Source organism: Nisaea nitritireducens (genome assembly GCF_014904795.1).
Classification (GTDB): Bacteria; Pseudomonadota; Alphaproteobacteria; order Thalassobaculales; family Thalassobaculaceae; genus Nisaea; species Nisaea nitritireducens.
Genome location: NZ_JACZFS010000027.1, coordinates 1 through 94,187 on the forward strand (window position 1 = coordinate 1; position 94,187 = coordinate 94,187).

92 protein-coding genes are annotated in these 94,187 nt (G+C 61.2%); 27 read left to right on the forward strand and 65 right to left on the reverse strand.

What is annotated here, in order from left to right:
* The 5 genes from IG629_RS09675 to IG629_RS09695 all read right to left on the reverse strand — a co-directional run.
* Nucleotides 1-928 (reverse strand): TRAP transporter substrate-binding protein (locus tag IG629_RS09675; protein WP_193171755.1); only part of this gene is annotated, 928 nt, incomplete at its 3' end.
* Between the two features lie 240 nt (nucleotides 929-1,168).
* Nucleotides 1,169-2,104: a polysaccharide deacetylase family protein gene (locus tag IG629_RS09680; RefSeq protein WP_319025056.1), complete on the reverse strand. Its 936-nt coding sequence runs from the start codon at nucleotides 2,102-2,104 to the stop codon at nucleotides 1,169-1,171.
* Nucleotide 2,105: 1 nt separating this feature from the next.
* Nucleotides 2,106-2,774: an aspartate/glutamate racemase family protein gene (locus tag IG629_RS09685; protein WP_193171757.1), complete on the reverse strand. Its 669-nt coding sequence runs from the start codon at nucleotides 2,772-2,774 to the stop codon at nucleotides 2,106-2,108.
* 3 nt (nucleotides 2,775-2,777) lie between these two features.
* The gene (gene hydA / locus IG629_RS09690) at nucleotides 2,778-4,190 is read right to left on the reverse strand and encodes a dihydropyrimidinase (RefSeq protein ID WP_193171758.1); all 1,413 of its coding nucleotides are present in this window, start codon (nucleotides 4,188-4,190) and stop codon (nucleotides 2,778-2,780) included.
* Nucleotides 4,191-4,222: 32 nt separating this feature from the next.
* Nucleotides 4,223-5,185: an N-carbamoyl-D-amino-acid hydrolase gene (locus tag IG629_RS09695; RefSeq protein ID WP_193171759.1), complete on the reverse strand. Its 963-nt coding sequence runs from the start codon at nucleotides 5,183-5,185 to the stop codon at nucleotides 4,223-4,225.
* Nucleotides 5,186-5,781: 596 nt separating this feature from the next.
* Between IG629_RS09695 and IG629_RS09700 the strand changes: the two genes are divergently transcribed.
* Genes IG629_RS09700 through IG629_RS09715 form a run of 4 tightly spaced genes read left to right on the forward strand, consistent with a single transcriptional unit; the run spans nucleotide 5,782 to nucleotide 10,211 of the window.
* Nucleotides 5,782-6,852 carry an ABC transporter substrate-binding protein gene (locus tag IG629_RS09700; protein ID WP_193171760.1) on the forward strand — a complete coding sequence of 357 codons (1,071 nt, stop codon included), beginning with the start codon at nucleotides 5,782-5,784 and terminating at the stop codon, nucleotides 6,850-6,852.
* Nucleotides 6,853-6,854: 2 nt separating this feature from the next.
* Nucleotides 6,855-7,802 carry an ABC transporter permease gene (locus IG629_RS09705; protein ID WP_193171761.1) on the forward strand — a complete coding sequence of 316 codons (948 nt, stop codon included), beginning with the start codon at nucleotides 6,855-6,857 and terminating at the stop codon, nucleotides 7,800-7,802.
* A complete protein-coding gene (locus IG629_RS09710) occupies nucleotides 7,792-8,616 on the forward strand; it encodes an ABC transporter ATP-binding protein (protein WP_319025057.1) in 825 nt (274 codons plus the stop codon). The genes IG629_RS09705 and IG629_RS09710 overlap by 11 nt, the downstream gene beginning before the upstream one ends.
* Before the next feature lie 56 nt (nucleotides 8,617-8,672).
* Nucleotides 8,673-10,211 (forward strand): amidohydrolase family protein, encoded by a 1,539-nt coding sequence (locus IG629_RS09715; protein WP_193171763.1) that lies wholly within the window; start codon nucleotides 8,673-8,675, stop codon nucleotides 10,209-10,211.
* 51 nt (nucleotides 10,212-10,262) lie between these two features.
* On the opposite strand, the gene IG629_RS09720 is transcribed toward IG629_RS09715, so the two are convergent.
* From IG629_RS09720 to IG629_RS09750, 7 genes are all read right to left on the reverse strand, one after another.
* Complete coding sequence (locus IG629_RS09720; protein ID WP_193171764.1) at nucleotides 10,263-11,108, reverse strand: GNAT family N-acetyltransferase; 846 nt, start codon at nucleotides 11,106-11,108, stop codon at nucleotides 10,263-10,265.
* Between the two features lie 17 nt (nucleotides 11,109-11,125).
* A complete protein-coding gene (locus IG629_RS09725; RefSeq protein ID WP_193171765.1) occupies nucleotides 11,126-11,863 on the reverse strand; it encodes an aspartate/glutamate racemase family protein in 738 nt (245 codons plus the stop codon).
* An 8-nt stretch (nucleotides 11,864-11,871) separates the two neighbouring features.
* Nucleotides 11,872-12,717 carry an ABC transporter permease gene (locus tag IG629_RS09730; protein ID WP_193171766.1) on the reverse strand — a complete coding sequence of 282 codons (846 nt, stop codon included), beginning with the start codon at nucleotides 12,715-12,717 and terminating at the stop codon, nucleotides 11,872-11,874.
* 1 nt (nucleotide 12,718) lies between these two features.
* Nucleotides 12,719-13,576, reverse strand: coding sequence for an ABC transporter permease (locus IG629_RS09735; protein ID WP_193171767.1), 858 nt, complete (start codon nucleotides 13,574-13,576; stop codon nucleotides 12,719-12,721).
* 68 nt (nucleotides 13,577-13,644) lie between these two features.
* Complete coding sequence (locus tag IG629_RS09740) at nucleotides 13,645-14,940, reverse strand: ABC transporter substrate-binding protein (RefSeq protein WP_193171768.1); 1,296 nt, start codon at nucleotides 14,938-14,940, stop codon at nucleotides 13,645-13,647.
* A 23-nt stretch (nucleotides 14,941-14,963) separates the two neighbouring features.
* A complete protein-coding gene (locus tag IG629_RS09745) occupies nucleotides 14,964-15,998 on the reverse strand; it encodes an ABC transporter ATP-binding protein (protein WP_404923694.1) in 1,035 nt (344 codons plus the stop codon).
* A 256-nt stretch (nucleotides 15,999-16,254) separates the two neighbouring features.
* Nucleotides 16,255-16,968: a GntR family transcriptional regulator gene (locus tag IG629_RS09750; protein WP_193171770.1), complete on the reverse strand. Its 714-nt coding sequence runs from the start codon at nucleotides 16,966-16,968 to the stop codon at nucleotides 16,255-16,257.
* Between the two features lie 275 nt (nucleotides 16,969-17,243).
* On the opposite strand from IG629_RS09750, the gene IG629_RS09755 reads away from it, so the two are divergent.
* From IG629_RS09755 to IG629_RS09765, 3 genes are all read left to right on the forward strand, one after another.
* Nucleotides 17,244-18,236 carry a DMT family transporter gene (locus IG629_RS09755; protein WP_319025058.1) on the forward strand — a complete coding sequence of 331 codons (993 nt, stop codon included), beginning with the start codon at nucleotides 17,244-17,246 and terminating at the stop codon, nucleotides 18,234-18,236.
* Between the two features lie 135 nt (nucleotides 18,237-18,371).
* Complete coding sequence (locus IG629_RS09760; RefSeq protein WP_193171771.1) at nucleotides 18,372-18,602, forward strand: hypothetical protein; 231 nt, start codon at nucleotides 18,372-18,374, stop codon at nucleotides 18,600-18,602.
* Complete coding sequence (locus tag IG629_RS09765) at nucleotides 18,595-20,016, forward strand: amidase (protein ID WP_193171772.1); 1,422 nt, start codon at nucleotides 18,595-18,597, stop codon at nucleotides 20,014-20,016. The genes IG629_RS09760 and IG629_RS09765 overlap by 8 nt, the downstream gene beginning before the upstream one ends.
* A gap of 16 nt (nucleotides 20,017-20,032) precedes the next feature.
* On the opposite strand, the gene IG629_RS09770 is transcribed toward IG629_RS09765, so the two are convergent.
* The 8 genes from IG629_RS09770 to IG629_RS09805 form a co-directional block, all read right to left on the reverse strand.
* Nucleotides 20,033-20,944, reverse strand: coding sequence for a DMT family transporter (locus tag IG629_RS09770; protein ID WP_193171773.1), 912 nt, complete (start codon nucleotides 20,942-20,944; stop codon nucleotides 20,033-20,035).
* Between the two features lie 15 nt (nucleotides 20,945-20,959).
* Nucleotides 20,960-21,955 (reverse strand): asparaginase, encoded by a 996-nt coding sequence (locus tag IG629_RS09775; RefSeq protein ID WP_193171774.1) that lies wholly within the window; start codon nucleotides 21,953-21,955, stop codon nucleotides 20,960-20,962.
* Nucleotides 21,956-21,988: 33 nt separating this feature from the next.
* On the reverse strand, nucleotides 21,989-22,699 hold the full coding sequence (locus IG629_RS09780; RefSeq protein ID WP_193171775.1) for an isochorismatase family protein: 711 nt from the start codon (nucleotides 22,697-22,699) through the stop codon (nucleotides 21,989-21,991).
* A 29-nt stretch (nucleotides 22,700-22,728) separates the two neighbouring features.
* Nucleotides 22,729-23,745 (reverse strand): ABC transporter ATP-binding protein, encoded by a 1,017-nt coding sequence (locus tag IG629_RS09785; RefSeq protein WP_193171776.1) that lies wholly within the window; start codon nucleotides 23,743-23,745, stop codon nucleotides 22,729-22,731.
* The gene (locus IG629_RS09790) at nucleotides 23,742-24,857 is read right to left on the reverse strand and encodes an ABC transporter ATP-binding protein (protein WP_226886586.1); all 1,116 of its coding nucleotides are present in this window, start codon (nucleotides 24,855-24,857) and stop codon (nucleotides 23,742-23,744) included. The genes IG629_RS09785 and IG629_RS09790 overlap by 4 nt, the downstream gene beginning before the upstream one ends.
* Before the next feature lie 10 nt (nucleotides 24,858-24,867).
* Nucleotides 24,868-25,773, reverse strand: a complete 906-nt coding sequence (locus IG629_RS09795) for an ABC transporter permease (RefSeq protein WP_193171777.1) — start codon at nucleotides 25,771-25,773, stop codon at nucleotides 24,868-24,870.
* Nucleotides 25,774-25,792: 19 nt separating this feature from the next.
* Nucleotides 25,793-26,749 carry an ABC transporter permease gene (locus IG629_RS09800; protein WP_193171778.1) on the reverse strand — a complete coding sequence of 319 codons (957 nt, stop codon included), beginning with the start codon at nucleotides 26,747-26,749 and terminating at the stop codon, nucleotides 25,793-25,795.
* A 106-nt stretch (nucleotides 26,750-26,855) separates the two neighbouring features.
* On the reverse strand, nucleotides 26,856-28,442 hold the full coding sequence (locus tag IG629_RS09805) for an ABC transporter substrate-binding protein (protein WP_193171779.1): 1,587 nt from the start codon (nucleotides 28,440-28,442) through the stop codon (nucleotides 26,856-26,858).
* A gap of 580 nt (nucleotides 28,443-29,022) precedes the next feature.
* On the opposite strand from IG629_RS09805, the gene IG629_RS09810 reads away from it, so the two are divergent.
* Together IG629_RS09810 and IG629_RS09815 are read left to right on the forward strand one after the other, a co-directional pair.
* Nucleotides 29,023-29,241, forward strand: coding sequence for a hypothetical protein (locus tag IG629_RS09810; protein WP_193171780.1), 219 nt, complete (start codon nucleotides 29,023-29,025; stop codon nucleotides 29,239-29,241).
* Complete coding sequence (locus IG629_RS09815) at nucleotides 29,238-30,665, forward strand: amidase (RefSeq protein ID WP_193171781.1); 1,428 nt, start codon at nucleotides 29,238-29,240, stop codon at nucleotides 30,663-30,665. Before IG629_RS09810 ends, IG629_RS09815 begins: the two co-directional genes overlap by 4 nt.
* A gap of 172 nt (nucleotides 30,666-30,837) precedes the next feature.
* Here IG629_RS09815 and IG629_RS09820 read toward each other — a convergent pair whose 3' ends face one another.
* The 4 genes from IG629_RS09820 to eutB form a co-directional block, all read right to left on the reverse strand.
* Nucleotides 30,838-32,217: an aspartate aminotransferase family protein gene (locus IG629_RS09820; RefSeq protein ID WP_226886587.1), complete on the reverse strand. Its 1,380-nt coding sequence runs from the start codon at nucleotides 32,215-32,217 to the stop codon at nucleotides 30,838-30,840.
* Nucleotides 32,218-32,369: 152 nt separating this feature from the next.
* A complete protein-coding gene (locus IG629_RS09825; RefSeq protein ID WP_193171782.1) occupies nucleotides 32,370-32,852 on the reverse strand; it encodes an Lrp/AsnC family transcriptional regulator in 483 nt (160 codons plus the stop codon).
* A 1-nt stretch (nucleotide 32,853) separates the two neighbouring features.
* A complete protein-coding gene (locus IG629_RS09830) occupies nucleotides 32,854-33,843 on the reverse strand; it encodes a cyclodeaminase (protein ID WP_193171783.1) in 990 nt (329 codons plus the stop codon).
* The gene (gene eutB, locus IG629_RS09835; RefSeq protein ID WP_319025059.1) at nucleotides 33,836-34,858 is read right to left on the reverse strand and encodes a hydroxyectoine utilization dehydratase EutB; all 1,023 of its coding nucleotides are present in this window, start codon (nucleotides 34,856-34,858) and stop codon (nucleotides 33,836-33,838) included. Before eutB ends, IG629_RS09830 begins: the two co-directional genes overlap by 8 nt.
* Before the next feature lie 148 nt (nucleotides 34,859-35,006).
* Between eutB and IG629_RS09840 the strand changes: the two genes are divergently transcribed.
* Nucleotides 35,007-36,200: a M24 family metallopeptidase gene (locus tag IG629_RS09840; protein ID WP_193171785.1), complete on the forward strand. Its 1,194-nt coding sequence runs from the start codon at nucleotides 35,007-35,009 to the stop codon at nucleotides 36,198-36,200.
* Nucleotides 36,201-36,209: 9 nt separating this feature from the next.
* Nucleotides 36,210-37,373, forward strand: a complete 1,164-nt coding sequence (gene argE / locus IG629_RS09845) for an acetylornithine deacetylase (protein ID WP_193171786.1) — start codon at nucleotides 36,210-36,212, stop codon at nucleotides 37,371-37,373.
* 34 nt (nucleotides 37,374-37,407) lie between these two features.
* Here argE and IG629_RS09850 read toward each other — a convergent pair whose 3' ends face one another.
* From IG629_RS09850 to badH, 4 genes are all read right to left on the reverse strand, one after another.
* Entirely contained in the window at nucleotides 37,408-37,902 is a 495-nt protein-coding gene (locus IG629_RS09850; protein ID WP_193171787.1) for an NAD(P)H-dependent oxidoreductase subunit E, read from the reverse strand.
* Between the two features lie 193 nt (nucleotides 37,903-38,095).
* A complete protein-coding gene (locus IG629_RS09855) occupies nucleotides 38,096-39,238 on the reverse strand; it encodes an acyl-CoA dehydrogenase family protein (protein WP_193171788.1) in 1,143 nt (380 codons plus the stop codon).
* Nucleotides 39,239-39,283: 45 nt separating this feature from the next.
* Nucleotides 39,284-40,066: a 2-ketocyclohexanecarboxyl-CoA hydrolase gene (gene badI, locus IG629_RS09860; protein ID WP_193171789.1), complete on the reverse strand. Its 783-nt coding sequence runs from the start codon at nucleotides 40,064-40,066 to the stop codon at nucleotides 39,284-39,286.
* Between the two features lie 31 nt (nucleotides 40,067-40,097).
* Nucleotides 40,098-40,865, reverse strand: coding sequence for a 2-hydroxycyclohexanecarboxyl-CoA dehydrogenase (gene badH / locus IG629_RS09865; protein WP_193171790.1), 768 nt, complete (start codon nucleotides 40,863-40,865; stop codon nucleotides 40,098-40,100).
* A gap of 122 nt (nucleotides 40,866-40,987) precedes the next feature.
* Between badH and IG629_RS09870 the strand changes: the two genes are divergently transcribed.
* Nucleotides 40,988-41,467, forward strand: a complete 480-nt coding sequence (locus tag IG629_RS09870) for a MarR family winged helix-turn-helix transcriptional regulator (protein WP_193171791.1) — start codon at nucleotides 40,988-40,990, stop codon at nucleotides 41,465-41,467.
* Between the two features lie 13 nt (nucleotides 41,468-41,480).
* Here IG629_RS09870 and IG629_RS09875 read toward each other — a convergent pair whose 3' ends face one another.
* From IG629_RS09875 to IG629_RS09920, 10 genes are all read right to left on the reverse strand, one after another.
* Nucleotides 41,481-41,942: a DUF3237 domain-containing protein gene (locus IG629_RS09875; protein WP_193171792.1), complete on the reverse strand. Its 462-nt coding sequence runs from the start codon at nucleotides 41,940-41,942 to the stop codon at nucleotides 41,481-41,483.
* 1 nt (nucleotide 41,943) lies between these two features.
* On the reverse strand, nucleotides 41,944-42,816 hold the full coding sequence (locus IG629_RS09880; protein ID WP_193171793.1) for an amidohydrolase family protein: 873 nt from the start codon (nucleotides 42,814-42,816) through the stop codon (nucleotides 41,944-41,946).
* A gap of 12 nt (nucleotides 42,817-42,828) precedes the next feature.
* Nucleotides 42,829-44,646, reverse strand: coding sequence for a feruloyl-CoA synthase (locus tag IG629_RS09885; protein ID WP_193171794.1), 1,818 nt, complete (start codon nucleotides 44,644-44,646; stop codon nucleotides 42,829-42,831).
* Nucleotides 44,643-45,131, reverse strand: coding sequence for a MarR family winged helix-turn-helix transcriptional regulator (locus tag IG629_RS09890; protein WP_193171795.1), 489 nt, complete (start codon nucleotides 45,129-45,131; stop codon nucleotides 44,643-44,645). Before IG629_RS09890 ends, IG629_RS09885 begins: the two co-directional genes overlap by 4 nt.
* Nucleotides 45,128-45,904: a crotonase/enoyl-CoA hydratase family protein gene (locus IG629_RS09895; protein WP_193171796.1), complete on the reverse strand. Its 777-nt coding sequence runs from the start codon at nucleotides 45,902-45,904 to the stop codon at nucleotides 45,128-45,130. Before IG629_RS09895 ends, IG629_RS09890 begins: the two co-directional genes overlap by 4 nt.
* Nucleotides 45,905-45,913: 9 nt before the next feature.
* Nucleotides 45,914-46,678, reverse strand: coding sequence for an SDR family NAD(P)-dependent oxidoreductase (locus IG629_RS09900; RefSeq protein ID WP_193171797.1), 765 nt, complete (start codon nucleotides 46,676-46,678; stop codon nucleotides 45,914-45,916).
* A 46-nt stretch (nucleotides 46,679-46,724) separates the two neighbouring features.
* Nucleotides 46,725-48,038, reverse strand: a complete 1,314-nt coding sequence (locus tag IG629_RS09905) for a TRAP transporter large permease (protein ID WP_193171798.1) — start codon at nucleotides 48,036-48,038, stop codon at nucleotides 46,725-46,727.
* Nucleotides 48,035-48,619, reverse strand: a complete 585-nt coding sequence (locus IG629_RS09910) for a TRAP transporter small permease (protein WP_028466923.1) — start codon at nucleotides 48,617-48,619, stop codon at nucleotides 48,035-48,037. The genes IG629_RS09905 and IG629_RS09910 overlap by 4 nt, the downstream gene beginning before the upstream one ends.
* 71 nt (nucleotides 48,620-48,690) lie before the next feature.
* Nucleotides 48,691-49,731 (reverse strand): TRAP transporter substrate-binding protein, encoded by a 1,041-nt coding sequence (locus IG629_RS09915; protein WP_193171799.1) that lies wholly within the window; start codon nucleotides 49,729-49,731, stop codon nucleotides 48,691-48,693.
* A gap of 157 nt (nucleotides 49,732-49,888) precedes the next feature.
* A complete protein-coding gene (locus tag IG629_RS09920) occupies nucleotides 49,889-51,628 on the reverse strand; it encodes an FAD-dependent oxidoreductase (protein WP_193171800.1) in 1,740 nt (579 codons plus the stop codon).
* 185 nt (nucleotides 51,629-51,813) lie between these two features.
* Here IG629_RS09920 and IG629_RS09925 point away from each other — a divergent pair, with 185 nt between their 5' ends.
* Genes IG629_RS09925 through IG629_RS09945 form a run of 5 tightly spaced genes read left to right on the forward strand, consistent with a single transcriptional unit; the run spans nucleotide 51,814 to nucleotide 55,517 of the window.
* Nucleotides 51,814-52,674 (forward strand): IclR family transcriptional regulator, encoded by an 861-nt coding sequence (locus tag IG629_RS09925; RefSeq protein ID WP_193171801.1) that lies wholly within the window; start codon nucleotides 51,814-51,816, stop codon nucleotides 52,672-52,674.
* Complete coding sequence (locus IG629_RS09930) at nucleotides 52,671-53,477, forward strand: sugar phosphate isomerase/epimerase family protein (RefSeq protein WP_193171802.1); 807 nt, start codon at nucleotides 52,671-52,673, stop codon at nucleotides 53,475-53,477. Before IG629_RS09925 ends, IG629_RS09930 begins: the two co-directional genes overlap by 4 nt.
* Nucleotides 53,478-53,518: 41 nt before the next feature.
* Nucleotides 53,519-54,229 (forward strand): hypothetical protein, encoded by a 711-nt coding sequence (locus IG629_RS09935; RefSeq protein WP_193171803.1) that lies wholly within the window; start codon nucleotides 53,519-53,521, stop codon nucleotides 54,227-54,229.
* A complete protein-coding gene (locus tag IG629_RS09940) occupies nucleotides 54,226-55,125 on the forward strand; it encodes an NAD-dependent epimerase/dehydratase family protein (protein ID WP_193171804.1) in 900 nt (299 codons plus the stop codon). Before IG629_RS09935 ends, IG629_RS09940 begins: the two co-directional genes overlap by 4 nt.
* A 5-nt stretch (nucleotides 55,126-55,130) precedes the next feature.
* Nucleotides 55,131-55,517: a nuclear transport factor 2 family protein gene (locus IG629_RS09945; RefSeq protein ID WP_028466927.1), complete on the forward strand. Its 387-nt coding sequence runs from the start codon at nucleotides 55,131-55,133 to the stop codon at nucleotides 55,515-55,517.
* On the opposite strand, the gene IG629_RS09950 is transcribed toward IG629_RS09945, so the two are convergent.
* From IG629_RS09950 to IG629_RS09990, 9 genes are all read right to left on the reverse strand, one after another.
* On the reverse strand, nucleotides 55,514-56,128 hold the full coding sequence (locus tag IG629_RS09950) for a flavin reductase family protein (RefSeq protein ID WP_193171805.1): 615 nt from the start codon (nucleotides 56,126-56,128) through the stop codon (nucleotides 55,514-55,516). The genes IG629_RS09945 and IG629_RS09950 overlap by 4 nt on opposite strands.
* The gene (gene puuE / locus IG629_RS09955; RefSeq protein WP_193171806.1) at nucleotides 56,129-57,055 is read right to left on the reverse strand and encodes an allantoinase PuuE; all 927 of its coding nucleotides are present in this window, start codon (nucleotides 57,053-57,055) and stop codon (nucleotides 56,129-56,131) included. It lies immediately after the preceding gene.
* 221 nt (nucleotides 57,056-57,276) lie between these two features.
* On the reverse strand, nucleotides 57,277-58,824 hold the full coding sequence (locus IG629_RS09960) for an alanine/glycine:cation symporter family protein (RefSeq protein ID WP_226886588.1): 1,548 nt from the start codon (nucleotides 58,822-58,824) through the stop codon (nucleotides 57,277-57,279).
* Between the two features lie 12 nt (nucleotides 58,825-58,836).
* Entirely contained in the window at nucleotides 58,837-59,268 is a 432-nt protein-coding gene (locus IG629_RS09965; protein ID WP_028466929.1) for a universal stress protein, read from the reverse strand.
* A gap of 234 nt (nucleotides 59,269-59,502) precedes the next feature.
* Nucleotides 59,503-60,906 carry a class II fumarate hydratase gene (fumC, locus tag IG629_RS09970; RefSeq protein ID WP_193171807.1) on the reverse strand — a complete coding sequence of 468 codons (1,404 nt, stop codon included), beginning with the start codon at nucleotides 60,904-60,906 and terminating at the stop codon, nucleotides 59,503-59,505.
* 226 nt (nucleotides 60,907-61,132) lie between these two features.
* Complete coding sequence (locus IG629_RS09975) at nucleotides 61,133-61,843, reverse strand: SDR family NAD(P)-dependent oxidoreductase (protein WP_193171808.1); 711 nt, start codon at nucleotides 61,841-61,843, stop codon at nucleotides 61,133-61,135.
* A gap of 7 nt (nucleotides 61,844-61,850) precedes the next feature.
* A complete protein-coding gene (locus IG629_RS09980) occupies nucleotides 61,851-62,243 on the reverse strand; it encodes a thiol-disulfide oxidoreductase DCC family protein (protein ID WP_193171809.1) in 393 nt (130 codons plus the stop codon).
* A gap of 152 nt (nucleotides 62,244-62,395) precedes the next feature.
* Nucleotides 62,396-63,664 carry an MFS transporter gene (locus IG629_RS09985; RefSeq protein WP_193171810.1) on the reverse strand — a complete coding sequence of 423 codons (1,269 nt, stop codon included), beginning with the start codon at nucleotides 63,662-63,664 and terminating at the stop codon, nucleotides 62,396-62,398.
* A 184-nt stretch (nucleotides 63,665-63,848) separates the two neighbouring features.
* Nucleotides 63,849-64,538 (reverse strand): hypothetical protein, encoded by a 690-nt coding sequence (locus tag IG629_RS09990; RefSeq protein WP_193171811.1) that lies wholly within the window; start codon nucleotides 64,536-64,538, stop codon nucleotides 63,849-63,851.
* 406 nt (nucleotides 64,539-64,944) lie between these two features.
* Between IG629_RS09990 and IG629_RS09995 the strand changes: the two genes are divergently transcribed.
* Entirely contained in the window at nucleotides 64,945-66,144 is a 1,200-nt protein-coding gene (locus IG629_RS09995) for a CaiB/BaiF CoA transferase family protein (RefSeq protein ID WP_193171812.1), read from the forward strand.
* Nucleotides 66,145-66,277: 133 nt separating this feature from the next.
* Complete coding sequence (locus IG629_RS10000) at nucleotides 66,278-68,569, forward strand: arginine/lysine/ornithine decarboxylase (RefSeq protein WP_193171813.1); 2,292 nt, start codon at nucleotides 66,278-66,280, stop codon at nucleotides 68,567-68,569.
* 65 nt (nucleotides 68,570-68,634) lie between these two features.
* On the opposite strand, the gene IG629_RS10005 is transcribed toward IG629_RS10000, so the two are convergent.
* The 5 genes from IG629_RS10005 to IG629_RS10025 all read right to left on the reverse strand — a co-directional run bounded on the left by IG629_RS10005 (nucleotide 68,635) and on the right by IG629_RS10025 (nucleotide 74,370).
* Nucleotides 68,635-69,945: an NAD(P)/FAD-dependent oxidoreductase gene (locus IG629_RS10005; protein ID WP_193171814.1), complete on the reverse strand. Its 1,311-nt coding sequence runs from the start codon at nucleotides 69,943-69,945 to the stop codon at nucleotides 68,635-68,637.
* Nucleotides 69,945-71,294 (reverse strand): glutamine synthetase family protein, encoded by a 1,350-nt coding sequence (locus IG629_RS10010; RefSeq protein WP_319025060.1) that lies wholly within the window; start codon nucleotides 71,292-71,294, stop codon nucleotides 69,945-69,947. The genes IG629_RS10005 and IG629_RS10010 overlap by 1 nt, the downstream gene beginning before the upstream one ends.
* A 200-nt stretch (nucleotides 71,295-71,494) precedes the next feature.
* A complete protein-coding gene (locus tag IG629_RS10015; protein ID WP_193171815.1) occupies nucleotides 71,495-72,094 on the reverse strand; it encodes a ferric reductase-like transmembrane domain-containing protein in 600 nt (199 codons plus the stop codon).
* Nucleotides 72,095-72,113: 19 nt separating this feature from the next.
* Nucleotides 72,114-72,602, reverse strand: coding sequence for a peptidase associated/transthyretin-like domain-containing protein (locus IG629_RS10020; RefSeq protein ID WP_193171816.1), 489 nt, complete (start codon nucleotides 72,600-72,602; stop codon nucleotides 72,114-72,116).
* Nucleotides 72,603-72,771: 169 nt separating this feature from the next.
* Nucleotides 72,772-74,370 (reverse strand): MBL fold metallo-hydrolase RNA specificity domain-containing protein, encoded by a 1,599-nt coding sequence (locus tag IG629_RS10025; RefSeq protein ID WP_193171817.1) that lies wholly within the window; start codon nucleotides 74,368-74,370, stop codon nucleotides 72,772-72,774.
* 502 nt (nucleotides 74,371-74,872) lie between these two features.
* Between IG629_RS10025 and IG629_RS10030 the strand changes: the two genes are divergently transcribed.
* Nucleotides 74,873-75,841, forward strand: a complete 969-nt coding sequence (locus tag IG629_RS10030) for a sulfurtransferase (RefSeq protein WP_193171818.1) — start codon at nucleotides 74,873-74,875, stop codon at nucleotides 75,839-75,841.
* Here the strand turns inward: IG629_RS10030 and IG629_RS10035 are convergent.
* The 13 genes from IG629_RS10035 to IG629_RS10095 form a co-directional block, all read right to left on the reverse strand.
* Nucleotides 75,831-77,429, reverse strand: coding sequence for a fused MFS/spermidine synthase (locus IG629_RS10035; protein ID WP_193171819.1), 1,599 nt, complete (start codon nucleotides 77,427-77,429; stop codon nucleotides 75,831-75,833). The genes IG629_RS10030 and IG629_RS10035 overlap by 11 nt on opposite strands.
* On the reverse strand, nucleotides 77,426-78,505 hold the full coding sequence (locus tag IG629_RS10040; protein WP_193171820.1) for a YeeE/YedE family protein: 1,080 nt from the start codon (nucleotides 78,503-78,505) through the stop codon (nucleotides 77,426-77,428). Before IG629_RS10040 ends, IG629_RS10035 begins: the two co-directional genes overlap by 4 nt.
* A gap of 77 nt (nucleotides 78,506-78,582) precedes the next feature.
* A complete protein-coding gene (locus IG629_RS10045; protein ID WP_193171821.1) occupies nucleotides 78,583-79,854 on the reverse strand; it encodes an NAD(P)/FAD-dependent oxidoreductase in 1,272 nt (423 codons plus the stop codon).
* Between the two features lie 26 nt (nucleotides 79,855-79,880).
* The gene (locus tag IG629_RS10050) at nucleotides 79,881-80,606 is read right to left on the reverse strand and encodes a c-type cytochrome (protein WP_226886589.1); all 726 of its coding nucleotides are present in this window, start codon (nucleotides 80,604-80,606) and stop codon (nucleotides 79,881-79,883) included.
* 14 nt (nucleotides 80,607-80,620) lie between these two features.
* Nucleotides 80,621-81,664: a c-type cytochrome gene (locus IG629_RS10055; RefSeq protein WP_193171822.1), complete on the reverse strand. Its 1,044-nt coding sequence runs from the start codon at nucleotides 81,662-81,664 to the stop codon at nucleotides 80,621-80,623.
* Nucleotides 81,648-82,904 carry a sulfite dehydrogenase gene (soxC, locus tag IG629_RS10060; RefSeq protein ID WP_193171823.1) on the reverse strand — a complete coding sequence of 419 codons (1,257 nt, stop codon included), beginning with the start codon at nucleotides 82,902-82,904 and terminating at the stop codon, nucleotides 81,648-81,650. The genes IG629_RS10055 and soxC overlap by 17 nt, the downstream gene beginning before the upstream one ends.
* Nucleotides 82,905-82,924: 20 nt before the next feature.
* Nucleotides 82,925-84,616, reverse strand: a complete 1,692-nt coding sequence (gene soxB / locus IG629_RS10065) for a thiosulfohydrolase SoxB (protein WP_193171824.1) — start codon at nucleotides 84,614-84,616, stop codon at nucleotides 82,925-82,927.
* A gap of 143 nt (nucleotides 84,617-84,759) precedes the next feature.
* Nucleotides 84,760-85,602 (reverse strand): sulfur oxidation c-type cytochrome SoxA, encoded by an 843-nt coding sequence (gene soxA / locus IG629_RS10070; protein WP_193171825.1) that lies wholly within the window; start codon nucleotides 85,600-85,602, stop codon nucleotides 84,760-84,762.
* Between the two features lie 25 nt (nucleotides 85,603-85,627).
* Nucleotides 85,628-85,957, reverse strand: coding sequence for a thiosulfate oxidation carrier complex protein SoxZ (soxZ, locus tag IG629_RS10075; RefSeq protein ID WP_193171826.1), 330 nt, complete (start codon nucleotides 85,955-85,957; stop codon nucleotides 85,628-85,630).
* A 19-nt stretch (nucleotides 85,958-85,976) separates the two neighbouring features.
* On the reverse strand, nucleotides 85,977-86,399 hold the full coding sequence (gene soxY / locus IG629_RS10080) for a thiosulfate oxidation carrier protein SoxY (protein ID WP_193171827.1): 423 nt from the start codon (nucleotides 86,397-86,399) through the stop codon (nucleotides 85,977-85,979).
* Nucleotides 86,400-86,456: 57 nt separating this feature from the next.
* On the reverse strand, nucleotides 86,457-86,915 hold the full coding sequence (soxX, locus tag IG629_RS10085; protein WP_193171828.1) for a sulfur oxidation c-type cytochrome SoxX: 459 nt from the start codon (nucleotides 86,913-86,915) through the stop codon (nucleotides 86,457-86,459).
* Nucleotides 86,916-87,073: 158 nt separating this feature from the next.
* A complete protein-coding gene (locus IG629_RS10090) occupies nucleotides 87,074-87,640 on the reverse strand; it encodes a thioredoxin family protein (RefSeq protein ID WP_193171829.1) in 567 nt (188 codons plus the stop codon).
* Between the two features lie 11 nt (nucleotides 87,641-87,651).
* Nucleotides 87,652-88,386 carry a cytochrome c biogenesis CcdA family protein gene (locus tag IG629_RS10095; protein WP_193171830.1) on the reverse strand — a complete coding sequence of 245 codons (735 nt, stop codon included), beginning with the start codon at nucleotides 88,384-88,386 and terminating at the stop codon, nucleotides 87,652-87,654.
* Nucleotides 88,387-88,520: 134 nt separating this feature from the next.
* Here IG629_RS10095 and IG629_RS10100 point away from each other — a divergent pair, with 134 nt between their 5' ends.
* The 7 genes from IG629_RS10100 to IG629_RS10130 form a co-directional block, all read left to right on the forward strand.
* Entirely contained in the window at nucleotides 88,521-88,904 is a 384-nt protein-coding gene (locus IG629_RS10100; RefSeq protein WP_193171831.1) for a thioredoxin domain-containing protein, read from the forward strand.
* Entirely contained in the window at nucleotides 88,904-89,419 is a 516-nt protein-coding gene (locus IG629_RS10105) for a GlcG/HbpS family heme-binding protein (RefSeq protein ID WP_193171832.1), read from the forward strand. The genes IG629_RS10100 and IG629_RS10105 overlap by 1 nt, the downstream gene beginning before the upstream one ends.
* Before the next feature lie 24 nt (nucleotides 89,420-89,443).
* Nucleotides 89,444-89,794 (forward strand): ArsR/SmtB family transcription factor, encoded by a 351-nt coding sequence (locus IG629_RS10110; protein ID WP_193171833.1) that lies wholly within the window; start codon nucleotides 89,444-89,446, stop codon nucleotides 89,792-89,794.
* 70 nt (nucleotides 89,795-89,864) lie between these two features.
* The gene (locus IG629_RS10115; RefSeq protein WP_193171834.1) at nucleotides 89,865-90,983 is read left to right on the forward strand and encodes a YeeE/YedE family protein; all 1,119 of its coding nucleotides are present in this window, start codon (nucleotides 89,865-89,867) and stop codon (nucleotides 90,981-90,983) included.
* A 214-nt stretch (nucleotides 90,984-91,197) separates the two neighbouring features.
* Nucleotides 91,198-93,012 carry a DEAD/DEAH box helicase gene (locus tag IG629_RS10120; protein ID WP_193171835.1) on the forward strand — a complete coding sequence of 605 codons (1,815 nt, stop codon included), beginning with the start codon at nucleotides 91,198-91,200 and terminating at the stop codon, nucleotides 93,010-93,012.
* 336 nt (nucleotides 93,013-93,348) lie between these two features.
* Nucleotides 93,349-93,606: a copper-containing nitrite reductase gene (locus IG629_RS10125; RefSeq protein ID WP_226886590.1), complete on the forward strand. Its 258-nt coding sequence runs from the start codon at nucleotides 93,349-93,351 to the stop codon at nucleotides 93,604-93,606.
* A 179-nt stretch (nucleotides 93,607-93,785) separates the two neighbouring features.
* Nucleotides 93,786-94,187: TetR/AcrR family transcriptional regulator (locus IG629_RS10130; protein ID WP_193171843.1), on the forward strand; the 402-nt coding region annotated here is incomplete at its 3' end.

Consider the following 94,187-nt stretch of genomic DNA (forward strand, 5'->3'; position numbering starts at 1 on the left):
CTTCACGCCAGCCTTTCATCATTTCGAGACCGATGGTCTTCATCTTGGCGGTAACCTCTTCAGGCGCGGTGGCGGCGGACATGCCGTTATCCGTCAGCACCTTGATCTGGGCGGCGGTGGTTTCCGCGCTCATTTCCCAGGCCCGCAGCTCGGCTTTCTCGGCCGCAGCGAGCATGCCCGCCTGATCTTCCGGCGACAGGGCAGCGAAATATTTCTCGCTCACGATGACGGCGTTCTTGGAGAAGATCGCACCGGCATAGGTGAAGTTGGAGGTATTGTCCCATGCCTGGATGTCGATACCGGTCTGCGGCGAGGTGAACAGCGCCTCGATCAGGCCGGTGGAGAAGGCCTGCGGGATTTCCGCGAACGGCAGGATGGTGGCGTCGAAGCCGAGCATTTCACCCATCTTCTGGGTCGCCGTGGAATAGATCCGGAGCTTCTTGCCCTTGAAGTCGTCGACCTTGGTCACCGGGAATTTGGTGTAGAAGCCCTGGCCCGGCCACGGCTGGTAGAACAGCACCCGCAGGCCGGCCTTCTTGAAGATCGCATCGAAGTACCCCTTCTGCAGGTCCTTCAGCAGCCACGCGGAAGCATAGTCCGGAGCGATGAACGGCAGACCGGCGAGGATGTACATCGGATCTTCATTGCCGTAGACGCCGAGGCGAATTTCGCCGATCGGAATCTGGCCGCGCTGCACTGAGGTCTTGATCGCGTCGAGCTTGATCAGGCTGTCATTGGAGTTGAGCTGGATATCGACCGAGGTGCCGGCTTTCACATCCTCGACGAACAATTTCAGGTTCTTGGTCAGGAAGTTGCTGTCCGGATAGCCGGACGCCATGATCCATTCCACCGCCTGCGCATTGCCGGCGGTCGCCAGCATTCCGGCGCCGATCGCGGCGGAAGCCAAGAGAGTCTTGAATTTACCCATTTGCCACTCCTGTTCTTTGTTTAGAGCGGCAGAACACCGCCCTGGAAGGAAGAGAACGCCAAGGAAACCAGGCCCTGTAGAAAGGGACGTCCAGTTCAGCGCCTGCCAGAAGATTGCAAGAAGAGGACCAGAACCGGTTCAGATTTTATTCTTTAAAATCATTAACTTCTGCATCTTACGCTCCTGTCTCCGCAACGTATTATGCTCAGATTCTAAGCATCCCGCATAAATTTGTGACCGCTAACCGGGCAGCAAGCCAGATTTACCGGAGCGGTCCTGCCATTCCGGCAAGCCCGTACGCGCCCGCCAATGCTTCGCGATCTCGTCGCGGCGGGCAATCCAGACGCCATCCAGCCCGCTCAAATGCTTCAGCACCTTGTCCAGCCCGCCAATCCGGCCCGGGCGGCCGATGATCCTGAGGTGGAGTCCGATGGTCATCATTTTCGGCGCCGATGCGCCCTCCGCCCAGAGCCAGTCGATGGCATCGATGCAGTATTTCGCGAAATCGTCGCCATAGGTGAAACCGCCGCCGCGCTGGAAGCGCATATCGTTGGTATCGAAGGCATAAGGCAGCACCACGTGGGAATGCCCGTCGACCTCCTGCACGAAAGGCAGATCGTCGTTATAGGCATCGCTGTCATAGAGAAAGCCGCCCTCCTCGACCAGCAGGCGCCTTGTGTTCTGACTGGGGGCGGAACGGGTGTGCCAGCCGACCGGGCGGACACCGGCGGCAGCCTCGATCTCGGTCACGCAGCGGGCAATGATCTCCCGTTCCTGCTGCTCGCTCATCCCTGCATGCCGCTCCCACAGATAGGAATGACAGCCGATCTCGTGACCACGCTCCGCCATGTCCCGCGCCATCCAGGGCGACAGGGTCAGGGCCCGGGCGCAGCAATTCATGTAGGCCTTCATGCCATAGCGGTCGAGCAGGTCCATGATGCGCCAGTAGCCGGCGCGCGTACCGTAATCGAAATGCGTGTCCTTGCAGGGATCGGGCGCGCCCTCGACTTCCTCGACGATCTCGTAGACCGACTCGTTCCGCTCGTCGCCAAGGCTGACGGAGTATTCCGCGCCTTCCTCGACATTCACGACCAGCGAGACGGCAAGCCGCGCCCCACCCGGCCATTCCGGGTTCGGCGGGGTGTTGCCGTAGCCGAGAAAGTCGCGCCCGCTCACCTCACGCATCCTCGCCAAGAATGAGTTTGCGGATACGCCGGGCAGCGGCGGGAACCGGGCCGACAATCGGACAGGGCGGATTGCTGGCAGCCAGCGCCTTCGCCGCATCGGCCAGCGGACCACCACCGATCACCACCGCGTCCACATCGCCGCGCGCGACCGCCTCGTCGATCATCCCGCGCAGGGTTTCAACCAGCGCGTCGGGCTGGCTCATAAGCACATAAGCGTCTGTCTTGGTGGTCAGCAGGGCAGAGAGCTTGTCCCCGACACCATAGCTGCTGGCGAGACCGGTAATCGCGTCGAAGAGGTTCGGCGTCGGCGCGACGATAGCGAAATTGCCATGCTCCGCCGCTTCCAGCATGCCGCACTCGGCGATACCGACGACCGGCACCGGCAGATTGGCGCGCAACTCCTGCAGTGCAGGATCGCCAAAAGCCGCCACGATCACGCCATCGAGCGGATCGCGCCCGTTCTCGAAAGCCTGAACCATCAGGTCCGTCGCCAGCTTCAGCCCCGCATCGTCGGTGATGATGTCGGGCGCTCCCTCGTTCGTCATCTCCTCCACGTACCAGTCCGCGCCCAGCTCCTCGCGGACAGCGACGGCCATCCGCTCGGTCACGTATTTGGTGGCGTTCGGATTGATCAGAAGAATCTTGTGCTTGTGGGTCATGCTTTATCTCGGGGCAGCAAGGGGAGAACGGTCACGGGAGAGGTGCTTGCCATAGCCTTTCCCGCCGACCAGCGTTTCTTCGTCGATCACGACCGCGCCGCGCAGGATCGTGGTGACCGGCCAGCCGGTCACCTCCATCCCCTCATACGGCGTGTAATCGGCACCGTCGCGGGTCATGGCCTCGGTGATGGTGACTTTGCGCTCCGGGTCCCAGATTGCGATATCGGCATCGGCACCGACCGCGATGCTGCCCTTGCGCGGATAAAGGCCGTAGGTCTTTGCGTGATTGGTCGCGCTCAGGGCGACAAACTCGTTCAGCGTGATCCTGCCTTTCGACACTCCTTCGGAAAACAGGATCGGCAACCGGGTCTGCACTCCCGGTATGCCGTTCGGCACCCAGCGGAAACTGGTGCGCCCCTTCGGGATCAGCTTGCCTTCCGGATCGTCATACCGGAACGGGCAATGGTCGGAGGAGAAAACGGAGAAGACGCCGGTCTGGATACCTTCCCAGCAGGCCACCTGGCTTTCCTTGTCCCGTGGCGGCGGCGAGCAGACATATTTCGCGCCTTCCATGTTGAGGCCGTCCATGTCCTGCTCGGTCAGGACCAGATATTGCGGGCAGGTCTCGCCATAGACCTTGAGTCCGCGCGATTGCGCCCGGCGGATCTCTTCCATTGCCTCGCGGTTAGAGACATGCACGATCATCACCGGGACATCGACCAGCTCGGCCAGGCTGATCGCCCGGTGCGTCGCTTCCCGCTCAACCACGATGGGACGGGATTTACCGTGATAGAGCGGCGCCGTCTTGCCGGCCCGCTCCAGCCGCTCGGTCATGAAACGTATGGCGTCGTAATTCTCCGCATGCACCATGACCAGAGCGCCTGTTTCCCGGGCCGTCGCCATGACATCGAGGATTTCCTTGTCGTCCAGCTTCAGCCCCTCGTAGGTCATGAAGACCTTGAAGCTGGTATAGCCGTCCTCAACCAGGGCCGGGAGTTCCTGGCCCAGAACCTGCTCGGTCGGATCGCTCAGGATCAGGTGAAAGCTGACATCGGTGTAGCAGTTGCCATCGGCCAGGCCGTGATAGGCGGTCACCGCTTCACGCAGGCCCTTGCCGTTCTCCTGCAGGCAGAAAGGCATGATCGTGGTGTTGCCGCCGAAAGCCGCCGAGCGGGTGGCGCTCTCGAAATCGTCGGCCATGACAATGCCCTCGCCGCTTGGCTGGGCGATATGCACGTGGCTGTCGATGCCGCCCGGCATGATCAGCTTGCCGGTGGCGTCGATCACACGGTCCGCCTCGCCGAGGTCAATTCCGAGTGTGGCGATGACCCCGTCACGAATGCCGACATCGCATTGCGTCGTATCGGATGCGGTAACCACAGTCCCGCCCTTGATGATCAGATCGTAGTGAGGCATCCGTGCCATCCCCTGCCTGTCGTTTTTGGGCGCTAGTCTTTCCGCGCCAGTGCTGGGTCGATGCGCTTCGCCTCTTCCGGCGTCACACAGCCCTTGGTTCCTGTAATCAGCTTGTAGCTGTCCGGCTCCCGGTGCCGTTCAAAGGCGAAAACGCTTTCCCGGTAGGACCGGCAGAGATCGAGATCGCAATCGGCCGTGATCACCTCGTCGCCCTCGCCCGTTACAACGGCGATGGTCTCACCGGTCGGCGCGATGATCTGGGTGCCGCCCATATGATGCACGCCTTCTTCCATACCGGCCTTGGAGACACCGATCACGAAACAGGCGTTCTGATAGGCGCCGGACTGCATCACCAAAGTGTTGTGATGCCAGGAGAGCCGGTCATGCTCCGGCGCCGGCGGGTTGTGGATCGGCGTGTTGAAGCCGAGCAAAACCATCTCGACGCCCTGCAATCCCATGACCCGATAGGTCTCCGGCCAGCGCCGGTCGTTGCAGATGCACATGCCGATCCGGCCGGCGAAACCATCGAACACCCGGAAGCCGAGATTTCCCGGCTGGAAATAGCGTTTCTCCAAATGCTGGAAGGCCCGCCAGGGCTCATGCTCGGGATGCCCCGGCAGATGAATCTTCCGGTATTTGCCAAACAGCGTGCCGTCCGGGCCGACCAGTATGGAGGCATTGAAGCGCTCCCCCTTCGGGGTCAGTTCCGCATAGCCGATGCTGAAACCGATGCCGAGCGCCTTCGCCTTCTCGAACAGGGGCGCGGTATCCGGCCCGGGCATTTCACGCTCGTAGAAGCTGTCCAGCTCCGCATCGTCCTCGATATACCAGCGCGGAAAGAAGGTGGTCAGGGCCAGCTCCGGATAAACCACCAGATCGGCGCCACGCCTTGAGGCGGTTTCCATCATCGCGATCAGCCGGTCCATCACGGCGGAGCGGCTGTCCGATCGGTTCACCGGCCCCATCTGGGCGGCGGCAACGGTTACATTTCGCATGGTCACGCTCCGGACTGGTACGCGTGGGAGGAGTTCGCAACCGACCTGCAAGATACAGACCGTACCCGGCGGCCAGAAGGAAACAAGCCGAAACAACCAGCAAGACCAAGCATCACAGCTCGAAGAACCCGCCCCACATTTCACAATAAAATAAGAAAACCATGACCGACGGATGAGAAGTGCACATAAAAACGGCACCAACTCGGTTGCATTGCACAAAATTTAGCAGGAAATTCGAATATTAATTGACGACAAAAACATCAACACACTGAACTATAGGATTCATTTCCTTTGGTACGGGAATTGCGATGCTTGCTGTAGCGCAGCATCGCTCCGGCGATAGCTTATTGGTTGGCGTGCCACCCACTGTTGCGGCGATGCAATTGCATTCCTCGATAGTGCCGGTAGGCGCTACTTGATGTCTCTTCAAGGCACCTGAGGATCATCATCCTCCTTCTGTGCCTTACCTTGAATGCAAACCGCTCCCGCAACATCGCCCCGTATCACGGGGCGCGAGGGGGCTTATGCGCCCTCTCTGCAGCGTTGGACCGAACCGAAAAATCGGCGGCCAGCGTCTAGCCACAGGGAGTGCTAAAATGTGTGAACGTCACGGACACCTCGATCTGCCTGATTTCGAGGCCATCAGAATGGATCGGCGTAAATTCCTGAAATCGACGGCGGCCGGCCCCGCCGGGGTTATTACCATGGCGGCCGGCCCCGGTATGTTCGGGTCGGCGGCAATAGCTGCCGAAAGCTCGATCAAGTCGACGCACGGTTCAGGTTTCTGCAATCTCAACATGTTCCTGTCTCACGCCGTACAGACGGCAAAGGAAGACGGCCTGACTCTCGATTTCGTCAACACACCGACTTTTGCCGAACAGGTCACGTTCCTCGGCATCGGTCAGGTCGATGTCGGCCTTATGCCCTATACCAGCTTCATGGCGCTCTACGATGCGGGTGCACCGGTGAAGGTCGTCGCAGGCGGCGGCATCGAAGGTTGCGTCATCGTCGCCCGTCCGGGCCTCGACAGTGCGGAAAAGCTGAAAGGCAAAACGCTTGCGACCTTCCAGCTCGATACTCTTGAAGTCATGCCCTACGACTGGCTGAAAAAGCATGGCGTCGACTTCAAGGACGTCAATGTCCGTTACATGGGCTCCACCCCGGAAGCTGTCGAAGCCTTCAAGGCCGGTGCGGTGGACTGGATCTGCACGATCGAGCCTTACGGCACGGCGCTTGTGAACGATGTGCCGGGAGCGGTCATGCTTTCCGACGGCACGGACATCTACGGCAAAGGCTACACGGACTGCGTGCTGGCAGCCAGGTCTCCGCTGATCGAGGAAAACCGGGAAGGTCTGAAGGCGCTCATCAAAGGCATGATGAAGGCCCAGCTCATGGCGGAAAGCGATCCGGCGGGTACGCTCGAGAAACTGGTCGGCACCTACTACAAAACCTCGATGGAGAACGCGAAGATCGCCATGGCCAAGCAGCCGGCCGTGGTCGATGCCCGGTCCCAGACCGACTTCATCCTCGACCGGACCGACAGTCTGGTGGAGATGGGCTACATCAAGAACAAGCCCGACCGCGCCGCAATCGACTGGACCCCGCTTGAAGAAGTCATTGCGGAGAATCCCGAGCTTTACGGCAAGCTCAAGCTGAAGGCGGCCTGATCATGGCCTCGGTCTCAACTGACCGAACTCCGGTCGGCGGGACCGGCACGGTTGCCGGCGGACAAGACAGTCCGCCGGCGCTGGCCGGCTACACGCTGCCGGAACCGCTTCGGGAGTTTCTGCCGAAAGTTGGCTGGACTCTCGTCTCCGTCGGCACATTCGCAGCGCTCTGGGAATTTCTCTGGTTCATCGGCTGGGCCGACCCCAAACTGTTGCCGCCGCCACATGTTTTCCTTGGCGCTTTCGCGGACCAGGCCAAGTTTTTCAACACCGCGCAACGCTGGGCGATCGGAGTTTCCCCGGATGCAGGACCAACGCCCTGGCAAGCGGTGCTGATCACCGTCGTCTCCTCGGCCATGCGGGTATTCATAGGCATCACACTCGCCGCAATCCTTGCTCTTTCGCTTGGTGTCGCCATTCGCTACTGGATCGTGGTCGAGCGCCTCACACTGCCGACAGTCACTCTGCTGTCCCCGGTCTCCCCTATTGCGTGGCTACCGGTTGCGATTTTTCTGTTCGGCATCGGCAATGCGCCGGCCATCTTCATGGTCGTGATCGCGCTCTTCTTCCATATGACGATCGCAACTATTAACCATATCGACGGCGTGAACCGGAACCTGATCAACGTCGCCCGCACCATGGGCGCGACAAAGGCGCAGATCTATCGCCGCGTGATCATCCCGGCCATCCTTCCTGGCGTGTTCGTCATCCTGCGGCTCAATTTGTTTGGCGCATGGATGGTGGTGCTGATCGCCGAATCCACCGGAGTCGGCTACGGCCTCGGCCAAGTCATCATGCTGGCCCGCAACACATTCAACCCGTCGCTCGTTTTCTTCTGCATCGCGCTTATCGGCTTTCTTGGCTTTGCCACCGACTGGGCGATGCGGATGACACAGAAGCGGGTGCTTTACTGGGTCAATGATCCATCGGGGGTGCTTCGTGGTCTCTGACAACAACACTCAAACCGCCGGACCTGCCGTGTCTTGCCGCGATGTCGGCAAGATTTGGGCGGCAGGAACGTCACGCGCACACGAGGCGCTGGCCAATATCGACCTCGATATAGAGCCCGGTGAATTCGTCGTTCTGCTCGGCCCCTCGGGCTGCGGCAAGAGCACGCTGCTCTACCTCATCGCCGGACTGGAACAGCAGACCGGCGGCTCGCTGACCTATTTCGGCGAGCAGGTGAAAGCGCCGTCACCGGACCGCAGCCTGATCTTTCAGGAAACCTCGCTCTTCCCGTGGCTCAGTGTCTGGGAAAATGTCAGCTTCGGACTTCAGATCCGGGGCGAAAGCGAGCCGGATCGGCGGGCCGCGGCAAAGGATGTGCTGAAGCGTGTCGGCCTGACGGAGGCCGGATCGAAACGCCCGGACGAACTCTCAGGCGGCATGCGGCAACGCGTGGCTGTTGCCCGCGCGCTGGCAATGCGGCCCAGGGTTTTGCTGATGGATGAGCCCTTCGCGGCCCTGGATGTCCAGACACGGCAGAAGATGCAGGATTTCCTGATCGATGTCTGGCGGGATAGCGGTGCATCAGTCGTCTTCGTCACCCACCATATCGACGAGGCGGTTGCGCTCGCGGACCGGGTCTGTGTCTTCACCTCCCGCCCGGGACGGATCAAGGAAACCGTGAAGGTAGACCTGCCGCGCCCGAGAGATCCGTTCTCCCCGGAATGCGAGGCGTTGCGAAAACGTCTGACGCAACTCCTCAAGGATGAAGTGGACCGCGCCTTCGCGGAACAGGAAGGCATGGCCGAAGCCGTCTGACCGGCGGCGTCTCACGCCTCATCCGACATCCCAGTTTTTAGTAATGGAGCGACTCCATGACCAGTTGCCTGATCAGAAGCCGCGCGATGATCGCGCGCACCATCGACCGCGAAACCGTCGAAATCGTCGACGATGGCGCCGTTCTCCAGGAAGACGGCATCATCACCCAGATCGGCACCTATGCCGACCTGTTAGCCAAGAACCCGGACGTGCCGGTCGTCGGCACCGGGCAGGAAATCATGATGCCCGGCTTCGTCAACGGCCATCACCATGTCGGCCTGACGCCGGTCCAGCTCGGCTCGCCCGACATGCCGCTGGAGCTCTGGTTTATCACCCGGATGATCTGCCGCAATGTGAACGTCTATCTCGACACGCTTTATTCAGCCTTCGAGATGATCGCCTCCGGTATCACCACAGTGCAGCATATCCACGGCTGGATGCCCGGAAAGATCAATCAGGTCGAGGGCTATTCCGAACAAGTGCTGAAAGCCTATGACGATATCGGCATGCGGGCGTCCTACTGCTTCGCCCTGCGCGACCAGAACCGTCTGGTCTATCAGGCAGACGAGGAATTCGTCGCATCCCTGCCGAAAGAGCTGCAAGACCCCATGAAACGCTGGTTCGAGCGCTTCGAGATGGGCCTCGATGAATCGATGGCGATGTTCGAGAGCCTGCACGGCAAGCACCAGAGCAAGTCGCGCACAAAGATCCAGCTGGCCCCGGCCAACCTGCACTGGTGTTCGGACAAGGCCCTGACAGCACTCTCCGATGCCTCGAAGAAGTACGACGCGCCGATGCACATGCATCTGGTCGAGACCGCCTACCAGAAGGAATATGCGCGACGGCGGGGCGACTGCACCGCGCTCGAATACCTCGACCGGTTCGACATGCTGAGCCCGCGCCTGACGCTGGGACACGGCGTCTGGCTGAACGAGAGCGATATCGACCGGATCGCCGAGACAGGCGTCTGCGTGTGTCACAACTGCTCGTCTAACTTCCGCCTGCGGTCGGGACTGGCAGCACTGAACGTGTTCGAGATCAAAGGGGTTAACACCGCCATCGGCCTTGACGAGGCGGGCATCAACGATGACCGGGACATGCTGCAGGAAATGCGGATGGTTTTGCGGGCACACAGGGTCCCCGGCATGGACGACGTGGTCCCGACGTCCCCTCAGGTACTGCGCATGGCGACATCAGGGGGAGCCAAAACAACACCTTTCGGAGACAGCATCGGAACCCTCGAAGTCGGCAAGAAAGCCGATCTGTCGCTGATCGACTGGAAGCAGGTTTCCTACCCCTATCTCGACGAGGAAATGCCCCTGCTCGACGCCGTGATGCAACGCGCCAAAACCGAAGGCGTCCGCATGGTGATGTGCGACGGCGAGATCATCTATCGCGACGGCGTATTCACCAAGGTGGACAAGCAAGGCGCCTTGAAAGCGCTGCATGACGATCTGCAATCCGCGCTCTCCAATGACGAGGTGGAGCGCCGGCAGCTCTCCAAGGCGCTGCTGCCGCATGTGAAGAAATTCTACGAGAACTACTTTGACCCGGCCCAGCACGAGCCTTTCTATAAGCCAAGCTCACGCATCTGATGGTCAATGAGAGCCGGGGAGAGAGGCAAAGCCTCGCTTCCCGGTCTTGTCCTAACCAAGCTCGAAGGTGGTGACGCCGAAGACACGGCCGAGATCAATATCGGGCGCCGTCCCGCGATACATCCGGGCGGTCTCGAATACCGGCTCAAGCCCAAGCTCGCGAGCGAGTGCGACGGCCTGTTCAATTGGCTCCGGCGCATCAAGGAAAATCTCGCCGCCCCCGGCGGCATCGACAGCCGCTTTCGCAAGCTGGCGCGCAACAGCCGCATCATCGGCGAAGAGCGGGCCGATCTTGCTGCCGGCCCGGCAGGGCCTCACCACCGCATAACCGACAAGTGCTCCGTCCCGCATCGCGGCGAAACCGGTATGGTCCGAAGTGGCGAGCCAGGCATCGAGAAAGCGATCGCGCGGCGCCGGGAACAGTTTCCTGTCATAGGCTACCAGCTCATCGGAAAGCGCGGTGAGCGGCTTCAGGAAGGCCGCATCCTCAACGGTCAGCGCTTTCGGCACACCGCCGAACCGGATGTTCCGGTAGGCGAAATCGAAACCGGAGCGCTTGTAGTTTTCCTGCTCCGCCACAACCCCGTCGAGCCCGATCGTGCGCGATCCCGCATGAGCCATTCCGGCCTTCCAGAGTGTGAAGCCGTAGCCCTTGCCGCGAAAATCCGGATGCACGATGTAGAAGCCGAGAAAAGCAAAGGACGGGTCGTAATTCACCACCGAGATCGAGGCGATCATACGGTCGCCCAGGAAGCCACCGATGAAGCCTTCCGGATCGACCGAGGTGAAACAGGATGCGTCCTGGCCGCCCGGGTTCCAACCCTCGGCAGCGGCCCAACCGACCGCCTCCCCGGCTTCGGCTCCGGTCATGGCGCGTATTGTGTACTCTTGCTCCATTATTCAGAGCTCCCTCTTCAGGGCTTGGGTGCAGCATCGGCGAAGGCACCGCCATAGGATTTCGGCCTTGGGCTTTCGTAAGCCAGACGTTTGCAGGTTTTCAGGCCGAGTCCGACGAGCGCTTCGGAGAATTTTACGGCCGCCGCCACACCGTCAATCACCGGCACGCCGGTTTCTTTCGTCAGCGCATCGGCGAGATCGGTCATGCCGGCACAGCCAAGCAGGACAGCTTCGGCATGGTCCCGCTCGATGGCGGCGATAACTTCCTCGCGCACCTTCGCGGCAGCGCCGCCGCCCTCTTCTTCCAGTGCCAGCACCGGAATCTCGGCGGAACGGACCCGGCGGCACTGCCGCTCAAAGCCGTATTTGAAAGCCAGAGCCTCGATAATCGGCACCGCGCGCGGCAATGTCGTGACAACGGAGAAACCGTGCCCGACCATGGAGGCCGCCGCCATCGCCGCCTCGCAGATGCCGATCACCGGAATGTCGAGCAGCTCACGGCAAGCTTCCAGGCCCGGATCGTCGAAACAGGCGATGACCAGGGCATCGGCTCCGTCCGCCGCGCCCTTGCGGGCCTCGTCGAGCAGGCCGGGCAGGCAATATGCCTCGTCGTAATGGCCTTCGATGCTGACCGGCCCGTCCAGCGGATTGACGGCAACAATCTCCGTGCCCGGCGCAGCGACGGCACACGCGGTTTCACGGATCTTGTCCGTCATGGAAGCGGTTGTATTCGGATTTATGACGAGGATTTTCATGGCACTGATTAAACCATACCCTTGTCGGCATCGGAGCCGAATCTTTTCTGCCGCCAGCGGAAAGCCAGCACCAGCACGAGGCTTACCCCGATCACCACCAGCGACAGCGCGGTCGTGTAGGCGCCAAGCGCATAGATCACCGGTGTCGTCACGTTGGTCTGCATAGCCTGCAATTCCATCGGCAGCGTGTTCAGCGCGCCGACCGACTGGGAGGTCCGGGCGATCTCGTCATAGGACAGGGTGAAACCGAACAGGGCGACGCCGATCAAGCTGGGGGCGACGATGGGCAGCACGACATGACGAATGGTCTGCCAGCCACTCGCGCCGAGATCCCGCGCCGCTTCCTCATAGGCCGGATCGAACCGGTTGAAGACCGCAAACATGATCAGAAGGCCAAAGGGCAGTGTCCAGGTAAGATGCGCGCCGAAGGCCGAACTCCACCAGGACCGCTCGATACCCAGCAGCTCGAACATGGAGCCAATGCCGAGGCTGACCACGATGGACGGCATGATCAGGCTGGCAATGACCACATAGAACAGCACGGAACTGCCGCGAAATTTCTTCCTGTAGGCAAGCCCGGTCAGGAACGAGACCACAACGGTCGCCAGCATCACCATCATGCCGAGCTTGATGGAGCGGTCGAACGAGCCCCAGATATCGCCGATGGATTGCGGCTGAAAGATATCCGCAAACCAGTGCAGAGAGGCGCCGTTCATCGGGAAGGTCAGCCCGCCGTCCGGGCCCTGGAAAGCCAGCAGGATGACGGTGACCATCGGGCCGTAGAGGAACAGCACGAAGGCGCCGAACAGGATCGACAGTGCGTAAAAACTGCGGGAGCGACGGCCATGCACCATGTCAGAGCTCCTTCCGGATATCGGCGAAGCGCATCAGCAGCATGATCAGCAGGATCACCACACCAAGCAGCACCATGGAATTCGCAGCCGCCGGCGGAAACTGCAGATAGGACAGCTCCGCCGCGATGGCCTTGCCGACAGAAGCGACCTGACCGCCACCAAGCACGTTCACGGTGACGAAGTCCCCCATCACCATGGCGACCACGAAGATCGAACCGATGGCGATGCCCGGCTTGCAGAGCGGTACGATGACGTTCCACGTAGTCTGCCAGCCGCTCGCCCCGGCATCGGTCGCCGCCTCAAGCAGGCTGCGGTCGATGCGCATCATGGAATTGAAGATCGGGACGATCATAAACAGCGTGTAGAGATGGACATAGCCAATCACCACGGCGAACTCGCTGTAGAGCAGCCACTCCACCGGCGCGTCGGTAAAACCCGACGCAACCAGCGCATTGTTCACCAACCCGTTCCGGCCAAGCAGCGGAATCCAGGCGATCATCCGGATCACAATCGAGGTCCAGAACGGGATCGTGCAAAGCAGGAACAGCACGATCTGCATGGTGATCGTGCGGATATGGAAGGCGAGGAAATAGGCGATGGCAAAGCCGAGGACGAGCGTGATGGCCCAGACCATCAGGCAGAACCGGAAAGTGATGAAGTAGGTCCGGTAGGTGACCTCGGACGAGAACACGTCCTGATAATTGAACAGCACGAAATCCGGGATCAGGATCTGGTAGGCCTGATAATCGAAGAAACTGACCACAACCACCATGGCGATGGGCAGCACGAAGAAGAGCAGGAAGATCAGGCTGAGCGGCGCAGCCTGAAGGTAAGCGCTCCTGGATCTCAACCACTCCATGTCAGACGTCCCGGTCCCGGTTAAAGATATCCGGGGGCCGGTCGACCGGCCCCCGGATGGTCAATGCCTCAAGCGGCGATGAACTCATTCCACTTGCGGACCATGTAGCGGTCCTCGTCCATCACCGTGTTCCAGACGGTCACATTGCCCATGCGGTCCCAGAAAGAGCCGCCATCGCGTACGGATCCGGCGCTTTCGATCTTCTGGCCGGTCGGGCTCATAATGTCGGTCGCAGCCTTCTTGCCTTCCATCCAGAAGCCCCACTCATCCTCGGACATGAACGGCTTCGCTGTTTCCAGCACGGCGGTGTAGTAGCCCTGACGGTTCAGGAACGCGCCGGCCCAGCCGGACATGTACCAGTTGATGAACTCGTAGGCGGCATCCAGCTGCCTGCCTTCGAGATGGGACGGCAAGCCGAGGCCGCCGGCCCAGGCGCGGTAGCCTTCCTTCAGCGGCTGGTACACGCAGGGAACACCCATGGAGCGCACCTTGGTGACGGCAGGCGACCACATGGACTGGATCACCACCTCGCCGGACGCCATCAGGTTGACGCTCTCATTGAACTCTTTCCAGAAGGCGCGGAACTGGCCGTCCTTCTTGGCCTCCGTCAGCACCTTCATGGTGGTGTCGATCTCGGCCTTGGTCATGTTGCCCTTGTCGCCATAGGTGGCGAGCCCGGACGCTTCGCAGACCATGGCTGCGTCCATGATACCGATGGACGGGATGTTCAGGATCGAGGCCTTGCCCTTGAACTCGGAATTCAGCAGCTCGGCCCAGCTGTTGATCGGCCGGTTGATGAGATCAGGACGGATACCGAGCGTATCGGCATTATAAACCGTCGGGATCAGCGTCATGTAGCCGCTCGGGTCGGTCGCGAACTCGCTGGACTCTTCGCCTGCGAGATAGCTCACCTTGATCGGCGCGATGCCCTGACGGGACATTTTGGTGCCATCCGGCAGCTCGCCCTTGGTGAAGATCGGCACGATCTTGTCGTAATTCTTGATCTTGCTGACATCCATGCCCTTCATCTTGCCGCTGGGCACGATCTTCTTCAGCATCCAGTATTCGGCATCGAGCATGTCGAAGGACGAGGACTGGGTCACCGCCCGCTTCACCACGTCATCCGAGGTAAGCGAGGTGTACTGGATGGTGAAGCCGAGATCTTCCTTGGCCTTGTCAGCCAATTCCTTGAACTGGTTCACACCGGTTCCTGCGATCCGCAGCGTGATCGGCTCGGATGCATGAACGAAAGGCGCGCCCTTGATCATCGCTCCACCGGCGACCGCCCCCGCGGCCATGCCCTTCAATACCCCGCGGCGCGACACCGCTCCTTTTGGCGTAGTCTGGTTTTTGTTGTTCGACATCTGAAGCCTCCTCTTTCGATGTTCTACCGATCCGCCCCAAGCCGGTGCAGATCGGAAGAACGCCAAGACGCAGTCACGCTTTCGCCCACCGTGAAGCCCTGATCGAAGAACTGGGAATCCGGTAGGGCGACAGTAAAATCTTCCAGTTCCGGGGCATCGAGACGCAGCTTCGCCCACAAGCCGAGATACTCGACCGCTGCAATTCTCGCGGTAATGTCATGGGTTTCGCCGGACTCGTCGCCTGCAGCCCGCCCGGCACGGGCCAGCCGGACCCGGTCGGCCCGGATGGCCACGGCACTTGCCGGATCTTCCCCGACCACCGCACCGCTCATCACGTTATGGCCGCCGATGAAACGGGCGACGAACACGCTGGCTGGACGCTCGAAAACATCGCGCGGCGCTGCGGCCTGCTCGATCCGGCCATCATTCATCACCACCACCAGATCGGCCAGCGCCATCGCCTCTTCCTGGCTATGGGTGACATGAATGAAGCTGATCCCGAGCTCCGACTGCAGCCGCTTTAGCTCCTCGCGCATCCTGATGCGCAGGAACGGATCGAGCGCAGAGAGCGGCTCATCCAGCAACAACACATCCGGTTTCGTCACCAGTGCGCGGGCCAGCGCAACCCGTTGCTGCTGGCCACCGGAAAGCTGTGACGGGAGCCGTTGGGCATGTTGCTCCATCTCGACAAGAGCAAGATATTCAAGCGCGGATGCCCGCCGCTCGCTCTTCGAGACACCACGCATCTTCAAGCTGAAGGCGACATTGTCGAGGCAGTTCAAATGGGGAAACAGCGCATAGCTCTGGAACATCATCGCCGTCCCGCGCCGGGCCGGCTCAAGCTCGGATACGTTCTCGCCGCCGATAATGATGTCCCCGTCGGAGACGCCCTCATGTCCGGCAATCATCCGCAGCGTCGTGGTCTTGCCGCAGCCGGACGGACCGAGCAGGCAACAATAAGTACCTGCGGGTATTTTGACGTCGATTTCCTTCACGGCTTCGACGGCACCATATCTTTTCGTCAGGCCGACAAGTTCGATCCCAGCACCCGAGCCCACGATATCTTCCCCCATGAAGCAAATGTTTGCCGCGAACATATTTGCTGCAACGCAACATTTTCACAAGAGAACAGCAATATATATGCCACGGGACGCCGCCGCACTGGGTCACGGTATTTACGGGCACACGACCTTACCGTGCCTATAAAATTCGCAGAAACCCGACAGCTTTTGACTAAAAACTGAACAAGAAAAAACGGCCCGCCATGATTCTGCGGGCCGCTTACGATGAATGGAAATTGCATGGAAAGCCGGCTCAGGCGGCGCGCGACACCCTGCGCCCCGGCCGGCGCGCGGACACTGTGTCCGCCCCGGCCCGGCGCCAACCGGCAATCAGCCGCCTGCTTGCCTGATAGACATGCTCCCGCGCAAGGTACTCTGCCCGCGAGCCTTGCCCGTGCACGATTGCATCGAACAGCTCTTCATGGTCGCTGAAGGAGACCGCCAGTGTATCCAGGTCGTGCCAGCGAAACTTGACGGCCTTCAGGAGAGGAATCGACCGGGATTTCTCAATGAGCTCGCTCAGGTGCCGGTTACCCGCAGCCTCGAAGATCGCTTCATGAAATTCCTCGTTCAGGCGCCCCCAGCTATCCCGAACCTCGTCCGTCCAGTCGCCGTAATCCAGCAGCGCCTCGGTCTCCGAGAGGTTCTTGTGCAGCATTCCCCGCGCAATGTCGCTGAGGCCCTTCTCCGCCACGGTCCGTGCAGCAAGTCCTTCGAGAACAGCACGCGCGGCGTAGACGCCTTCAATGTCCTGCGCCGAATAACTACGCACCACGTACCCGCTGTTCGGCACATATTCGAGCAATCCCTCGGCTGCGAGGATCGCAAGCGCCGCCCGAACCGGGGTCCGGGATACATTCAGCGTGTTTGAGATATCGATTTCGTTCAGGCGCCCGCCCGGTGCGTATTCACCATCCAGGATCTTTTCCCGGAGAGCGCGCACTACAGATTGTCCGCGTGTCGACATATGACTTCACCCTAATCGTATTCGGCAGGACCGTTCGGCTCTCTCACCGTTGCCTGCTGCATTTCCTGAGAGGCCGTAACCGGCTCTTTCCAGCATTTCCCCCGTGCGCCGATATCTCGGTTCGCACCGCGAGCTTAACACAAACGGTGCGCCGGAGGTAGACAGCCCAAGGGTCTTTCTGCGAAGATTGAATCCAATTCAGACAGCAATAATCAAAAAGCGATCCGCTTCGCGCGCCTCGCCATTCGCAGCGCAGCCTTCGAAGGACCCACAAAGTGGTCACCGACCCCGACCGGAATACCCCACAAGAACCGCAGCCCCTACAGCCTACACCGTCCTTTTTCAACAGAATTTCTTCATCTGTCGCCATCCTGGGACAGCCGGTCACGGTTCCGTTCAGGGCCTTGCCGGGAAACGCGCGGGGCGCCATATGGGTCGCCATCGCCGCCCTCTTCTTCACCGTGATGGTCGCCCTGATCAAATCGATCGGTGATACAATCCCGGTTGTGCAGATCCTGCTGTTCCGGCAGATCGTGATGACCTGCACGGTGATGCCGGTCCTGATCTCCGGCTTTCCCGACATTCTGAAAACCCGCCATCTGGGGCTACATCTCACGCGCGTCGTTCTGGCCCTGATCGCCATGACCTGCGGCTTTACCGCCGTAGTCCACTTGCCACTGGCGGAAGCCACCGCGCTCGGCTTCGCCAAGAGCCTGTTCGTGACGATTTTCGCCATGGTGGTTCTGTCGGAAATCGCCGGACCCCGGCGCTGGTTCGCAGTGCTGATCGGCTTTGCCGGCGTGCTGGTAATGGTGCAACCCGGACCGGACGGACTGAACATCTATTCCCTCATGGCCGTCATCGCGGCCGCCTGCGCCGCCGCCGTTATGGTGATTATCCGCAAGGTTTCCCAGTTCGACCGCCCGGTGACCATTCTCAGTTATCAGGCCATCCTGGTCGGCTTCCTGATGGCGCCACCCGCGATTTACTTCTGGGTCACGCCCAGTCTGGAGGAATGGCTCGTCATGGGTGCTATCGGCCTGTTCTCCGTCTGCGGCCAACTGTCAAACATCCAGGGCTTCAAGGAAGGCGAAGCCTCAGCCGTGGCCCCGATGGACTATATCCGGCTGGTCTTCGCGACGCTTATCGGCTTCCTGGTTTTCGCGGAAATTCCCGATCTCGAAACCACGATCGGCGCCATCATCATCATCGCCACATCCCTCTATACGGTCCGGGCGGAGAAACGCGCCGCAACCGCCAAGAAATAGCGGCACTCCGCAGGTAAAGCGGATGCCTCTCATTCATTTTTGGATGCACATTTATGACATCTCGCAAATTGTATCCAATTTAGCGCTTTGATAGCCTGACCCGACAAAATCAAGTCGGATGGGGGCCTTCAAACAATGGATGACGCGGCATTGAAGCGGCAATACGACGCCGTGGTTGAACGGGCAGGTCTGCAGATCCCGAAAGACCGGGAAGAGACCATGTTCAACACTTACAAGAACGTGGTGAGTTGGGCCGATATCGTCCGGAACCGCCCACGCCCGGCGACACTTGAGCCGTCCAACGGCTATTTCCTCGAAACCGTGACACGCGCGATCGCCGCCTCCGGGGAGAAATCCGATGTCTGACATCAAGGCTCTCTCCATCGCTGAACTCGGCAAGGCCTATCGCGACCGCTCGCTTTCGCCCGTGGAAGCGACCAAGGACGCGCTGGCAACCATATCCGCTCACAATGAAAGCCTGTGCGCCTTCAATACAGTCGTCCCGGAAATTGCCCTGGAGCGCGCCGCCAAGGCTGAACAGGAGTTGATGTCCGGGGTGGATCTCGGCCCGATGCACGGCATCCCGTTTGGCGCCAAGGACATTTACGACACGGCCGGGATCCTGACCTCCTGTCAGTCGAAACTGCGTCCGGACGTCATTCCGGACAGCAATGCCCATTCGGTGCAGAAAATCCTGGATGGCGGCGCTGTGCTGCTTGGTAAGTGCGCGACCATCGAATTCGCCACCGGCGGACCAAGCCCGGAAACCCTGTTCCCGCCGGCCCGCAATCCCTGGAACACCGACCATGTGCCAGGCGGCTCCTCCTCCGGCTCCGGCGCGGCCGTCGCTTCCGGCATGACCCGGATGGCGCTCGGCTCCGATACCGGCGGCTCGATCCGCGGACCGGCAGCCTATTGCGGTACCGTCGGCATCAAGCCGACCTATGGCCGGGTCAGCCGGCGCGGCGTCTTTCCGCTGTCTTTCACCATGGATCATTGCGGCCCGCTGAGCTGGAGCGTCGAGGATGCCGCTATCTCGCTGAATGGGATGGCCGGTTTCGACCCGCTCGACCCCGCTTCGGCGGACGTGCCAACTCCCGATTTCACCGCCAATCTCAGCACCGGCGTCAAAGGCATGAAGATCGGTTATGTCGCCAACTGGCTGGACGAGGACGAGAATACCAACCCGGAGATCCGGGCAGCGATCACCGAAGCGAAGAACGCGCTGAGGGCCGAAGGCGCCATTGTCGAACCGGTCACTCTGCCCGCACATGACGTCTATCACGCCTGCGGCCGGATGATCATCCTGGCGGAATGCTATGCCATCCACGAAAAGGACCTGATGGAGCGCCCGGAACTCTATGGCCGCCCAACGCGGGAACGGCTGATGGCCGGCGCCTTTGTCCGTGGGTCGGATTATGTCGAGGCGCTGCGCATGCGGCGGGAGATGACCCATTGGTTCAACGCGGAGGTCCTCGGCCAGTACGACATGGTGATCGCCCCCGCCACATCCCTTCCGGCAGGTCGGTTCGATGCCCAGCCGAACGATCCACTGGCCCTGTCCGGATACCTGACCGTGCCTTTCAATGTGACCGGCAGCCCGGCCATGTCGGTCTGTTGCGGTTACACAAGCGAGGGGCTACCGATTTCCATGCAGATCGTCGGCAAACCGTTCGACGAGTCCGGGGTGTTTCAGGTCGGCGCGGCATATGAACGAGCAACGGACTGGCGCAGCCAGCGACCGCGCCTGGCCGATGGCGACGCTCTGGCAGCGGAATAAAGGAACAGGAAACGCCCTACCCTGCCGCACCCCGTGCTGCCGCGCTTTCCTTGCGGTAGACCACCCAGGTGCTGAGCAGAACCAGGCCGGCGCCGGCAAGCACCACCGGCGCCGGCCAATCCCCGAAAGCGAAATACCCGATCAGCAACGCCCAGATCATCTTGGTGTAGCCCATCGTAGCAACCGTGGAGACGGAGGCATGGAACAGCGCCCGCGTTGTCATGTATTGCGCCACGCCGGACGCGCCCCCCATCGAGACGAGCCCCACCAGCTGCAGCGGCGTCGGCGTGACCCAGACGGCAGGCAGTAACGGCAGCATGACGATGCTGGATATCGCCATGAACAGGAATACGATGGTCGTGGTCGGATCGTGCTTGCTCAAATGCCGGGCCAACAAGAGACCGCAGGCGCTCAACACCGTCCCGGCAAAACTGTAGATCGCGCCTTCCCGGATGACGTCCCCGCCTGGCCGCACCATGATCAGCACACCGACGAAGCCGACGAGCACAGCGCCCCATTTCAATGCGCCGACGGGTTCCCGCAGGATCGGCACCGACAAAGCGCAGACCACCAGCGGCGCGGCGAAATTGATCGCCGTCGCATCCGCCAGCGGCAGGGCACGATAGCCCATGAAGATCAGCCCGATCGCCCCCGACACCAGAACGGCATGCAGCAGATGCCAGAGCGGCCGCCGGGTTATCAGCGACGGCCAGCCGACCGTATGGCCTATCAGAAAAGCCAGCGGCAGCAGTGCGAACGCATTCCGGAACACCATGATCTGCAGGATCGGGAACAGCTCGGTCTGCGCCTTCACCACCCCATTCAGGACAGAGAACAGCATCAGCCCAAAAAGCATGAGGAAAACGCCTTTCCTGCCGTCAGGAGCAACGTCCGCTCCGGCGCTGAAAGACCCTTTCCTCGGTGCCATGGCGCGACTTTCCGGTCAGTAGGTCCGGAAGATCCGCTCGATCTCCGCCGGGTCCTTGGTGACGCTGAGCGCCAGGGACAGCAGGATGCGCGCTTTCTGCGGGTTGAGGTTATCGGCGACCAGGAAGCCGTTTTCCGCAAGCTTCGTGCTCTTGAAGGTGCGCCCGCTTCCGGCCCGCGTGGATTGCACCACGGTGACGCCCTTCTTCACAGCCTCGCAAAGCACCGCTTCGTCGCCTGGGCCGCAGAAGCCCGGTGCGAAACCGGCCGAAACGATACCTTCGGCTCCGGCTTCAAGGAACGCCCGCGCCGCTGTGCCGTCAGAGCCGGCATAGGCATAGACGATATCGACACGCGGCATGCCGTCGATGGTGCGGATATCGAACTCCGTATCCGGCGCATGTTTACGCAGCGGCTTGCGGTAGAAGGCGACCGCATCCCCGTCCGCATGGCCAAGGCAGCCGAAATCGGGACTGCGGAAGGTCTGCATCCGGTAGGTGGAGGTCTTCGTCACCTCCCGGGCACACTGGATCTCGTCATTCAGCAGGGTCATCACGCCCATGCCCTTGGCATCCGGGGAGCCAGCGGTACGAATACCGTTCAGCAGGTTAAAGCCGGCATCGGTAGAGAGCGCGCTGGACGGCCGCTGGGAGCCGACGACGACAACCGGGATGTCTGCCTTCACCGTCAGATGCAGCGCATAGGCGGTTTCTTCCAGGGAGGCAGTGCCATGGGTGACGACAATGCCGTCCAGATCCGGATCCTGCGCCAACTCGTCGATCTTCAGCACCAGATCGCGCCATTCGGCAAAGCCGACGGAAGGGCTCGGGATCGCCCGGTACGGCACTGGCACCACTTCGGCAACCTCATGCACGATCGGGAACATGGCAATGATCTCGTCAACCGGGATCATGGTTTTGTTAGCGCCATAATCGAGAATATCGAGAGGGGTTTTGCCGATAGAGGCGATGGTGCCGCCGGTTCCGATGACCGCGACCTTGGGCTTATTCATGATGGTCCCATCCGGAGTTGGAGAAGGAAGAAATTATTCCGCGGCGGACCTGGCTCCACCGGCGTTCTTGTGTAGGCAATCGATCAGCTCGTCGGTGCTCATGATGTCACCGAAGGTGAGGTAGAAATTCACGAGAGAGCTGTTGTGCTCCTCGTCAGTATTCGCGGCGTTGCCGTCTGTGACCATGATGGTCTTGAAGTTCATCATCATGGCGTCGCGCGCCGAGGATTCACAGCACACATTCGTCACGGTACCCGTGATCAAAACAGTATCGTAGCCACGTGCTTTCAGAATATCCGGCAGATCCGAATAGCCCGGCAGAAAAGCTGAATAGCGGTACTTGAGAACCTTGCTGTCTTCCGCCCTGACATCCAGATCGGCCCAGAGCTGATGCCCCAGCGTTCCCTCGCTCATCGACTCTATGCGCTTGGCGGTCTTTTCCGGCGGCGTCATGGCGTGCAGATTGGACCAGCTTTCAAGGCAGGCATCGTCATGGGTGTTCTGGATCCAGAACACATGCCCGCCCGTCTCCCGGACCGTCTCGGCCAGCCGGTTCACATTCGGCACAATCTCCCGCGCCATGGTGCAGAGCGCATGCGCCACATCGTCCATCATGAAACCGTTCTGCAGATCGACGACAATCAGCGCCGTCCTGGCCGGATCGAGATCGGCGAAAGGGTGCGCCGTGCCCCGGCGCTGGACGACGGACTGGGTAACACGCTCTGGTATGGCGATTTTATGCATCTCGTTTCTCCCTTTTCCGTATTCCCTGCTCAAGCCGGCATAGGCTCCCTGATCTTCGGTGCCGCCGTTTCGTCCAGCTTGAAGCAACGGGCAATACGGCCGGGGCCAAGCGTCACTTCGGCCGGAACCTCCGCACGGCAGCCATCGTCGGCTATCCGGCAACGCGGTGCGAAACTGCATCCGGTCGGCAGCGACCGAAGATCCGGCGGACTGCCGGGAATGGCCTCGATATCCTTGCCGCGCATGTTGCCGTGCACAGTCGAGGACAGCATGCCCTGGGTATAGGGATGACGCGGGCTGTTCAGGACTTCCTGCACGGTCCCTGTCTCGACAATACGCCCGGCATACATCACCGCCACCCGGTCGGCGATTTCGGCGGCAACGCCAAGATCGTGGGTGACGAAGATCATGCCCATGCCCATCTCTTCCTGCAGTTTGCGCAGCAGGATCAGGACCTGGATCTGCACCGTCGCATCGAGCGCGGTGGTCGGCTCGTCCGCCAGCAGCAGTTTCGGCCGGCAGGAAAGTGCCAGCGCGATCATTGCCCGCTGGCGCAGACCACCGGAAAGTTCATGCGGAAAGGCTTTCAGACGGCGCTCGGCCGAAGGAACCTTCACCAGCTCAAGCAGCTCAAGCGCCCGCTCGAGCCCCTTCTCCATGCTGCAGCCTTCATGCCGGCGCACGGTCTCCGCAATCTGATGACCGATGGAATAGACCGGGTCGAGCGCGGTCATCGGCTCCTGAAAGATCATGGAAACAAGGCCGCCGCGGAAATCCGACAGCTCCTTGCCCTTCAACGCGAGGACATCCTTGCCATCGACCTCCAGAGCACCGGTGATTTTGGTTCGCCGCTCCGGCAGCAGGCGCAAGAGCGCCCGCATGCTGACACTCTTGCCGGAGCCGGACTCACCGATAATGCAGAGCACTTCTCCTGGATCGAGCGTCAGGTTGACGTCATTGACGGCATTCACCGTCGACTCGCGGCTGACGAACTTGACGTTGAGGTCCTCAACAGAAACAAGGGGCGCGGATGATCCATTGCTCATGATGCGCTCCTGACTGCTGCTTGCGGTTTTTTGCCCGCGAGACTTGCCGCTTTCGAATGCCCGGATTGCGGGACATGCATATGGCAAGCGGTGACATGCTCCGTTGCCGAGGCATGGCCGGGCAGCACCGGAGTCTCGACTTCGCAGATCTTCTCCGCGAACTGGCACCGGGTGCGGAACCGGCAGCCCGAGGGTGGGTTGATCGGGTTCGGCGGATCGCCGACCAGAGGCGGCTCCTCCACCCGGTCGTCCGGGTCCATCGAGAGCCGAGACGCCAGCAGGGCCGTCGTGTAGGGATGCTTCGGGTTATCGTAGATCTCGTCGACCGGGCCGATCTCCACGACCTCGCCGAGATACATCACCAGCACCCGGTCGCTGACATACTGAACAACGTTCAGGTCGTGGGAGATGAAGACGTAGGTCAGGTTGAAATGGTCCTTCAGGTAGCGCAGCAGGTTCAGGACCTGCGCTTCGACCGACTTGTCGAGCGCCGAGACCGCCTCGTCGAGAATGACCACGCGCGGCTCCAGAACCAGAGCACGGGCGATGTTGACGCGCTGCTTCTGTCCACCGGAAAGCTCGTGCGGATAGCGCGGGCCGAAAAGGTTCGGATCAAGCCCGACCTTCTTCATCAACTCGCGCGCCGCGTCCTTGGCATCCTCCGAGGAGGCGCCATGAACCATCTTTCCATAGGCGATCGAATCCTCGACCGGCATGCGCGGGTTCAGCGACGAGTAGGAATCCTGAAACACCATCTGCATCAGGCGCCGCATGTCCCGCACAAGCAGACCATCCTTCTGCCCCACGCCGTCGCCATCGAAGATCAGCTCGCCGGAATCCGGCACGATCAGATGCATCAGCAAGCGGGCCAGCGTGGACTTCCCGCAACCGGATTCGCCAACGACGCCGAGCGTCTCCCCCTTCATGACGGAGAAGCTGACACCGTCGACGGCCCGTACATGCCCGATAGCCCGGTTCAGGACCCCTCCGGTGATCGGGAAATGTTTCTGCAGGTTGCGGGCGATCAACATCGGCTGCGCCTCGCCCCCACGATCTCTCGCATCATTCATATCGACCTCGCTGAGGACGGAAGTTTTTTCGGCAATGCTCATGCTTCGGCCCTCACATTCTGACGTCCATGGCCGAGCGCAATCCGTCGCTGACCAGATTGAAACAGACCGAGGTGATCAGGATCGCAACGCCCGGAATGGCGCAGACCATCGGGTTGATGTAGATCGCGCCGCGCAGGGTGTTCAGCATCAACCCCCAGTCCGGCTCCGGCGGCGTAACGCCCAGGCCGAGGAAGGAAAGACCCGAGGCCAGCAGGATCGAAACACTCACCAGACTGGAGGAATAGATCAGGATCGGCCCCAGCACATTGCCCAGGATATGCACCCGGATAATGCTGAGGGTTCCGGCACCGGTCGCCCGCGCCGCCTCGACGAAATCCAGATTCCGGACCTGGGAGGTTGCCGTCTCCGCCACCCGGCAGAGCGGCGGAATGAAAACAAGCGTCAGGGACGCCATGCCGTTGAAGATGCCGCCACCAAGTGCGCCGGAAATGGCGACCGCCAGCAGGATCGACGGGAAGGCGTAGAACACGTCCACCGTCCGCATGATCGCCATGTTGGTCTTGCCGCCGAGAAATCCGGCGAGGACACCGAGGCTGCCTCCGACGATGGTCGCGATCAGGACCGGCATGATCCCCATGGCGAGCGAGATTCGGCCGCCATAAAGCAGGCGCGACAGGATATCCCGCCCGAGCTTGTCAGTACCGAAGAGGAAATCCTTGTAGCCCATCGGCTTCAGCCGGTTGATCAGGCTGCTCTCGTACGGGTCCATCGGCGCCAGCAATGGCGCGAAGATGGCGGAGAGAATGATCAGGATCACGACGCTTCCGAAGAACAGCGTCATGTAATCGTAGCGCAGCCGGTAGCCGACCGTCTGCCAGTAGCTTCGAACCCTGACCACCGGCGCCGCCTGGTCGACGGCGTGGGCCTGAGCGGGTGTCGCGGTGATATCGGTCATTTCAACATCCCTTTTCCGCTCAACTGCGCTTCAGACGCGGGTCGACCGCAGTCTGCAGCAAGTCGATCACAAGATTCGTGGCGACGAAGATGATGGCGAGCACGAGGATCGTGCCCTGCAACACCGGAAGATCACGGGTCAGGATCGCCTTGTTTAGCAGGAAGCCGGAGCCCGGCCAGGTGAAGATGGTCTCCACCAGGATCGAGCCGCCCATCAGATAGCCGAACTGAAGACCCATGACGGCCAGCACCTGTGGCAGGGCATTCTTGATGACATGGATCAGGATTTCCGTTTCCAGCAATCCCTTTGCCCGCAGCGTCTCGACAAAATCCTGATTGAGCACTTCGGCGACGGCTGACCGGGTGGTCCGGGTGATGATGCCGATCGGTATCAGCGAGAGGGTGATGATCGGCATGATCACGTGCCGGAAATCATTCCATACGAGGATGTCGAATGAATCGGACCCTCGAGGCCCCATGCCGGTAGCCGGCAATACATTGAGTTCAACAGCGAAGATGATGACCAGGACGATGCCGAGCCAGTAGTTCGGCACACTGACGCCGATCACCGCGATGCCCGTAACGGCACGGTCCAGCGCCGATCCGATGCGATACCCGGCAACTGTTCCGAGCGTAAAAGCGAGCGTGAAGGCAACAAGCACCGCACCCGCAGCGAGCAGGATGGTGTTCCCGAGCGCCTTGAAAATCTCGTCCGTCACCGGTCGGCCCGTGGCAATGGAAAGACCGAAATCGCCGGTCAGGACCTTGCCGAGCCAGATGAAGTACTGAACAGGGATCGGCTTGTCGAAACCGTAGGCCTTCTTGACCATCAGGATGGTCTCTTCGCTGGCATCCTCTGGAAGGATGGTCTGCAGCGGATCGCCGGGGGCGATATAGACCAGCGCGAAGCAGACGATGCTGACGCCGAAGGCAATGGGAATAGCATAGAAGAGACGCCGGATTATGTAGGCGGTCACGGAACTTGCCCTCCTGTCGAGCCCGATGACGGGCGACGGAAAAATACAGGGTTCCCCGGGCCCGCCGCCTTCGGAAAGGACAGCGGGCCCGGGGTGGTGGGTTCTGTTATTCGACGACGATCGGCGTCAGGTCCTGGAACCAGCTCTGCGCCTGCACAAAGCCCTTGAGATTCGGGGCCAGGGCACGCGGGTTGACGTCATGCGCCACCCACAGCAACGTCGCTTCCTCGACCATCAGCTCGTGCAGCGTGGTCAGCTTTTCCATCCGGACTTTCGGGTCGAAGGCGAGATAGACCTCGTCGATCAGGGCATCGACCTTGGGGTTCGAATAGTGCCCCCAGTTCGAGCCTTTCGGAGCGTGCTGCTTGGTGTAGACGTGCCGGATCAGGGCGCTGAACGGATCCTGCAGGGCACGGCTGATGTTGATGCCGTCGATATCCGGGTTCTTTTCCCGGCCTGGACGGCCGACATCCAGCAACGCGTTCCAGTCCATCACCTTCAACTCAATGTCGAAGCCGACCGCGTCGAGCTGGGACTTGAGCAACTCGTTCATCGGCAGCGGCTGCATCTGACCGGAGCCGGAGGTCGAGATCGCCAGCTTGATCTTGCAGGGATAGCAACCTGCTTCCTTGAGCAAGGCGGTGGCTTTTTCCGGGTTGTACTCGTACTTCACCGACGGGGTGCCGTGATATGGCGTGGAAGGCGGCACATTGGTGTAGCCTTCTTCCATGTAGCCATTCAGCAGCGCCTTCATCTCCGGACGGTTCAGACCGTAGTTCGCCGCCTGACGCACTGCCTTGTGCTTGAAGTTTCCGTCGACGAAGTTCAGCTGGTACGACCAGTTATGCGGATAGGACGCCGTGACGATCTCCATGCCCGAGGATTCGAGACGCGGGATGGTATCGGGGGACGGCGCTTCGATGAAATCCACCTGTCCGGAAAGCAGGGCCGCCGCGCGGGTGGTTGCTTCCGGCATCGGGATCAGAACCAGCCGGTCATGCTTCGGGATCCGGTCCTTGTCCCAGTATTCCTCGTTCTTCACCAGCTCCAGGCGTTCCTGCGGAACGATGCTGTCGAACTTGTAGGGACCGGTGCCGGACGGCGCATTGGCATAGGCTTCGTAATCGTTCTTCAGCTCGGTCAGACGGCATTTGCTGATCATGAACCAGTAGCTGAGCTGATACGGGAACAGCGCGTCCGGATCCTTGGTGACGATGGCGATCTCGTTCTTGCCGAGGACCTCGACCTTTTCGATGCTGCCGGTACGGTTCCGGATCATGCCGAACTGTTTGACGTTGAACTGCGGCGCGTCCTCTTTGGAGATACGCTCGAAGTTCCAGACCACGTCCTCCGGGGTGAAATCGCATCCGTCATGCCATTTCACGCCTTCGCGCAGGGTGATCAGCCAGCGCTTGTTGTCATTCGGGTCGATCTTCCAGGATGTCGCCAGACCCGGCTTGATATCTGCAGCGGTCTCTCCCTGGGACAGGTCCCACAGCACGAGCGTGTCGTAGAGATTGTAGCCGACGAAGCGATAACCTTCGAAACCCTGGTCGGGCTGGCCGATCACGATTGGAATGTCGCCGGCAGTCATTGCAACGCGCAGAACCGACTCTGCGGACGCCGCATGTCCCGATACCGCCAAACCGGCGGTGACCGAGACGGCCGCGGCGAGCCTTTTGAACAATTTCATTGAGAAGCCTCCTTGTTTTTGAACAAAACAGCCCGCCTCAGTGATGTCCGCGCCACACTCTCCAGAACGGAGACCGCGCATGGTCGGCACGACGAGCATGCTCTGCACCCCGCTACCGCAGAGCAAATGCCATGCCACGTGCATATAATTGTATCCAATTTATAGATTAAGCCGCTCAACACGACCAAAGGGCGACAAAGCATCTCATTGAATCAACGGCGATATCACTGATTCAAACTTAATTTTCTCAATCAACAAAAGGATTTGATTCAGTTTTAGCGCCAACCTCGGCGCCAGGATACCGCACACCACAAAACCCGAGAATGTGCACAATCCTTGACCAGATTCGCCACCAAATTACAGGACCATTTCAGTCACTCATTTTCCTGAAAAACCACAAGATACTGATTTTCAATAAAATTTCTTCATATACCAACTAGAACATCAGGTCATTTTTTGTGCATCGCACAATTTTATTGCATGACCACCACCATTTTTGGATACAATTTGAAACGCAATTCAAAACGCCGCGCATAACCGTCGCACAGATCGGCGTATCGCGGCCCGTCAGGAGCCTCTCATGACCATGACCCAGGATGAAAAAGCAGACCGGCTAATGTTCCAGAAACTGACACAAACTTTGGGACTGACACTGCCGGCGGATCGCGAACAGGCTATTTTCGAAGGCTATGCCGGATTACGCGCCATGGCCGACGGCTTGCGCCGCCCACGGACGGCCGCCTCGGAGCCGGCTGGCATGTTCGATCCGACAACGATTGGCCGGGGAGTGGGTCAATGACCGGCGTCGCGGACGGCAAATCCATCGCCGAGCTTGGCGCCGCGCTGCGGGGAGGCTCCCTGACCTCGGTTGCCTTGACCGAAGAGACTCTGGATCGGATCGACCGGCAAGACGGGCAGATCGACAGTTTCATCGTCGTGACCAAGGAGCGGGCACTTGCTGACGCGGCCAAGGCGGACAAGGAACGCGCCGACGGCATGGACAAGGGGCCGATGCACGGCATCCCCTACGGCCTGAAAGACATCTATGACACGGCGGGCATCACCACCACCTGCCATTCCAAGCTCCGGCTGGAAAACGTTCCGGAGGAGGACAGCGTCTGCGCGGTAAAACTGCGCGAGGCGGGCGGCGTGCTGATCGGCAAAATGGCGACCCACGAATTCGCGTTCGGCGGCCCATCTTTCGATCTGCCTTTTCCGCCAGCACGCAATCCCTGGAACCGTAATCACGGCCCCGGCGGCTCCTCCAGCGGCTCCGGCGCGGCAGTCGCAGCGGGATTCCTGCGCATGGCCATGGGCTCGGATACCGGCGGCTCGATCCGCGGACCGGCGGCGTATTGCGGCATCGTCGGTATGAAGCCGACATATGGCCGGGTCAGCAGGCGCGGCGTCTTTCCGCTGTCCTATACGATGGATCACTGCGGCCCGCTCTCCAAGAATGTGGAAGATGCGGCAATTACCCTGCAATGCATCGCCGGTTACGATCCGCTGGACCCGGCCTCGGCGAACCAGCCGGTGCCCGATTATCAGGCAGATCTCGGCAAAGGCGTCGCCGGACTTAAAGTCGGCATTCTCAGCTCTTTCTATAAGGGCGCCGAAGGCCTGTCGGACGAGACCGTTGCCGCTATCGACAATGCCGCCGCGACATTCCGCAATCTCGGGGCCGAGGTCGAGGAAGTTGCCGCCGTCTCGCCTTACGCGGATTACAACAATTGCGGCCGCGTCATCCTGCTTGCCGAAGCCTATGCGATCCATGAGCAGGACCTGCAGACCCGGCCGCTGGATTACGGCCGCCTGACCATGGAACGGATCGTTCTCGGCGGCTACCTGACGGCTGCCGACCTGATGCAGGCCCAGCGCCAGCGGCGGGAGCTCTGCGAGGAAATCAATACCGGCTTGTTCTCGCGCTACGATATCCTGCTGGCGCCAAGCTCGCTCTCCCCAGCGCCCCTGATCGACGCACCGCAGCAGAGCTTCCCCGTTTCCTGGCCGATGCAGACCCTGCCGTTCAACGTGACCGGCAACCCGGCCATGTCGATCCCGGTCGGTTTCAGCCAGTCGGGCCTGCCGCTATCGATGCAGATCGTCGGAAAGTATTTCGACGAGGCAACCGTGTTCCGCGCCGGGCAGGCCTATGAGCAGGCAACGGATTGGCACGAGCAGTGGCCGGCGATGGATGCCATGGCCGATGCAAGCGCTGCGTAGGTGAGATGACTGTGGGAGGCGTCTTCTTGCACCGGCTCATGACGCTATTGAAAGCGTGCAGGCCACTGCCCGGTATCGCTCTCGTCGCCAGATCCGGCTTCGAGGCTACCGGTTTCGGCGCGGGTACAATGAATACGGTGCGGCCGCCGGAACGGCCGCACCTGAAATGTGACTAGGCAGCGCCGAACACTTTCTCCACCGCCTTGACCGTGGCGCCGACGATGATGTCAGCCTCTTCCCGTGTCAGGCAGAGCGGCGGCGCGAAGCCGAGGATATCGCCCTGCGGCATGGCCCGGGCGATCACACCCTGCTCCAGCAGTGCCGCCGCCATGGCCGGGCCGATCTTGCGAGACGGGTCGAAGAAGGTCCGCTTTTCCTTGTCCTCGACGAACTCGACGGCGGCCAGCAGCCCCTCGCCCCGAACATCGCCGACATGGGCGTGGGAGCCGAGGGCATCGGCTAGGGCCTTGTTGAAATAGGCACCCATCTCCTTCGCATTGCCGACCAGGCCGAGCCTGTCGATCAGATCCAGGTTTGCAACACCCGCGGCGGCCCCGATCGGGTGCGCCGAATAGGTCCAGCCATGGCCGATCGGGCCAAGCTCGTCCGTGCCCTGCTCCAGAACCTTCCAGACCTTGTCCGAAATGATCGAGCCGGACAGCGGCGCATAGGCCGAGGTCAGCCCCTTGGCGATGGTGATGATATCCGCCTCGATGCCGTAATGGTCGGAGCCCATCATCGAGCCGAGCCGGCCGAAGCCGGTCACCACCTCGTCAGCGATCAGCAGGATGTCGTGCTTCTTCAGGACGGCCTGGATGGCGGCCCAATAACCGGCCGGCGGCGGAACGATGCCGCCGGTGCCGAGCACAGGCTCGCCGATGAAGGCGGCGATGGTGTCAGCGCCTTCACGCTCGATCAGCGCTTCCAGCTCGGAAGCGCACTGGGCGGTGAAGTCCGCTTCGCTCTGGGCAAGGTCCGGACGGCGGAAATAATACGGGGCATCGGTGTGGATGACCTGCGACAGCGGCAGATCGAACTTCTTGTGGAACAGCTCAAGCCCGGTCAGCGAGCCGGTAACCAGCCCGGAGCCGTGATAGCCGCGCCAGCGCGAGATGATCTTCTTCTTTTCCGGCCGGCCGAGCACATTGTTGTAGTACCAGACCAGCTTCACGTTGGTTTCGTTCGCGTCCGAGCCGCCAAGACCGAAATAGACCTTCGACATGTTCGACGGCGCCCGGTCGAGCACCATCTTGGACAGCGTGATCGAGGCCTCGGTGCCATGCCCGACATAGGAATGATAATAAGCCAGCTCTTTCGCCTGCGCCGCGATGGCTTCCGAGATCTCCGGACGGCCATAGCCGACGTTGACGCAATAGAGACCGGCGAACCCGTCCAGCATCTTCTTGCCGTCCCGGTCCTCGATATAGACGCCGGAGCCGCCGGTGATCACCCGCGTCGGGGTTTCCCCGCGCGCATGCTGGGCAAGATGGGTCGAGGGATGGAAGAAATTCTCCCGATCCCACTGAGCGAGCTGATCGTTGGTAAGCATCATGATTCCTTATCGCTGCGGCGCGGGCCTGACGGCCCAAGGCTGTTCACCGGAGAGCCTAGTGCCGGAAACGGCGAAGATCTGACTGAACTCCCCTCGCATGACAGAGAGTTTTTCGGCTGAGACACATTGAGCCGGGTGATTTTTCTGCCGGATCAGGTACCGGCGAACAGCTCCACCGGGATCGCGCCGCCCGCCTTAACTTCCTTGGTGACGATGTAGCTGTAATAGCGCTTCAGTCCCGCCTCGCTTTCCAGCATCCGGTCTATCAGGCTCTGGTAGCTGGTGACGTTTCGGGTCACGACCTGGAAGAGATAATCGAGCCCGCCGCCAAGCGCCCAGCAACCGATGATCTCCGGCTCGCGCCCGACCGCATCCTCGAACCGGACGAAATCCTCGTTCCGGTGGTTTTCAAGCTCTGCCGTCACGAAGACCGTGACATGTTCCGCGAACAATTCCAGAGCGATCCGCGCCCCATAACCACGCACAATGCCCGCCGCTTCCAGGCGCTGCAGCCGCTCCCAGCATGGCGTGTTGGACAGGTTCACCCGCCGCGCCAGATCGGATTTCGAAATCCGTCCTTCCTGCTGCAGAATGGCGAGGATCTTCACATCCCGGGCGTCGAGCTTCAGGGCCATGTCAGGAAGCAATCCGGGTGCCGGCCCCGGCCATGACGGCCAACGCAACCGCGCGGGTGGCGATCGCCGTGTCCTGCGCGCCGGTGCCCGTCAGATCCGCGAAGGTGATATCCGATGCCGATTTCCGGCCCGGCGCGTGGCCCGCGACCACCTCCCCCAGCTCCGGAAAGATCTTGTCCGCATTGGCGGCTCCGGCCTCGATGGCGGCTCGCAGCTCACCCTGGATACGGCATTGGCTCAGCCGGTCCGGCACATAGGCATCCACCCTGCGGAATACCGCCGGATCCACTTCCACCTTGCCTGGCTGATCCGAGCCCATGGCGGTGATATGCAATCCCGGATGCAGCCAGTCCGCGCGCAATACCGGCTCACGCGACGGCGTTGTGGTGACGACGAGCTGGCTTTCGGCAACCAGCCGGGCCGGGTCAGTCTCGACGCGGACTTCAATGCTGAGCTTTTCCGCCAGATCGGCGGCGCATTTCTTTGCATTTGCCGCGTCCCGGCCCCACACCAGTACCCGCTCGAACGGGCGCACCAGACGTGCGGCCTCGATCTGCAACCGGGCCTGTACGCCCGTGCCGATCACCCCGGCGGTGTGCACTTTGGGAGCCAGATGCCGGGCCGCGACAGCGCCGGCGGCTGCGGTGCGTATGTCTGTCAAATAACCGTTATCCAGCAACAGCGCCTCAACCAGCCCGGTCTTCGCCGAGAACAGAATCATCAGCCCGTTCAGGCTCGGCAGACCCAGTTTCGGATTGTCGAAGAAACCGGGACTGACCTTGATCGCAAAACCGTCGAAGCCCGGAATGTAGGCTGTCTTTACATCGACCTCGCCATTCACCGCCGGGATATCCATGGAGAGGATCGGCGGCATGATGACCTCACCCGAGGCCAGCGCCCGGAACGCGCTTTCAACCACGTCGATTGTTTCCAGATCGAGCGTCACCAGGGCACGCAGATCCGCTTCGGTCAGAACATTGGTATCAGGCATGATAGGGCTGTCCTTCAAGAGTGAGATCGCCGAGGCGGACGGCGCGTCCCGCCATGATGTCCGCGTGCATCTTCATGTCGAGATTGCGTCCGGAGAGGATGGTCGCCGCCGGACCTTTCATAGAGGGCAGCTTGCCTGCCAGCATCGCTGCCGCACCAACGGCCGACCCGCCTTCGCAGACGATCCGGTCTTCGTAATAGTGGCACTGCATGGCACGGTATATCTCTTCTTCCGTGACCAGAACGGTCTCATCGACCAGATCCCGGCAGAGCGGCAGGGTCAGCCGGTTGTCGGCGCCGAGACCGCCGCCGAGGGAGTCGGCCAGGCTCGGCACCTCTTCCACCGCCACGTTCCGGCCTGCCTGCATCGCCTCATACATTGCCGCGCCCCGATCCATGGAAATGCCGATCACCCGGATGCCTGGCTTGCGCGCTTTCGCCGCCAGCGCGATCCCGGCGGCCAGTCCGCCGCCGGAAAGCGGGATAAGCAGTGTTTCGAGGTCCGGACGGCTGTCCAGCAACTCAAGGCCGATGGTGCCTTGCCCGGCAATCACCAGCGGATCGTCGAAGGGCGGGATTTCCGCCAATCCTTCTTCCTCCACAAGACGCCGGCTTTCCTTTCCAGCCTCGTCCTGTGACCGGCCGATGATCCGGACTTCCGCGCCAAGCGCGCGAATGCCTTCAACCTTGGCTTCGGGGACCAGTTCGGACATGCAAATAACCGCGCGCAGGCCCCGCGCCCGCGCCGCATAAGCGACCCCGCGCCCGTGATTGCCCGTAGAGCAACAAGTCACGCCAGGACAGTCGCCCGGCAGGACAGAGATGGCGTTCGCTGCGCCCCGGATCTTGAAGGCACCAATCGGCTGCGCGATCTCCAGCTTGAGCAGCACTTCCATGCCAGCCATCGAGGAAAGAAAGGGCGACGGCACCAACGGCGTCTCCACCGCTATCCCCGCAATGGCCGCCCGGGCCGCCGTCACGTTCTCCAGCGATAATTCCCGGCGCCAATCGCTCACAGACAAATTTCCTTCGAAAGAGGACAAGTAATTGATCTTTTTTCTTTTCAGCATCGGCCACATGTCACGGCGATTGTCAAACAGCGGATGTTGATGCTCAATCGCCGGACCTGCCGAATTCTTCAACCCGCTCAGTGGACTTCGCCTCATGCCCGACGTCAAACTCCCGTTTTCCCGCGAAGAATACATCGAGCGGCTGGTCAAGGTCCGGACGGCGATGGAGAAAGCCGGGATTGAGGTGCTGTTCATTTCCGATCCGTCCAACATGGCCTGGCTGACCGGCTATGACGGCTGGTCCTTCTATGTCCATCAGGGCGTGATCGTCGGTCCCGAGGGCGAGCCGGTCTTCTGGGGCCGGGGAATGGACGCCAAGGGCGCCATGCGGACCTGCTACATGGATGTGGCCAATATCCGCGGTTATTCGGACGATTACGTCATGGCCGCCGATTGCCACGCGATGGAAGACCTCGGCACCGCGATTGCCGAGAGAGGCTGGAACAACCTGACCCTCGGCGTAGAGATGGAGAATTATTACTACTCCGCCCGCGCCCATAGCGTGCTCACGAAAAACCATGAAGGCGTCATTGAAGATGCCACAGGCCTGGTGAACTGGCAGCGCGGGGTGAAATCCGCGACGGAGCTGAAATACATGCGCCGGGCGGCCCACATCGTCGAGAAGATGCATGCCGCCATTTACGAGCTGATGCGCCCGGGCTTGCGCAAGAACGAACTGGTGGCGGAGATTTACCGCACCGGTCTGATGGGCGGAGAGGATGACGAAGGCAGCTTCGGCGGCGACTACCCGGCCATCGTGCCGCTGCTGCCGACCGGCAAGGATGCCAGCGCGGCGCACCTGACCTGGGACGACACCGAGCTGGAGCCGGAACAGGCCACCTTCTTCGAGATCGCCGGCTGCTACCGGCACTATCACGCCCCGCTCTGCCGGACGATCCATCTCGGCACCCCGCCGATCGACATGCTCCGGGCCGAGGAAGTCGTGCTTGAGGGCATTACGGACGGTATCGAGGCGGCTCGGGCAGGCAATACGGCAGGCGACATTGCCCGCGCCTTCTATGCCGTACTGGAGAAGCACGGGGTCAAGCGCGAGGGCCGCTGCGGCTATCCGATCGGGCTCAGCTACCCGCCTGACTGGGGCGAGCGCACCATGTCCATCCGGCCGAGCGACAATACCGTGCTGCAGCCGAACATGACGTTCCACTTCATGCCGGCGCTCTGGATGGATGACTGGGGGCTGGAGATCACCGAGACCCTGCGCATCACCGATGATGGCCCGGCGGAATGCCTGGCCAATGTCGAACGCAAGCTGTTCGTGAAGGAATAAGGGCCGATCATGCACCCGACCCGCTCCGCCACGCTCGAGATCCTGTCCAACCTGATCGGCTTCCCGACCGTTTCCGCTGACAGCAATCTGGCGCTGATCGACTATGCGGCGGAGTATCTCGGGAAGCTCGGCGCCAACGTGCACACCTTCCGGGCCCCGGACGGAACAAAAGCCAACCTCTTCGCCACCATCGGGCCGGAGGTGGATGGCGGTATCGTGCTTTCCGGCCACAGCGATGTGGTTCCTGTGACGGATCAGGCCTGGTCCAGCGATCCGTTCGGAATGCATGTCGCCGAAGGCAAGGCCTACGGACGCGGCACCTGCGACATGAAAGGCTTCATCGCGGCGGCACTGGCGATGGCACCGCACTATGCGAAAAATGACCTGAGGCGGCCGGTGCATTTCGCCTTTACCTATGATGAGGAGGTCGGCTGCCTCGGTGCCCAGGCGCTGATGCACGAACTCGCCCTGCTGCCATTCAAACCGGCGGTCTGCATCATCGGCGAGCCAACGGAAATGCGGATCATCGAGGGGCACAAGGGCTGCTGCGAATATACCGTGACCTTCAGCGGTCTTGAGGGTCATGGCTCGCAACCGGATCATGGCGTCAACGCCGTTGAATACGCGGTGCGCTACGTCACAAGGCTGATGGAGTTGCGCGAGACCCTCAAGGGCCGGGCGCCCGAAGGCTCCCGCTTCGATCCGCCCTGGACGACGGTCCAGGTCGGGCGCCTTTCCGGCGGCGTCGCCCATAACGTCATTCCCGGTCTCGCCCATCTCGATTGGGAAATGCGTCCTGTCCAGAATGGGGACGCTGATTTCGTGAAGCGGGAAATCGCCGCCTATGTAAATGACAACTTGCTGCCGGCCATGCGCGCGGTCTCAAAGGATGCGGATATCAGCACTGAGATCATTGGCGAGGTTGACGGGCTGGAGCCGGTTCCGGAAAGCGAGGCCCTGAAAATCGTCGCTGAGCTGACCGGCGCAAACGGCGCGGATCTGGTGGCTTTCGGCACCGAAGCCGGCCTATTCCAGAAACTCGGCATCTCCACCGTGGTCTGCGGCCCCGGCTCCATCGAGCAAGCCCACAAGCCGGACGAATACATAGCCATCGACCAGATCGACCAGTGCCTCGTCATGCTGGAGAAACTGACAGCGAAGTTGACCGGTTGACCCCCGCTGGCTGGCAAATACGGTACATCAATTCTCAAAACCCGCCGCGATCGATGCCAGAGACGAAACCAGGATCGTTAAAGGATCGCGATCCTGCACGGCAAGGCCAACTGTGTATTCTACCACCGGGTCGACCAGCTGGACGGCATGCAGCCGTCCCTCGCCCTCGGCGGTACGCGGCACAATTTCCAAGGCAATAAACCGGCTCGAATACCACGCCTGTGCCGGTTTTCTCGGACAGGGACACGCCATAGCGGGACAGGATCGGTTCGATCACGGCAACCGCGCCCATCGACCGGCGGTCTTTCGCCTGACAGATCTTGACGACCACTCGGCCGCCCGGTTCGGATTTAAAATCGTGATAAAAACTGACGACGCCATGAACTTCCACCTTGGATAGGTTCAGACTGTCGGCAATGACGGGAAGACAATCCGGCGCGATATGGCCGATTTTGTCCTGCAGGTCGTGCAGGATCTCGAGAAGCATCGAAGCGACATTGCCGTATTCAGCGCAAAACGGCGCGCGCATCCCGGATGGAGGGCGTTTCCTCTGTCACTGACATGACATATCTCACGGTTGTTTCTATCTCGCGTCCACTTGAGGCGGAATCATCCGCGAAGGCTACGGAACAATCTAATCGTTAGTGTCGATGACCCTATCGGGGGCGTCTATGAGGCGGGTGGCGGGTGACGCCGCGGGGCAGAAATCTCGCCCCTGCAGACTAAGCGTGGCGCAATTTTTCTCGGGCGACGATGGTCTTCATGATCTGAGCCGTTCCGTCGCCGATTTCCAGCCCCATCACATCGCGCAGGCGCTGTTGGTGCGGCAGATCCAGAGACCAGCCATAATGACCATGAGTCAGCAGGCACTGGTGGATCACCTCCACGGCGCTCTTCGGCGCCAGCCACTTGCACATCGCCGCCTCGGAGGTATGCGGCCTTCCCGCATCCTTCAGGCGCAGCGTGTGGTAGCAGAGTTGTCGGGCAGCCGCGATCGCCGCCTCGTTTTCCGCGAGCGGAAAGGTTATGCCCTGGTTCGCCGCCAGCGGCGCTCCGAATGCCTGACGCTGCTGGATGTAGCGCCAGCTCTCGTCGAGGGAGGCCTGTGCGGCGCCGAGAACCTGGAGCCCGATCAGCGCCCGGCTGAAATCGAACCCCTGCATCACCTGGACGAATCCCCCGCCTTCTTCCGAAAGCCGCCAATCTGCCGGTATCTCAACATCGTCGAAGAAGATCGAACAGCGGCCGATGGCATGACTGCCAAGGTCCCTGTAGCGCTGGGTCGAGATACCGGGCGTGTCCATCGGGATCAGGAAAGCACTGATGCCGCGGGCACGATCCTCGGCGGCGCCAGTCCGCGCGAACAGCACGATGGCATCGGCCTGGTCGGCCATGCTGATCGACGATTTCTCGCCCTTCAGGATATATCGGTTTCCGGAGCGCCGCGCCGTGAGCCCGAGGTTGGCGGCGTCCGATCCGCCACGCGGCTCCGTCAACCCGATGCAGACGACGGACTCGCCGGAAACGATCCGGCCGATCCACTCGGCAGCGAGGTCCGGCGCGGCGTGCTCCGAGATGATCTTGCCGTTCAACGAGCCGAGTATCTGCAGGTAGGCGACATTGAGGTCGGCATAGCCGATCGCCTCGGCGATCAGTCCGCTCGTGACGCTGTCGAGACCGAGACCGCCGAATTGCTCCGGCAGTTCCGGCGCGATCAGGCCAAGACCTCCAAGCTCCCGGACCAGCGCCCTATCGATCCGGGCCTCGGCCTCGCGCGCCTGATAGCCCGGCGCGACACGTTCGGCCGCAAAGCGCCGGGCGGTTTCGAAAATACTCTGCTGGTCGTCGCTGAAGGCCGGATCCATGGCGCTTGCCTCTTTCAAGAAGTGATCGGGCGGCTCTAGGCGCCATTACTTGGCGTGTTTACGGAAATCCGGCTTTCGCTTTTCCAGGAAGGCATTCACGCCCTCGCGGGATTCATCGGTTTCGTAATAGAGCTTCAGGGCATACATCCCCATGCCCGCGATACCTGCCTGGTGGGCTGTGTCCATGTTGAAGGAACGCTTCGCAATGGCGATCGCCGTCGGGCTCCGCTCGCAGATTTCCTCGCCCCATTTCTGCACTTCCGCGTCCAGTTCGTCCTGCGGCACACAGATATTGGCCAGTCCCATCTCGACGGCTTCAGCACCGGAATAGCGTCGGCAGAGATACCAGATCTCGCGCGCCTTCTTCTCTCCGACCACGCGGGCGAGATAGGCCGTGCCGTAGCCGGGGTCGACCGACCCCATCTTCGGCCCGACCTGACCGAAGACGGCCTTGTCCGAGCATATTGTCAGATCACAGATCGTCGCCAGCACGTTACCGCCGCCGATGGCGTAGCCCTGCACCCGCGCGATCACCGGCTTCGGCACGTCCCGGATCGCGGCATGCAACTCCTCCATCGGCAAGCCGATGGTCCCCCGTCCGTCATATTGCCCGTCATGTTCCGACTGGTCGCCCCCGGTACAGAAGGCCCGCTCACCGGCCCCAGCCAAAACAATGGCGCCGATCTCCCGGTCATAGCCGGCCTTGTAGAGCGCCTTGATCAGCTCATCGCAGGTCCGGCCGCGGAATGCGTTCATCTTTTCCGGCCGGTTGATCATGATCCAGGCAACGCCGTTGCGAACCTCGTAGAGCAAGTCCTCGAAATCCATTTTATGTCCTCCAGAGTTTTCGTTGACCGTCTCAGCCAGCCATCGTCAGGCCGCCGGAGACACTGAGCACCTGACCGGTCACATAAGCCGCGTCGTCACTGGCGAAGAAAAGGATCGCACCCGGAAGATCCTGCGGCTGTGCGATGCGTCCCAAAGGGATGGCCCGCTCGAAAGCCTTCAGCAATTTGTCCGGGTCGCCCGCACCTTCCTTGAAGTCCGCGAACAGCGCCGTGTCAGTCGGACCGGGACAGACCACATTGACGGTGATCCCGTGCCGGGCGTGTTCACGGGCGATCGTCTTGGAAAAAGCGACGAGCCCCCCCTTGCAGGCGGCATAAACAGCTTCTCCTGAAGACCCGGCGCGCGCGGCATCGGAGGAAATATTGACGATGCGCCCGTGCCGTCGCTCGACCATGCCGGGAAGGACGGCGTGATGCATGTGAAGGGCACCCGTCAGATTGATCGCGATCAGCCGCTCCCATTCCTCTGGCACCGTCTGCGTGAATGGCTTGAAGATGTCCCATCCCGCATTGTTGACAAGGATATCGACGGGCCCGAGTTCCTCCTCCGTCTTTGCAACGGCGCCATCAACCGCCTTCCGGTCGGTTATGTCGCACTCAAGCGCAATGGCTTGCCCGCCCGCATCCCTGATCCGGCCTACAGACACCTCCGCGGTCGCGAGATCCCGGTCGAGCACCGCCACAGCGGCACCTTCAGACGCAAGGCGCGCACAGGTCTCACCGCCGATGCCGCCACCACCACCGGTCACGATTGCCGTGTTGCCGTCGAAACGTTCCATGAATTTCCTCCCTCAGACCCGATCCAACGATCTTCATGCCGCCGCTTTTACTGGTCATAATATATATCAATGCTATGATGTATATTATGGTGCGTCAATTAGTTGATGGAATGCGCGTTCGCATGGCAGACCCGGACATAGTCCTGCAGGATGATCACTCGGTCGACGAAGTCGCAAACCGGCTTTTTTTCCGCCTTTATCAATCATCCAATCTGATGCACAAGGCGGGAACCAACGCTGTTGAAGCCTTTGGCATCACCACCCAGCAATGGGCCGTGCTTGGAGCTCTGGCGCGAGAGCAGGTCCAGAAAGACGGAATGTCCGTCAAGTTATTGATGGAATATTTGATGGTCAGTCGACAGAGCCTGACCGCCGTTCTCGATCGCCTGCAGCGCGCGGGGCTTGTCGAACGCATTCGTGCGGCAGATGACGGACGAGTCCGCCACGTCCGGCTGACGGTAAACGGCAGAACGACCTGGGGGGCCATGCAGGGTGCAATCCAGGCATTTTACGATGCAGCACTCTCGGAGCTTTCAGGAGAGGAGAGCTACCTGCTCATGCGATTCCTCAACCGGCTGTGCACCGGATTGGCGAAGCTCTAGAGCGATACGCCCATCAATCAATTGCGAAGAGAGCAATCTCCACGGCGGACGGGAGCCGCGCGCCCGTCCCGACAAACAGAGTGCGGTTGACCCAGTCATACCGCGGATCGCCGGTCTCCAGTCGGGCCGAGGTCCGCATATAGTACTCCGCCGGGTCAACCGGCTGGCCCTCTGCAAGCTTTTCCAGAACGTCCGGCGGGCCGTGCCGGTACCCGTGGTTCAGCACCTCGATCAAAGCGCCATCCGGCGTCTCGAAGGCATAGCGGGCATTGAGCCAGGCGCAGCCATTGTCATAGACGGTCTGCCAATCCGCTCCGACATCAATGATCGTGCCGGCCAGCTCCGGCCCCTCGACGCGGCCGCCCACGATTGGAATGATGCGCCGCTTGCCTGCCCGGCCCTGACCAAGCTCGCGGATCGAACTCAGCTCCACCGTGAGCGTGCAGACCGGACGCAGGCCGGGTGCGGCGCGCATCTCAGGCGAACCCGAGCAAACGGGCGGCATTGCCTTTCAGGATATCGGGGCGGATCTCGTCCTTGATCTTGATCTGCTCGAAGTCAGTGAGCCAGCGTTCCGGCGTGATCATCGGCCAGTCGGAGCCGAACAGGACCTTTTTCCGCAGGATCGAATTGCAATAGCGGACCAGGATTTCCGGGAAGTATTTCGGGCTCCAGCCGGAGAGGTCGATATAGACGTTCGGCTTGTGCTGGGCGACGGCCAGCGCCTCCTCCTGCCAAGGGAAGGACGGGTGCGCCAGGATGATCTTCAGATCCGGGAAGTCCACCGCGACATCGTCCATATACATCGGGTTGGAGTATTTCAGCCGCATGCCGTTGCCACCGGGCATGCCTGAGCCGACACCGGTCTGGCCGGTATGGAACAGCGCGATGCCGCCCTCCTCCTCGATCGCCTCGTATAGCGGATAAGCCATCCGGTCGTTCGGATAGAAGCCCTGCATGGTCGGATGGAACTTGAACCCCTTGATGCCGAATTCCCGGATCAGACGGCGGGCCTCACGTACCCCCATCTTGCCCTTCCACGGGTCAATGGAGGCGAAGGGAATGAGCACGTCGTCATTCTCGGCAGCGAGTTCCGCAACTTCCTCGTTCTTGTAGCGCCGGTAGCCGGTTTCCCGCTCCGCATCGACCGGGAAGATCACGGCGGCGATATTCTGCTCGCGATAATGTTGTGCGGTCTCCGGCACGGTCGGCGGATGCTGCCAGGGCGCCCGGAAATATTGCGCCATGGTCGCCTGCAAATCGTCATAACCATCGTCCGTGTGGCAGCCGCACGGCTCCTCGGCATGGGTATGGACATCGATCGCCCTGACCTTGGAAATATCAACCATATTCCTGTTCCTTCAGAGTGTCGTCACGGCTGCATCGCCGTCGGAATAGAGCCGCTCAAGAAGCGCCGACCGGCGCTGCAGGACACGGCGGAAATTGAGATTACCCTTGGCGGTCATCTCCGCCTCCGGCATCGACGCCGGCTCAGACAGCACGATAGCCCGGCTGACACGCGTCGAGCTGCCGGAAAACTCGCGGTCCCGTTCGGCAAGCCGGCGGTGGATATCGCCGAGCAACAGCCTGTCGGTCATCGCGCCGTCCGCCTCATCAAGAGCATATCCCTCACGCTCCAGCTCGGCGAGATTGGGGAAGATCATCACCCCTATCTCGCCCCGGTCGGCACCGGTCACCACAAGGTCGGCCGCGAGTGGCGCGAGGCAGGACAATAGATCGAGCCGGAGTTGGGCAGCCCGGACCCAGGTTCCGGTCAGCAGCTTGAAATCCTCGGAGATCCGGCCATCGAACCGCAACCCCCGGTTTAAATCCCCAGGATCGACAAAGGTCATGGCGTCCCCGGTAATCAGGAAGCCTTCCTCGTCGAACGCCTCCCGGGTCTTTTCCGGTGCCTCGAAATAGCCGGGCATGATGTTCGGCCCCTTGACCCTGACCTCGCAGCGCATATCCGGATCCGGGACGAGCTTTACCGTCACTCCGTTCAGCGGCACACCGACGACGCCGGAGCGTTCCGTCGGCTCCATCTGCATCAGCGCTGCGGGCGCGGTCTCCGTCAGCCCCCAGGACGAGGTGATCAGCGGGATCTCTCCTTTGACCTCGAACGCCATGCGCTCAAGCCCCTCCCAGACTTCCTGCGGCAGGGAAGCGCCCGCATAGAAGATCAGGTCGAGCCCCTCGAAGAAGCGCTGGCGCAGAGCTTTGTCCCCGGACAGGGCCGAGACCAGCATGGCGAAGCCGACCGGCACGTTGAACGAGAGGGTTCCGGGCATCAGGGAGAGATTCTCGACCGTGCGCTCGAACAACCCCTTCACCGGCTTGCCGTCATCGATATAGAGACTGCCGCCGTTTGCCAGCATCATGTTGAAATTGTGCGAACCGCCGAAGACATGGTTCCAGGGCAGCCAGTCGGTGATCCGTGGCGGCCGTTCACGCAGAAACGGCAGGGCGTCGGCGATCTGGGTCTGGTTCGCGCACATCATCCGGTGAGTGGTCAGCACCCCCTTCGGGTCAGAGGTCGAGCCCGAGGTCATCAGGATCTTGCCCACTGTGTCCGGTGTGACGGCGGCAAAGGCGGCGTCGACATCCGCCCCGGCCCGCGCCTTCAGCAGATCATCAAAGGCCGTGACATCACTCCGCCCGCCAGTGTGGCTGGCGACGATCTCGATGCCGTCGAAAATATCCAGCGCCAGGGCTTCGGCATATTGGTCCGCGTCAACGGTGTAGGCCATGCGCGGCCGGACCAGCTCCACCGCGTGGCGAAGCCGGTTATGGGCGCCATGGATAAGGGAATACTGCTCTGCCACCGGTACGATCGGCGCACCGATATACTGCGCGGCCAGGGCGAGCAGCCCGTGATCCACACCGGCTCCGGAGAGCACGATGATCGGCGTTCCGGCTCCCATGCCGCGCGCCAGAAGCGCCGCCGCCAGGGCCCGGACTTTCTCCAGAACAGCCGCAAAACGCTCTTCCCGCCAGCCGGCGCCGCTACGCTCGGCGACGAAGACGCGGTCCGGCGCTTCGCTGGCCCAGTGATGCAGCCAGTCTCCTGTCCGCTCGACGACCGGGCCGAGTGGATAGGATGAGCGCAGGATGATGCTGCCATCGGGGCGATCCTCCCGTTCGGTGCGGTGAGGGCGGAAACTGGATGTGCGCTTCATCCCGCCTGTCCTCCCGCCTGCCGGATGATCACCATCGCTTCGGCGACAGTCGCCCGCATTTCCGGTGAGAGTCCGCGGAACATCTGCTCCTCGTGTCGCTCGACCGCCGCCATCGCCTTTTCGCAGAGCTGCCGCCCCGCCAGAGTGACGTTGAGCGCATAGGTCCTCCGGTCCGTCGGCACCCGCTCGCGGACGATCAGATCCCGTCCTTCCAGCTCGTCAACCAGCACGACGAGGTTCGGCCGTTCGATATCCATCACCGCGGCAAGCTGGGACTGGCTGAGCCCCGGATTGTCCATGATCAGTACCAGCGCCGTATAGGAAGTCATCCGGAGATCGAACGGGCGCAAGGCCTCCGCCAGATCCGCCTGCACGACATTGAAGGCCCGCTTCATCCGGTAGCCGAGAAAGCGCTGCAACAGGGAATCGGACGCCTCGCCGGCAAGAGGCGGCACCGCGCCCGGTTTCGTCTTTGGCGCCGTCATGCCGCGCCTCCGAATTTCGGGGCCCGCTTCTCCAGAAACGCGGCCAGCCCCTCGAGCGCATCTGGGCTGGTCTGGGTCAGCGCCGCACACAGGCTTTCGGTGAAGAGACCGTCCGCCTTGGACATATCCTCGATCCGGCTCAGGGCCTGGATCATGATGTAGTTGGAGAGCGGCGCATTCGAGGCGATCTTGGCCGCCAGGTCCAGCGCCTGCTCCAGCGCCTCTCCCTCGCCCACCGCATAATGGGTTAGGCCAAGCGCCAATCCTTCTTCCGCCGAATAACGCCGTCCTGTCAGCATCATCTCGATCATCCGGTCGGCGCCGAGAATACGCCCCACCCGGACGCTTGCCCCGCCGCCGACAAAGATCCCCCTGCGGCCTTCGGGAAGCTGGAAAATGGTCGAGGGCTCCGCCAGCCGGACATGGGTCGCGGTCGCCAATTCAAGCCCACCCCCGATCACGGCGCCGGACAGGGCAGAGACCACGGGCAGGCCGCCGAACTGGATGCGGTCCATCACCGCGTGCCAGCTTCGGGAATGCCGCATCGTGCCTTCGGCGTCGCGGGCGACATGCTCGCTGAGATCGAGGCCAGAGCAGAAATGCCCGCCAGAGCCGGTCAGCACCACGGCTTTCACCTCCGGCGGCGGCGCGACGAAGAAGGCGTCAATCGCCTGCAGCAGCGCATCGCACATCGCATTGCGCTTGTCCGGCCGATTCATGGTCAGAACCGCAATCTCGCCGCGCACTTCGATTTTCAGGACAGGGTCAGTCATGGCGATACCTCAGCGCTTCGGCAACCGGACCGCGCCGTCGAGGCGGATGGTCGTGCCGTTCAGATAGGGATTGGTGATGATCTGCCCGGCGAGCAGGGCATATTCCTCGGGCTCCCCGAGCCGGGCCGGGAACGGAATGTTTTCGGCGATCTTCTGCGCCACCTCTTCCGGCAACCCCTGCATCATCGGGGTCTGGAACAGGCCCGGCGCGATGGAGAGCACACGGACACCAAACTGGGCGAATTCGCGCGCCGCCGGCAGGCAGAGCGAGGCAATCGCCCCTTTCGACGCCGCATAGGCCGCTTGGCCGAGCTGGCCATCCTCGAATGCCACCGAGGACGTATTGACGATCACCCCGCGCTCACCGCCTTCCAGCGGCGGAAGTTCTGCGATGTGCCGGGCGGCGTGGCTCATTACATTGTAGGTGCCGAACAGGTTGACCCGCAGCGTGCGCTCGAAGACGTCGATGGAGAGCTTGCCCTCGCGGCCGACAATGCGGGCGGCGGTGCCGATCCCGGCGCAGTTCACGACAATGCGCGGCGCGGCACCCAGTTCTTCCGCAATGCTGTCGATCGCGGCGCCGACCGCATTCGCATCGCTGACATCGACCTGACGGAACAAACCGCCGATCTCGCCGGCAACCGCTTCTGCCCGCTCGGCATCGAAATCAAGGATGGCGACCTTCGCCCCTTGTGCCGCGAGATGGCGCGCCGTCGCCGCGCCGAGACCGCTGCCGCCGCCCGTCACAAGTGCCGCGTTGCCTTTGATCAGCATGATTTGAATCCATGTCGAATGAGTGTGCGCATCGCTTTCGCCCCGCTCAGTAAAGAAGGAACAGCGTGATCGACGGGAACAGCACCAGAAGCACCACGCGGACAATGTCGGACGTGACGAACCAGAGCACTGCCTTGTAGGTCTCGCTGATCGGTGTTTCCCGATCCATCACGTTGATAATGAAAAGGTTCATCCCAACCGGCGGGGTGATCAGCCCAACCTCGACAACGATCAGCACCAGGATGCCGAACCAGATCGCCATGTGTTCCGGGCTCATGCCGAAATCGAGCTGACTGACCACAGGAAAGAAGATCGGGATGGTCAGCAGGATCATCGACAGGCTGTCCATCAGGCAGCCGAAGACGAGATAGAACAGCAGAATCAGCGTCAGCACGGTCCAGGCGCTGAAACCCTGGCCGACGACCCATGCCGAAAGCTCCTGCGGCACCTGGCTGAGGGCGAGAAAGCCGTTATAGAGGGCCGCGCCGAGGATAATGAAGAAGATCATCGCGGTATTCTGGGCGGTGGCGATAATGCTTTCCTTCAGGAAGCTCCAACTCAGTGCCTTGCGCGCCAGCGCAATGGCGCCCGTCCCCGCCGCACCGACCGCCGCACCTTCCGTCGGCGTGAACCAGCCAAGATAGATACCGCCGACCACCAGCCCGAAGACCAGCAGCACCGGCCAGACATTGACCAGCGCGCTGAAGCGTTCCGCATAAGGAACCGGCTCGCGGGTGCCCGCCGCGTCCGGGTTGCGACGGACATAGAGCGAGATCGTGATCATGTAGCCCGCTGCTGCCAGCAATCCAGGGATGAAGGCGGCGGCGAACAGCTTGGCGATATTCTGCTCTGTCAGGATGGCGTAAATCACCAGGATCACCGACGGCGGGATCAGGATGCCGAGGGTGCCGCCGGCGGCCAGCGTCGCCGTCGAGAAGCCGCCGGAATAGCCGTAGCGCCTCAGCTCCGGCAGGGCGACCTTGCTCATGGTCGCCGCGGTCGCCAGCGAGGAGCCGCAGATCGCCCCGAACCCGGCGCAGGCACCGACCGCCGCCATGGCCACACCGCCCCGGCGATGACCGAGCCAGCTTTCCGCCGCCTTGAACAGGGCCGTGGACATGCCCGACGCGGTGGCGAACTGGCCCATGAGCAGGAACATCGGGATGATGGTCAGCGAGTAGCTGGAGAAGGTCGAATAGGTTTCCGACTTCAGCTTGGCCATGAACATGGCGCTGCCGCCTGTCGAGAAATACAGCCCGCCAATGCCGCACAGGAACATCGCGAGGCCAATCGGCGCACGCAGGAAAATCAGGATGAGCAGGACCGGCAAGGACCAGAAACCGAGTTCGAGAGGGCTCACGGCCGGATGCTCCCGTCGTATGTCACGACATCCCGCCCAACCAGTAGCCCGGCGATTCTGGCCCCGGCCGCATAAAGCGCGATCAACCCGGCGATGACCGAGGCAGCGAAACTCGCGCCATAGGCCCACCAGACCGGAAACTGCAGAAGGAAGGTAGTCTCGCCATACCTGTATTTGCTCTGGAGCCCTTCGAACAGGCGCCAGGAAATCAGCAGGATGACCAGCGTCAGGGCAACTTCCCAGAAGGCTATCAGCCCCCGGTTCACCCCGGCCGGAAGCTGATCGGTGAAAATGTCTACCGTCGCATGTCCCGCCTTGAGCTGACAGATCGGCAGAAAGGCGAAAATGGCGAAGGCAATCCCGGCTTCGACGATTTCGAAGTCCCCCGTCACCGCGCCGACACCGCTTGCCAGAAGCGCCTCCGCAAGCCCGGGCGCCAGATCCGTCAGGAATGCGCTGTGGCCGAACGTGTTGAGACCGCGGCCAAGCACGCTGACGCAGGTGATGGCGATCAACACCAGCAGAACGGCGCCGCCGAGCAAGGCCATCAGGCGGGCCAGCCGTGTCGCGAGGACAGCCATAGCTTGAACTCCGGGAACGAAAACAAGAACGGGTTGCCCCGGACCGTCTCAGACGGCCCGGGGCAATACGGTTATTGCGCCGTGTGTTCCTTGATCAGGGCGGCGGCCTTGGCCTTCAGACCGGTGCCGTCGAGCCCCTTGCCGTCCATCTCCTTCACCCAGTTTTCGGTCACGGCTTCCGCGGCCTTGCGCCACTCCTCGGTCTGCGCTGGTGTCAGGGTGATGATGTTGTTCCCCTTGTCGACCGCCGACTGCCGGGCGGGACCGTCGTCCCGCTGCATCTGGGCTCCCGCGAAGGCGGAAAACTCAAGCCCGGAATTATCGTCGATCACAGCCTTCAGATCGTCCGGGAGAGCGCTGTACCGGTCCTTGTTCATCGCGAAGATGAAGGTGGTGGTATAGAGCGAGGCATCGCCGAAGCCGGTGTGATTCTGCACCAGCTCTGGAACCCGCAGCGCACCGGTCACCTCCCAGGGAATAACGGTCGCGTCGATCACGCCCTTGGAAAGCGCTTCCGGTACGGCAGGAACCGGCATGCCGACCGGGGTCGCGCCGAGCGCACCGAACAGCATATTGGTCACCCGGGTCGGCGCCCGCAGCTTGACCCCGTTCAGGTCCGCGATGGAACTGATCGGCGCCTTCGAGTGGATCAGGCCGGGGCCATGAACCCAGAGTCCCAGCACATGGAAAGCGCTGAAATCGCTGTCCATCATGGTTTCCTCGGCAAGCTCCCAATAAGCCCGTGAGGTGGCTTCCGCATTGGTCATGGTGAACGGCAGCTCGAACACCTCGGCCTTCGGAAAGCGGCCTGGCGTGTAGCCGGAAACGGTCCAGATAATGTCGGCGACGCCGTCAATGGCCTGGTCGATCAGCTCCGGCGGCTTGCCGCCGAGCTGCATGGCCGGAAAGCGCTGGATCTCGATCCGGCCACCGGAATCCGCCTCGACCTTGTCGGCCCACTTATAGAGAATGTTTTTCGGGACATTGGCCTGCGCCGGCAGGAACTGATGCATGCGCAGAGTTACTTCCGCCGCGGCGGAGACGCCCACGCTGATGGCGAGCACGGCAATTGCCGCGACCGCCCTTGTCAGGCTCACGCGAATAAAGGTCATGGTTTCCTCCCCAAGTGACCGATGTCGGCGGAGGCTTTTTCGCCTCTCTTCCTATTAGTTATGTAACATAACTATTTTGATCTGTAACCATTCTCGTTCCTGATATCCCGGGAACGCGTTTGCATGCAGCAGGACAGCCTATCCGTTTTCCGAGAATTTATGAATTCCCCGAATGGGCGCGCCGCGCCGCATGCCGCCCGGCGACATAGGCAAAGGCGATTGCCGGTCCCAGATTGATGCCCGGAGCCGGGTAGACGCCTCCCATGACCGACTGCATGTCGTTGCCGCAGGCATAAAGCCCGGGTATCGGCTGGCTGTCCGCATCGACCAGCCGCGCCTCGGTATCCGTCAGCAAACCGGTGGCCGCGCCGATATCCCCCGGCCAGAGCCGGATGGCGTAGTAGGGCGGCGTCCTGACCGGGCCGAGCGTCGGGTTCGGGCCATGGGACGGATCGCCGTTGGCGCGCTCATAGACGGTTGTTCCCCGGCTGAAATCGAGATCGATGCCGGTTTCGGCGAAACCGTTCATCCGCGCGACAGTGTCGACAAGGCCAGCAGCGTCAATGCCCAGTTCACCAGCAAGGTCTGCCAGCGTTTCCGCCTGCACCAGATATCCATCTTCCAGAAAAGGCCGAAGGCCCCGCCCGCCTGGCCGCACCATGCCGAGCCCGTACTTCCGTAGCCCTTCAGCGTCGGTGATCTCGAAGGCAGGAATGGTGGAGCCGTCCCGGCTCGCAGCGTACATGGCCGCCACGAACTCATGATAGGAGCGGCTTTCGTTGACGAACCGCCGCCCGTCCCGGCCAACCGAGAAAATGCCGGGCTTGGACCGGTCGAGAACGAAATGCGGGAACACCGCCATGCTGCCGTCCTTGCGCTGGCGGCGCGACACCGGCGCCCAGAATACCGGCTGCTCCGCACCCTCCCCATAGCGGGAACCGAGCCTGAGCGCGATATCATGCAGCGCGCCGGTATTGCCGGGGGCCGCCGGGCTGAATTCCGGCTGCGGTTCGGGCAGCATCTCCCGGCGCCGCTCCGGGTGACGGGCGAAGCCGCCGGATGCGAGGATCACCCCTCCCCGCGCCCGCAGCCTGAGATCCCCGCCTTTGGTGCAAACCAGAGCACTTGTGCCTTCCGGGCCAACCGAAATATCGAGGATTTCGGTCTCCGTCATCAGTGTGACCCCGAGATCCCGCAGGGTTTTCAGCAACCGGCCAGTCAGCGCATTTCCCATCACCAACCGCGCCCCGCGCCCGTGGCGCAGACGGTCGACGGCATAGCCCGCAATCAGACGGGCACCATGGGCCAGCGATTTCAGCGATCGCGTCATCTTCAGCAGATGGCCGATATCGTCCCGGTCGACCATCATCCCGTCCAGGATGGTAAACTCCGGGATCGGGGGCCGCAGAATGCCGAGCGCCTTTCCGAGTGTCCCGCCGTCGAACGGCAGCGCCTCAAGCGCCCGCCCGCCCGCAGCGGAACCTTCCAGCTCGAAGAGATAATCAGGGTGGAACGGGCGGGCTCGAAATTGCACTGCCGTGTTTTCTTCCAGCCGCCGCACCGCTTCCGGACCGGCGCGCAGGAAGGTTTCCCGCATCGCTTTCGGCGCCCGGTTGCCGACAGCGGCATCGAGGAACGCGGTCGCCCTCTCCGGACTGTCCTCCGAGCCGACCTCCTGTGCATGCTTCGTATTGGGAATCCAGACCGTCCCGGCGGACAGCGCCGAGGTGCCGCCGACGAACTCGGAACGCTCGACCAGAAGCGTCCGGGCGCCGTCGAGCGCGGCGAAAACCGCAGCGGCCATCCCAGCCGCCCCACCACCAAGCACAATCACATCCCAGTCGTCGGGTGCCTGTTCAGATTTTGCGGATATGGAGGCGATTTTGGGATCGGACATTGAGTGCACTCTTGCTGCCGGATTGTGTCGGACAAGCCGATCATAGAGGCTCCCAATCCGAAACATGATTCAAAATTAGAATCTCTTTCCACTTTCTGATTTCACCGATGTAACCTGCAGGCTGACAAAGACGGCGGGACCGCCTGCCCGGATACCGGAGTCGCGACAATGAACGGAGTTGAGCAGTGAGCAGCGCCCTCGAACGCGGCCTTCGCATTCTCGAGCTGATGGTCGGCCACCCGGGTGGCATGCCGGTAAGCGGCATCGCTTCCGCGCTCGACATGCCGGTTTCCGGCGTGCACCGGCAGCTGAAAGAGTTGGCCCGGCTCGGCTATGTCCGGCAGGCGCGTGAGCAGGGCGATTATCTGCTCAGCGTGAAGCTCTCAGCCCTCGGTCTCGGCTTTCTCGGCCGGTCCGGGGTGACAGACATCGCACAGCCCATTCTCGACCGGCTGGCGGCGGCAAGTACCGAATTGATCCGGCTCTCCGTCATCGACGGGGACAGGCTGGTCTGGGTCGCCGTCGCACAGGGGGCAACAGGCGGTCTGCGCTACGACCCGGGGCGCGAGCAGGGCGTATCGCTGCATCTCGCCAGCACGGCGGGCGGGCAGGCATGGCTCGCCAGTATGAGCGATGAGAACGCGATTGCGCTGATCAGCCGGCAGGGCCTGACACCGACCGGATACGAGTCGGGACCCGGCGCCCCGGCAAGCCTGACGGCATTGCTCGCCGCCCTGAGCGAAGCCCGCGCAAACGGTTACGCCCTGACCATCAACAGCTACATGATCGGCATGGCGGCGATGGCGGTGCCGGTCCGGTTCGGAAACGCCGGCCCCGTGGTCGGTTGCCTGTCAATCGCAGGGCCATCGGTCCGGCTAGACAAGGCACGTGTCACCAGCCTGGCGCCGGTATTGGCCGAGGCTGCCGCCGAACTTTCGGCCGCAGCCGATGCGTCGCAATTCTTCAGCCGTCTGGGCCATGAATATGGCGGGATATCGGATCAGCCCCCGGCCCAACCCCCAGCAAAATCGGCAAGATCGCAATGACACGCGCCTATTCCCTCGCCTACCTGACCGGCAATGGCGTCAATCCTGTATCCGCCGTCGGCATCGCCGCCGAGCACGGCTACCACATGGTGAGCTTCCGGCTGCTGCCGGCCGGCCCCGGCGACAGCCTCTTTCCGCTGCTCACGGACGACGCCCTGCTGCGCGAGGTGAAGGCGGCACTCCGCGACACAGGGATCACCATGGCCGACGCGGAAATGATCCGCCTGAACGCCGAAACGAAAATCGAAGATTTCACACCGTTTCTCAACCGGATCGCCGAGCTTGGTGCACGGCATGTGCTGGTCGCCGTCGACGATCTCGATCCCGTTCGCAGCCAGGATAGCTACACCGCCCTTTGCGCCCGGCTCGGCACCTACCGCCTGACAGCCGATCTCGAATTCATGCCTTGGACCGGGGTGAAGGATCTGGCCCATGCAAGGCGCATGGTCGAGGCAGCCGATCATCCATCCGCAGCCGTCCTGTTCGACAGCCTGCATTTCGACCGCTGCGGCTCAACCCTGGAAGAGTTCGCCGCCCTGCCGCCGGACCTGATGAACTATGTGCAGATCTGCGACGGACCGGTGCCTTATGACCCGTCAGACGCGGAACTGATCAGGGTTGCCCGGACGGCACGACTTATCCCCGGAGACGGCGGCATCGATCTCGCCTCCATCGCCGCCCTGATCCCGAAGGACATGACCGTCAGCGTCGAGGTTCCGAACCATGCTCTGGCCGAAACCATCGGTGCCTCAGAGATCGCCCGGCGTGCATTGCAGGCAACGAAGATCCTGCTCGGCGACTGAAGGCAGAGACAACCAGCAAGAAACCAAGGGAGTGAAACGACATGGCTTTGACCGGCAGCGCCTTTCTGGCGCTTTGGCACGATATCGACCCGCCATCCCAGACCGAATACATGGAATGGCATACCCGTGAGCATATGCCCGAGCGGCTGTCGATCCCCGGCTTCACCATCGGCAAGCGGCTGATCAATCACGATGTTCCGCGCTACCGCTACGGCACGGTTTATGGCGGCGAGACTGTCGAAGTGTTCCGTTCGCGCGCCTATCTCGAACGGCTTAACAATCCGACCGACTGGTCCAACAAGGTGCAGCCGACCTTCCGCAATTTCCTGCGCGTGGCCTGCGACAGGGTTGCGTCGGCCGGTGTGGGCGAAGGCGGTGCGATGGCCACGATCCGTCTCGATTTCGCGGACGGGTCCGGAGCGGACAAGGTTCGCACTGGGGCGCAGTCCCTCGCCGACGTCCTGCTGAAGGTCACCGGCGCCTGCGGCGTTCATATCGGTCTCGCCCGAACGGAAGTCTCCGGAGTGAAGACCAGGGAGACCGAGCTCCGGCCCGGCATGGCGGAGAAGGAATTCGACGTCGTCGTCCTGATCGAGGGCAGTGGCGCGCCTGAACTGGAGGCCTCCGTCCCTGAGTTCCAGGCAGTCATCGCTGAGAGCAGTATCGGCGTCAGCAACCCGCAAACGATCGTCTACAACCTCGCCTATCAGCTCACTGCCGCAGATATGGCTGGCACGGAGGGCGCGCGATGAAGGTCCTGATCACGGGTGGCGGCGGTTTCCTCGGCGCATGGCTCATCAAGCGACTGAATGCGCGCGGTATCGAAGCCCGGGTGTTCGACCGCAAGGAAGACCGCTCCATCCTGCGGGAGATCATCGGCGATGAAGCGGGCGATATCGACTGGGTGAGCGGCGACATTACCGACACGGACCGGGTCCGGGAGGCGGCGCGCGGCTGCGGCTTCGCGGTTCACCTCGCCGCCCTGCTGACCCCGGACTGCGCCGCTAATCCGGTGCTCGGCGCGCAGGTGAACCTGATCGGCACACTCAACGTCTTCGAGGCAGCGAAAGCGGAAGGCATGCGCGGCATCGCCTATGCCAGCAGCGCCTCCGCACTGGCGCCGGATGACGCCGCGGATCTGAGCCCGGTTACCCATTACGGTGCCTACAAGCTTGCTTGCGAAGGCTGCGCCCGGGCCTACTGGATAGAATCCGGCATTTCCAGCATCGGTTTCCGCCCGGCCATCGTCTACGGCCCGGCCCGGGAAACAGGCATCTCCGCCGGTCCTTCGGTGGCCTGCCGCGAGGCTGTGGCGGGACGGCCCTACACAATCGGCTATTCCGGCGCGGCGGATCTGATCTTCGTGGACGATGTGGCGGCGCTCTGCGAAGCGGCGGCCCTGAAGCCTTTCGAGGGCGCCCATGTCATCACTCTGTCCGGCGAGATGGTGGATGTCAGCGCCATCGCCGAGGCCATCCAGGATCAGGTGCCGGGCGCCCGGATCAACTGGGACGGCCCTCTCCTGCCGATCCCGGCGCACATGGAGCGGACCCCGACCGAGGATCTGCTGGGGCCACTGCCACGCACATCCCTGAAGGACGGTATCGCGCAGACCATCGCGCACTACCGTCCCGGCCGGAACGCGTGAGCACCATGACGCGCGACGCGCTGATTGCCTTGGTTCAGAGCTACTTTTCCGGCGTGGACGGAGAGGACCTGGACCAGGTGCTTGCGACCCTGACGGAGGACTGCCGCTTTTCCGTCGAAACCCACGATGTCGCGCTCAACGGTCATGCCGAAATCGGCGGGATGATGACGCAGCTATGGAGCCGTCACAAAGCCGTTCTTCATGACAACTTCCAATTTGTCTGTGACCCGGAGAACGGTGCGATCGCGGCACGTTTCCGGGTCGTCAACACGCTGCATGACGGCACACAGGTCCATAAATCGAACTGCAACTTCTTCACCCTGAAGAACGGAAAGTTCGATACGGTCGCCGTCTACATGGCCGGCGAGAACACCCTGGAACGCAAGCCCTAGCGGCCGTCCGGGCGCTTCATCTCGAAGGTATCCCGGCTGGTCGCATAGAGGTTCGCGCCCAGCCGCCCGATTGTATCCAGTCCGATATGGTCGATATGGAGCTTCTCCTCGTCGAGCACCAGCGCATCGCGGACGGAGATGCTCTGCACCTCACCGACAACGATCTCGCGCCGGTTGCCCAACTCAAGCGTCGTGTGCCGTGTGCATTCCAGAGCGACCGGCGCCTCGGCAATGCGGGGCGGTTTGATGGTCTGGGACGGCTCCACCGTGAACCCGGCGAGCGGAATCTCGGACTCGCCATGCGGCAGGGGCGTCGAGCAGGCGTTCATCTTCTCCGCCATGGCCCGGTCAACGATATTGACCACAAACTCCCGGCTATCGCGGATGTTCCGCGAAGTGTCCTTCGGGGAACCGTCCGGCCGCGCTTCCAGCCCGAGAACCACCATGCAGGGATCAAAGGCGATGGCATTGAAGAAAGAGAACGGCGCGGCATTGACGACCCCGGCCTCATCAATCGTGGTCACCAGGGCGATGGGACGCGGGGTCACCACATTGCGCAGCAGCTTGTAGGCATCCGTCGCCGAGAGATCGGCCAGATTGAAGGTCTTCATTTACGGGTTCCGTTTTGTGACAGGAGAATGGTGGGCGATCCAGTGCCGCGCGATATCGACCCGGCGCGTGACCCAGACATCACTGTGCGACAGCACATGGTCCAGAAACCGGGCCAGCGCCCGCGCCCGTCCCGGGCGACCGACCAGGCGCGTGTGCAGGCCGATGGACAACATCTTCGGGGCGTCCGCCCCCTCTTCGTACAACTGGTCGAAACTGTCTTTCAGATGATTGAAGAAGTCATGGCCGGAACCGTAGGAGGCCGGCGCACCGAACTTCACGTCATTGGTGTCCAGCGTATAGGGAATTACCAGGTGGTCTTTGCCCGCGACGCGTTCCCAATACGGCAAATCGTCGGAATAGGAATCTGAATCGTAGAGGAAGCCGCCCTCCTCCACGAGGAGGCGCCGCGTATTGTCGCTCGGTGCATAGCGGCAGTACCAGCCGTAGGGCCGGTCCCCGGTCAGGCGCCGGATGCTCTCGATCGCCTTTTCGATATGCTCACGCTCAGTGGCCTCGTCCAGCTCATATTGATTGACCCATCGCCAGCCATGGCCGGCGATGTCGTACCCGGCCTCGGCAAAAGCCTCCGTCAAGGCCGGCGCCCTCTCCAGCGCCAGGGCACAGCCGAATATTGTCATCGGAATGCCGCGCTCCCGGAACAGGCGCAGGACGCGCCAGGCTCCAGCCCGCGGGCCGTAGTCGTACAGGCTCTCCAACCCGAGATCGCGCTTTCCGGCCGGGTGTCTCCCCCCGACGACCTCGGACAGGCCGCCTTCGTTGCGCGCGTCGCCATGCAGGACATTCGTCTCCGACCCCTCCTCGATATTGAGGACGAAATTGACCGCAATCCGCGCCTTGCCCGGCCATTTCGGATCAGGAGTCTGGCCCGCGTAGCCGTTCATGTCGCGGGGATACTGGTCGGACATTTTTTACCTCGTTCGCATTACAGCGGGGAGAAGGAGACAGGACACATTCGCGAGCGGGCCATTGCCCGTTGGAGATGATCAGGATGAATTGAGTATCGTAACGCCGCAAGGGCAACCCGGTCGCCCTCGGCAAAGAGCGCTTGTCGGTCCCAACAAAAAAAGGAGGCACCCTTTCGAGTGCCTCCTCCGATCTCAAGCAGATCAGACGTTGTGAACGCCGTCTATTTCTTGAACTTCTTGATCTCGCCCGACTTCAGACGCTCGACATAGGACGTCATCTCGTTCTTCACGACGCCCATCAGGAAGTAGAGGCCGATGATGTTGACCACCGCCATGGCGAAGATCGCCGCGTCGGAGAAGTCGATCACCGGGCCGAGATTCGCGGCCGCACCGATCACCACGAAAACGCAGAAGATCAGCTTGAACACGAGCTCCGCCGTCTTCCCTTCGCCGAACAGATAAGTCCAGCTTTTCAGCCCGTAATAGGACCAGGAAATCATGGTCGAGAACGCAAACAGGATGACCGCGATTGCCAGAACGTACGGGAACCAGCTCACCGCAGAGCCGAAGGCGGCGGACGTCAAGGCAACGCCCGTATTTCCGTCCACCGTCGCGATGTGGTTGCCGTTGAGCATGTAGTTCCCCGTTGCCGGGTCAGAGATCAGCTGGCCGGAGATCGTGATCACCAGGGCCGTCATCGTGCAGATCACCACCGTATCGATGAACGGCTCCAGCAGGGAGACAAAGCCTTCCGTAATCGGCTCTTTCGTCCGCACCGCGGAGTGCGCGATAGCGGCCGAGCCGACGCCGGCCTCGTTCGAGAAGGCGGCGCGCTTGAAGCCCTGGATCAGGGCCCCGACAAAACCGCCGGCAATCCCGAGACCGGTGAATGCGCCCTCGAAGATCTGGCCGAATGCCCAGCCGATATTGTCGTAATTCACCGCCAGAATGATCACCGCCGCCGCGACATAGAGAATGCCCATGAACGGCACGACTTTCTCGGTCACACGGGCGATCGATTTCACACCACCGACGATGACGGCGAAGACAACTGCCGCGAAGATCAGACCGGTGATCCAGCCCGGATAGTCGCCGAGAATGCCGGAGATCTGGGCGTGAGCCTGATTGGCTTGGAACATGTTCCCGCCGCCCAATGCACCGAGAATGCAGAAGATCGCGAACAGAACCGCCAGGATCTTGCCGCCGGGAAGTCCCTTTTCGGCAAAGCCCTTGGAGATGTAATACATCGGGCCACCGGAGACGGTGCCGTCTGCGTACTCATTCCGGTATTTCACACCGAGCGTACATTCGGTGAACTTGGAGGCCATCCCCATCAGACCGGCAAGGATCATCCAGAATGTCGCCCCCGGACCGCCGATCCCGACGGCAACGGCAACACCTGCAATATTTCCGAGACCAACCGTCCCGGACAACGCGGTGGCCAGAGCCTGGAAGTGGCTGACCTCACCAGCATCGTTCGGATCGGCATAATCGCCTTTCACAAGTTCGATCGAATGCTTGAAGTACCGGAACTGCACGAAGCCGAAATAGAGCGTGAATACCGTCGCGGCGATTACCAGCCACATCACGATCCAGGGAAAGCTGGTCCCCGGGATCGGAGCAAAGATAAGACTGACAAACGGGCCCGTGATTGTTGCGAAGATCGCATTGACCTTTGCATCCAGGCTTTCAGCTTCCTGCGCGAGAGCCGGGGTGCTGATCACCCCCATGAGCAATGCGAACATTGCCCCCAGATTAAATCTTTTCATTATCGCCCCCTCTCAAGCAACGACCGTGACAGGCACGTCGGCATGCATGACCAAATTCGCGGTAGCGCTGCCGAAAATCCGGCTCGCGATGCCCCCTTCGGAGGCCCTTCCCACGATGATCTGATCTGCCTTCTCGTCGCTTGCGACGGCGTTCAATGTATCGGCGACATTGCCGTGGCGGACCATGCCGCGCGCGTTCATACCGGCCTTTTTCAAGCTCTCGAGCGCCGGGGCAACAACCCGTTCCATCGCCAGGGCGATTTCCTCTTCACGTCGTTTGTGACGCTCGGCATTTTCTTCAGGTGTCTGAAAAGAGAAAGGCGACCATTCGATCACGTAGACAATCAGAAGCTCGCAATTTCCCGTAACAGACGCCAAATTCTGTCCGAACTTTAACGCGCGTTCGCCAGAACCGTGGCCGTCCAGCCCGATAATCAACTTCATTCTGATACCCCCTGTTCGTATTCCGAAAGGATAATCTCCTATCGGTTGTTATGGTCAGCTTAGGTCAAGCCAGGAAAACGGTCTATCGCCAAAGCGACGCCCTTGTTTCGCTAAAAAAAGAAGCAAATAGACCGGAAAACGGAGCTTTTTGACTCGCTCGACGCCGCCGGATAACGGCAACGTCGAGCGCATAAAAGACACGCTAAACGTGCTTATGAACCGGGTCAGCCCCGCTTATGAATGACCGGGCTTGTTTCCGACCATGTTTTCAGGTCTCACCCAGGCGTCGTATTCTTCCGCCGTCACCAGACCGAGCCCGGTTGCCGCCTGCTTGAGGCTGGTTCCGTCCGCGAAGGCCTTCTTGGCAATCTGGGCCGCCTTGTCGTAGCCGATATGCGGATTGAGCGCCGTCACTAGCATCAGGGACTGCTCCATCAATTGCTGGATACGCTCCTCGTTGGCCTCGATCCCGACAACGCAGTTCTCGGAAAAACTACGAGTGCCATCGGCGAGGAGCGCGACCGACTGCAACAGATTGAAGATCATCACCGGCTTGAAGACGTTCAGCTCGAAATGCCCCGTCGCCCCGGCGACAGTGATGGTGGTGTGATTACCCATCACCTGGGCGCAGACCTGCGTCAGGGACTCGGACTGGGTCGGATTGACCTTGCCCGGCATGATCGACGAGCCCGGCTCGTTCGCGGGCAATTGCAGCTCTCCAAGCCCGCTGCGGGGGCCGCTGCCGAGCATGCGGATATCGTTCGCGATCTTCATGCAGCTCGCGGCGAGAACATTGAGGGTGCCCGACATCTCGACAATGGCGTCATGCGCCGCCAGCGCCTCGAATTTGTTCACCGCGCTGGTGAAGGGCAGACCGGTCAGCTCCCGGACCCTCTCGACGAACGCCTCGGCGAAGCCCGGAGCCGCGTTCAGACCGGTGCCGACCGCAGTGCCGCCCTGGGCAAGCTCCATCAGCCGCGGTAACGCACCGCGCACCCGTTCGATCCCGAGCTCGATCTGCCGGGCATAGCCGGAGAACTCCTGACCCAACGTTACCGGCGTCGCGTCCTGCAGATGGGTCCGGCCGATCTTGACGATCCCCGAGAATTCCTCCGCTTTTGCCCGCAGCGCCGCATGAAACTCCTGCAACGCCGGTAGCAGAGCCCGGTCGATCTCGAGCACGCCGGCAATCGACATGGCGGTCGGGAAACTGTCGTTCGAGCTTTGCCCCATATTAACGTGATCGTTCGGATGCACCGGCTGCTTGCTGCCGATAACGCCGCCCATCAGCTCGATGGCCCGGTTGGAGATCACCTCATTGAGGTTCATGTTCGTCTGGGTGCCGGAGCCTGTCTGCCAGACCACCAGCGGAAAATGGTCGTCGAGCGTGCCCGCGATCACCTCGTCGGCGGCGACTACCATAGCCCTGCCAAGCTCAGGAGCCAGTTTGCCAAGGTCCATATTGGCCAGCGCCGCGGCCTTCTTCTGGATCGCGAAGGCGCGGATCAGCGCCGACGGCATCCGCTCCCTGCCGATCTTGAAATTTTGCAGGGATCGCTGGGTCTGGGCTCCCCAGTAACGGTCCGCCGGAACGGACATCTCGCCCATAGTGTCGGTTTCAATGCGTGTATCGGTCATGAAAGACTCTCCGAATGCACCCTGTGGGTTCGGTAAATTTTCCGACCAGCCTCACTCCCCGGACCATGGCGCCGCGTCAAACTCTCGCGTCCGGCGAACTCAGGCCCCGTCCGCGTTGAGCCACGGATCGTCTTCACCTGGAATGCCCGCAATGACGCCATTGCGCAAGTGTGCCGCGGTCAAGACGCGCGTCATTGCGGATTATCAACATGTACCGGCCCTGATGTCACCAAGGGACGCGAGCGCCTTGCCAATCGAAAAAACCGCCTGTGTCTTCCTTATTCAGACGATCAAGAACAGAGAGCAGATTGGCGGCAGCGGCATCCGGGCTGTGCAGGTCCAGTCCCTGTTTTGCAAAGGGTACGGACAAATGAGTGTCGACCGTTCCCGGATGCAAAGCGACGCAAACAGCTTCCGGAGCGCGGCGGGCCAGCTCGACGGACGCTGTCCGGACAAACTGATTGAGCGCCGCTTTCGAGGCACGATAGCCATACCAGCCACCGAGACGGTTATCGCCAATGGACCCGACCCGCGCAGACAATGTTGCAAAGACCGTTTTTCCGGTGCGTGGGAGTCTCGGCAGAAAATGTTTCATGAGCAGGGCCGGCCCAATCGCATTTATGGCAAAAGCGGTCGCGAGTTTCTGCGCGTCGAGCTCACGCCAGGTTTTCTCGGGCCCCTCGCCGCCCTGATGAAGAAATCCGGTCGCATCGATAACCAGTCGAATCTCCCCATCCGCGGCAGCCGCCTTTGCCGCACGTTCCAGGCTGGCCTCGTCGGCAAGATCAATGGGAAGAGGACTGCGGCGACTGAAACCGAGAACAGTCTTGAAACGGCCCGTCTCGTTCAAGGCAGAGAACAGCGCCGAGCCAATTCCGCCGGACGCGCCGATCACGACGGCCACCCCACCGGGCGTAAAGGATTCAAACTTGCTCATTGCAGGTCTAGTCTTTCCGGATCAGGTCTCGAACGCGCTGGAACATCTGTGCGAGCCACGGACGTATCGGCAGGAACAGACGGTAGCCATACTCAAGCAGCGGCGTCAGGCCCGGTAGCGATGCAATTTTGGCCACCCACCTCCATCCCGGCAATTGTCGCCAGACCTCGACGAAAGCGGCGGCGCCTGAGTGTATCTGTCCGTCTTTCCCGATGATGTGGAAACGCCTCATCGCCGTTTCCCTGTCGAGGGCCGGCGGCATTACGGCATTGGAATCGGACACATCCACAAGACATAGCGCCCCCTGCACATCATGCTGCCGGTACATATGGATTTCGGACTGGCAGAGAGGACAGGAGCCGTCAAAGAAGACAACTGTTCGACTTTCCGTGTCCGCCATTTTCCGCCTCGCTCAATGTACTGGTGCTGACCTCGCATGAAGTCTTACGCTGCTGTGCTGGCGACGGATCTTTTTTGCAGCCTGCCGGAGCAGGCCATCAATGGCTCGGGATTGGACCGGCAGCAATACAGCTCACCAAGCCGTTTCTTGCTTCAGGCAGTCTCGACGGCCCGCCGCGCGGGCCCTCTCCTGTCGAGCTGCAGCCAAAGGAAGAAAGCGACCGAAAGATTGAGGAGGTTCCAGGCCACGCCGTTCAGGAAAGCGGCGTCGTAAGACAGGGTCAGATCGTAGATTTTTCCCGACATCCAGCCGCCAAGCGCCATGCCGAGCAACGTTGCCGATAGTACAAGCCCCACCCGGGTTCCAGCCTCGGCCGCAGGGAAAAACCGCCGCACGACCAGCGCATAGGTCGGCACAATGCCACCCTGTGCCAGACCGAACAGGGCGGAGACGGCATAAAGGGAAATCAATCCGGTAAAGGGCAGGAACAGCAGCAGCGACAGGCCCTGCATGACCGAGGATACGATCAGCGTCGGCAAGGCGCCGATCCGGTCGGCAAGCCAGCCGAAGACAAGACGGCTGACTATGCCCGTTGCCAGCATCAGGGAGAGCATTTCCGCACCGCGCGCCGTGCCGTAACCCAGATCGCCGCAATAGGCGACGATATGGACCTGGGGCATCGCCATGGCGACACAGCAGCTGAGGCCGGCGACCAGAAGCAAGCCCTGCACGGCGCGGCCAGACAAGGGGCTTCCGGCACTTTCCAGGGCCGGTGCGGTCGGTGGTTGGGCAGGCCTTCCCGGTAGCGGCGCAGGCACAGACGGGCTGCGTTCGCGTAAAGCCGCCGAAAGCGGCAGAAGGGTGCACAGGCAGACGCCCGCGATAATCATGTGCGTGTCGCGCCAGCCCTGCGTGTCGACAAAATACTGCACCACGGGAGGCCAGATCGTGCCGGCGAGATAGCTACCGCTGGCCCCGATCGCCACAGCTATGCCGCGACGGCGCTGGAACCAGTGGGTAACGTCAGAGATCACCGGCCCGAAGCTGGCCGAACTGCCGAGCATGCCGACCAGAAGCCCCTGAAGCAGTACGAACTGCCATAGATTTTCCGCATGGGCGGAGAGAAAATAGCCGAGCGCCAGTGCGATAGCGCCGAAACGCAGCGGCACCACGATGCCGTAGCGATCAGCCAGCCGGCCCATCAGGATGCCGCCAATAGCGAAACCGATCATGGTCGCTGTATAAGGTAGCGAGGCATCCGCCCGCGCCAGTTCGAAGTCTGCTTCGACCGCCGGCAGGATGACCACGACGGACCACAGGCCCACACCGCCGATCATGCTGATCAGCAAAGACATGGAAAGCCGGAACCAGGCGTAGGGACTGTCGACTTCCCGCTCCGCCAGAATGGACGCGATCTTCATTCGATAAACGGCCTAAACTGAATGATGTTTTAGCGCCGCCCGGAAAGGCGGCTCCGGAAGACGGTAACCGAGACAACGGGCAGCGCAAAGCCCGGATATGACTGCATAAAGAAGCCTCGGTACAGGCCCGCGTCAGGCGGAAAGCAGAGAGCGAAGGATCGGCTCACGGCTGCCGGTTCATGCGTTAGACTTCATCAGCATAGGCGGTCGACTCATAGCTTTTAGTGCGCTCAAGAGCATCCAGCCAATAACCGGAGCTGATGATCTCAAGTTTTACAGCGTCTTCGCCAACAGGTTCCGCGCGCACGGTCCAGACGACCTCGGCAGCATTGGGAAACGACTTTCCGGACAGTTGATCTCCGTACAGTCGGTGCAGAATGGCGTGGTCGTCCATACCGTCGGCCAGCAACCGCACCAGGAACGTCTCATTGTTGACGTTCTTCAGCAGGTGCTTCGCGCCTGCGCCCACCGCCGTAACCTGAAGCTCCAGACGAACCGCATCGGGCTTCGGGAACGATTTTGGAAGAGCCGCATACAGCAGGCTTCCGGCATTGAAGAACCGTTCATGCAGGGTGGAGTTCGAGTATTCCTCCCAAAGTTTCTCGTCTTGCATCTCGCCGGCTGCGTTACGCATCTGACCGTCTCGAAGAAGGTCAGCCATGTCGTGCTTGAGCACCTGGTACGCCGCCTCTTCGGGCTCGAGATCCTGCAGCGACAGGATGCACATCTCGCGCTTCTCGTCGTCGCTCATTCCGGACTGACTGCCGTATTCCATGGCATCGAGCAACGCCTCGAAATCACGTGTCGTCCGCGCCCCTTCTATTTCCAGGATGTTGGAGAAATGAAGCACCTGAACTTTGTATGAATTGACCATTCACGATCAGCTTTCTTCCGCCCAACCACGCAGGTTGGCGCGCAACGATTCCGCCCCGGTCGGCAGAATCGAAATGGGAATTTCCGGATACGATATTTAAAAGGTGATTATCCAGAGGAAGACAAGTCCTAGCGAGGAATATCTCATCATGGGTTTACGTGGACCGGGGCTGACGATCCGGCGCACGATCTCGCGCTTTGACCGATGATCGGCATCGACACGGAGGGGCAAAGCCAAGCGCATAGATTGTCGGCCTCACGCCCCGTTCTCTCATCGCATAATAGCCGTATAAAAACCGGAACTACTCACCGCACCCCATGCATCATAGAGAAAGAGAAACAAACAATCGGGTTCGTTATTCCGGTTGAACAATTGCGAAACGCAAAGAGCTGCAGGGAGCCGGCGCATGAGAGCATTCAAGGGCATTAGAGTCATCGATTTCAGCCGCGTGCTGTCGGGCCCGGTCGCAACACAGATGCTGGGCCTGCTCGATGCCGACGTCATCAAGATCGAGTCGCCTGGCGACGGGGACCAGTTGCGCGGCGTGCTGACGGATCCCGAAATGGCGGCGAAGCGGATGTCTCCCGCATTCCTCACTGTCAATCTCAACAAACGCAGCATCGCGCTCGACCTCAAATCCGACGTTGGGCGAGCGGCAGCGGTTAAATTGGTCGAGAACGCGGATGTGGTCGTCGAAAACTTCGTTCCGGGCGTCGCCGCCAAGCTCGGCATAGATTACGAGAGCGTGCGCGCGGCCAACCCGAACGTGGTCTATTGCTCGATCAGCGGCTACGGCCAGAGCGGCCCGAAAAGCGCTGAGCGGGCATACGATGTCGCCGTGCAGGCGGATTCAGGCATGATGTCCCTGACCGGGCATCCTGAAACCGGGCCCACCCGCGTCGGTTTCATGCTGATCGATATGACCACCGGCATCTCGGCAGCCTACGCGATCGCTTCCGCATTGTATCGGCGCGCAGTCACCGGCGAGGGCCAGTATCTCGACGTCGCGATGTACGACACGGCACTTCAGATGATGTCCTGCCAGGCGGCGGATTACATGATGCGCGGCAATCTGCCGGGCCTGCTCGGCAACGGCTCGCCGATGGCGCAACCCACCGCGGGCGCCTTCGAGACAAGCAACGGGATCCTGCTTCTGGCGACCCTGACATCGGCGCAACAGGAAGCCTGTTTCCGTGCCCTCGGACTGGAGGAACACTTGCAGGACCCACGCTATGCCACGGAAACCGCGCGGCAGGAAAATTTCGGTACCGGCCGGGATCTGGTCCAGGCCGCCATGAAAGCCCGGACTGCGGAGGAATGGCTCCCGGTCCTGAAGCAACATGGCGTTGCAGTGCAGCAGGTACGCGGCCTGGAAGCAGCTCTCTCGGACCCGCAACTCGCGCACCGGGGCATTCTGGTCAATACGTCCGGTGAGGGTCTTGACGAGAACACCGACATGGTCGGCGCACCGTTCCTGGCCAACGAAGACGGCCCGCTGACAGAGACCAGCGCGCCGGTCAGGGTCGGTCAGGACAGTCGCGCGATCCTGGAAGAGCTGAACTGCACCCCGGACGAAATCGACGCCATCCTCGCCGGGGTGGAGTGAGCAAGTCGGCAATCCCGGCCAGACAGGCGGGCTGCATGCCCTGCATTCCCGATCCTCGTTGGCAGGGTGATTGAGCTGGTCTATGGATTATGGATGGGTGCCCCGTCACCAATGTTCCCGCTAGGACATGTCCATGAAGTTCCGCTTCCCCATCGTCATCATCGATGAAGATTTTCGCTCGGAGAACTCTTCCGGCTTGGGCATTCGTGCCATCGCGCAAGCCATCGAAGCCGAGGGTTTCGAAGTGCTCGGGGCGACCACCTACGGCGACCTGTCGCAATTCGCCCAGCAGCAGTCGCGGGCCAGCGCCTTCGTTCTGTCCATCGATGACGAGGAATTCACCCCCGGACCCGATCTCGATCCGGCTGTCCTGAACCTGCGCACCTTCATCGAGGAAGTGCGCTGGAAGAATTCCGAGGTGCCGATCTATATCTACGGCGAGACCAAGACCAGCCGCCACATCCCGAACGATATCCTGCGCGAGTTGCATGGCTTCATCCACATGTTCGAGGACACGCCGGAATTCGTGGCACGCCACATCATACGCGAGGCCAAGGGCTATCTTGAAAGCATCCAGCCGCCCTTCTTCAAGGCCCTACTCGACTATGCCGAGGACGGCTCTTACTCCTGGCACTGCCCCGGCCACTCGGGCGGCGTTGCCTTCCTGAAAAGCCCGATCGGCCAGATGTATCACCAGTTCTATGGCGAAAACATGCTGCGGGCTGATGTCTGCAACGCCGTGGAGGAGCTAGGCCAGCTGCTCGACCACAACGGCGCCATCGGCGCCTCCGAACGCAATGCCGCGCGCATTTTTAACGCCGATCACTGCTTCTTCGTGACCAACGGCACCTCGACCTCGAACAAGATGGTCTGGCACCATACTGTGGCGCCGGGCGACGTGGTCGTGGTGGACCGCAACTGCCACAAGTCCATCCTGCATTCGATCATCATGACAGGCGCCATCCCGGTCTTTCTGAAGCCGACGCGGAACCATCACGGCATCATCGGCCCGATCCCACAATCCGAGTTCGAGGTCGAGTCGATCAAGGCCAAGATCCGGGCGAACCCGCTGCTCAAGGGCATCGATGCCGATGCGGTCAAGCCGCGCATCATGACAATGACGCAATCCACCTACGACGGCGTGCTCTACAACACAGAGACCATCAAAGGCCTGCTCGACGGCTACGTCGAGAACCTGCATTTCGACGAAGCCTGGCTGCCGCATGCCTCCTTCCATCCGTTCTACGGCACCTACCATTCGATGGGCCGCAAACGGGAACGGACGAAGCACTCAGTGACCTATGCCACGCAGTCCATTCACAAACTGCTGGCCGGGATCAGCCAGGCAAGCCACGTTCTGGTGCAGGATTCGCAAGAGGTCAAGCTGGACCGGCACCTCTTCAACGAAGCCTACCTGATGCATACCAGCACCAGCCCGCAATACAGCATCATCGCCAGCTGCGATGTCGCCGCCGCCATGATGGAACCCCCGGCGGGCACCGCACTGGTGGAGGAAAGCATCGCCGAGGCGCTCGATTTCCGCCGCGCCATGCGCAAGGTCGACGACGAATTCGGCGAAGACGACTGGTGGTTCCAGGTCTGGGGACCGGACGCGCTGGCCGATGAAGGCGTCGGTAACACCAGGGACTGGGTGCTGAAAAAGACCGACGCGGACGGCGTTCAGGCCGCCGATGGGGAGGATTCCTGGCACGGTTTCGGCGACATGGCGCCGGGCTTCAACATGCTGGACCCGATCAAGGCCACGCTTATCACCCCCGGCCTGAACCTCGACGGACGGTTCGAGGACTGGGGCATTCCCGCATCCATCGTGACCAAGTATCTGGCCGAGCACGGCGTGGTCGTGGAGAAGACCGGCCTCTACAGCTTTTTCATCATGTTCACGATCGGCATCACCAAGGGGCGCTGGAACACGCTGCTGACCGCACTGCAGCAGTTCAAGGACGACTATGCCAAGAACCAGCCGATGTGGCGCACCATGCCCGAGTTCTGCGCAAAACAGCCGCGCTACGAGCAGATGGGGCTGCGCGATCTCTGCCAGCACGTTCACGCGCTTTACGCCAAGTACGGCGTGGCGATCCTCTCCACCGAGATGTATCTGAGCGACCTTACGCCCGCCATGAATCCCAGCGAGGCATTCTCCCATATCGCCCGCCGCACCACGCAGCGCGTGCCGATCGACGCACTCGAGGACCGGATCACCACCAGCCTGGTCACACCCTACCCGCCGGGCATCCCGCTCTTGATCCCGGGCGAGGTGTTCAACGGGAAGATCGTCGAATATCTGAAGTTCAACCGCGAATTCGCCCGCGAATGCCCGGGCTTCGAAACCGACATCCACGGTCTCGTGCAAGAAGTCGGGGAAGATGGGCAGATGCACTACTTCGCCGATTGCGTGGCTGAGTAAGCTGAGCTGACAGTCGCTCCATAAGCCAAAAGGCGCGACCATCACTGGTCGCGCCTTTCTCTGTCTTAGACCCCCAGCTTGTCCCGTAGCGCGTACCACCACGAGCCCGCCGCCGAATAGGGCACCCGGAACATCCGGCCGCCCGGGAACGGGTACCACGGCACCTTCTCGAACACGTCGAACCGGGAACGGTCGCCATGGATGGCTTCCGAGAGGATACGGCCAAAGGTGTGGGAGCCTGTAACGCCGTGGCCGCTATAGCCGTGCGCGAAATAAGTATTGTTTCCGATCCGGCCCATCTGCGGCACGCGGCTGAAGGAAAGGGCGAAGTTTCCGCTCCAGGCGTAGTCGATTTTCACGCCCTTCAGTTGCGGGAACACCTTGTTCATATTCGGCAGCAGTTTGGCCCTGATATCGTGCGGGTCGGTGCCGCCATAGACCGTTCCCCCGCCGAACAGCATGCGCTTGTCGGCGGAGAGGCGGAAATAGTCGAGAATGTAGCGCACATCCTCGACACAGACGTCGGTCGGGATCAGCTCGGCCGCGCGCGCTTCGCCAAGCGGCTCCGTCGCCATGACCTGGGTCGAGACCGGCATGACCCGCGCCGTCAGCGTTGGCACCACATGCCCCAGATAGGCATTGCCGCACAGCACAAGCGTCGAGCAGGTGATCGAGCCATCCGGCGTCTTCACAATAGGCTTTGCCGCCTCGGTATCGACATGCACGGCGGGCGTCTGCTCGTAGATTACCCCGCGCAGTTTCTCGAACGCGGCAGCCTCGCCGAGCGCAAGGTTGAGCGGGTGCATATGGCCGCCGGAATGATCGATCACACCGCCCGCATAGACGTCCGAATTGACATGTTTGCGGAGCTGCTCCTTGTCGAGCATTTCCTGATTGTTGATCCCGTAGCCCTGCCAGAGCTTCAGCCGCTCCTCCAGCTCGCGCATATGCGCGCCGGTATAGGCTGTGAAGACGTTGCCATCCTTCAGATCGCATTGGATATCGTAGGTCTTCACCCGTTCACGGATAATCTCGCCACCTTCCTGCACCAGGCCTGCAACGAAATTGGCGGTGTCCGCGCCATAGCGCTTCTTGATGGTCTGCAGGCTGGCGTTCAGGCCATTGACGATCTGCCCGCCATTGCGCCCCGAGGCGCCCCAACCGACCCGGGCCGCCTCGATAATCGCGACCTTGTGCCCCTTCTCGGCCAGGTGCAGCGCGGTCGAAAGCCCGCTATAGCCAGCGCCGACGACCAGAATGTCGACCTCAACGTCCCCCTTCAGTGGCGGACGCTCCGGCGACGGGTTGGCGCTGGCCGCATAGTAGCTGCCAGTATGCGCGGTCACGCCCTCGAAAATCATTTCCGGGCGGCTCATCACACGACCTCCAGATAGCTGTCATACTCGAAGTCAGTCACCTGACGGGCGAAGCGCTTCAGCTCCTGCAGCTTGCTTTCGACCAGCATGGTCTGCAGCCGTTGCGAGTAGACTTTCCGGATATTGCGGCCCCGCCGGAAGGCCTCGATCGCGGTCGCCCAGTCCAGCGGCAGGTGATCGAGCTTCATGCTGTAGGCATCGCCACTGATCGGATCCGCCGGCTGCATCTCGCCCTCGATCCCGATGAGCGCACCGCCGAGGATGCTGGCCAGCACAAGATAGGGATTCGTGTCCGCGCCCGCGACCCGGTGCTCGATCCGGCGTGCCTTGGGACTGCCGCCCGGAATGCGGATGGCGGCGGTGCGGTTTTCATACCCCCAGGCAACGCTTGTCGGCGCGTGCGCGCCCGGCAGCAACCGGCGATAGGAGTTTTCGTGCGGGGCGAAGACCAGCGTGTTTTCCTGCATGGTCGCCAGCAGTCCAGCGACCGCGTTCCGCATCAGCGGCGCACCTTCGTCGGTGCCGTTATCGAACAGGTTCTCGCCCGCCTCGTTCTCGAGCGAGAAGTGGACGTGCAGACCACTGCCCGCCCGATCTCCGTAGGGCTTCGCCATGAACGTCGCGGCAAGGCCGTGCTTGCGGGCGATACCACGGACCAGACGCTTGAAAAGAACAGCATCATCGGCCGCCTTCAACGCGTCAGCCACATGCACCATGTTGATCTCGAACTGACCGGCGCCATTCTCGGATATGGCTGCGTCTGCCGGGATGCCCTGCTCGGCGCAGGCATCGTAGACATCGTCCAGGAACGCGTCGAAATGCTCTAGCTCGTCCAGCGACAGCGCGCCGTCTGAATCCAGCCGCTTGTCCGTAATCGGCGAGCGCGGCGGCTCTGGTTGCGTGCCGCTTGGATCGTAGAGATAGAACTCCATCTCGGTCGCAACCACCGGGGTCAGGCCCCGCTCCTTGTAACGGGCCACGACATCGGCCAGTGCCCGGCGCGGGTCGCCCAGGAAAGGCTTTCCATCCTCCTCACGCATCCACAACATGGCCAACGCGGAGGGCCGGTTTGTCCAATTGATCAGAACGATCGGGCGTCCGGTGAAGTCGCAGATCCCGTCGGAATCTCCGGTTTCGAAGACAAGCTCGCTGCCTTCGATATCCTCTCCCCAGACATCGACGCTGAGGGTCGAAAGCGGCATGCGGAGGCCGCCCCCGAGGATTTTCACCGCCTGTTCGATCGGCAGGCGCTTGCCGCGCATCGTGCCGTTCAAGTCACAGACACAGGCGAAAACGGCTTCGATTTCGGGGTTTTCCAACAGCAAGCTGTTCAGATTGTCGACAGACACTCTCGGCCTCGTTCGCAAACATGAAAATCAGGGGACGCTTTGCTGACTTGAGAGCGCTTTTCGACCTTCTGTCAAATCGAATATCAACGCGTGGTGAGGCGGAACGTGAATATCCGATGGCAGAAGCATAGGCATGTCATCGTCAGGCAGTGTATCGCTCCGAGTTGACGACGCAAAAAAGAGCCGAGGTTCTACATACCTTAACGCCGAATGGCCCACACCCGCAGATCGGTGACGACTTTCACAGCCGCAAGGACGACCAGCGTACAGAGAACCAGCTTCGATAGTGTCTCCATCGTTCCCTCGATCAGGATCGCATGAACCACACTGCAGAGGACTGTTACCGCCACCAGAGCCGTGTGACCGAGGCGCCATGTGCGCAGGCGCAGCCGGAGCCGGCGGCGGAACACAGCCAGGACAGCCGCCGCGATGACCGCCCACATGGCGATCACGCCCCAGTCCGAGAATGGCGTCGGTGATGCGAACAGAAGCGCGTCGATCACGTCCGGCGGGCTGGTGATCCAAAGGCCCGCAACGTGGATCGCAACCGCCGTGACGAGAGCAAGTCCGATGACCCGATGGACCCGCCTCCCGCGCTGGCCGGGCAGGCCCGGCAGGTACCCGCCAATCAGCAAGGGCTGAACCAGCAGGAGGATCATCGCGACGATCCCCGCAAACCCGGCCGCGATGTAGATCGGATCGCGCCAAGCAAGCAGGGGACTCGCCGCCGCCGCGGCGAGCGGCGTCGCGATGACGGCCAGGAGACCGGACCAGACCAGAATCGTACGGCCTCGCCTCATTCTCCAAGAATGCCCCTGATCAAGCCGGTTTCAGGACAAAATCCGCGCGCAAACTGGTATCTTGCGAGCTCGACATGACCGGACGCAGGAAGACGGTCTCGAATTCGTCGCTGTCATAAGCCAGGTGTCCGTGCGGTTGACCGAACGCAGGCACGATCTGCGGCATCTCAAGCCGGAACTCCCCGTTCGCGTCGGTCAGCGTGGCGCCATGACTGTGAGGGTCACGCTCGTATCCTTCGGTCGTATGCGCCCAGATCTGGATGCGCTGTCCCGCAAGCGGGACACCATCGCCCGCGCGGCGCACCGTTCCCGTCATCCAGAAACCGCCGCCACCGATCCGATCCACGATCGGCGCGTTGGGGATATAATTATTGGAGCCACCGCGCATCGAAGGCGTCGCCGCCAGACCTTGCGCGCGGGCGGGAACAAGGCGACCGGAAACCCACGTTGCCGCAACGGCACCGCCGGCTGCGATCAGGGTACGACGCGTAAACAGATCAGTGGGCATATGGAGTCCCCCGATGGACATGGTGTTTGCCAGCCTGACTGACGGGCCGTCAAACGACTGTCGCCGATAGCAGGCCCCTTTGAGAATTCTTATGATTTAAGATGGGCAGAGCATGTGATAACCGGCGCTCACGGCTTCGTGATGCAGGATTCTCCCCCCAATCAGTGGGTCACGGCCGCTCGGTGTCGTCCAGAGCTCTCGCAACGCGCCGCATGATCGTGCGCCGTGAGCGGTCATCGGCGGCGGTCTCCATTTTTTCCCTTAGACGAAGGGAGAACTCCGCCAAATCATTATGCCAATCCGGCCCCCGAACCGCTTCTGGCGTAAGCCGCCTGACCTTTTTCTTGAATTGGATCGCGGCGCGGCCAGCCGACAGGTCGACGGCGTCATCCAGTTGTGGAATGACAATCCGGTCCGGGTCGACACCCTTGGCCTGCAAACCGTCCCGCATGGCTGCAAGGGCCTCTTCCTCACCATGTGTGAGGAAGATTGCCGATTTCACCGGCAACCGGTCCGTCAGCCAATCGATCAATTCGTCTCCGTCAGCATGTCCGGAATACACATCGATCTGCCGGATAGCCGCCTTTACGCGGTGCTCTTCACCAAAAATCGTGACCGCATCGACCCCGGCCGAGAGGAGCGCTCCAAGTGAGCCGGGAGCCTGATAACCGACCAGCAGGACAGTCGCATCGGACCGCCACAGATTCTGCTTCAGATGATGCCGGATCCGTCCGGCGTCGCACATGCCGCTGCCGGCGATGATAATCGCCCCGCCCTTCACCCGGGCGATCAGCTTGCTTTCATCGACCGACTCGGTGAAGCGGATGTTCGGGCGTCTGAAGCTGGCCCCAACGGCCGGCAGATCCTCCAGCATGAAAGAGTTCTTCTCGAATACTTCGGTCGCTCGGATCGCCAGCGGCGAGTCGAGGAAAACCGGCACCTCAGGGATACGCCCCTGATCGAACAGTGCTCCAAGATCGAGCAGAAGCTCCTGCGTCCGCTCGACTGCGAATGCAGGAATCAGAAGGTTTCCTCCCCGCGACAGCGCCGTGTTCACTTCCTCAGCGAGCACAGTCCGCCGGTGTTCAGGCGTTACATCGATACGAGGCCGCCCGCCGTAGGTCGCCTCACAGCAGACCCAGTCCCAGTTCCCCGGCGCTTCAGGGTCCGGGTGGAGCAGCTTGTGGTCGGGCCCGATATCGCCGGAGAACAGCAGTCGGGACAGGCGCGCGTCCGGATCCCCGGACGACACCTCCACCTCGATAGACGCAGACCCGAGAATATGTCCGGCATTCCAGAACCGGGCACGAACGCCCTCGCCGACCTCACGCCATGTCTCGTACTCGACAGAAGAAAAGGAGCCGAGCGCGGCCTGTGCATCTTCCTTGTCGTACATCGGCGTGACAGCCGGACGGCCGCGCCGCGCGTTCCGCCGGTTCAGCCGCTCGACCTCCATCTCCTGAATATTGCCGCTGTCCGGCAACATGTAGGTCAAGAGATCGACCGTTCCGCTTGTGGCGAAGATCTGTCCGGTGAAGCCCTGCTTGACCAGCTTGGGAATGAGCCCCGAATGATCGATATGCGCGTGGGTCAGCAGAACGAAGGAAATCTTCTTCGGGTCGAACGGAAAGGGCCCGTAGTTGAGCTCCTTCAGGGTTTTCGAACCCTGGAACATCCCGCAATCGACCAGGAACTGACAGCGGTCGGTTTGCAGCCAATAGCACGACCCGGTGACGGTTCCGGCCGCGCCGCAAAATGTCAGGATCATTCGATAAAACTCCGTTGAACGCGCTCAAGCCAAAAATGTTAACAGGCGAAGCGGCTGGCACTGACAGATTACCCCCCGCCGGACTTTCAGCCATCCGATAAATAGAGTCCGTGCAGGCGTCCTCTTTTCCGCCCGTCGGGCGAGCAGAGGAAAAATGCGCTCCGCCAAGCCTGATGCCACCGGGACGAACGAGCCGGCAACCCACACGATCCGTTCCGGGAACAGCAGCAGTGGAGAACGTATTTTCCACACGCGAAACAATATCTGACCGCTTCGTTCTAATTTCATAGCGTGACCTAGGCGATCGGGAACGAATTTTATATTTATCCTCCACGAACAGCTGATCTCTCGCTCTATTAAGCGAAACAGCCGATACGAATTCCTAAGATTACCGGCACCGGATTGCCGTCATTGCCGCCGACCGGAACAGAGGCCAGATCGGCCCACTCCCGGATCAAGCGCCACCGCAATAACCGGCCGGTCAAGAGAACGGAACACGACAATGAAATCGATCGTCACAGCTTTGATTGCCCTGGTCGCACTGTGCGGGTCTGCGGTCGCCCAGGCGGCGACGCCACTGGTCAGCGTCGAGTGGGCAGCGGCCAATATCGGCAAGCCCGGCATCGTCTTTCTCGATGTGCGCGGCCGCCTCGCCGGTGCCAGCAAGGAAGATTACCTGCGCGGCCACATTCCCGGCGCGATCTGGACCAATTACCTGAAGGACGGCTGGCGCACCGAGGACGGCAACGGCACGATCGCCCAGCTTTCCAGCGCCGAGACGCTGGAAACCACGATCGGCAATCTCGGTATCGAGAACGAAGATCACGTCGTCATCGTTCCGGCCGGAAAATCAGCGCTCGATATGGGGACGGCTACCCGGATCTACTGGACGTTCAAGGTCGCCGGCCATGACGCGGTGTCGATCCTGAACGGCGGCATGAAGGCCTACACAGCCGAGATTGACGCAAAGACGAAGCAGCCGGTAAACCCGCTCGAAACCGGTGAGATCGTGCCGGAGCCGACGATTTTCTCCGTAGAGCTGCGTGAGGACATGCTGGTCACGAAAGCCGATATGGCCGCGGCAAGCGACGCCGGCGCGGTGATCGTCGACAACCGGCCGCAGGACCAGTTCCTCGGCATCAACAAGCATGCCAAGGCAAAGCGCGCGGGAACCATCCCGGGTGCACGCAACCTGCCGGAAAACTGGCTGACGCAGAACGGCGGCACGTTCCGGGACCGGGACACCATCACGAAGCTCTACAGGATGGCCGGCATCACGACCGATGGCGCGCAGATCAACTTCTGCAATACCGGCCACTGGGCAAGCCTCGGCTGGTTCGTTTCCCAGGAAATCCTCGGGAACACGGCTGCCAAGATGTATGACGGCTCAATGGTCGAGTGGTCAGCGGACGCAGGCCTCCCGGTCGACTCGATGCTGGAGCGCCCGCAGACGGCCCAAGTCACTCAGTAGGCACACCCGAGAACAGGACCGGCGCCAGCAGCCGGTCCACCGGGGCGAAATCGTCGGTCAGCACAACCGGAGAAACTTCTCCGGGATCCATCAGGTCCCCGATCGCGATCCGCTGCCAGCTACGGCGGATCCCGAAGGCGGAATGGATCGTTTTTTCCGGCACGCCTGACAGAGCCGCAACAACCTCATAGGTCACGCGGCCGTCCGGGCCGACGCCGGTCCCCTCGCCAATCTCCCGCCAGACCGTCACATCCGCGAAGTCTAGCGCCAGTGTCTGGACCAGCGCTGCGAGGAAGCGCGGATTGCGGGCCCCATCCACCACATTCGCGACGTAGAAACCTTGCGGACGCAGCCGGGCCGCGACCTCGGCATTAAATTCGCGGCTTACCAGATGGGTTGGCACGGATATGTCGTGGAAGGCGTCGCCGAAAATCACGTCGAACCGGGGTTCGGGCGGCAGGGACTGCAGCAGGGCACGGGCATCACGGTGATGGATCTCGAGCCCGGATGCGGACACATCCAGCCAAAGATGGTCACGCGCCGCCGCCGTGACCGCCGGATCGATTTCCGCGACCACCAGACGGGCGCCGGGGACTGTCGCCGCCCAGGAACGCGGCAGGGAGTAACCGCCGCCGCCAATAAAGAAGGCCGAGAAATCCACACCGGGAAGATCGAGCGGGAACCGGCGCCGTGCAAACTCATCGACGAATTGAATATAGGGGCTGAAGAGCAGGCTCGGGTCTGCCTTGTCATTGATGCTGTGCACCAGATTATCCAGCACCATCAGATTGCTCGGACGACCGCTATAGGGCGCAAAGTCATCGATGACGATGCAGAAATAGTCGCTTTCGACAGTGCATCTGGAGGTGAACGCACCGCGGGCGATCCCTGTCCCGGCGAGGGGCAAGCCAAGGACCACGATCGATACGGCGGCAATCAGAGCCGGACGCCTTCCCGCGAGCAGAGCGCACCCCAAAGCGAGGGTGCCGTATAGCACGGTCACGGCGATCAGCGTGCCGCTGGAGCCGATCCAGGAGATGAAGAGATAGCCGGCCGAGAGCGTGCCTAAAATGCTTCCGGCCGTGCCGACAGCATACATGGTTCCAATCACGGCCCCCGTCTGGCCCGGATTGGCGTCGACGGACAGTTTTGTGACCATCGGCGCAACCATGCCGACAAAGAGGCTCGGCAACAGGAACAGTGCCGTTGTCAGGCAAACCACGATCGTCACCTGGCCGAGCCCTGACGACAGCAGCCCGACAGCCAGATCATTGAGCAAGACAAGAGCAAGCAGGCTGCTCGCTCCGGCCAATGCAAGCGAACCAGCCAGACGCTTCAATACACTCTGCCTGTCCGTTTCGGGACCGGCCATGAGACCACCGATCCAATGCCCGGCGGAGAGGCCAGCCAGAACCACAGCAATAATCGCCGTCCAGGTATAGAGCGACATGCCGACATAGGGCGCGATCAGGCGGCCGGCGACGATCTCCACCACAAGGCCACCGGCCGAGCTGAGGAAAAGGACGATTCCGAGAAACAGACGGATAATCAGCGACATGGAACCTCTGTTTTCTGCGACGTCGCTCATGAAAGAGCCCTTCCTGGAGCCGGAGAATAGCCCCGCTCTCCCATTGACCACTGGCAGGCCCCGGCACCGAGCCACATGGAGAGCAATGCCAGCCAGGCGGTCAGAGACAGTACCGATCCGCCGGTGACGCCGGCACCGACCGCGCAGCCGCCGGCGAGCATACCGCCGAAGCCCATCAGCACAGCGCCGAAGACGTAACGCACCATACCCGTCGACTGGTCAAAAACCTCGACACGGAATTCCCGCCTGACGAGCGACGACGCGCAGGATCCGAGAGCGACGCCGGGCACGAGACCGAGACTGAAACTCAGCGGTACGCTGGGTGCGGTGATCAGCGCCATGAGCGTATCCGCCGACGGCCCCGTGAAGGTAACGCTCAGAACCGATACCGGCTCGAAAGAGACATGCGCCAGAGACGCCGTAAAGAGCCAGCCGCCCGCGATGGTCCCGCCCAGCGCCACGGATAGCAGGGCACGGGGCCAGCCCAGAGCCGATCTGGATGCCAACAGCACCGCGACCGCCAGCAGGGCGCCGCCGAGGAGGATGCCGAAAACATCGGGAACATGAAGATTGAGGTTCCGGATTTCCGGACTGACCGTCCAGAGGGCGGAGAGGTCGAGCCGCAAGGGCGACAGGATGCCGGAAAGCGCCGCCTGGGCCACGACCGTCACCAGCAGCCCGGTCATCAGGGCCCGGAGATTCCCGGTCGCCGAAAGCACCAGCAGGCGGCTGGCACAGCCGCGGGCGAGGATCATGCCGATGCCGAACAGTGCGCCGCCGATTATTGCTCCCGAGAGCGTTCCGACGGAGGTCAGCTGCCGTACCTCCATTGCCGGCAAGGCTTCCGACCAGAGCAACAACTGAACGAATAACAGCGCAGAGCCGAAGACGAGCAGCCAGACTGCGAAACTCGGCCCTGCCGTGCCGCGCCAGAATTCCAGCGATGCGCTTCTGAGACAGAAGCGGCTGGCCTGAGCGCAGCCCCCGAAAGCGACACCGACCAGCAACCCGCCAAGTCCGGCCTTCGCCGGATCCGACAGCAGGTCGCTCGCAAGCAATGTCTCAAGAAATTCCATATCGACCAGTCTGTCAGATGCTCAGGCTAAGCGTCCCGCCGCCGGCCAGTCCGGCCAGGCGGCGGGGTCAATGCATGTCAGCCGAACATGTCCTTGCTGATCCCGGCGTACCAGCCGATGCTTTCCTCGTAGGTCTGCTTGCGAAGGGCGGCATCCTCGCCGTTCTGGCTGATAAAGCCCGAGGTCTTGGCGATCTTCTCCGCCGTCGCCTCATAGGCAGCGCCAACCTTCACGCCGTTATTGGTGCCTATCAGCGACCAGCAAGTGTTTGAGAACTTGGCCGGAAAGACCTTCGAGCCGGTCAGTGCACCGCGAATGGCATTCGCCGCCACCTTGGCCTGGCTGTTGGCGGAAAAACCGGATTTCGGCATGTCCCCCTGATGCGCGGAATCTCCGAGAACGTGGATATTCTCGTCCTCTCGACTCTGCAGCGTGGCGGGAACCACAGGTGCCCAGCCCTTGTCGTTCGTGATCGCCGCCTGTTCGGCGATCCTGCCGGCCTTCATGGCCGGAATGACGTTGACCACGTCCGCCTTCGTCACCTCGCCGCCGACAACCAGCTCCATGCTCTCCGGCCGTACTTCCTCCAGAGCCCCCGTGAATTCGGCATCCAGCCAGTCGACCATCCCCGGATAGCTGTTTTCCCAGCCGGCCTGGAACAGCCCCTGTTTCGAGAACTTCTTCTTCGGATCGAAGATCAGGATCTTCGCCTTCGGGTTCTTCTCCTTCAGCATATGCGCAACCATCGAAACGCGCTCATACGGGCCCGGAGGGCACCGGTACGGGTTCGGCGGAGCAACCATTGCGAACACACCACCCGGCCGCATCGCTTCGACCTGCGCCTTCAGAAGCTCAGTCTGCGAGCCCGCCTTGTAGGCATGGGGCATATGGTTTTGCTTCGTGACATCCCAGCCTGGTACCGAACCGTCGACGAAATCGATACCGGGGGAGAGAACCAGCCGGTCATAGGGTAATGCTGCCCCGCCAGCCAGGGAGACAGTCTTCTTGTCCCGGTCGACGCCAACGGCCCAGTCGTGCACGACGTTGATGCCGTATTCGCTGGCGAGCGTTCCGTATGTATGGCCAAGCGATTCAAGGCTCCGGAAACCGCCGAGATAAAGATTGGAGAAGAAGCAGCTGAAATAGGTGCGGGTCGGCTCGATCAAAGTGACGTCGAGCGCGCCCTTGCTGTCTTTCGCAAGGTACCGCGCTACAGTCGCGCCGCCGGCGCCGCCGCCGACGACGACCACTTTCGGCTTTCCGTGACTGGCGCCCATGATCATCGGCGCCGTGGTAAGAGCGGCGGTCGCCGCCGCTCCTTTAAGGATCGACCTTCTACTCAGAGACATGGCACTTCCTCCCTATTACGCCCCGTTCATTCGAGGCTTTCGAAATACGCTGCCAACCCGGCGATCTCTTCGTCCGACAAACGGCCGGCAATCATCCGCATCACCGGGTGCGGCCGGATCTCGGTCTTGTAGGCATGCATGGCGACGACAAAATCCTCCCGCGGCCACCCGGTAATCGCGGGGATACCGCTGTCCGATCCGCTCTTCTGGTGGCATGTCAGGCATTCACCGGAGAGATATTCACCGTAGTCCGGATCGCCGACGATGGCGAGAATGGCCGGATCGACCGCATGGTCGGTCGCCGTCGATGTGGGTTCCGCTTCCGGAATGTCGCTCGGCTTGTCGGAGAAGGCGCGCAGATAGGCGATCACATGCGACCGGTCCTCAGCGCTCGGCATGCCGATGAAATTCATCCGCGTCCGCGACACCAGGCTTTTGGGGTTTTCGAGATAGGCGTCCAGACTGTCCGCTGTCCAGATCAGGCCGTCGGCTCCGGCGCGGATCAATCCTTCGGAATACCGGAAAGCCTCGACCGAGCCGGCTACGCGGCCAAACACGCCGTTCAAATGCGGGCCGACGGAGTTTCGCGCATCCTTACCGACACGGTGGCAGGCTTTGCAGACCTGGAAAAGCCTTGCCCCGGTCTTCGCATCCCCGATTTCGCTCGCACCAACCGGACCGGACGCAGGTGAGACGGCAAGCACCATTGCAAGGCTGACTGCCTTGACGATGCGAGCCGTCCACACACTCATCCGGATATCCTTTCCTACTCTGTCATCGCCTTCAGGTAAGCGATAACAGCCGTGAGATCGTCTTCTTTCTTCAGACCGGCAAAGGCCATCTTGGTCCGCTTGATCATCGACTTGGGCTTGGCGAGGAAGGTCGCGAGGGTTTCCTCGTCCCAGACCAGCCCGTCAGCGCCGGCGCCCTTCATATCCTTGGAGTATTTCTTGAAACCTTCCGCAGTACCAGCGGCTCGTCCAAAGATACCATTCAGGTGCGGCCCGATCTTGTGCTTTGCCTTATCGCCGACAGCATGACACGCCTTGCATTTCTTGAAGACCTTTTCCCCGGCCTTGACCAGCGCCGGATCCACAGCCGGCGCGGCGGCAACCTGGGTTGCTTCGTCTTTTTCGGCAGCCGCTTCATCCGCCGCCGGAGCCGCTGCGGAATGCTTGGATGTCGGATCGTCCGGCGTCACGTCGACAACCTGCGCACGGGCCGTGATCTTCACCTCGGGCTTGCAGTCCGTCATGCAGGGAGTGCGACTCTTCCAGACGGCAGACTCCGTACGGTCGTCCGGATAGAAGCCCGCAGCATTCGGCATGGCGACTTCTGTGAAATTGTCCCGGCTGAGCTCGAAATCGTCATCGACCAGATCGTTCAGATAGAGCAGATAGGCCGTCAGCGCATAGGTCTCGTCAGCCGTCAGGGACTGCGCATCGCCGAACGGCATGGCCCGGTGCACGTAATCCCAGACAGTCGAGAGATAAGGCCAGTAGGACCCGATGGTCTTGACCGGGCGAGCACTGGTCAGCGTGTCAATACCACCGGCCAGCACCGGCCAGCGATCGACAGCCTCGCCGAAATCGCCATGGCAGGAGGCGCATCGTTCCGCAAAAATCGGCTCACCGGCCTCTACCGAGCCACTGCCTTCCGGCAGGCCGAGACCATCAGGGCGCACGTCAATGTCCCAGGCAGCCACCTCGTCCGGTGTCGCCGGACGGCCGAGGCCAGTGGGCTCCGCCATCGCGCCTCCTGCGAGGCCGACAGCAAAGGTCAGGGCCGCCAGATTAAGAAATTTCGACATTCTCGGCCTCCCCGTTCGCATTGACATGCCAGGTCTGGATTCCATTGTTGTGGTAGATCGAATTCTCGCCGCGGACGGCGCGTAGCTCGTTCTTGGTCGGCTGCACGTAACCGGTGCTGTCGACTGCACGTGACTGCAGCAGCAGCGGGCTGCCGTCCCAGTCGAACTCGTAATAGAAGCGGTGCATCGACTTGTCCCAGGACGGCCCGTCGATCCGCGCCTGATGCCAGTTGCGGCCGCCATCGGTGGTGACGTGCACTTCCTTGACGGTACCGCGCCCGGACCAGGCGACACCTGTAATGATCGTCCGGCCCTTGCCGTGCGTGATCGGTGCCTGCGGGCTCGGGTTGGTGATTACCGACTTGGCGTCCATCTCCCAGGTGAAGCGGCGAGCTTTGCCGTCCGCCATGAGGTCCGTGTATTTCGAGGTTTCCTCTCGATGGTGCCAGGGCATGTCACCGACTTCGATGCGGCGCAGCCACTTGACCCACATGTTGCCTTCCCAGCCCGGCACCACCAGACGCACCGGATAACCCTGTTCCGGCCGCAGCGCCTCGCCGTTCATGGCAAAGGCGACCAGACAGTCGTCGAGGGCCTTTTCGATCGGCACGGAGCGGGTCATGGCCGCTGCGTCCGCGCCTTCGGGCATGATCCATTTCGCGTTGGTCTTGAGACCGGCTTCCTCAAGGATCGTCTTCAGCGGGATGCCGGTATAGATGACATTGTGGATCATGCCGTGGGTGAACTGACAGCCGTTCAGCTGCGCGCCGCGCCATTCCATGCCGCTGTTTGCCGCGCATTCCAGGAAATAAGCGCGGTTCTCCCGGGGGAAGCGCTTCAGGTCCGCCATGGTGAAAACCAGCTCGCGCTCCACCAAGCCGTTGATCATCAGCCGGTACTTGGCCGGATCGACCTCCGCGACACCGCTGTGATGGCGCTCGAAGCAAAGGCCGTTCGGCGTAATCACGCCGTCCAGCTCATGCAGCGGGGTGAAGTTGATCGAGCTCACAGGGTCCGCGGTCAGCCAGGGAACATTCCTGCGGCGAACATGAGCCTCATAGGGTGACGGCGTGCCGTAGGGTTTTACGTCAACGCCTTCGCCAAGCTCGTTTGCCCAGGGCTGAACCTCAAGGATCGCGGGATCGCCTGCGGCCAATGCCGGCGCCGCGGCGAGTGCGCCACCGGCAGCCAAGCCGCCCTTCAGGAAGGTTCTGCGTGAGGTTGGTGTCTTCTCAGTCATCTTTCCGTCTCCGGCCCGGTCTATCCGGCAATTGTCTTCACGGCTGAATTCGGGGTGATTTCGACCCGTCCCTTGCGAGCGACATAGTCCTCGACAAGGTCGTAGATCGGCGGGCCCTCGGTACCCTCGTTTACCGACGCCCAGCCCGCGACCACATAGGACTTGGCCGGATCGATGGCTTCGCCGGTTTTCAGTAGCGTCAATCCCGAGATACGGCTGCCGATCGGCTTGTTGACGTCGATCGAGTAGCCCATGCCTCCGACCCGCACCATGTCACCACCCTGCTGATAGTAGGGGTCGGGGTTGAACAGGTTATCGGCGACATCCTCGAGGATTGTGTGGATCAGCTCGCCCGTCATCTCGCTGCGATAGACGTTGGGATAGGTCATCGCCGTCGCGCTGTAGATATCCTCGCGGGTGATATCGTCACCCGGCAGCAGGCTCGGCCCCCAGCGGAAGCCAGGCGACAGCGCGATATCGGCTTCGCGTTCCTCCAGCAGCGCCTGGCAGATCAAGTCGTCCCAGGTACCGTTGAAGTTGCCGCGCCGGTAGAGCAGGGATTCGGTCTGGCCGATCACCTCTCCAAGTTCCGCCTTGAAAGGAGCGCGCTGGGCGTCGACCAGTGCGGTCATTTCAGGATCCGGCGCGATCACGTCCGAGAAGATCGGGATCAAGCGGTAGTTGAAACCTTTCACCCCACCGTCGCGGACATCGAGATCCAGACGGGAGACGAACTTGCCGTGCGAGCCCGACGCGACCACCAGCGTGTTACCGACCTGAACCGGCTCCGGCAGGGCGTCGTGCGTGTGCCCGGAAAGAATGACGTCGATGCCTTCAACCTGGCGCGCCATCTTGCGGTCAACGTCGAACCCGTTATGGGACAGCACGACAACCAGCTCTGCACCGTCCGCGCGCACTTCCTCGACCACCTCGCGCATGCGCTGCTCGCGGATGCCAAAGGAGAGGTTCGGGAACATCCAGCCCGGATTGGCGATCGGCAGATACGGGAAAGCCTGACCGATGACAGCAACCTTGACCCCGCCCCGCTCGAAGATCGAGTGGGAGTCGTATGCCGGCTCGTTCCATTCACTGTCGAAGATGTTGGCGCCAAGGAAGGGGAACGGCAGTTCATCGACAATCTCGGTCACCCGGTCGATCCCGTAGGTGAACTCCCAGTGCGAGGTCATCGCGTCCGGCTTCAGCGCGTTCATGACATTGACCATGTCCTGACCGGCAGTACGCAACGCCGTCATGGAACCGTGCCAGGTATCGCCGCCATCCAGGAACAGCGCGTCAGGCCGGTCGGCGCGGATCGACTTCAGAACGGTAGAGACCCGGTCAAACCCGCCGATCTGGCCGTATTCCCTGGCGAGCGCGACAAAATCTTCAGACGTCAGCGCGTAAGCCTCGGGGGTGCCGGCTTTCAAACCGTAAGTGTCGAGAAACTTCTTGCCGGAAATATGAGGCGGCAGGCCTGCTGACTCACCGACCCCTATATTGATCGACGGCTCACGAAACCAGACTGGCATGAGCTGGGCATGACAGTCAGTGAGATGCACCAGGGTGACATTGCCAGTGGTCTCGAAGTCCAGCAGCTGATTCTGGGTAAGGCGCTGCTGTGCGGCGAGCTGGGCCCAGTTCCCGAAACCGCTCAGACCGACGATTGCAGAGGCGGCAAACGACGTCTGGAGGAAATCGCGGCGCGACAACATGACATGAGGCTCCTTCAGCAAGTCCCGTTTCGGGACACAATTCTCCCAGCTGAAACGCCCTGCATTTCAGGCAAAGGAGCAGATAAAGCGTTTAAACTCCGACCGTGTCCGGAGCCCTCGACGGACCCCGGACACGAACCGGATCAGTTACGCAGCGCCGGTGTTTCGACCGAGAGGCCTTCACCACGCGATGCAAGATAGAGCTCAAGGGCGGTAAACTCGTCCGAGCCGCGCTTGAACGGGGTTGCGCGGATATTGTCCATGCAACCTTTGAAACGGCGGTGGATCGAGCCCATGCCCTGCCACTTCAGACGGTAGACCGGGAAGCCGTTGATCTGGCCCTGGCTGAGATGGTCGGCCCGGATCATGTTGCCATAATTGTTCTCGTGGCAATGGGCGCACGACATGTCGAGCTGGCCGACGCGGGTGTAGTAAAGTTCCTCACCCCGCTTCCACCAGTCGGCGGCCGGACCGTCGACCTTCACCTTCACGGGCATGCCGCGGGATTGCAGGCCGATATAGGCCGTCATCGCCAGCATCTCCTGGCTTTCCCATTTCCACGGTTTGGCCTTCTGATGCTCTTCGCGGGACCAGTTGATGTGATCCTCAAGCGCGAACAGCGTCTTCTTGCCATCGTGCCATTTCGGCATTGAGGCCCGCAGACCCTTCATGCTTTCAGCGGCATCACCGTGGCAGTCCGCGCAGGATTTTCCATCAGCACCGTCCGCTGTTTCCCACAATTCCTCGCCGTATTCCGCGAAGATCATTGCTGGATTTTCGAAATCGTCTGTCTGCAGTTCCTGGGTTTCGTCATTCCGGAACCGCCAGCCGGACAGGATTTCCGACAGCGGTGAGTCAGCCGGTGCGTCCAGCTTGGTGACAAAGGCCTGACCGTCAACCACCAGCTCGGCATCTTCATCGGCCAACGCCACGTTTGCCGTGGCCGCGAAGAGTCCAATGACCCCCATTGCCAAGAGTTTTTTCATGCCATCCTCCCATGTCTCCATTCGTTCAAGCGACGGAGATCTTTTTCTCGATGTCGTAGACGGAACCGTCATCATCGGTCCATTCGAACCGCATGGTTCCAGACTCCGTCAGCTTGACCGAGAACTCGACATAGGGGTTCGCGGCAACAGCAGGCTCCATATCCATCCAGAACACGTCCGTGCCGTTATATTTGGCGACGAACTTGTTGATGATCTTGCGCGGAATGAGCTCACCGGTCTTGCGGTCCTTGCGCTGACCGGATTCCATCGGATGGCTGATCAGGGTCTTGATCGTGATGGCCTCACCGGCCTTGGCCTTTTTCGGCACTTTCACGCGGGGTTTGATTTTTGCCATGGTTCTGTTTCCTCCGTCCTCAGCCGCCGCAGCCGCCGATGGTCACCTTCACTTCGCGCCGGGCCATTTTCGTCGACCCGTCCGGCATTTTCGCGACGGCCACGATATCCTGCGTGGACGCCAGACGAATGCGCGTGGACGCGCGGCTCTCGGCACACATTTCAGTAAAGTGGAACGTCCCGACCCCGGGGCTCGGATTGCCTGCGGCAAGGATCATGATTGAAGCGGCGCCGTCTGCTGCCACTTCGATCGGCACGGTATTGCCGTTTTCGGCAATTTCCGGAGCGCCAATCTCGACACCGCCGGTCTCCGGCATGCCGCCGGCAAATTTCTTGATGGCCGCTTCGACCGCGTCCTCGCTTGCGTTGGCCGGAACCTGGATCAGGCCAGCGGCAGCAAGGCCGGCAGCAAGCGCGAACAGGTCACGCCTTGTCATCTGCATTGGATATTCCTCCGTTTAACGTAGCTTCGCGAGGGCATAATGGCCCACCGCCTGCCTTTATTCCTCTTTCAGGGTCATCAGATACGCGATGACATCCTCAACCTGCTGAGCCGTCAGGACCGTCTTGCCGGCAAATTTCTTGGCAACCCGGTTGAGGCCAGCTTCACGATAAAAACCAGGCATGATGGTTTCCGGCGAAAGCGCTTCCTTGGAATTGACGACAATCGCCCGGAGCTCTGCCGCGGTCCAGCGACCGGCCACCCCGTCAAGAGGCGGGCCCACTTCACCGTGATACGGCTGATCCGCCATATCGGAATTCACATGGCAAGCCAGGCAATTACCAAGCTTGCGACCCATGACCCACTGACGCCCCTTTTCAGGATCGCCGGGTTTGTCGGTCAGCGCCTGAGCGACCGCGCCGTCGACGATCTTCACGTCAGCGGGCTTGACCGTCTCCGCCGAGACGCCCGAAACACCAAGCATCAACGCCAGCACGGTGGTGACAGCAATCCTCATCACCGGATCTCCTCCCATTTTTTTGTCGGTCAACGCTTTGGCTGACCTTTGAATTCAGGAAATCGTAAAATTCGTTTCAACGCAACAACAAATTCATATCTTTGAATTTGTTGTTGCGTTACAGGCATATGCCCTTTCGAGGCATCATCCGGTCGCTCCTACTGCGCCTTCTGTTGTTCGAGGAAACGGCGGGCATGATATTTCTGGAAATGCTCCTCGCCCTCGTAACCTTTCTCCCGGATCCAGGCGAACATGTTCAACGTGGTCCATTTTCCGAAGGCCCCGGGCATCGTCGCGACTGCGGCTGCGCCGGCATTGCCCGCCTCAGGTACCTCCTCCGGCATGAAAAGGATCGTCGGCGTGAACACCACACCCCAGCGCTTGGCCATCTCCTTTTCAGGCAGGGCGGTGCCATCCAGGTCGGTCACCTCCTCGTCGCCGAAAAGATTGTACTGAACCACGACGAAGTTCGACTTGATGAACTCGACGACCTCCGGATCTGACAACGGCCCCTCATGCAGCTGCTTGCAGTAGATGCAACCGCGCTGCTCGAAGATCATGGCCAGCCGCTTGCCCTGGCTTTCGGCGTCCGCGATATCCTCGGCCACATCCTTGAAAGAAACTGTAAACCAGGAATTCTTGTGAAGACCGTCCTCACCGACCTCGGCCAATGCCGGGTGAATGATCAGCAAGGCTGCGAGAAGTCCAAAAATCACACGCGTCATGTCCTGTCTCCTCATCCGATGGTTCCGAATACCGGGAAAGTGTCGATCATCCACTGGGCAATAACGCCGACCGTGTTGGTGCCGATCAGGGCGGCAAAGACCAGCAGCGTGGCGCCAATGCCCTTCTCGACAACAGCAACGTAACGGCGGACCGATTTCATCCACTGCATGAAAGGCCCAAAAAAGAAGGCCGCGAGGATGAATGGCAAGGTCATGCCGATGCCATAGCCGAACAGCAGGAAAGCACCTTGCTGGACCGTTTCAGCGGCTCCCGCACTGAACAGGATCATCGCCAGAACCGGTCCGACGCAGGGGGTCCAGCCAAAAGCGAAGGCAAGCCCGACCAGATAGGGGCCGATCATCCCGGCCGGGGCCGCGACATCCATCCGGGCCTGCCGGTACAGCAGCGGTATTTTCACCCAGCCAAGGAAATGCAGTCCCATGGCGGCGATTACGATCGCTGCGCCATAGCGCAGAATGTCGAAATACTCGCGTAGCTGCTGTCCGAACGCCGACGCGCTGGCGCCGAGGCCGACAAACACCGTAACAACCCCCGCCGAGAACAGAATCGCGGACAGCACAACCTTCCGGCGCGCGGCTCCGTCGTTTTCCCGCTCTTCGAGCTCGTTCATCGATACCCCGGCCATATAGCAGAGATAGAACGGGACGATCGGCAAGATGCATGGGGTCAGAAAAGATGCCAACCCGGCAACAAACGCGCCGCCAATCCCTATATCGAAGCCCATTTTGAGCCCATTTTCTTATCTTCCCCGTACGTTTCCCCGACCGTACTTGCGGTCAACATATTCTCACATTAGAATTTGTTATTATGTTCCATGCTCCGTTACGACAAAGCAAGAAATTGTTGGCGGCCGCCACGATGGCGGTCCTCGCCTCCGGTTTTTTCATCTGCGCCGCGCCAGCTACCGCCGGCAGCGAACTGCTGATGGTCGAGCAGACGGGCTGTGAATGGTGCGACGCCTGGAATGAGGAGATCGGCGGCATCTATCACCTGACGGACGAGGGAAAACGCGCGCCGTTGCGCCGGCAGGACCTGTTCGACACCTGGCCTGCAGACATAACGGTCAAGGGATCGGTGCACTTCACGCCGACCTTCATTCTACTGGAAGACGGAACGGAAACCGGCCGTATCGAAGGCTATCCGGGCGATGATTTCTTCTGGCCGATGCTCGTCCGGCTTCTCGACAAAAACACGCGGACAAAGCCGCTCAAGGCAAACCCGCCCAAGGAAGGAAACGACTGATGAAAAAGACTATTCTTGCATGTGGTACCCTGGCATTCCTGCTGGCGCTCACACCGTTCCATCCGTCAAAAGCCCAGAACGCCGAAGCACTTGTCAGCTACGAGTCGATGAAGCCCGAGGTCGCCCTCAATCTCGCGCAAGCCGCCCTGAAGATTTGCGGCGAGGCTGGCTATCAGGTGGCTGTTGCCGTTGTCGACCGGACGGGCCTGACCCAGGTTCTCCTGCGAGACCGTTTCGCTGGCCCGCACACCGTCTCCACAGCGACGCGCAAGGCCTGGACCGCTGTGAGCTTCCGGTCGTCGACGCTGGAATTGTCTTCCCTGGTGCAGACCGATGCCGTGATGGCGCAGCTGCCTAATATCACCAACGCCCTCGTCCTCGGCGGCGGTGTCCCGGTCCTGGCCGCCGGCAAAATAATCGGCGGGATCGGAATCTCCGGCGCCCCCGGTGCCGATCTGGATGATGATTGTGCCCAAAAGGCTATTGAAACCATCCAGGATTTCCTAGATTTCTAACGCTGCCAACTCTGGAGCCGACCTATGCCTTTGCCTGTTTTGGACGAAACCGTTACCGACGCCGAGATCGATGTCATGATCGAGAACGCGACGCATGCGACAGAGTTCATGAAAGCACTGGCACATGAAGGCCGGCTCCTCATCCTTTGTCAGCTGGCCACCGGTGAGAAATCCGTGACCGAGCTGGAAGAATTGCTCTCCTCCCGGCAGGCCGCTGTTTCACAGCAGCTTGCCCGACTCCGGCTGGAAGGCCTGGTCAATCATCGCCGCGAGGGCAAGACGATCTATTACAGCCTGAAAGACCAACGGGCCATCCGCATGCTGGAATTGCTCTACGACATGTTCTGCAAGGAAGAAATCGTATCGGCCGTCTAGGCATTCCAGCGCGGTACACCGCGTAAAAACCTCAGTCGACACCCGGCGCGGGAAGCGCCACACTCCCCCGATGTTTGCGCTCTCCGATACGGCCGCCGTCACATTGATCGGCTTTGCAACCGGTGCCGTTCTTGGCCTTGCTGGCCGGATTCCGCGTTTCTGTACCCTTGGAGCGATCGAGGATGCGCTCTATGGCGGGAACCGCGACCGGATCATGATGTGGCCGATGGCAATCGGAGTCGCGGTTGCGGTAACGGCTGTGCTTGCGGCACTCGGCTGGGCGACGATCGAGGACTCCGCTTATTTCAGATACGAATTCAGCCTCTCCGCGTCGATCATCGGCGGCCTGATGTTCGGGATCGGCATGGCGCTCGCCGGAAATTGCGGGTTCGGTGCACTGGCGCGTGTCGGCGGCGGCGATATACGCTCGGTACTGATCGTGCTGGTGATCGGAATCGCCGCTTATATGGCGGCTGTCGGACCGCTGGCCGAGATCCGGACCTTCCTGTTCCCGAGAACCGAGGCAGCAGACCCGAACGCGGGCTCCATTACCGGCTTCATCGCGGAACATACCGGATTTCCCGCACTCTATATTGCTCTTGCCCTTGCCGTCTTGCTGATCGCGCCCGCCCTCACCGACCCTCATTTCATCAGTAATCGCTCCGCCGTCATCTGGTCCGTCCTGATCGGGCTGTCCTGCAGCGCAGCCTGGTGGGGCACCAGCTACATCGCTAAAACCGGGTTCGAACACGTTCCAATTGAATCTCACAGCTTCACCATGCCGCTCGGCGAAATCGTCCTGCAGATCATGGGGGTCGGCAGTCCATTCGGCGGGTTCTCTGTCGGATCAGTATCCGGTGTGCTGTGCGGCGCTCTGCTCGGTGCCCGCATACGGCGTCAGTTCCACTGGGAGGCCTGCGACGATCCGGGTGAGTTGAAGCGCCAGATCTTCGGGGCGGTCCTTATGGGCTTCGGCGGCGTGATCGCGCTCGGCTGTTCCGTCGGACAGGGCCTTTCCGCGTTTTCCGTACTGGCCTGGAGCGCACCGGTGACCGCCGCATCCATCAGCGTCGGAGCCATTATCGGATTGCGCTATCTGGTGGAAGGCAGCCGGATGACCGACGCCCTGTTACTCCCTTTCCAAAGCCTTCTCGCCCTTTTCCGCCGCGGGCCGCGGTCGCGCCCCTGAATCCGCGGAAATCGACGGGGCCAAACGAGCTCAGACATTTGGTCACAGGGTCAAGCAGCACTATCCCGCTGCTTGATGTTTGAATTGTTAATGATTTCCTCGTACCTATGCAGGTCGGCCTGACAAAATCCGAGAGCTTCCCGGAAGCCGATACGGGTTGGAATGAGTCAGGCGGCACTAGCTACCCGTTCAAAAGAAAGAATAGTTTTAAATCATGAAGCTCCGCCGCTGGCAGCAAAGTGTTATCGACGACTTCCAGTCCATACGCGAAAGTTACAAGCGCTTTGTTCTCAAAGCGCCCACAGGCGCCGGGAAAACGGTTCTTGCCCGGGAAATCATCGATCGATTTTACGAAGGCAAGAACGTCCTCATTCTATGCCACCGGCTGGTTTTGCTCGATCAGCTTCAGGCGGCGCTGACCAAAGGCCGGCGCGTTAAAACGCTGAAGGTCTCGGACAAAGGCAAGGCATTCGAGGATTACGACGTCCTTCTGTCCACCAGCATGCGGGCGCGGGAAGTGCTGGAAGACGCGATCCCCAAAGCCGACCTGATCATTGTCGACGAGGCCCACCGCGTCTCGCCAAATGGCAGTGGGTACAAACGCATCATCGATCTGTTCCGCGAGCAGGGAAAAGCCGGCGCGCACTTCATGGGCCTGACGGCATCGCCGGAGCGGCGGACGGGCGACCAGCGCGACCAGCTCAGCGCGGCTTTCGATGCCATCATCGACTGCGCCGATATTCAGGATCTGATTGCGGAAGGGATCCTGGTGCAACCGAGATACCGGCCGCATTTCGTTCATGACCTTAATCTGGACGGCATCGAAGTCAGTTCCGGCGAATATCCCGTATCCCGGCTGACAGACGAAATCATCAGATCGTCGATGCTCGATTACGCCACGCAGGCCTACCTGGAAGAGCGGGAGAACATCCAACCGCAGCCGATATCGGCCTGGTTCTGTCCGGATATCAAAGTTGCCGAATTCACCGAGGAGCGGCTTCGAAGCATTGGAATCAACACGGCGATTATAACGGCAGGAACGCCTCTGACAGAGCGGCGCCGCATCCTTGCGGCACATGACAAGGGCGAAATCGAGGCGCTCATCTCTGTCGGCGTGCTGATCGAGGGATGGGATAATCCCGAGTGCAACATCATTGTTCACATGCGGCCCACGCTCTCGAAAGTTTTGTGGGGCCAGTCGATCGGGCGCGGGCTTCGCTCTTCCCCGAACAAAACCGAATGTGTCGTCATCGATGTCAGCTCGAACTGGACGACCTTTGGCCCTGTCGAGAAATTAAAGTGGACTCTCTGGAGCCCTCCCCGGTCATTCCTGCAGTTTCAAAACCGGTTTAACTGGATTGGCCAGCAGCAGGACGATGAGGAGAACCCCGAAACCTATCTGCTCTGCAAGAACGAGACGGCGCAGGGGAAGTCATGCTCCCACATCTACAAGAAAGGCCGCTTCGAGGGCGACACATGTCCCGCATGCAACAAGTATGCGGCCGTCGATATCTATAAAGCGCAAAAACTGGATCTAACGCTCAACGACAACAAGCTGCATCGCATTTTCTTTTCCAAGGTGCCCGAGATTTTTGAAAGCCTGAACACGTCGATCTGGGGAACCCTTGAGGGCAGCGCATGGCGCACGGCGAACGAGAGAGAGATGGTGTATCTCGTCTTTTGCCTCGCCTTCGTAAAGTCATCCTCCGACGTTGCCAGCACCGAAGGACTCTATTGGGAAGACACCCTCAGGACAGAAGCGGAAATACGCCGCGAATTGATTGATAATAAACGCTTTGTTACCAAGAAAATGGAGTTCGAGCTAAGCTGGCTGGCAGATGGTCTGGATACACGCCGTCATGTGCGCACCCTGCAAGCCGACTATGGCGTCTCGATCATGGGACCAATCCTGAACGACTTCTCCCGCGCCGAATGTGAGGCTAAATACCAACGCGCCATAAAAATAACGGAACGGATTGTTACTCTGGGGTGCTCGGCCAGAGATGATCTGCCGTACTTTGTTGCTTAGGCTGTCATCCGGCAGCCTGAGACGGTTCCGCCAGCACCGACAGGCGGATGAAGGCCCAATTGAAGCTCGGCTCCAACCCGTGCTCGTTCATCCACGCCTCCAGCAACTTGTACGCTTGCCACTCGGTCTTCCGAAGGCAGCCACCCCTTGCTCCTGAATGGGACGAAATCTATCAGTTCGTGGAGCAAAGCACTTTAGTCGCGCGTGCTGTTGATATCCCAAGGATTCGCCAAGCCAATCTGCTCTGCGACACCTTGATAGAGGCCATCGGGCAGCGTCAGTGATATTCAAATTTTAGCGGATGTCGGCGACAGTTATTCAGACACACTTGAAGTGATGAACGGTCTGATCCCCAGCCATGTTGTTTTCAATGGCAAGGTTGGAGCCCTCACAGGCGACAACGCGCTTAAGGCGAGCCAGGGCGAGCGGGTGTTGTTCGTCCACAGTCAGGCGAACCGTGACAGCCGTCCGCACCTGATCGGCGGGCACGGCGATCTGGTCTGGGAGCATGGCAAGTGGAACAACGACCTGATGGAACAGGTTGTCGCTCCGACGGAATACAACGCCGCTCATGAAGGCAAGACAGATAGTTAAGCCAAAAGCTCCTAATCTGTCAGTGCTCAGCGGCCGCTCGAACGCCCTGGCGGCGGCCAAAGCGGGACTGTAGAGCTTGACAGACTTGGTTCAAAATACGATCAAAAGAACAATGTATTCGGAAGCACTGTTTCTCGATGACGAAGTCAATTGCCCTTCGCAGTTCCCAACCACGGCGAATGTCCCGCGAGGAGAAATCCCGCGAAACCTATAGGCTGATACTGGAATCTGCAGCGCAGGTGGTTGGAAGCGTGGGTTACGCAGACGCATCGATTTCAAAAATCACCCAGCTCGCCGGCATCGCGCAGGGGACTTTCTACAACTACTTCAGATCACGCCAGGACGTCCTGAACAAGCTCCTGCCCTACATGGGCCGGCAGATGCTCGATCACATCGCCACCTCGCTGCCGCGCGCCCTGACCGGCCCCGCGCGCGAGGAAGCACGCCTGCTAGCGTTCCTGGAATATCTCAACACCCATCCGGCATTCTACCGCATCCTCTATGAGGCTGAAGTATTCGCGCCGGAAGCCCATGCTGAACATTTCCGCGTGCTGGTCAGTGGCTACAAGGGTTCGGTCCGC

What these genes read in the sequence shown, in the direction of transcription:
- IG629_RS09685 (WP_193171757.1), bottom strand. Translation starts at nt 2,774, where the DNA reads ATGACCCACAAGCACAAGATTCTTCTGATCAATCCGAACGCCACCAAA.
- hydA (WP_193171758.1), bottom strand. Translation starts at nt 4,190, where the DNA reads ATGCCTCACTACGATCTGATCATCAAGGGCGGGACTGTGGTTACCGCA.
- IG629_RS09695 (WP_193171759.1), bottom strand. Translation starts at nt 5,185, where the DNA reads ATGCGAAATGTAACCGTTGCCGCCGCCCAGATGGGGCCGGTGAACCGA.
- IG629_RS09700 (WP_193171760.1), top strand. Translation starts at nt 5,782, where the DNA reads ATGTGTGAACGTCACGGACACCTCGATCTGCCTGATTTCGAGGCCATC.
- IG629_RS09705 (WP_193171761.1), top strand. Translation starts at nt 6,855, where the DNA reads ATGGCCTCGGTCTCAACTGACCGAACTCCGGTCGGCGGGACCGGCACG.
- IG629_RS09715 (WP_193171763.1), top strand. Translation starts at nt 8,673, where the DNA reads ATGACCAGTTGCCTGATCAGAAGCCGCGCGATGATCGCGCGCACCATC.
- IG629_RS09720 (WP_193171764.1), bottom strand. Translation starts at nt 11,108, where the DNA reads ATGGAGCAAGAGTACACAATACGCGCCATGACCGGAGCCGAAGCCGGG.
- IG629_RS09725 (WP_193171765.1), bottom strand. Translation starts at nt 11,863, where the DNA reads ATGAAAATCCTCGTCATAAATCCGAATACAACCGCTTCCATGACGGAC.
- IG629_RS09730 (WP_193171766.1), bottom strand. Translation starts at nt 12,717, where the DNA reads ATGGTGCATGGCCGTCGCTCCCGCAGTTTTTACGCACTGTCGATCCTG.
- IG629_RS09735 (WP_193171767.1), bottom strand. Translation starts at nt 13,576, where the DNA reads ATGGAGTGGTTGAGATCCAGGAGCGCTTACCTTCAGGCTGCGCCGCTC.
- IG629_RS09740 (WP_193171768.1), bottom strand. Translation starts at nt 14,940, where the DNA reads ATGTCGAACAACAAAAACCAGACTACGCCAAAAGGAGCGGTGTCGCGC.
- IG629_RS09750 (WP_193171770.1), bottom strand. Translation starts at nt 16,968, where the DNA reads ATGTCGACACGCGGACAATCTGTAGTGCGCGCTCTCCGGGAAAAGATC.
- IG629_RS09760 (WP_193171771.1), top strand. Translation starts at nt 18,372, where the DNA reads ATGGATGACGCGGCATTGAAGCGGCAATACGACGCCGTGGTTGAACGG.
- IG629_RS09765 (WP_193171772.1), top strand. Translation starts at nt 18,595, where the DNA reads ATGTCTGACATCAAGGCTCTCTCCATCGCTGAACTCGGCAAGGCCTAT.
- IG629_RS09770 (WP_193171773.1), bottom strand. Translation starts at nt 20,944, where the DNA reads ATGGCACCGAGGAAAGGGTCTTTCAGCGCCGGAGCGGACGTTGCTCCT.
- IG629_RS09775 (WP_193171774.1), bottom strand. Translation starts at nt 21,955, where the DNA reads ATGAATAAGCCCAAGGTCGCGGTCATCGGAACCGGCGGCACCATCGCC.
- IG629_RS09780 (WP_193171775.1), bottom strand. Translation starts at nt 22,699, where the DNA reads ATGCATAAAATCGCCATACCAGAGCGTGTTACCCAGTCCGTCGTCCAG.
- IG629_RS09785 (WP_193171776.1), bottom strand. Translation starts at nt 23,745, where the DNA reads ATGAGCAATGGATCATCCGCGCCCCTTGTTTCTGTTGAGGACCTCAAC.
- IG629_RS09790 (WP_226886586.1), bottom strand. Translation starts at nt 24,857, where the DNA reads ATGAGCATTGCCGAAAAAACTTCCGTCCTCAGCGAGGTCGATATGAAT.
- IG629_RS09795 (WP_193171777.1), bottom strand. Translation starts at nt 25,773, where the DNA reads ATGACCGATATCACCGCGACACCCGCTCAGGCCCACGCCGTCGACCAG.
- IG629_RS09805 (WP_193171779.1), bottom strand. Translation starts at nt 28,442, where the DNA reads ATGAAATTGTTCAAAAGGCTCGCCGCGGCCGTCTCGGTCACCGCCGGT.
- IG629_RS09810 (WP_193171780.1), top strand. Translation starts at nt 29,023, where the DNA reads ATGACCATGACCCAGGATGAAAAAGCAGACCGGCTAATGTTCCAGAAA.
- IG629_RS09815 (WP_193171781.1), top strand. Translation starts at nt 29,238, where the DNA reads ATGACCGGCGTCGCGGACGGCAAATCCATCGCCGAGCTTGGCGCCGCG.
- IG629_RS09820 (WP_226886587.1), bottom strand. Translation starts at nt 32,217, where the DNA reads ATGATGCTTACCAACGATCAGCTCGCTCAGTGGGATCGGGAGAATTTC.
- IG629_RS09825 (WP_193171782.1), bottom strand. Translation starts at nt 32,852, where the DNA reads ATGGCCCTGAAGCTCGACGCCCGGGATGTGAAGATCCTCGCCATTCTG.
- IG629_RS09830 (WP_193171783.1), bottom strand. Translation starts at nt 33,843, where the DNA reads ATGCCTGATACCAATGTTCTGACCGAAGCGGATCTGCGTGCCCTGGTG.
- IG629_RS09840 (WP_193171785.1), top strand. Translation starts at nt 35,007, where the DNA reads ATGCCCGACGTCAAACTCCCGTTTTCCCGCGAAGAATACATCGAGCGG.
- argE (WP_193171786.1), top strand. Translation starts at nt 36,210, where the DNA reads ATGCACCCGACCCGCTCCGCCACGCTCGAGATCCTGTCCAACCTGATC.
- IG629_RS09850 (WP_193171787.1), bottom strand. Translation starts at nt 37,902, where the DNA reads ATGCGCGCGCCGTTTTGCGCTGAATACGGCAATGTCGCTTCGATGCTT.
- IG629_RS09855 (WP_193171788.1), bottom strand. Translation starts at nt 39,238, where the DNA reads ATGGATCCGGCCTTCAGCGACGACCAGCAGAGTATTTTCGAAACCGCC.
- badI (WP_193171789.1), bottom strand. Translation starts at nt 40,066, where the DNA reads ATGGATTTCGAGGACTTGCTCTACGAGGTTCGCAACGGCGTTGCCTGG.
- badH (WP_193171790.1), bottom strand. Translation starts at nt 40,865, where the DNA reads ATGGAACGTTTCGACGGCAACACGGCAATCGTGACCGGTGGTGGTGGC.
- IG629_RS09870 (WP_193171791.1), top strand. Translation starts at nt 40,988, where the DNA reads ATGGCAGACCCGGACATAGTCCTGCAGGATGATCACTCGGTCGACGAA.
- IG629_RS09875 (WP_193171792.1), bottom strand. Translation starts at nt 41,942, where the DNA reads ATGCGCGCCGCACCCGGCCTGCGTCCGGTCTGCACGCTCACGGTGGAG.
- IG629_RS09880 (WP_193171793.1), bottom strand. Translation starts at nt 42,816, where the DNA reads ATGGTTGATATTTCCAAGGTCAGGGCGATCGATGTCCATACCCATGCC.
- IG629_RS09885 (WP_193171794.1), bottom strand. Translation starts at nt 44,646, where the DNA reads ATGAAGCGCACATCCAGTTTCCGCCCTCACCGCACCGAACGGGAGGAT.
- IG629_RS09890 (WP_193171795.1), bottom strand. Translation starts at nt 45,131, where the DNA reads ATGACGGCGCCAAAGACGAAACCGGGCGCGGTGCCGCCTCTTGCCGGC.
- IG629_RS09895 (WP_193171796.1), bottom strand. Translation starts at nt 45,904, where the DNA reads ATGACTGACCCTGTCCTGAAAATCGAAGTGCGCGGCGAGATTGCGGTT.
- IG629_RS09900 (WP_193171797.1), bottom strand. Translation starts at nt 46,678, where the DNA reads ATGCTGATCAAAGGCAACGCGGCACTTGTGACGGGCGGCGGCAGCGGT.
- IG629_RS09910 (WP_028466923.1), bottom strand. Translation starts at nt 48,619, where the DNA reads ATGGCTGTCCTCGCGACACGGCTGGCCCGCCTGATGGCCTTGCTCGGC.
- IG629_RS09915 (WP_193171799.1), bottom strand. Translation starts at nt 49,731, where the DNA reads ATGACCTTTATTCGCGTGAGCCTGACAAGGGCGGTCGCGGCAATTGCC.
- IG629_RS09920 (WP_193171800.1), bottom strand. Translation starts at nt 51,628, where the DNA reads ATGTCCGATCCCAAAATCGCCTCCATATCCGCAAAATCTGAACAGGCA.
- IG629_RS09930 (WP_193171802.1), top strand. Translation starts at nt 52,671, where the DNA reads ATGACACGCGCCTATTCCCTCGCCTACCTGACCGGCAATGGCGTCAAT.
- IG629_RS09935 (WP_193171803.1), top strand. Translation starts at nt 53,519, where the DNA reads ATGGCTTTGACCGGCAGCGCCTTTCTGGCGCTTTGGCACGATATCGAC.
- IG629_RS09940 (WP_193171804.1), top strand. Translation starts at nt 54,226, where the DNA reads ATGAAGGTCCTGATCACGGGTGGCGGCGGTTTCCTCGGCGCATGGCTC.
- IG629_RS09945 (WP_028466927.1), top strand. Translation starts at nt 55,131, where the DNA reads ATGACGCGCGACGCGCTGATTGCCTTGGTTCAGAGCTACTTTTCCGGC.
- IG629_RS09950 (WP_193171805.1), bottom strand. Translation starts at nt 56,128, where the DNA reads ATGAAGACCTTCAATCTGGCCGATCTCTCGGCGACGGATGCCTACAAG.
- puuE (WP_193171806.1), bottom strand. Translation starts at nt 57,055, where the DNA reads ATGTCCGACCAGTATCCCCGCGACATGAACGGCTACGCGGGCCAGACT.
- IG629_RS09960 (WP_226886588.1), bottom strand. Translation starts at nt 58,824, where the DNA reads ATGAAAAGATTTAATCTGGGGGCAATGTTCGCATTGCTCATGGGGGTG.
- IG629_RS09965 (WP_028466929.1), bottom strand. Translation starts at nt 59,268, where the DNA reads ATGAAGTTGATTATCGGGCTGGACGGCCACGGTTCTGGCGAACGCGCG.
- fumC (WP_193171807.1), bottom strand. Translation starts at nt 60,906, where the DNA reads ATGACCGATACACGCATTGAAACCGACACTATGGGCGAGATGTCCGTT.
- IG629_RS09975 (WP_193171808.1), bottom strand. Translation starts at nt 61,843, where the DNA reads ATGAGCAAGTTTGAATCCTTTACGCCCGGTGGGGTGGCCGTCGTGATC.
- IG629_RS09980 (WP_193171809.1), bottom strand. Translation starts at nt 62,243, where the DNA reads ATGGCGGACACGGAAAGTCGAACAGTTGTCTTCTTTGACGGCTCCTGT.
- IG629_RS09985 (WP_193171810.1), bottom strand. Translation starts at nt 63,664, where the DNA reads ATGAAGATCGCGTCCATTCTGGCGGAGCGGGAAGTCGACAGTCCCTAC.
- IG629_RS09990 (WP_193171811.1), bottom strand. Translation starts at nt 64,538, where the DNA reads ATGGTCAATTCATACAAAGTTCAGGTGCTTCATTTCTCCAACATCCTG.
- IG629_RS09995 (WP_193171812.1), top strand. Translation starts at nt 64,945, where the DNA reads ATGAGAGCATTCAAGGGCATTAGAGTCATCGATTTCAGCCGCGTGCTG.
- IG629_RS10000 (WP_193171813.1), top strand. Translation starts at nt 66,278, where the DNA reads ATGAAGTTCCGCTTCCCCATCGTCATCATCGATGAAGATTTTCGCTCG.
- IG629_RS10005 (WP_193171814.1), bottom strand. Translation starts at nt 69,945, where the DNA reads ATGAGCCGCCCGGAAATGATTTTCGAGGGCGTGACCGCGCATACTGGC.
- IG629_RS10015 (WP_193171815.1), bottom strand. Translation starts at nt 72,094, where the DNA reads ATGAGGCGAGGCCGTACGATTCTGGTCTGGTCCGGTCTCCTGGCCGTC.
- IG629_RS10020 (WP_193171816.1), bottom strand. Translation starts at nt 72,602, where the DNA reads ATGCCCACTGATCTGTTTACGCGTCGTACCCTGATCGCAGCCGGCGGT.
- IG629_RS10025 (WP_193171817.1), bottom strand. Translation starts at nt 74,370, where the DNA reads ATGATCCTGACATTTTGCGGCGCGGCCGGAACCGTCACCGGGTCGTGC.
- IG629_RS10030 (WP_193171818.1), top strand. Translation starts at nt 74,873, where the DNA reads ATGAAATCGATCGTCACAGCTTTGATTGCCCTGGTCGCACTGTGCGGG.
- IG629_RS10035 (WP_193171819.1), bottom strand. Translation starts at nt 77,429, where the DNA reads ATGAGCGACGTCGCAGAAAACAGAGGTTCCATGTCGCTGATTATCCGT.
- IG629_RS10040 (WP_193171820.1), bottom strand. Translation starts at nt 78,505, where the DNA reads ATGGAATTTCTTGAGACATTGCTTGCGAGCGACCTGCTGTCGGATCCG.
- IG629_RS10045 (WP_193171821.1), bottom strand. Translation starts at nt 79,854, where the DNA reads ATGTCTCTGAGTAGAAGGTCGATCCTTAAAGGAGCGGCGGCGACCGCC.
- IG629_RS10050 (WP_226886589.1), bottom strand. Translation starts at nt 80,606, where the DNA reads ATGAGTGTGTGGACGGCTCGCATCGTCAAGGCAGTCAGCCTTGCAATG.
- IG629_RS10055 (WP_193171822.1), bottom strand. Translation starts at nt 81,664, where the DNA reads ATGTCGAAATTTCTTAATCTGGCGGCCCTGACCTTTGCTGTCGGCCTC.
- soxC (WP_193171823.1), bottom strand. Translation starts at nt 82,904, where the DNA reads ATGACTGAGAAGACACCAACCTCACGCAGAACCTTCCTGAAGGGCGGC.
- soxB (WP_193171824.1), bottom strand. Translation starts at nt 84,616, where the DNA reads ATGTTGTCGCGCCGCGATTTCCTCCAGACGTCGTTTGCCGCCTCTGCA.
- soxA (WP_193171825.1), bottom strand. Translation starts at nt 85,602, where the DNA reads ATGAAAAAACTCTTGGCAATGGGGGTCATTGGACTCTTCGCGGCCACG.
- soxZ (WP_193171826.1), bottom strand. Translation starts at nt 85,957, where the DNA reads ATGGCAAAAATCAAACCCCGCGTGAAAGTGCCGAAAAAGGCCAAGGCC.
- soxY (WP_193171827.1), bottom strand. Translation starts at nt 86,399, where the DNA reads ATGCAGATGACAAGGCGTGACCTGTTCGCGCTTGCTGCCGGCCTTGCT.
- soxX (WP_193171828.1), bottom strand. Translation starts at nt 86,915, where the DNA reads ATGAGGATTGCTGTCACCACCGTGCTGGCGTTGATGCTTGGTGTTTCG.
- IG629_RS10090 (WP_193171829.1), bottom strand. Translation starts at nt 87,640, where the DNA reads ATGACGCGTGTGATTTTTGGACTTCTCGCAGCCTTGCTGATCATTCAC.
- IG629_RS10095 (WP_193171830.1), bottom strand. Translation starts at nt 88,386, where the DNA reads ATGGGCTTCGATATAGGGATTGGCGGCGCGTTTGTTGCCGGGTTGGCA.
- IG629_RS10100 (WP_193171831.1), top strand. Translation starts at nt 88,521, where the DNA reads ATGGCGGTCCTCGCCTCCGGTTTTTTCATCTGCGCCGCGCCAGCTACC.
- IG629_RS10105 (WP_193171832.1), top strand. Translation starts at nt 88,904, where the DNA reads ATGAAAAAGACTATTCTTGCATGTGGTACCCTGGCATTCCTGCTGGCG.
- IG629_RS10110 (WP_193171833.1), top strand. Translation starts at nt 89,444, where the DNA reads ATGCCTTTGCCTGTTTTGGACGAAACCGTTACCGACGCCGAGATCGAT.
- IG629_RS10115 (WP_193171834.1), top strand. Translation starts at nt 89,865, where the DNA reads ATGTTTGCGCTCTCCGATACGGCCGCCGTCACATTGATCGGCTTTGCA.
- IG629_RS10120 (WP_193171835.1), top strand. Translation starts at nt 91,198, where the DNA reads ATGAAGCTCCGCCGCTGGCAGCAAAGTGTTATCGACGACTTCCAGTCC.
- IG629_RS10125 (WP_226886590.1), top strand. Translation starts at nt 93,349, where the DNA reads ATGAACGGTCTGATCCCCAGCCATGTTGTTTTCAATGGCAAGGTTGGA.